The following is a 111,917-nucleotide window of genomic DNA, read 5'->3' as shown; positions in this document are numbered from 1 at the left end:
CCGTGCCCACGCGGCAGGGCGTGCACTGGCCGCAGCTTTCGTGCTCGAAGAAGCGCATCACGTTCAGCGCCGCATCGCGCGCCCGGTCGTGCTGGCTGAGCACGATGACGGCGGCCGAGCCGATGAAGCAGCCGTGGGGCTGCAGCGTGTCGAAGTCGAGCGGGAGGTTGCTCAGGCTGGCGGGAAGGATGCCGCCCGACGCGCCGCCGGGCAGGTAGGCATACAGCTGGTGGCCGTCGGGCATGCCGCCGCAGTATTCGTCGATGAGTTCCTGCACCGTGATGCCCGCAGGCGCGAGCTTGACGCCGGGATGCTTCACGCGTCCGCTCACGCTGAAACTGCGCAGCCCCTTGCGCCCGTGGCGGCCAAAGCTGGCAAACCATTGCGGCCCGCGCTCGACGATGTCGCGCACCCAGTACAGCGTCTCGAAGTTGTGCTCCAGCGTGGGCCGGCCGAACAGGCCCACCTGCGCGATGTAGGGCGGGCGCATGCGGGGCTCGCCACGTTTGCCTTCGATGCTCTCGATCATGGCCGACTCTTCGCCGCAGATGTAGGCACCCGCGCCGCGCCGCAGCTCGATGTGCGGCAAGGGGCATGGCGGTTCGGCGCGCAGATCCCGCAGCGCCGCCTGCAGCAGCGCGCGGCAGCCGTGGTACTCGTCGCGCAGGTAGATGTAGATGGCTTCGGTGCCCACCACCTGGGCGGCGATGAGCACGCCTTCCAGAAAGCGGTGCGGGTCGCGTTCGAGGTAGGTGCGGTCCTTGAAGGTGCCGGGCTCGCCCTCGTCGATGTTGACGGCCATCAGCCGTGGCGCGGGCTGGTCGCGCACGATGCGCCATTTGCGTCCCGCCGGAAAGCCTGCGCCGCCCAGGCCGCGCAAGCCCGAGTTCTCCATGGCCGAGAGCACTGCCTCGGCATCCATTTCGCCGTTGACCAGCGCGGCGGCCGTCTGGTAGCCGCCGTGCGCGCGGTAGGTGGCGAGGTCGGTGTGGGCGGGACTGACCGGGTCTGGCTGCGCAGGCACGCTGTGTTCGGCCAGCGCGGCAATATCAAAATTGATAGCTGCCAGCGCTTGTGGATGAAGCGCCAGGGCCCGATTTGGCTTCGAAATGATGGTGTCCAGCACGGCATCCACCGTGGCGTGTGGCACCGGGCACTGGTGCACCACGGCCACGGGCGCCTGCTCGCAGCGGCCCACGCAGGGCACGGCCACCACCTGCACATCGCCCTGCCCTGCACCAAGGTTCATCGCGCGCAGGCGCCCGGGCAGCTCGGCCAGCAGTTCATGTGCGCCGGCCAGGCTGCAGCTCAGGCTGTCGCACACCCGCAACACCAGGCGCGGGGCCTGGGCATCCTCGCCGCGCACGATGTCGAAGTGGTGGTAGAAGCTGGCCACTTCATACACCTCGGCCATGGGGCGGTTGAGCTGCTTGGCCAGCGCCACCAGGTGGCGGTCGTGCAGCACGCCAAAGTGGTCGTTCAGCCGGTGCAGGTATTCGATGAGCAGATCGCGCCGAAAACCATCGGCCGGGCGCGGCCCCAGCAGCTGCGCCACCTCGGCCAGCGCGGCATCCTCGGGCTGGCGGCCTTTCAGGCGGCTCTTGCGGCGGATGCGCTCGCGCATGTCGTTGACGGACACGGCGGCCACGGTGGGGGCTTCGGGTGCAGGATTCATGGGTCGGGATCGTGGTCGCGCGCAGCGGTGGTTATGAAGCCGCCTGCATACCGCAGGCTGGCGAGCGCAGTGTCGACGAGGCCCGCGGGGGCGTCAAATTGCTTACGCACATGGGACGATCACAAAAACAAATGAGCCCGGACCGTCCCCTGCGCGGCCGCTACGCCTGCGGCGGCGGCGGGCGGCTGCGATGCAGCGCCGACAGGAAGTAGCGCGCGGCCTGTGGCAGGGGGCGGTCCCTGCGCGTGATGGCGCCGAACTCGCCCATCTTGTGCTTGATGTGGCAGGGCAGGATCTTGAGCAGATGGTGCCGCGCATAGATCGTGGCGATCGACAGCGGAATCACGGCCACCATGGTGGTGTCCGCGATCAGCTGCATGGTGGTCAGGATGGAGGCCGTCTCGATCAGGCCACGGGGCGGCGGCGCGTGGAGCGAGCGGAACTCCTGGTCCAGCACCTCGCGCATGGGGCTGCCGGAGGGCTGCAGTATCCAGGGGTAGTCCAGCAAGCTGGAAAAGGGAACCTGCCTTTTCTTGGACAGCGGGTGCCCCACTCCCACCACCACGGCCAGCGACTCGTTGGCCAGCGGCTGAAAGCCGAACAGGGCCTTGTGCTCCGGCCGCACGCGCCCGATGGCGATGTCGATCAGGCCGTCCTTGAGCAGTTCGACCAGCCTGTCGCTGGTGTCCAGCGTCACCTGGATGGTGGTCAGCGGATAGGTCTTGTTGAAAGCGATGATGGCCTGGTTCAGCAAGGTGGGCAGCGGCGCCATGATGCAGCCCACCGCCAGGCGCCCCGCGCTTCCCAGTTTCAGTTCATCGAGTTCGCGGGCCATGGACTCCATCGAGCCGCGCATGCCCTGGAAGTACCCCAGCACGCGCTCGCCGGCCGGTGTCATCCGCTGCCCCCGCCCCTCGCGTTCGAACAGGCGCTGCCCCAGCGCCGACTCCAGCTCCTGAATCATCTTCGTGGCGGCGGGCTGGCTCATTCCCAGCTCGACCGCCGCCCCCCGCAAGGTGCCATGTTCGGCAAAAGCCAGCATGAGGGCGACCTGCCGCATGCGCAGCCGGTTGAGCAGTTGCGAGACGACAAAAGGACTTGTTTTGTGCATGGAGGAACCGCCTCTGGCTTACGGGAAAACCCAGCGTCAAATCATAACCAGTGATTATTAGTTATGTTCAATTTTTGAATTTACGTTAACTATCCGCCTCCCAATAATCGGCCCACATGCAGCAGGCGACACCACCCAAAACCGAATCCCATCCATGACAAACGCCGCAAAACCGGTCGTGGCCCTGACCCTGGGCGACCCCGCGGGCATCGGTCCTGAGCTCATCGCGAAGCTGCTCAGCCGGCCTGACGTCCACGAGGAGGCCAACGTGGTCGTGGTGGGCGACATCTGGGTGTGGAATGCCGGCCAGCAGACCGCTGGCGTCGCCGTGCCGACACACCCCGTCGCGACGCTGGCCGAAGTGCGCGACCGCCCCCAACAGGACCGGCCTGCCTTTGTGCCGGTGGCGTCCATCGATGCCGGCAAGGTCCGCTGCGGCCACGTGGCGGCGGAATGCGGGGCCTCCGTCCTTCAGGTGCTGAACCTCTGCATGGACGCGGCCCAGGCCGCCCATGTGGACGCCATCTGCTTCGCCCCCCTGAACAAACACGCCATGAAGCTGGGCGGGCTCCGCCACGAGGACGAACTGCACCATTTCGCCGCGTACCTGGGAGTGCAGGGCTACTTCTGCGAGTTCAACACCCTGGGCCGCCTGTGGACATCGCGGGTGTCCTCGCACATTCCCCTCAAGGATGCCGCGCGGGCACTGAGCCAGGAACGCATCGTGGCCGCCGCCAGGCTCATCCACCAGTCGCTGCGGGACAGCGGGTTCCCCGATCCCAGGGTGGCCGTGGCGGCCTTCAATCCGCACGCGGGGGACGGCGGCATGTGCGGACGCGAGGAGATCGACATCATCGCGCCGGCCGTCAGGACGCTCCAGGAAGCCGGAGTGCCGGCGGAAGGCCCCTTCCCCGCGGACACGGTGTTCCTGAAAGCGCGCGACGGCCACTACCAGGCGGTGGTGACCATGTACCACGACCAGGGCCAGATCGCGATCAAGCTGCTGGGATTCAGCCGGGGGGTCACCGTCCAGGGCGGGCTTCCCATCCCCATCACCACGCCCGCCCATGGCACGGCCTTCGACATCGCGGGCAGGGGCGTGGCCGATGTCAATGCCACGCACAACGCATTCCGGATCGCCGCACGCATGGGCTCGAACCAGCTGCGCGCCCGCCAGGGCGACCCGCTGGCCGGTGAATGACAGAAAAAAAGAAATCGCCATGAAAATCAAATCCGTCCGCGCGCGCGTCTACGAATGGAAGGGCAAGACCATCGCGCCCCAGGACAACTTCTGCGCCAACGCCATGGACCTCGTCTACTCCAGGACCGAGACCATGAGCACCTTCCGCTTCCACTCTTGGACCGTGGTGGAGATGGAGACCGATGACGGCATCGTGGGGCTGGGCAACGTGGCGCTGGCGCCGCGCATCGCCAAGGCCATCATCGACGAGTACCTCGCGCCGCTGGTCATCGGACAGGACCCCTGGGACTACGAGTACCTGTGGCAGCGCATGTACCGCGCCACCCATGCCTGGGGCCGCAAGGGCGTGACCATGGCCGCCATCTCGGCTGTGGACCTGGCCATCTGGGACATCCTGGGCAAGAGCGTGAACAAGCCGGTGTTCAAGCTGCTGGGCGGGCGCACCAAGGAAAAGATCCCCTGCTACTACTCCAAGCTCTACCGCACCGACCTGGACGCCATGCAGGCCGAAGCGCAGAAGTTCCTGGACCAGGGCTTCACCGCATTCAAGATGCGCTTCGGCTACGGGCCCGCCCATCTGCAGCAGGGCGTGCAGGAAAACCTCAGGTCCGTCGAGGCCGTGCGCGAGGTCATCGGCTACGACAACGACCTGATGCTCGAGTGCTACATGGGCTGGAGCCTCGAATACGCCAGGCGCATGCTGCCCAAGCTCGAGAAGTTCGAGCCCCGCTGGCTGGAAGAGCCCGTGATCGCCGACGACATCGACGGCTACGCCGAACTCAATGCCATGGGCAGCATCCCCATTTCGGGCGGAGAGCATGAGTTCAGCCTCTACGGCTTCAGGCAGCTGCTGGACAAGAAGGCCGTGAGCGTCGTGCAGTACGACACCAACCGCGTGGGCGGCATCACCGCCGCCCACAAGATCAACGCCCTGTGCGAGGCCCACAGCGTGCCGGTGGTGCCGCATGCGGGGCAGATGCACAACTACCACCTGACCATGAGCACGCTGGCCTCGCCCATGGCCGAATACTTCCCCATCTTCGATGTGGAGGTCGGCAACGAACTGTTCTGGTACCTCTTCGATGGCGAGCCCGTGGCGGAGAACGGTTTCCTGCAGCTCAGGGACGACGCACCGGGCCTGGGCCTCGCGCTCAAGACCGAGTACCTCGACCAGTTCCACATCGTCGGATAAGGGCTGCGGCATGCCTGGACGCTCCACCCCCCGCTACCGTGGCATCTTCCCCGTGGTGCCCACCACCTTCCACGAGGACGGCACGCTCGACCTGGCCAGCCAGAAGCGCTGCCTGGACTTCATGATCGACTCGGGCGTGGACGGCCTGTGCATCCTGGCCAACTTCTCCGAGCAGTTCCTGCTGTCGGACGAAGAACGCGAAACCCTCACCCGCACGGCACTGGAGCATGTGGCGGGTCGCGTGCCCGTCATCGTCACCACCACCCACACCAGCACCGCCGTCTGCGCCGCGCGCAGCCGCCGCGCACAGGACATGGGCGCGGCCATGGTGATGGTGATGCCGCCCTACCACGGCGCCACCTTCCGCTTCAGCGAGGCACGCATCCGGAGCTTCTTCCAGGGCGTGTCCGACGCCGTCGGCATCCCCGTCATGGTCCAGGACGCACCGGCCGCGGGCACGCCGCTGTCTGCGGCCTTCCTGGCCCGGATGGCGCAGGAGATCGAGCAGGTCTGCTACTTCAAGATGGAAACCGCGGGGGCGGCGAGCAAGCTGCGCGAGCTCATCGCGCTGGGCGGCGAGGCCATCGAAGGCCCCTGGGACGGGGAGGAGGCCATCACCCTGCTGGCGGACCTGGAAGCCGGGGCCACCGGATCGATGACGGGCGGCGGGTTCGCGGACGGCATACGCCCCATCATCGAAGCCCACCGCCAGGGCGACAGGGACCAGGCCTTCGCCGAATACCAGCGCTGGCTGCCGCTGATCAACCACGAGAACCGCCAGGCGGGCTTCCTGGCGGCCAAGACGCTGATGAAGGAAGGCCGCGTGATCGCCTGCGACGCACCGCGCGCGCCCTGGCCGCCCATGCACCCGGAGGTGCGCCGCCAGCTGCTGGCCATCGCACGCCCGCTCGATCCGCTGGTGCTGCGCTGGGCGCATTGAAAGCCCTGCCCGCCATGCGCCCTCGCGATCACCTCACCACCCGCAGGCCCCGGGCTGCCGCGTGGGCCAGCGATGACCGCCGCCCCGCCCACCCCACCGCCGCCGCGCCGCGCATCCGCCGCGAGGAAGCCTTTCGCCCCGTGGCCGGCGCGGTCCGCGCCAAAGGGGATGAAGGCACCCAGGGCAGGCCCTTCGTCGCCCTGCCCGCGGACTTTGCCGGGCCCCGCCTCCCGCACGCCGCGCGCTTCCAATGCCACAGCCAGGCCGGGATGGCGACAGCCAACCCGCCCACGGCGGGCACCCACTGCCACCTGCCGTCCGCCACGGCCAAGGCACACCACGCCCAGGGATGATCGTGACCGAATTCCTCGCTCCACCACCCCACATCCTGGATGCGCGCCTGGCCCCTGTCTTCGAGGGCGCGGCGCTGCGGCGGCTGTGCACGGGGGCCGCCTGGAGCGAGGGGCCGGTCTGGCTGCCCCAGGACGATTCGGTGCTGTGGAGCGACATTCCCAACAATCGCATGCTGCGCTGGTCCCCCGCCGACGGCATGAGCGTCTGGCGCGACCAGGTCGATTTCACCAACGGCCACGCGCTCGATGGCGCGGGCAACCTGCTGCATTGCTCCCACGGGCAACGCGCCATCGTGCGCACGCCCCAGGTCGGGGGGCGCCTGCATGCGGACACGCCCGATGAGGTGGTGGTCAGCCACTTCCACGGCAAGCGGCTCAACTCCCCCAACGACGTGGTGGTGCAGAGCAACGGCTGCATCTGGTTCACCGACCCGCCCTACGGCATCCTCGGCGACCGGGAAGGCCACAAGGCGCCCCCCGAGCTGGGCGGCAACTACGTGTTCTGCTACGACCCGTCGGACGGACAGCTGCACAAGGCGTCCGGGTTCCTGCAGGAGCCCAACGGCCTCGCTTTTTCTCCCGACGAAAGCCTGCTGTACGTGAGCGACACCTCGGCCGCGCTGCGCCCGGACGGCACGGGCCACCACCACATCGTGGTCTTCGACGTGCGGGAACACGCGCTGGAGGCCCCCCGCGTGTTCGCCCGGGTCTCGCCGGGCGTGCCGGACGGTTTCCGCGTGGACCACCGCGGCCGGATCTACACCAGCAGCGAAGACAGCGTGCAGGTGCTGCACCCCGACGGAACGCTGCTGGGCAAAATTCCCGTGCCCGAGAAGGTGGGCAACGTGACCTTCGGGGGAACGCGCAGGGACACCCTCTTCATCGCCGCCAGCACCTCGCTGTACAGCATCGTTCTCAACACACGCGGAGCCCCCCGGCCATGACCGACGACGTCCTGCTTCTGGTGGAAAAGTGCAGCCACTGCCTGAGCTACTACGACATCGGCAGCGGTGAACGGCTGGCCAGCATTGCGCTGCCCGACTTCCCGCACGAGTTCGTGATCGACTCGCACCAGGCCTATGCCTACATCGGCCACTATGGCGTGGAAACCTCGGGCCATCCGGGCGCTGGCGGCACACAGATCCTTCAGGTGGACATCGCCCGCAGGAAGCTGGTGCGCTGCATCGACATCGCCCCCTTCAACCGGCTGCACGGCATGCAGATGGACGCACAGGATCGCCTGTACGCGCTCAGCGAAGACCGAGCGCAACTCGTGGTCCTGGACCATCCCGCCACGGACACGGCCCCGCGCAGGGCCGCGAGCACCGGGGGCATCAAGAGCCACCTGTTCGCGCTCACCCGCGACGGACAGACAGCCTATGCGATGAACCTGCTGTCGCACACCGTGACCAGGATCCGGCCCCACGATGCCACGGTGGCTCCCGTGGCCTGCGCTCCCGGCGAGAAACCCGAAGGCTATGCGCTGAGCGGGGACGAGAAGACGCTGTACGTGAGCTGCCGCTTGAGCAACACGCTTTGCGCGATCGACACCGCGACCATGCAGGTCAAGGACCGGGCGCCCTCGCGCGACGATCCCACGCGCCTGTACCTGTACCGGGACGGCCGGCTGGTGGTCACCAACTACGGCGAACGCAGCCTGTCCGTGGTGGACCCCGCCACGCTGCGGGAGCTGGCCCACGTGCCGATGGAGGCGCGGGCCATCGCCCTGAGCTTCCACCCGTCGCGGCCGCTGGCCTTCGTGAGCCAGGACAACGACCTGCTGGGCTGCCTCAACATGGAGACGCTGCAGTTCGAACGCTGGATCGCGACCCAGCGCGAGCCGGATGTCTCGCGCGTGCTGTCCCGCTTTCCTGCACGGGGCGGTGCATGAACGGCCTCATGCAGTGGCTGCTGACGCCCATCAGCGGAGCGGCGCACCACGAGATCGCGCCGTGGGCTTTCTGGCACGCCCGCCTCATGGTTCTGGCCTGGGCCATCCTGCTGCCGCTGGGTGTGCTGGTTGCGCGCTTCTTCAAGATCATGCCCGGCCAGGACTGGCCAGCGGTGCGCGACAACAAGACCTGGTGGCACGCGCACCGCGTGCTGCAGTACGGCGGCATGGCGCTGATGCTGGCAGGCATCGGGCTGGCCTGGGGCAACGCCCGCGGCGTGAGCCAGGCCGCGGCATGGCACGCCATTCTGGGGTGGGGGGTGCTGGGGCTGGGGCTCATGCAGCTGGCATCGGCGTGGGCCAGGGGCAGCAAGGGCGGCCCCACCGACGTGCGGCTGCGCGGAGACCACTACGACATGACCCCGGGGCGCGTGGCCTTTGAATCCGTGCACAAGGCCGGAGGCTATGCCGCCATTCTTCTGTCGATCGCCACGATCGTCCTGGGCCTGGTGGTGGCCGACGCGCCCCGCTGGATGGGGCTGGCGCTCGCGCTGTGGTGGCTGCTGCTGGCGAGCGCATTCGTGGTCCTGCAGCGCCAGGGGCGGTGCATCGACACCTACCAGGCCATCTGGGGCCCCGGCAGCGGCACGGCCGCCAGCCGCAAGCGGCCCGTGGGCTGGGGCATCAGGCGCTACACGGCGGCCCAGTGGCAGCGGAAATTCGGGCAGCGCCACACGCCCGGCCGCACTCCACAACGATAGATGACGGGAGCACCCATGGCAGGACTGGAGCTACGTAACGTGGTCAAGCGTTTCGGCGAGGTGACCGTCGTCCAGCAGATGGACCTGGCGATCCACGAGGGCGAATTCGTCGTGCTGCTGGGCGAATCGGGCTGCGGGAAAAGCACGACGCTGCGGATGATCGCGGGACTGGAGGAGGTGACGCAGGGGCAGATCCTGATCGGCGACAGGGATGTGACCCATGCCGCGCCCATGGACCGCGACATCGCCATGGTGTTCCAGAACTATGCGCTGTACCCCCACATGAACGTGGCGGAGAACATGTCCTTTGCGCTGCGCCTGTCCGGCCGGCCCTACGCCGAGATCTTCGAGAAGGTCAGGTCCGCGGCCCGCATCCTGAGCATCGAACACCTGCTGGAACGCAAGCCCAGGGAGCTGTCTGGCGGCCAGCGCCAGCGCGTGGCCATCGGGCGCGCCATCGTGCGGGAACCCAAGGTTTTCCTGTTCGACGAACCGCTGTCCAACCTGGATGCCAAGCTGCGCGGCCACATGCGGGCGGAACTGGCCATCCTGCACGAGCGCCTGGGAAAGACCACGGTGTATGTGACCCACGACCAGGTCGAGGCGATGACGCTCGCCTCGCGCATCGTGATCTTCGACAAGGGGGAGATCCAGCAGATCGGCACCCCCTCCGACGTCTTCACACGCCCGGCCAGCCTGTTCGTGGCGGGGTTCATCGGCACGCCGACCATGAATTTCTTCCGGGCCCGCTACAGCCAGGAACATGGCCTCAAGCTGCTTCGCGGAGAAGGCTTCGCGTGGATCGCGCCGGACTGGCTGGTGGCACAGGCCCCACGGGCGGACCAGTCGCTCACGCTGGGCCTGCGCCCCCAGGCGCTGCACCCTTCCAACGCGGGCGTGAGCCTGCTCAGCCTGCAGGTGGACGTCGTGGAGTACCTCGGCACCGAAAGCCAGGTGGTGGGACACATGAACACCCCCTCCGGCCAGCGCGTGGCCGCCATGCTGCCGGGCAACGCGCAGGACCGGCTGCGCCAGCGGGTCGACCTGAGCTTCGACCCGCAGGACATGCACGTTTTCGACACCGCCTCGGGGCGCTCCCTGCGCCCCTGACACACCGCGACACCCCCACCCAGGAGACAAGACCATGAAAAGACGCGATTTCGTAACGAAAACCAGTGCCACGGTGTTCGGTGCCAGCCTGCCCTTGAGCGGAATCCGTGCGCAGAGCCGCTATTCCAGGTATGCGGGCCAGACGGTCACCTTCAGCGTGCCGGCCCATCCCCACTACGACGCGATGATGAAGATCCTGCCGGATTTCACCAGGGAAACCGGGATCAAGGTGGAAACCGACCGCCTGGCCATGGGGCGCATGAAGGAAAAGCAGCTGCTGGAGATGGCCAAGCCGCAGGGTGACTACGACCTGGGCTGCTACGTCGTGATGTGGAAGGGCGAGTACGTCGCCAAGAATCTCATCCGGCCGCTCGACCCGTTCCTGCAGAACCTCGCCCTGGCGGACCCCGCCTACGACATCAAGGACATCATTCCGGTCTATCTCGAAAACCTGGGGCTCGTGGGGGGCCCCAAGGGTTACCTGGCGGGGCCGGGCGCCAAGCTCTACGGTCTGCCCTATGGCGCGGAAACCTCGGTGCTGGCCTACCGCAAGGACATCTTTGCCAAGCACGGCCTCAAGGTGCCCGAGAACTATGCGGAGTTCGCGCAGTTGCTGCGCGTGATCAAGGACAAGGAGGGTATCGGCGCGCTGGCGTCCCGGGGCCAGGCGGGCCATCAGGCCGTGCACGCCTGGCTGCTGCACCTGAACCCGCTGGGCGGCAGCGTCTTCGACGATCAATGGCGCGTGCGCTTCAATGACAAGGCGGGCGTGCAGGCGCTCAAGTTCCTGCAGGAAGTGGTGGCCACGGGCCCCGCGGGCATCGCGGGGTATGGCCAGGGGGAAAGCAACACGGCCTTCCTGCAGGGCCAGGCCGCCATGTACCTGGACTCCACCTCCCTCGCCGGGCTGGTGAACGACCCGGCCAAGTCCCGCATCGCCGGCAAGGTCAGCTGGGCCCTGCACCCCATGGGAACGCGCCGCGCCTCCCAGTCCGGCGGGCTGGGCCTGGCCATCGCCAAGAACGCGAAGAACGCCGATGCGGGCTTCCTGCTCATGCAGTGGCTCACCTCCAAGGCCCAGGACAAGGCCGTCACCCGGGCGGGCGGCGCGCCCACCCGCAACTCCACGCTGGCCGACACCGACCTCGTGCGGCAGTACCCGGAGTTCATCACCTTCAAGGATGCGCTCAAGTACTCCAACCCCGACTGGCGGCCCATCATCGCGGTGTGGGACAAGATCAACGTGCAGGCGCTCGGGGTCGGCATCTCCGAGGCCCTGACCGGCAAGAAGACGGCCGAGGCAGCGCTCAATGACCTGGTGGCCCCGGTCATGCAGATCATGCGTGAAGCCGGGTACAAAGTCTGAGGCGCGCCCGCCATGCGCACCCCTTCCTGGGTTCCGCTCCTCTACGTGGGGCCTGCCGCCGCGATCATGGCGGCAGCGTGCCTCTACCCGGTCATCTCGGCCTTCCAGCTGGGGCTCTACGACTGGAGCATGGGCACCCCCTGGAGCGCGGCCCGCTGGGTGGGGCTGGATGCATTCGCCGCGGCGTTCAGCAATCCCCGGGTGTGGTCGTCGCTCTGGACAACCCTGCTGTTCGCCGGCGTCTGCGTCACCGCCGAGATGCTGCTGGGCATCGCGCTGGCACTGGCGCTGGAGCGGCCGGTGCGGGGCACGGCGGTCTTTCGCACCTTGTTCATCCTGCCCATGATGATCGCGCCCATTGCCGTGGGCCTGGCCTGGCGCTACATGTTCGACGCGCAGTTCGGGCTCATCAACGCCGTGCTCGGCCTGCTCAGGATCGCGCCCCTGACCTGGCTGGCGGATCCCACGCTCGCGTTCGCCGCCATCGTGATCGCGGACGTCTGGCAGTGGACGCCCTTCGTCTTCATCATGATGGTGGCCGCCCTGGCGAACGTGGACAGCGCGGTCATCGAGGCCTCGCGGATCGACGGGGCGAACTGGTGGCAGATGACCACCCTCGTCAAGCTGCCCATGATCGCGCACGTGATCGCCATCACGCTGATGATGCGGCTGGTGGATGCCTTCCGGGTTCTCGAAGTGATCTACGTGCTGACATTCGGCGGCCCGGGCGACTCCACCGAAATCCTCGCGCTGCACATCTACAAGACGGCCTTCGTGGGCCAGCAGTTGGGCGTGGCCGCCGCCATCTCCGTGCTGCTGCTCGTGGTGGTGGCCGTGCTGTCATGGATCGCCCTGCGCATCTCGAACCCTCTGGACAACGAGAAGTAACCGGGAACGCGAGATGCCCATGAAACGCTCTCCCCTGCTCGCCACCGCGCACTACGCCATGCTGGTCGGCCTGGCCGTGCTGTGCATCGCCCCCATCGCGGTCATCTTCGCCACCAGCCTGCGCCAGCAGGTGGACATCTTCGCCGAGCCGCTGAACTTCATCTTCACCCCCACACTGGAGAACTACCGGGCCGTCCTGCAGGAAGACAAGTTCGACCGGTATCTATACAACAGCCTTTTTGTCGGGCTCATTTCCACGGCCGCCACCCTGGTGCTGGGCTGCATGGCGGCCTACGGCCTCGCGCGGTTCCGCTTCCCCGGCCGGCGCGCGCTGGCCTACACCACCTTGCTGCTGCGCACCGTGCCGCTGGCCGTCATGGCCATACCGGTCTTCCTGATCTGGAACGAATGGCACCTGGTCAACAGCCTGTGGGGCCTGATCCTGCTGTACGTGGCGGTCAACCTGCCATTCACGATCTGGCTGCTCTATGGCTTCGTGCTGCAGGTCCCCGTGGAGCTGGAAGAGGCAGCCGCTATCGACGGCTGCGGCCCCCTGCGCGTGTTCACCAAGGTGCTGCTTCCGCTCATGGCGCCCGGGCTCGCCGCGGCCTCGATCTTCACCTTCCGCATCGCCTGGAACGAGTTCATCCTGGCGCTGGTGCTCACCGATCGCCACTCGCGCACCCTGCCCGTGGCGGCCTCGCTTTTCGTCACCGACATGGGGGTGGACTGGGGGCGGGTCATGGCCATGGGCAGCCTCATCGCCATTCCCCCGCTGATCTTCACCTTCGTGGCGGCACGCCAGATCATCACCGGGCTCACGGCAGGCGCCGTCAAGGGCTAGGGACGCACCCTGGCCTGCATTCCCCCGCTTACCGCCCCACCCCATGAGATTCGTCCAGACATTGCGCATTTCGCAGAAGCTGCTCCTCTTCGCGCTCCTGCTGGTGGCGTGCTTCTTCCTCGGGGCCTGGCAGGTCGCGCGCTGCCTGCTGGCGATCTCGCATTTCGGCGCGGCGCTGCCAGACGCCGATCCCGTCGTGGAAAGCGCAGCCGCCGCGCTGCGGATACTGGCCCTGACCAGCGCCGTGGTGGCGGGGGGCTGCCTGGCCCTGGCATGGTGGATTGGCCGCGCGCTGCGCACGCGCGTCGCCGTCGCCCGCAAATTCACGGACGATGTGCGCATCGGCAACCTGACGAGCCTGATTCACGACGCGCAGCGCGACGAGTTCTCGCCCTTGATGGCAGCCATGCGCGAAATGCAGGAATCCCTGACCAGGGTCGTCACCAAGGTCAGGGCGGGCGCGCAGGAGGTGGCCCTGGCCAGCGACGAGATATCCCAGGCGAACACCGATCTGTCCGCACGGACGGAACGCCAGGCGCTGTCGCTGAAGGACACCACGGACGCGGTGGAGGCGTTCGCCAGCAGCGCCCTGCTGGTGGGGCAGAAGGCGGATGCGGGCAACGCCATCGCGCAGCAGACCGCCATGGCGGGAGACCACGGCAACCGTGCCTTCGCGTCCGTGCAGCAGACCATGGAGGAAATTGCGTCGGACTCCGCGCGGGCCTTCGACATCATCGCGCTCATTGACGGGATCGCGTTCCAGACCAACATCCTCGCCCTGAACGCGGCCGTCGAGGCGGCACGCGCCGGCGAGCAGGGCCGGGGCTTTGCCGTGGTCGCCAGCGAGGTGCGCGCGCTGGCGCAGCGCAGCGCCAGCGCGGCCAAGGACATCAAGGCGCTGCTGACCCGCGGCAACGCCCGCATCGAAACCGGCGCGACCCTGGTGCAGACGGCCGCCCAGCAGCTGGGCGGCATGACCGAGGCCATACAGCGGGTGACGCAGATCATGGCGGAGATCGCCCATTCCAGCCAGATGCAGCGCGAGAGCGTGGGCAAGGTCATCGAGTCCGTGGAGCTGATTGACCAGGCCACGCAACAGAACGCGGCCCTGGTGGAGCAGACCGCCTCCGCCTCGCAGCAACTGCGGGCGCAGGCCGCGCGCCTCGTCGGGTCGGTGAACGTGTTCACGCTCAACGGGAGCCCGTCCGAAGCCGAAGAGCAGGTGCGAAGGGCCGTGGACCTGATCCGCGACATCGGCGCCGAGAAGGCCTACCGCGAATTCACGCACGGCACCTCGTTCAAGGACCGGGACCTGTACATCACGGTCTACGACTTCAACGGCCGCAATCTCGCGCACGGAGCCAATCCCGCCAACGTCGGAAAGGTCCTCATCGACATGCGCGACGCGAATGGCGTGGCGATCGTCAGGAACTCGCGCGACCTGGCCACGCAAAGGGGCTCTGGATGGTCCGCGCCGTACCACATCCTGAATCCGGTCACCCAGAAGATCATGGTCAAGAAGGCGTTTGTCCAGCGTGTGGGAGAGACCTTCGTCTCGTCCGGAATCTACGCCGTGGACCTGGATTGATCGACGCTCCCCCCGAGACAGGAAAAAACCCATGCAACGCAGACTGCTCGTCCAATCGCTGTGCGCCGCCACCATCCCCGCCTTCTTCCCGGGGGCATCGCGCGCCCGGAACAGGTATGCCCCCTACCGGGGCCAGAAGCTCAGGATCAGCATCCCCAGGCACCACCACTACGACGCCGCCACGAAACTGTTCCCCACGTTCACCAGCGAAACCGGCATTCAGGTCGAGTTTGAACAGCTCCCCATCGCGGAGATGAAAAAGAGGCAGCTGGAGGAGATGGCCAAGCCGCAGTGCGACTTCGACCTCGTGTCGTATGTGGTGATGTGGAAAGGCGAGTACGTCAAGAAGCGCCTCATCCGGGATATCGAGCCCTACCTGAACAACCGGCAGCTCACCCCCGAGGACTTCGACCTGCCCGACATCATCGCGGGATTCCGGGAGAACATCGGCCTGGTCGGGGGATGGAAAGGCTACCTGGCCGGCGGGGCCGCCAAGCTCTACGGGCTGCCCTATGGAGCCGAGACCTCGGTGCTGGCCTACCGGCACGACATCTTCGAGAAGTTCAACCTGAAGCCGCCCGAGTCGTACTTCCAGCTGGAACAGCTGCTGCCGCTCCTGCGGGAAAAGACCGCCATGGGGTCGCTGGCCTCGCGCGGCAAGGAAGGCCACCAGTGCGTGCATGCCTGGCTGTTGCACCTGAACCCGCTCAATGGCGGCGTGTTCGAGAACAACTGGCAGCCCCGCCTGCATGATTCGGCCGGAGTCCGCGCCGCCAACCTGCTCAAGAAGATCATCGACACCGGCCCTCCCAACGCGCTGGCGGCGGGCCAGACGGAGATGCTCAATGCGTTCCTGCAAGGGCAGGCCTCCATGTACCTGGACTCGACCCTCATCTTCGGTGCGGTCCGCGACGAGAAGATCTCGAAGATCAATGGCAAGGTAAGTTATGTGCGCCATCCCCGCGGCGCGCGCTATGCGTCCCAGACCGGAGGCCTGGGACTGGCCATCCCCGCCCAGTCGAAGAACCCGGACAGCGCATTCCTGCTGATGCAATGGCTCACCGCCAAGCAGCAGGACAAGTCGGTTTGCCACCTGGGCGGCGTGCCCCACCGGCTGTCCACCCTGGCCGACCCCGACCTGGGGAGGAAATACCCCGAGTTCCAGATGCTCCTGCGCAGCATCGGGGATGCCAACCCCAACTGGCGGCCCATCATTCCGGAGTGGGACACCATCAATACCGACATACTGGGCAAGAGCATCCACGAGGTGATTTCAGGCAAGCAGCCCGCAGAGACGGCGCTGGCGCAGGCCGCGAAGGCGGTGGCCGACCTGATGCGCCGCGAAGGGTACCTCACCACCCCGCCACCGGTCCGCTAGTTCCGCTGGTCCGGCTTGCGGCGCCCCTGCTTCGCCGTCATGAGTTTCACGCTGCTCAAGCTGGCGAAGCGCCGGCTTTCATCACCTGGCATCCCGTGTGGCGGCCGGGGCAGCCACGGTGCAGGCCGTCCCGAGCGCCGCACGGGCTCAGCCGGCAAGGCCCTAGAGTCCTGCGGCTACGCCGCCAGCAATCCGCTGTGCGCGGCGGCGTGGCGCAGCCAGTCGGCATCCTGCGCCAAGGCCAGCGCGGCATCGAGCGCGCGGGTGGGCTGCACCTGGCGGTGCGACATGAAGCCGATGGGCGTGGTGAGCACGGGCGCCAGGAGGGGCAGCGCCTCTAGCCCGTCATGGCCCCGCACCGCATCCACCAGCGCGCCCGGCAGCACGCTGCACAGGTTGCCGGCCACCACGCTCAAGGCCAGCGTGAGAACCGAATCGGTTTCCATGGCGGGCCGCACCGTGGCCCCCGCGCTGCGGAAGGCGCCATTCACCAGGCTGCGGTTGTGCATCTCGGGGGTGAGCAGGCACAGCGGCAGGCGCGCCGCCTCGGCCCAGCCAACGGGCCCGCCCATCTGCAGGCCGTGCCCTTTCGGGCTGCTGGCCCGCCGCAGCAGGAAATAGTGCTCCACGTACTGCGGCCAGGCCCGCAGTTGGCCGCCGCGCGCGGGCATGCGCTCGGTGTAGCCCAGCGCGAGGTCCAGGGAAATACTTTCCAGCCCCGCCTCCAGCGCCTGCGAGCTCATGGACAGCGCGACGGGCGCGATGCCGGGGTGCCGCGCCTGCAGCTGCGCCGCAAACCGCGCCAGGATGGGCATGGCCGTGGGCACGGCGCCCAGGCGCAAGGTGCCGCGCGGATGGGCGGCATCGCTCAACAGGTCCTGCTGCAGCACCTGGTGTTCATGCAGCATGCGCTGGGCCGAGGCCAGCACACGCTCCCCCTCGGGCGTGAAGCCCTCGAAGCTGCGGCCCCGGCGCACCACCACCACCCCAAACTCTTTTTCCAGCGCCCGCAGCGCGTTCGACAGCGCGGGTTGCGTGATGTGGCAGGCCTGCGCCGCCCGGCCGAAGTGCCGGTGCTCGTGCAGCGCCACGAGGTAGCGCAGGGACGCGAGCAGGTTCATGGCGCAGTGCGGCAGCCCACGGAGATCAGGTGTTCTTGCTGATCGAGATGGTGGGGAACTTGTTGGAGAAGTCCTTGGCCTGCTGGGCGATTTTCACCGCCACGTCGCGCGCCACCTTCTTGTAGATCTTGGCCACGTCCCCGTCGGGGTCGGCCACCACGGTGGGCTTGCCGCTGTCGGCCTGCAGGCGGATGCTCATGTCGAGCGGCAGCGCGCCCAGGTAGTCCATGTGGTAGTCGGCCGCCATTTTCTTGCCGCCGTCGGCGCCAAAGATGTGCTCCACATGGCCGCAGTTGCTGCACACGTGGGCGGCCATGTTCTCGACGATGCCCAGGATGGGCACGCCCACCTTCTCGAACATCTTGATGCCCTTCTTGGCGTCCAGCAGCGCGATGTCCTGCGGCGTGGTGACGATCACGGCGCCGGTCATGGGCACGCGCTGGCTCAGCGTGAGCTGGATGTCGCCGGTACCGGGCGGCATGTCGATGATGAGGTAGTCGAGGTCTTTCCAGTTGGTCTGGCGCAGCAGCTGCTCCAGCGCCTGGGTGGCCATGGGGCCGCGCCAGATCATGGCTTCGTCCTGGTCCACCAGGAAGCCGATGGACATGACCTGCACGCCATAGTTCTCCAGCGGCTCCATGGTCTTGCCATCGTCGCTTTCGGGGCGGCGGTTGATGCCCAGCATCATGGGTTGGCTGGGGCCGTAGATGTCGGCGTCGAGCACGCCCACGCTGGCGCCCTCGGCAGCCAGCGCCAGGGCCAGGTTGGCGGCCGTGGTGCTCTTGCCCACGCCGCCCTTGCCCGAGGCCACGGCGATGATGTTCTTGACCTGGGGCAACAGCTGCACGCCGCGCTGCACGGCGTGCGCGATGACCTTGGTGGTGATGTTGACCGACACGTTCTCCACTCCGGCAATCCCCTTGGCGGCCGCCACGAGGCTGCGGCGCAGCTCGGGCACCAGGCTCTTGGCGGGGTAGCCCAGTTCCACGTCGAAGGCCACGTCGCCGCCGGTGATCTGCACGTTGCGCAGGGCCCGGGTGCTGACGAAATCCTTGCCGGTGTGGGGGTCCAGCACGCTGGAAAGTGCGGCCAAGAGGCCCTGTTCGGTGACTGCCATTCAATAATCTCCAGAAGAGGCGGGTAGTCTATCCAAGCGCCGTGCCCTCCGCGTCTGAAGGACAATGCGCCGCGATGCCGCCGCCTGCGCCCAAAACCGAAAGAAAAGGACCCCCGTGAAATTCAAGATGGCCGAAAAGTCCCTGTTTGCCATGCTGCTGCGCTCGCCCTGGTGGGTCAGCTTCTTGGTGGTCGGCCTCATTGTCCTGGCGGCGGGCGCCCTCTTGCCCAAGGAGTACTTCGTGGTGGGAGCGCTCGCGGGTTTCCCCATCTTCGTGGTGGGCTGCATTGCGGCCTGGAAGCAGCTGCGCGCCCCCAACCCGGCCCAGGTGGCCGACATGCTGGAGGCCGTGGGCAGCATGCCCTGGCGCAGCTTTGCCGACACCCTGGCATCCGCCTGGACCCGGGCGGGCTACACCGTGGAGCGGATCAACGGCAACAACGCCGGGGCCGACATGCGCCTGACCCTGGGCGGCAAGACCACGCTGGTGAGCGCCAAGCGCTGGAAGGCCGCCACCCATGGCGTGGAGCCCCTGCGCGAACTGCACGCGGCCATGGTGGCCAGCGACGCTCCGGCGGGCGTCTATGTGGCAGCCCTGGGGCAGGTCAGCGACAACGCGCGCCTGTATGCCCGCGACCATGGGATCGCCGTGCTGCAGGGCGATGCAGTGGCGGCCCTGCTGCTGAGCAGCCGGCGCTGATCCACGCCCCGCCGGCCCGCCCCGCAGCCCGCCATGCGGGTTTTCCCAGATGGAGCGACCGGTGGCGGACTCCACACTTGGCACATCACCCACCCCTTCGACGATGCCATCGATCAGCCCCCCCACCGACGCCTGCGCCCCCGCTCCCGCGGCCCCGCCCGCCCGCCCCACCGGCCTGCTGCTGACCGGCGGCGGTGCCCGCGCCGCCTACCAGGTGGGCGTGCTGGAGGCGATCGCCGACATCCGCAATGCCTGTGGCGCGGGCGGCGGGCCCAATCCGTTTCCCATCATCACGGGCACCTCCGCGGGCGCCATCAACGCGGCGGCGCTGGCCTGCGGGGCCGACAACTTCGACCGCGCGGTGCGCCGCATCGCACGCGTGTGGCGCCAGTTCCATGCCAGCCAGGTGTATGGCGCCGATTCGCTGTCCGTGATGCGCAGCGGGGCGCGCTGGCTCACGCTGCTGTCCATGGGCTGGGCGCTGGCGCGGTGGCGCCGCATGCGGCCCCGGTCGCTGCTGGACAACTCGCCCCTGGAAAAACTGCTGGTGAAGATGGTGCCCCTGGTGCGCCTGCCCCGGCTCATCCGCAAGGGGCACCTCACCGCGCTGGCGGTCACGGCATCGAGCTACAGCTCGGGCGAGCACGTCACGTTCTTCGAATCCAACGCGCCGGTGCAGCCCTGGGTGCGCTCGCAGCGCAAGGCCGCGCGCGACCGCATCACGCACGAGCACCTGCTCGCGTCCTCGGCCATTCCGTTCATCTTCCCGGCCAAGGGCATCACGATCGACGACCATACCGAGTACTTCGGCGATGGCTCCATGCGCCAGTCGGCCCCGATCGCGCCCGCCATCCACCTGGGGGCCGAGCGCATCCTGGTGATCGGCGCGGGCCGCATGCACGAGCCCCGGGGCGACGCCGCGGCCAACCCCACGCCCAGCTACCCCACGCTCGCGCAGATCGCGGGGCATGCGCTGTCCAACATCTTTCTGGACGCGCTGGCGGTCGACGTGGAGCGGGTGCAGCGGGTCAACCAGACGCTGTCGCTGATCCCCCCCGACGTGCGCGCGCACAGCGCGCTGCGGCCCATCGAACTGCTGGTGATCGCGCCTTCGCAGCGGCTCGACGCGGTGGCCGCGCGCCACGTGGGCGATCTGCCGGCCCCCGTGCGCGCCATGCTGGCGGCGCTGGGCGTCACGTCCAACATGGCGGATGTGCGCGGCGCGGCGCTGGCCAGCTACCTGCTGTTCGAATCCGGCTACACGCAAGAGCTGATGGCCCTGGGCCGGGCCGACACGCTGGCCATGCGCGCCGAGGTGTGCCGCTTTTTCGGCTGGACCGACAGCGGCGCGGACATTCAGACCCGCGAGCACGCCTGAAGGGCCGCCGGTCCGCCCCGGCGTCCGCTACCGCGCCTTGAGCACGTCCTTGCGCAGCCAGCCCAGGCCGTGCGCGTGCAGGCTCTGCACATATAGCCGGTCCGCCGTCTCGGTGATGGCCGTGGTTTCCGGGTAGGCGCCCGCCGGGTCCTGCAGGTCGGCCACCACCTTGCCGTCGTCGGTGAACGCGATCACGTGGCCGTACGGCTGGGGGATGGGCCACAGCGCACGCGGCAGGCGCAGTGTCAGGCTGCGCAGCCAGGGCTTGCCGGCCATGTTGTCGATGGCCGCGCCGCGCGGCTTGGCAAAGCCCAGCCAGATGCGGCCGTCCATCCCGCGCATCAGGTTGTCGGGGTAGCCGGGCAGGTTGTCGAGCAGCACGCTGGCCTGGGCTCCGGGCAGGCTGATGTCCAGGTCGTTCGCGTCCACCGCGATCTTCCATACCCTGTACTTGCCGGTTTCGTTGACGAACAGGCTCTTTTCGTCCTGGCTGAGCGCCACGCCGTTGGCGAAGCTCAGGCCCCGGGCCACCACGCGCGTGGCGCGAGTCGCGGGGTCGTACTCCAGCACCCGGCCCGTGCTGGCCTGCTCCAGGATGTCGAGCACGCTGGCCTCGAAGGTGCCGCCCCAGTCCTGGGGGGCAAAACGCGTGGAGGCGTCGCTCAGGTACATCTTGCCGCTTTGGGCCACCACCACGCCGTCGGCATAGCGGATGGGATCGCTGCCCACCTTGTCGGCCAGCACGGTGACCTTGCCATCGGGCGCGATGGACAGCAGGCCCTTGACCGCATCGGCCGCGATGAGGTGGCCCGCCGCGTCGAAGTCAAAGCCCAGCACCCGCCCGCCGGTATTGGCAAAGACCTCCTGGCCCGATCCATCGGGGTTCATGCGCAGGATGTTGCCGCTGAGCACCGTGGTGTAGAGCTTGCCGTCCCTGCCCACGGCGATGTGCTCGGGGCCGACCTCGCCGTGGAGGTCGATCACCTGCAGCTGGGCCAGCCGCGTGTTGGGCGCATGCACGCCCTGGTAACCGGGCGCGGGCGGGGCGCTCCAGGCCACGGGCCGGATGGGCACGGGCCACCATGCCAGGTAGGCCGCCAGCACCAGCACGGCGCCAGCGGCGCTCCATCCCAGTCTCCTCATCAGCTTCTTTGCCATCGGCGTTCCTCCGTTGTGGTCGGTGCCAGGCATTGTGGGCCCGGCGAGCCCCCGCGCACCCTGCCCGGGGCCCGTTCGCTGGCACCTGCGCGACCCGCGCGCGGGGCTGGAGCGCCCGCGGCCGCGAGGCAGGGCGCCAAACGCCTAAAATCGCGGGTTCCGCCTGAGAAAGCCGCTTTTCATGACGTCATCCGCACGCAAACTCTTCGTCACCACCGCCCTGCCCTACGCCAACGGCAACTTCCACATCGGCCACATCATGGAATACATCCAGGCCGACATCTGGGTGCGGTTCCAGCGCATGCAGGGCCACGCGGTGAACTTCGTGGGCGCCGACGATACCCATGGCGCGCCCATCATGATCGCCGCCGAGAAGGCGGGCGTCACGCCGCAGCAGTTCGTGGCCAACATCGCCGCGGGCCGCAAGCAGTACCTGGACGGCTTTCACATCAGCTTCGACAACTGGCACAGCACCGACGCGCCAGAGAACCACGAGCTGGCCCGCCAGATCTACCGCGACCTGCGCGACCGCGCCGACGGCTCGCTGATCGAGGTGCGCACCATCGAGCAGTTCTTCGACCCCGAGAAGAACATGTTCCTGCCCGACCGCTACATCAAGGGCGAATGCCCCAAGTGCCATGCCAAGGACCAGTATGGCGACAACTGCGAGGTGTGCGGCACGGTGTACGCGCCCACCGACCTGATCAACCCGTTCTCGGCCTTGTCCGGCGCCAAGCCCGAGCTGAAGAACTCCGAGCATTTCTTTTTCAAGCTCTCGGACCCGCGCTGCGTGGAGTTCCTGGAGAAGTGGACGCAGGACGGCAAGCTGCAGCCCGAGGTGGCCAACAAGATCAAGGAATGGTTCACCGTGCGCACCAATCCGGACGGCACGACCAGCGAAGGCCTGGGCGACTGGGACATCAGCCGCGACGCGCCCTACTTCGGCATCGAGATCCCCGACGCGCCGGGCAAATACTTCTACGTGTGGCTCGACGCCCCCGTGGGCTACCTGGCCTCGCTCAAGAACTGGTTCGACAAGGGCGGCCCCAAGGCAAAACACGGCGACACCCGCTCGTTCGACGAATACATGGCCGCTGCCGACACCGAGCAGTACCACTTCATCGGCAAGGACATCGTCACCTTCCACACGCTGTTCTGGCCCGCCATGCTGCACTTCAGCGGCCGCAAGACGCCCGACAACGTGTTCGTGCATGGCTTTCTCACCGTGAACAACGGCGAGAAGATGAGCAAGAGCCGTGGCACCGGCCTGGACCCGCTCAAGTACCTGAGCCTGAACATGAACGCCGAATGGCTGCGCTACTACCTGGCGGCCAAGCTCAGCGCGCGCAACGAAGACATCGACTTCAACGCCGAGGACTTCATGCTGCGGGTGAACAGCGATCTGATCGGCAAGTACGTGAACATTGCCAGCCGCGCTGCGGGATTCCTGACCAAGCGCTTCGACGGCAAGCTCACCAGCGACTTCGGCGCCACGGGCGCGGCCCTGCTGGCCGAGGTGCGCGGTGCCAGCGGCGCCATCGCGCAGATGTACGAAACCCGCGAGTACAGCAAGGCCACGCGCGAGATCATGCAGCTGGCCGACAAGGTCAACGCCTATGTGGACCAGAACAAGCCCTGGGACCTGGCCAAGGACGCGGCCAACAACGAGGCGCTGCACCAGGTCTGCTCGGTGCTCATCAACACCTTCGCCGCGCTCACGCGCTACCTGGCGCCCGTGCTGCCGGGCCTGGCCCAGGCCGTGCAAGGCTTTGTGGGTATGGACATGCGGCAGTGGGACGTGGCGGGCGACGTGCAGGCGATCACCCCCTACCAGCACCTGATGCAGCGCGTGACCCCCGAGCAGCTGGAAGCATTGTTTGAGGCTCCAGCGCAGGCAGAACAAGCGCCAGTAGCTACTGAAACAATAGCATCCCCCGGCGGCGAGGAACTGGCCCCCACCATCACCATCGACGACTTCACCAAGATCGACCTGCGCATCGCGCTGATCGTGAATTGCGAGCCGGTCGAAGGCTCCACCAAGCTGCTGCGCCTGACGCTGGACGTGGGCGAAGGCCGCACGCGCAATGTCTTTTCAGGCATCGCCAGCGCCTACCAGCCCGCCGACCTGATCGGCAAGCACACGGTGATGGTGGCCAACCTCGCGCCGCGCAAGATGAAGTTCGGCGTCTCCGAAGGCATGGTGCTGGCCGCCAGCCATGGCGACGAGAAGGCCAACCCCGGCATCTACGTGCTCAACCCCTGGCCCGGCGCCACGCCCGGCATGCGGGTGCGCTGAAGCACTGCAACGGCCGCGCCGGCCGTTGCCTTCCCGGGCCCCGCCGCTCGTTCGCTCACAGCGATGCCAGCGGCGGCGACCGCTGCGGCCGGCCCGCGCGCAGCGCCTGTCGCCGCAGGTACCACTCGGCGCCCAGCAGGTTGGGCACCCAGCACAGCCAGGCGATGAAGGGGTAGGACACCTGCTCATCCACCCCCAGGGCCATGCTGCCCCCCAGGTAGACGCGCAGCGTGATGGCTGCCGCCGTGAGCGCATAGCTGCGCACCATCCAGCGCCGGTGCTCGGCAAAACGGCGCTGCAGCGCGCGCAGCAGGCCCATGCCGGTCGCCACGATCCAGGCCACGCCCAGCGCCAGGAAACCCAGGACGGCCACGGGACCCGTCATCGCATCCAGTGCCAGGGGCAACGACGAGAGCCAGCCCACCGCAATCGCCGCCACATACCCGCGCCCCACCCAGCGGTGCAGGGCCGGAAACCGGGTGCGCCATGCCGCCATCAATTGCAGCGGGCCCAGCATCAGTGCCAGCGATGCGCTGACCGCATGCACCACGAAAGCCCGGGGCGCCGACTGCAGGCTGGGCAGGTCCATCGGGAAGGGCATGCCGGGCAGCGCATAGCGCAACGAGACAATGCCGACGGCCAGGGCCGACAGCGCGAGCAAACCCCAAGCCAGGGCGGGGGCGAGAGTACGTGGAGACATGGCAACTTTCTGTGAAATGGAAGTCCATCCACTCTAGAAATTGCGTCTGAGCCCCGTGTTAGCAGCGCCTTAGGCGGGTGTTAGCAGCGGCGCGGGCGCGGGCTGGAGTGGGGGCAGATGCACCCGCGCCAGCAGGCCCGCGGCGCCGTCGTCCCGCGCCCGCAGCTCCACCCGCAAGCCCTGGCGCAGCGCTGCCGCGCGGGTGATGGCCAGGCCCAGCCCGCTGCCGTCGGCGTCGTTGCCGGGCACGCGGAAGAAGCGGTCGAAGACCCGCTCCAGCAGCTCTGGCGGAATGCCGGGGCCGTTGTCGACGATGTCCACCACCGCGCCGCTGTCCAGACGGTGCAGCCGCACCTCGACCGCACCGCCCTCGGGCGTGTAGCGCAGGGCGTTGTCCAGCAGGTTGTCGAACACGCTGCGCAGTTCGCTGGCAGCGGCGTGGACCGCCACCTGCCCGTCTCCGGCAAAACCGACCTCGATGCGGCGCTGGTCCGCCAGGGGCATCAGCTGGCCCACGCTGTCGCGCAGCAGGGCCGTGATGTCCACGGGCGCAGTGGGTGCCTGCGCAGACACCGGCACCTCCTGCCGCGACAGGCGCAGCAACTGGCCGACCAGGTGCCGCGCCCGGCGCATGCCCGCGTCCAGTTGCGCGAACTGCTGCTGCGCATCGCCCGCAGGCACGAAGGGGCGCAGGTTCTCCAGCTGCAGCGCCATCGCGGCCATGGGCGTGCGCAGCTCGTGGGCGGCGTCCTGCACAAAGCGGCGCTGCGCGGCAAAGGCCTCGCCCAGGCGCGCCAGCAGTGCATTGAAGGAACCCACCAGGGGCACGATCTCCTCGGGCACGCGGTCCATGCGGATGGCGCCCAGGCTGCGGTCGTCGCGCTGGGCCACTTCATCGGCCACCAGGCGCAGCGAGCGCGATGCGCGCCCCACCACCAGCCACAGCGTGAACAGCAGCGCCGGTACCAGCAGCGCCATGGGCACGATGACGTACAGCGTGCGCACCGCCACTTCTTCCTGCAGGAATTTCTCGCTTTGCAGCACCTGCACGCGGCGCTGGTGCGGCCCGGCCGCTGGCGCGGTGTAGACGCGCCACCCAGGCGCCCAGGCATCGTGGGTGCGCAGCAGACCGTGCCCTGGCGCGGCCTGCAGTGGCACACCGGTGTCGGGCCGGGACGTGGCCAGCAGCCGCCCGTCGGCCGACCACACCTGCACGGCAAAGGCGCCCCAGTCCAGGATGTTGGTGTCGCTGAGCAGCGGCAGGGGCTCGACCCCGTGGCCAGCGTCCCGGCCGTCGCCGCCATCGCTGGTGCCCGCCGGCCCCTGCCCGCCGGCTGCATGGGAACGCGCCAACACCTCCATCTGGTACTGCATGAAGGTGTGGATGAGTGCGCTGTAGCTCGCCCAGAACGCGCAGCCCGCCACCACGGCGCCCACCAGGATCCAGGGCGCGAGCCACAGCAGGATCTGCCCGCGCAGGGACCGGGGGCGGTACCAGCGGGCCGCGTGCTCGCGCACCGGCCCCGTCATGGCGCCGCCACCCGCCAGCCCAGGCCGCGCACGTTGCGGATGGCGTCGGGCCCGAGCTTGCGGCGCATGCCGTGGATGAGCACGTCCACCGCGTTGCTGCTGACCTCCTCGCCCCAGCCGTAGATGCGGTTTTCCAGCTGCTCGCGCGACAGGATGGCGCCGGGGCGCTCCAGCAGCGCATGCAGCAGCGCGAATTCGCGGGCGGTGAGGGCCTCGCGGGCGCCGCCCTGCAGCACCTCGCGCGTGGCCAGGTCCAGCTGCAGGGCACCATTGCCCACCAGCGACTGGGCCACGCCGCTGCGCCGGCGTACCACGGCGCGCATGCGGGCCAGCAGCTCGGCCACCTCGAAGGGTTTGAGCAGGTAATCGTCGGCACCGATGTCCAGGCCGTGCACGCGGTCCTCGACACCGTCGCGCGCGGTAAGCACCACCACCGGCGTGAGGTCGCCGCGCGCACGGGCGCGGCGCAGCACCTCGGTGCCGTCGAGCCCCGGCAGGCCCAGGTCCAGCAGCACGCAGCTGTAGTCGCCATCGGCGAGGGCGCTGTGGGCCAGTTCGCCGTTGCGCACCCAGTCCACGGACCAGCCCGCCCCCTTGAGCGCATGCGACAGGCTGCGCCCGATCATGTCGTCGTCTTCCACCAGCAGTGCGCGCAACAGGGTTCTCCTTGGGGCCTTCAGGGTGGTGCACAGCGTAGCGCGGAATTCTTAGCCCGCCATGAGCGCGGCGCCCACCCAGGACGGCGCAGGGCTAACCCGGCGCTAAGAAAGCATTCCTACAGTGCACCGGCCCCCTGCCTGCGGCGTGCGGCCCGCAGGCACGCCCGGCCTGGCCCGCCCCTTTTCTTTTTTCTTCTTTCTGGAACCCGAACCCATGACGCACTGCCCTCGCCTGCCCTCCCCCACCCACCACACCCTGCGGGGCCGCGCGGCGGTCATCGCGGCCACCCTGGCGGCGCTGGCGCCCGCCGCCTGGGCGCAGCAGGACGCCCCCACCTCCACCTGGGGGGCGGGCCTGGCCGTCAGCGCCGACCGCAAGCCCTACCGCGACTTCGACGACAAGGCGCAGCCGCTGCCCCTGCTCACCTACGAAAACCGCTGGGTCCACATTGCCGGCCCGGGCGTGGATGTCAAGCTGCCGCCGGCCGGCCCCGTGGGCCTGCGGCTGCGGTCGCGCTTCGGTTTCGAGGGCTACGAGGCCAAGGATTCGCCCTTTCTGACCGGCATGCAGGAGCGCAAGGGCAGCCTCTGGCTGGGCGCGGCCGCCAGCTGGGACACGGGGCCGGTGCAGCTTTCGGCCGAGCTGCTGGCCGATGCCTCCGGCCACAGCAAGGGGCGCCAGTTCACGCTGAAGGCCGAGCGCCGCTTCCAGCTCGGTGCGTGGGACATCACCCCCCGCGTGTCGGTGCAGCGGCAGGACCGCAAGTATGTGGACTACTACTACGGCGTGGAAGGCGCGGAGGCCCGCGCAGGCCGCCCGGCCCATGAAGGCAGCTCCGCCGTGAACCTGCAGGCCGGCCTGCGCGTAGGCTACGCGCTGGCGCCGCGGCAGTGGATGTTCGTGGACGTGAGCAGCACGCGGCTGGCCAGCGCGATCAAGAACAGCCCGCTGGTCAACAGATCGAGCCAGCCGGCGGTGACGGCGGGCTGGCTTTACCGGTTCTGAGCGCCGCCTTCAATGCCCCACATACCGCCCCGGCCGGTGGCTGATCCACAGGAACCCGCTCATCACCAGCACGGCCAGCACCGAATACGCCACGCGGTCCACCGGCACCACGAACAGCGCCAGCAGCACCACGGTGCCGTCGATCATCATCTGCACCTTGCCCGCACGCATGCCGTAGCGGGCCTGCAGGTACAGCGACACCACGGTGGCCCCGCCCAGGCTGGAGCGGTGGCGCGCCAGGAACAGGCAGCCCGTGCCCAGCAGCAGCCCGCCCAGCAAGGATGCGAACAGCGGGTTCAGGTAGTCCACGTGCATCACATGGGGGAACAGCTCGGTCAGCAGCGACAGCAGGGCCACGCAGACAAAGGTCTTGACCGTGAACTCGCGCCCCATGCGCGTCCAGGCAAACCAGTAGAACGGCAGGTTGACCGCGAAGAACAGCTTGCCGAACGAGATGCCCGTGACGTAGTGCAGCAGAAACGCCGCGCCCGCCGTGCCGCCCACCAGCAGCCCCGCCTGGTTGAACAGCATGAGCGCCATGGCCACGAACAGCGTGCCGGCGAACAGGGCCTGTACATCCTCGAACGCACCATGGCGCAGGGTGGAGGCGTCGGCATGGGCATCGCCAGCGGCGCTGGAGTCATTGGCGGGGGTGTCGGTCATGGAGGGGATCACGCTGGCGTCACATCAATCCGCGCGGAGCGGGGGCCGGGATGGCCGTGCAAGAACAGCAAGCAATATGCCAGGGAGCGCGGGCTCCACGCCCGATGTCCATCCCTGAGCGGGCAGAATTCGAAGAATTTCCGGCTGCCACCGCTGGTTGTAGTTCAATAGTTTGCTATCAATTTTAAAGTTCCATCCACAACCCGCGCCCCCCCCGCGCGGCCCCTGGCAACGGGCACATTCGGCACGCAATGTGCTTGGCGACCGCACCGGCTTCGCCCCATTGCGCTGCGCACCCGGCTCACTACACTGAAGTCTGCCCCGCGTTGATGGCGGTGGTGGCTGCATCCCGGCGGTGCCGGGGCCCTGGGCCGCCGCAGAGCCGCCGAAAAGAAAGTGCCCGCCACCATGCAGTTTTCACTCGCCTTCCACCCCCGCCTGCTCGATGCGCTGCGCGGCTACGACAAGGGCCGCTGGCTGGCCGATGTGGGCGCGGGGGTGACGGTGGGCATCGTGGCGCTGCCGCTGGCCATGGCGTTCGCGATCGCCAGCGGCCTCAAGCCCGAGGCGGGGCTGTGGACGGCGATCATCGCGGGCTTCCTGATCTCCGCCCTGGGGGGCACCAACGTGCAGATCGGCGGACCGGCGGGCGCATTCATCGTCATCGTCTACGGCATCGTCGAGCGCTACGGCGTGGCCAACCTGCTCATCTCCACCGCCTGCGCGGGCGCGCTGCTGGTGCTTCTGGGGCTGTTCCGCCTGGGCACGCTGGTGCGCTTCGTGCCGGTGAGCATCGTGATCGGCTTCACCAACGGCATTGCCGTGCTGATCGCGCTGTCGCAGGTCAAGGACTGGCTGGGCCTGTCCATCGACCGCATGCCGGGCAATTTCTTCTCGCAGATCGATGCGCTGGCGCGGCACGCGGACAGCCTCAACCCCTATGCCTTCGGGCTGGGCGCGGCCTGCGTGGCCGGGTTGTTCGTCTGGCCCAGGCTGATGATGAAGGGCTCGCCCGTGATGCAGGTGCTGGAGCGCCACACCGTGCGCAGCTTCGCGCGCGTGCCCGCGCCCGTCGTGGCGCTGGTCACGCTGAGCCTGCTGGCCTGGGCGATGGAGTTTCCGGTGGAGACCATCGGCTCGCGGTTTGGCGGCATTCCGCAGGCGCTGCCGGTGTTCGCGCTGCCCGATTTTTCGTGGGACACGGTGCGCCTGCTGGTCACGCCCACGCTCACCATCGCGCTGCTGGGCGCCATCGAATCGCTGCTGTGCGCCCGCGTGGCCGACCAGCTGGCCACCGACCCGCACCACAAAAAACACGACCCCAACCAGGAGCTGGTGGCCCAGGGGCTGGCCAATCTGGTGGTGCCGTTCTTCGGCGGCATGCCCGCCACCGGCACCATTGCGCGCACCGTCACCAACATCCGCGCGGGCGCCACCTCGCCCGTGGCGGGCATGGTGCATGCGCTCACGCTGCTGGTGGTCGTGCTGGTGGCCGCCCCGCTGGCGCTGCACATTCCGCTGGCGGTGCTGGCGGGCATCCTGTTGTACGTGGCCTGGAACATGGGCGAGTGGCACGAGTTCGTGCGCCTCAAGCACTTCAGCAACCACTACCGGCTGCTCATGCTGGGCACGTTCTTCCTCACCGTGGTGTTCGACCTCACGGTGGCGGTGGAGGTGGGCCTCTTCATGGCCTGCGCGCTGTTCGTGCGGCGCATGAGCGGGCTTTTTCGCGTGGTGCGCCAGCCGGAGCCGCCCGAAGGCGCCCCGTTCCAGGGGCGGCCCACGGCCACCTGGCGCCTGCATGGCGCGCTGTTCTTCGGCGCCGCCGCCAAGATCGACCCCATCCTCCAGGCCGTGGAGACCGGCCCGCCCGGCATGGACGTGGTGCTGGACGCCAGCGAGCTGGTGGCGCTGGACACCACGGGGCTGGACGCGCTGGCGCAGATCCTCAAGGCCGTGGCCGCGCGCGGCGGACGGCTGCGCCTGGTGCACCTGCACGAGCAGCCGCGCTCGCTGATCGAGCGCTCGGGCTTTGCCGCCCGGCTGGCGGCGCAGGGGCTGGAGGACCTTCCGGTGTGACCCGCCGCGCGGCTACTTGCCGCCCTTGAACTCCGGCGCCTCCAGGTCGGCCCCCGTCTGGGTGCGCAGCACGAACTGGTCGGGCCCATGGACCACGGTGAACACCTTGGCCTGGTTGGGTGCCTCCAGGTAGCGCCAGTCGGCATGGGTTTCCCGCTTCAGTTCATAGGGCGTGACCTTGGCGGGCTTGCCCAGCAGGCGGCGCACCTCGTCCATGCGCATGCCGGGCACCACGCGCGCGAAGTTCTCTGGGGTGAGCACCTGGCGCAGCGCCGTCATGCGGCCGTCGGCGCCGATGGTGATCATGTAGTTGACCTGGCCGGCGGGCTGGCGGTTGTATTCGAACGTGCGCGCGCCGCCGGGCTCGTCCCACACGTTCTCGGGGGCGCCGAAGCGGTCGCGCACGTCGGCCTCGGTGGAGACGCCCTCCTTGAGTTCGCTGATGCGTTGCGGGTCGCAGGCGGCAAGCGCCAGCAACGAAAAAGTGGCGGCCGCCAGGGCGGCGGCGCGATATATCAAGGGCATGAGTCGGTCCCGGTAAAATCCACGGCAAAGAGGTTAACAGTCCATGTCCATTTTCCGCCGCCCCGATTACCAATCCGATGCCACCCAGTTCATCAACCAGCTCAAGGCCAGCAAGCCCGAGCTGGAAAGCCAGCAGCTGGCCGGCCGCGCGCTGCTGTGGGACAAGCAGGTGGACCGCAAGATCTGGGGGGAGTACCGCGAAGCCCAGGTCGAGCAAAAGCCCTACGTCTACCAGACGAACGCCGACTGAGCCGACCCGGGCATCAAATTGGCCCCCAGCGCTTGATCAATAAGCGCTGATAGCTATATTTTCAATAGCAAATATCCATGACCACCGCGCGCGTGCCCGAGGCGTCCGATGATCCGGCGGGCACGGCCGCGCTGAACGCGGGCGGCATGCCCGACGTGGTCGATCAGGTCGCGCTGGCGCGCCTGTATGGCGAGCCGCTGTTCGCGCTGCCCACGGACCTGTACATCCCGCCCGATGCGCTCGAAGTCTTCCTTGAAGCCTTCGAAGGCCCGCTCGATCTGCTGCTGTACCTGATCCGCAAGCAGAACTTCAACATCCTCGACATCCCCATGGTGGGGGTCACCAAGCAGTACCTGGCGTATGTGGACGAGATCCGCAGCCGCAACCTGGAGCTGGCGGCCGAGTATTTGCTGATGGCGGCGATGCTGATCGAGATCAAGTCGCGCATGCTGCTGCCGCCCAAGAAGCAGGCCGAGGGCGAGGAGCCCGAAGACCCGCGCGCCGAGCTGGTGCGCCGCCTGCTCGAATACGAACAGATGAAGATGGCCGCCGCCCGCCTGGGGCAGTTGCCGCAGTACGGGCGCGACTTCCTCAAGGCGCAGGTCTACATCGAACAAAGCCTGCAGCCGCGCTTTCCCGATGTGCACGTGGTGGAGTTGCAGGACGCCTGGCGCGACATCCTGAAACGCGCCAAGCTCGTGCAGCACCACAGGATCACGCGCGAAGAGCTGAGCGTGCGCGAATACATGAGCATGGTGCTCAAGACGCTGCAGGGCCGCCGCTTCGTGGAGTTTGAAGAACTCTTCGAGCCCGAAAAAGGCAGCACCGTGCTGGTCGTGACCTTCATCGCGCTGCTGGAGCTGGCCAAGGAGACGCTGATCGAGATCACGCAGGCCGAGGCCTTCGCACCCATCTACGTGCGCCTCGCCTATGTACCGGCATGACACCCCCTGAGCGGCTGCGCCGCTTCCCCCTCTCTCGCTGCGCGGGAGGGGGACGCCACCGGTGGCCTGGCAAAGCCGGCTTCACGGTGGCCCCGGCCGGGAGCCGCGCCCACTTCAACGGCAACTGACACCTTCCATGGCATCCCACGACTTCGACGTTCTCATCGTAGGCAGCGGCCTCGCAGGCCTCTCGGCCGCGCTGCACCTGGCCCCCACGCACCGCGTGGCCGTCATCACCAAGCGCACGCTGCAGGATGGATCGAGCGGCTGGGCCCAGGGTGGCATTGCCGCCGTGCTGGCCGACGACGACAGCTTTGCCGCCCACATCGAGGACACGCTGGTGGCGGGCGCGGGCCTGTGCGACCTGGCCACCACGCGCTTTGTGGTGGAGAACGCGCCTGCATCGATCGCCTGGCTGCGCCAGCTGGGCGTGCCCTTCACGCTCGAAGGCGACCAGCTGCACCTCACGCGCGAAGGCGGCCACAGCGCGCGCCGCATTGCCCATGTGACCGACGCCACCGGCGCGGCCGTGCAGCGCACGCTGATCGACGTGGTGCGCGCCACGCCCGGCATCACGCTGTTCGAGCAGCACACGCTGGTGGACCTGATCACCACGCGCAAGCTGGGCCTGCCCGGCCACCGGTGCCTCGGCCTGCATGCGCTGGACAGCGACACCGATGAGGTGGTGACCTTCCGTGCGCCGCAGACCATCCTGGCCACGGGCGGCGCGGGCAAGGTGTACCTGTACACCACCAACCCCGACACCGCCACGGGCGACGGCATCGCCGCCGCGTGGCGCGCGGGCTGCCGCGTGGCGAACATGGAGTTCATCCAGTTCCACCCCACGGGGCTGTACCACCCGCACGAAAAGTCCTTCCTCATCAGCGAGGCGGTGCGCGGCGAAGGCGGCAGGCTGCTGCTACCCCCCTCGGCGGGCGGCACGCGCTTCATGCTGGACCATGACCCGCGCGCCGAACTGGCCCCGCGCGACGTGGTGGCACGCGCCATCGACTTCGAGATGAAAAAACACGGCCTCGATTGCGTGCACCTGGACATCTCGCACCAGAGCCCCGCGTTCTTGCAGGAACACTTTCCGAACATCCTGGCCCACTGCGCCGCGCTGGGCATCGACATCACCAAAGAGCCCATCCCCGTGGTGCCCACGGCCCACTTCACTTGCGGCGGAGTGCTGACCGACCTGGCCGGCCGCACCGACCTGCCCGGCCTGTACGCCGTGGGCGAGGTGGCCTGCACCGGCCTGCACGGCGCCAACCGGCTGGCCAGCAACTCGCTGCTCGAATGCATGGTGTTCGCACGCGCTGCCGCCCAGGCCATTGCCACGGCCCCCACCGCCGATCTGCCCGCCGTGCCCGCCTGGGACGACAGCCGCGTGACCGACGCAGACGAGTCCGTCGTCATCTCCCACAACTGGGACGAGCTGCGCCGCTTCATGTGGGACTACGTGGGCATCGTGCGCACCAACAAGCGCCTGGAGCGCGCCGCGCACCGCATCGCCATGCTGCAGGGCGAGATCCAGGAGTTCTACGCGCACTTCCACATCACGCGCGACCTGCTGGAGCTGCGCAACCTGGTGCAGGTGGCCGACCTGATCGTGAAAAGCGCGCAGCTGCGCCGCGAAAGCCGGGGCCTGCATTTCAGCCGCGACTACCCTGAGATCGCAGCCCCAGCCGCCCCTACCATCCTCGTCCCCCCGGTGCCCCGATGACCTACAGCGTCAAGGAAATTTTCTACACCCTGCAAGGTGAAGGCGGCCAAGCGGGCACGCCTGCCGTGTTCTGCCGCTTTGCGGGCTGCAACCTCTGGACGGGCCGCGAGCAGGACCGCGCGCAGGCCATCTGCCAGTTCTGCGACACCGACTTCGTGGGCACCGACGGCACTTTGGGCGGCAAGTTCGACACCGCCACGCTGCTGGCCGACACCATCGCCGCGCAGTGGCCTGCCGGCGCAGGCCACCGGCTGGTGGTGCTGACCGGTGGCGAGCCCCTGCTGCAGGTCGACGCTGAACTCATCGACTCACTGCACGCCCAGCAGTTCCGCATCGCCGTGGAGAGCAACGGCACCGTGAAAGCGCCCGAGGGCATCGACTGGCTGTGCATCAGCCCCAAGGCCGGTGCACCGTGGGTCCAGCGCAGCGGACAGGAGCTGAAACTCGTGTGGCCCCAGCCCGGGTTCGACCTGCGGGCGCTGGAGCAGGACACCCAGTTCACCCACCGCTTCCTGCAGCCCATGGACGGCCTGCTGCAGCGCCAGAACACCGCCGCCTGCATCGACGCCTGCCTGGCGCACCCCGCATGGCGCCTGAGCCTGCAGACCCACAAGCTCACCGGCATCCGGTGATGCGGCATTTTTGTTGTTGATTTCCGTATGTTGTTCACCATTTCCCAGCGCTTCTTCTTCGACGCCGCCCACACCCTGCGCCGCGAGATCGAGGCCGAAGGCAGCCGCCGTGTGCACGGCCACACCTACCACGCCGAGGTCTCGCTCAGCGGCCCGCGCGACCCCGCCACTGGCATGGTGCTGGACCTGGGCCTGCTGCGCCGGGGCCTGGAGGTGGTGCGCGGGCAGCTCGACCACCACATGCTGGATGACGTGCCGGGCCTGGGCACGCCCACGCTCGAGAACCTGTGCGTCTTCATCGCCCAGGCGCTGCCCGCCGAACTGCAGCCGCGCGTGAGCCGCGTGCGCGTGTGGCGCGACGCGCTGGGCGACAGCTGCTTGCTCGACCTGCCCGCGCGCTGACACACCACCTGCCCCACCGGCAGACCCCGCCCGCGCCGCCACCGACTTCACCCAAGGAAGCCCGATGTTCCGTACCTTGCTCAAATCCAAGATCCACCGCGTCGCCGTGACCCAGTGCGAGCTGCACTACGAGGGCTCCTGCGCCATCGACGAAAACCTGCTGGAAGCAGCCAACATCGCCGAGAACGAGCAGATCCACGTCTGGAACATCAACAACGGCGAGCGTTTCATCACCTACGCCATCAAGGGCCAGCGCGGCAGCGGCATGATCTCGGTGAACGGCTCGGCCGCGCGCCGCGCCGCCGTGGGCGACCTCATCATCATCGCGGCCTTCGCCCAGGTGCATGAGGACCAGGTGCCCACGCACCAGCCGCAACTGGTGTTCGTGGACGAACACAACCGCCAGACCGGACTGCGCCACGCCGTGCCCACACAGGCCCTGTGATGAACATGCAGCCCCTGCACGCCGGCCTGGTGGCCCGCAGCCTCGCCAGCGTCTGGCACCCCTGCACGCAGATGAAGCGGCACGAGGCCCAGCCGCCCGTGGCCATCGCGCGCGCACAGGGGCCTTGGCTCTACGACACGCAAGGCCGGCGCTACCTCGACGGCATCAGCTCCTGGTGGGTCAACCTCTTTGGCCACAGCCACCCGCACATCAAGGCAGCCCTCGCCGACCAGCTGGAGCGGCTCGACCACGTGATGCTCGCCGGCTTCACGCATGCGCCGGTGGTGGAGCTGTCGGAAAGCCTCTCCGCGCTCACGGGCCTGGGCCATGCGTTCTACGGCAGCGACGGCGCGGCGGCCACCGAGATCGCGTTGAAGATGAGCGCGCACTACTGGCGCAACATGGGTCGCCCCGCCAAGAGCCGCTTTGTGGGTCTGGCCGGTGGCTACCACGGCGAGACCGTGGGCGCGCTGGCCGTGACCGACATCGCGATCTTCCGCGAGGCCTACGCGCCGCTGGTGCGCCTGGCCGCCACCGTGCCCAGCCCCGATGCGCGCGGCGCGGCGCCCGGCGAAAGCGCCGAGGACGTGGCGCGTCGCAGTGCCCAGGCGCTCGATGCCTGGCTGGCCGAGCACCACGCGAGCACCGCCGCCCTCATCGTCGAACCGCTGGTGCAGTGCGCCGCCGGCATGGCCATGCACAGCCCCGAGTACCTGCGCCTGGCGCGCGCGCTGTGCGACCGCTACGAGGTGCACCTGGTGGTGGACGAAATCGCCGTGGGCTTTGGCCGCACGGGCACGATGTTCGCGCACCAGCAGGCGGGCATCCGGCCGGACTTCATCTGCCTGTCCAAGGGCCTCACGGGCGGCACGCTGCCGCTGTCGGCCGTGCTCACCACCGACGCGGTGTATGCCGCGTTCTACGACGACGATGTGGCGCGCGGCTTTCTGCACTCGCATTCGTACACCGGCAACCCGCTGGCCTGCCGCGCGGCGCTGGCCACGCTGGAGCTGTTCGGCCAGCTCGACACCCTCAACGCCAACGCGGCCCTGGCCCTGCGCATCGACGCGGCCTGCATGCCGCTCACCCGCCATCCGAGCGTGCGCCACGCGCGGCGCCTGGGAATGATCTGGGCCTGGGACATCGACACCACGCTGCCCGACTTCGCACGCCGTTACCACCAGCACGCCATGGCGCGGGGGCTGGTGCTGCGCCCCATCGGCCACACGCTGTACGCGATGCCACCCTATGTGCTCGACGAAGAGGCCGTGCAGCGCCTCGCCGAGGGCGCGCTGGGCGCACTGAACGCCACCCTGCAGGAGGAGACCCCATGATTGGATGTTTTGTCACCGGCACCGACACGGGCGTCGGCAAGACGCTGGTGTCCACCGGCCTGCTGCACGCCCTGGCGCCACACCACCGCCGCGTGGTCGGCATGAAGCCGGTGGCCGCGGGCGTGGTGCCCTGGGGCGAGGACTGGGCCAGCGAGGACGCGATCGCGCTGCGTTCGGCCTCCACGCTGGCCGTGGCGCCCGAGCTGGACAACCCCGTGCTGCTGCTCGATCCGCTCTCGCCCCACATCGCCGCCGCGCGCGCCGGGGTGCGGATCGACATCGCGGCCATCGTGCGCAGCTACCAGGCCCTGGCGGCCCAGGCCGATGCGGTGGTGGTCGAAGGCGCGGGCGGCTTCCACGTGCCGCTGTCGGACACCGAGACCGGCGCCGACCTGGCCCAGGCCCTGGCCCTGCCCGTGGTGCTGGTGGTGGGCCTGCGGCTGGGCTGCCTGAACCACGCGCTGCTCACGGCCGAGGCGATCCGCGCGCGCGGCCTCGCGCTGGCCGGGTGGGTGGCCAACCGCGTGGACCCTGGCATGGACGCGGCCGAAGAGAACATCGCCTACCTGCGGGACCGCCTGGGCGCGCCGCTGCTGGCCGAGGTGCCCTACCAGGAACTGCCCGACGCGCGCGGCTTGGTGTTCGAGCTTCCCGGGGAGTGGCTATGACCGCGCCGACCTCCTGCGCGTCCTGGCTGGACGAGATCCCAGGGCAAATCGCCGACCTCGAGCGCGCCCACCTGCTGCGCCGCCGCCGCGTGGTGCAGCCCGCAGGGGGTGCCCACCTGCTGGTGGACGGGCAATCCATGCTGGCCTTCTGCAGCAACGACTACCTGGGCCTGGCCGGCCACCCCGCGCTGGCCGAGGCCGCGCGCGAGGCCACGCACACCTTTGGCGTGGGCTCGGGCGGCTCGCCCCTGGTCAGCGGGCACAGCGCCGCCAACGCGGCGCTGGAGCAGGAACTGGCCGCCTTCGTGCAATTGCCCCGGGCGCTGTACTTCTACGCGGGCTATGCCACCAATACCGGCATCATCCCCGCCCTGGTGGGCGCGGGCGACGCACTGTTTTCCGATGCGCTCAACCATGCCTGCCTGATCGATGGCGCGCGGCTGTCACGCGCCACCATCCACCGCTACCCGCATGCCGACCTGGCGGCACTGCAAGCCGCGCTGGCCGCCAGCCCCGCGCGGCGCAAGCTGGTGGTCAGCGATGCCGTCTTCAGCATGGATGGCGACCTGATCGACATCCCGGCGCTGCTGGCGCTGTGCGAGCGCTACGACGCCCTGCTGCTGCTGGACGACGCCCATGGCTTTGGCGTGCTCGGGCCGCAGGGGCGCGGCAGCCTGGCGCACGCGGGGCTGGCGGGTGCCGCCGCGTCGCGCCGCGTGCTCTACATGGCCACGCTGGGCAAGGCGGCGGGCGTCGCCGGCGCCTTCGTGGCGGGCGACGCGGCACTCATCGAATGGCTGCTGCAGAAGACGCGCACCTACATCTTCGCCACCGCCGCGCCGCCCCTGCTGGCGAGCGCCTTGCGCAAGAGCCTGGAGCTGATGGCGGCCGCCGACGACCTGCGGGAGGGGCTGCGCCAGCGCATTGCGCAACTGCGCGAAGGCCTGGCCACGCTGCCCCCAGGACTGGGCTGGCAACTGCTGCCATCCCACACGGCGGTGCAGGCACTCGTGATCGGCAGCAACGAAGCCGCCCTGGCCGCGATGGAAAGCCTGCGCCGCGAGGGCCTGTGGGTGCCCGCCATCCGCCCGCCCACCGTGCCCGCGGGCACGGCCCGGCTGCGCATTGCGCTGTCGGCCGCCCACACGGCCCACGATGTGGACCGGTTGCTGGCCGCCCTGGCCGCGCATGCGGCCCACGCGGTCCCGGCGGCCCGCCACGTGGCCGCCCGGCAGCCGCCAGCCACTGGCACCAGCGGCGCGCGCGCGGCCGTCAGCGGCTGAGGGCAGGCGCCGCCGGTGCTCCCCGCGCCCCCCTGGAGCGCCGTCCCCCGGAGTGGCCGTCAGGCGCTTTCCTTGACCACGCGCCCGTTGAGCGGCTGCAACGGCCGCGCGTTGGCGTTGTACAGCTGGCGAAACGCCTTGATCTGCTGGGCGCCGAGCTTCACGGGCTCCTTGAGCACCATCCACTGCACGCCTTCGGAACACGGCGGCGTGGTCAGCGAGCCGTCAAAGCTGTAGTAGCCTTTCCTGGCGGGCAACAGGGCGCTGGCGTCCAGGGTGAGCCCCTGCACCGTCACCTGCTCGCCGGTGCGCGGCAGGTGCGCAAAGATGGGAGCCCACGCGGCATTGGGCTTGCCGGGCTGTATCAGCGCGGCCACCACGCCCAGCCCGCCGTCCTCGCCCTTGTGCACGAAGTGCGCCACCATGGCCGCGCGCTTGCCGCCAATGGCTTCCTCGCTGGGGGTGTGGAAGTGGAACTGCAGCAGCTCCATGGCCCTGCCGTTGACCACGAGCCTGCTGCCGGCGGGCATGTTGACCTGCACCGTGTGGCCGTTGTTGACCAGCGTGGGCGCCCCGGGCGTGTATTGGAACTCGAGCGCCGGCAGCGCCTCCTTCACGGTCTTGCGGATGTCCACGGGGCTTTGCGCCGCACCCCGCGCGCAGGCTTCAAAGCCCGCCTCCAGCGCGCCCCAGTGCGTGGCGCCGTGCTTGCCCTTGTACTCCCAGTGCGGTGGCGATTGCGCGCCAGCCCCGGTGGCGGCGCACAGCGCCAGGACGGCGAGAGCGGTGTGTCGGATCATTTTTTGGTATGTCATGGTTTTACTGAACACGGTTGAGGAAAAGCCGCTGCCCACCTGCACGTCCGCCGCATGCGCCACGGTTCGCCACGGATTGCAGCACCCTGGCAATGTTCCTGGCGGCACGGCAGGAACCTGCGAACCGGCACACGGCGCGGGCCCCGCACAGTGAGCGCGGGGCCGCCCGGATTCTGAGCAGGCGGGCCGCTCCGCGGCAACACAAATCGCGCATGGCCCTGGTGCCGTGTCAACAAGGAGCGGCCGCCCCGCATTCGCCACCGGCCTTCAAGCGCACGCGAACGCCCGCGAGGGCTGGAACGTCGCCCCCGGGCCGGGGCCGGCCTGGGAACCTGACCGGCGCAAGCCCCCGCGCGCCCGGCGGTGAACCCGCGCCCTTAAACTGGCGCGGCGCGCACAGTGCGTGCCCCGCCCAGAACGGAATCACGAATCCCATGCCCCATCTCACCGTCGAATACTCCAGCAACCTGCCCCACTATCCCGAGGCGGACACCCTGGCTGCGCTCAACGCCACCCTGTGCGCCCACCCCGAGGTGCAGGACGAGGCCGATCTGAAGACCCGATTCATCGTGGCCGACAGCTTCGAGATCGGCACCGCACCGGCCCAGCGCGCGTTCGTGCACGCGCAGCTGCGCCTGCTCTCGGGCCGCACGCCCGAGGCCAAGAAAGAACTCTCCGGGCGCATCGCCGCCGTGCTGCGCGAACGCACACCCCGCCCCCAGGGCGTGATGGTGCAGCTGAGCGTGGAAGTGGTGGACATGGACCGGGGCTCCTACGCCAAAGAGCGGCTTTGAACCGGCGCTGAATCCTCCGCCAGCCCGGCCCCCACCACCCACGCGGGGCGCCGGCGCCGATCAGCCTTCGAGCGTGGCCGGCAGCCAGCCCCGCAGGCTGTTGAGGAAGGCCCAGGCCTGCACCCGGGGCACGTCAGACACGCGCAGCACGGCCTCCACCACGCGCCCCTCGCGCAATGCCACGGCGCGGCCCACGCCGGGCAGCAGGCCGCAGGACAGGGGCGGCGTCACCCACCGCCCATCGATGAGCGCGGCGATGTTGCCGAAGGTGCTTTCGGTGATCTCGCCCGCCGCGTTCCACAGCACCGTGTCGAACACGCCGGGCGTGGTGGGCGCCAACGCCGCATAGTGCGCGCGGCGCGTGGTCTTGTGGCGCACGAATTCGCCGTGCGCCTCCGCCAGCGGGCGCGTGGCCAGCTGCAGGCGCACGGGTGCGGCCGTGGGCTGCAGCGCAAAGGCCTCGGCCCGGGGCGTGCCGGTGGCGTCCAGCAGCAGGCGCGCCCGCCAGGCCCCCGCAGCGTGTGCGGCGGCCAGCGCCCGCAGGCATTGCGACACGGCTTTCGCATCCCAGGGCACGCCAAAGTGCGCAGCGGTCTTCTCCAGGCGCGCCAGGTGGTCGGCCAGGTGCCGGAAGGCGCCGGCCTCCAGCGCCAGGGTTTCAAGCAGGTCAAAGGGCTGGCTGGCGCGCTCGGCAAAGGCCCGCTTGTGCTGCCACTCGCTCCACTCGGCATCGGCCAGCGCGCCCGAGGTGATGCCGCTGCCAATGCCGCAGGTGGCGTGGACGGCCGGGCCTTCCTCGCCGTCGCCGCCGCTCCCGCTGCGCAGCACCACGGTGCGGATGGGCACGTTGAACGTGGCGGCCACCGCGTGCCGGCCCTGCGCGTCGGGCGGGCCGGCCGGGCGCACCACGCCCACCGCGCCGCAGTACACGCCGCGCGGCGCGGGCTCCAGCGCGCGGATCATCCGCATGGCGCGCACCTTGGGTGCGCCGGTGACCGAGCCGCACGGGAACAGCGCCGCAAACACATCGGCCAGCGTGGTGCCGGGCCGCGTGCGGGCCGTCACGTCCGAGGTCATCTGCCACACCGTGGGCAGGGCCTGGGTGGCGAACAGCGCGGGCACGCGCACGCTGTGCGGCAGCGCAATGCGCGACACGTCGTTGCGCAGCAGGTCCACGATCATCACGTTCTCGGCCCGCTCCTTGGGCGCCGTGCGCAGGTGCTCGGCCTGGGCCGCGTCCTCTTCGGGGGTGGCTCCGCGCGGGGCCGTGCCCTTCATGGGCCGGGCCAGGAGGGCTCCACCATCGGGGGCATCCCGCCAGTCGAAGAACAGCTCGGGCGACACCGACAGCACCTGCTCGGGCCCCGCGTCGATGTGCGCCGCATATCCGCCGGGCTGGGCGCGCAACAGCGCGGCAAACAGTGCCTGCGCCGACCCCTGAAGCGTGCCATGAAGGGGCGCGGTGTAGTTGACCTGGTACAGCTCGCCCGCCGCGATCGCCTGCTGGATCCGCGCCAGCGCGGCATCGAACGAGGCGCGGTCAGGGCTGCCGGTCCATGCCACCTGAGCAGGAGGCTGCGCCGCGGGGCCCTGCGCGCCTTCGGGCCAGGGCAGCGGCGCGTCGTGCACGGCAAACCAGGCCAGCGGTCCGTCGGCCGCGTGGGTCTGCAAGGCCGCATCGAACGCGGCGGCCGCCTCGTAGCGCACATGGCCCACGCACCAGCGGCCCTGCCGCGCAGCGGCGTGCACGGCGTCGAGCACGCCGCGCACCTGGGGCAGCGCGTGGGCCACGAGCACCTCGCGGGGTGTGCCGAAGGCGTGGCGCAGGCGCGAGGCGCGTGCATCCAGCGGCTGGGTGAAGTCGATGCGGGAAGTGATGGTCAAAACAGGCGCTAGCGCAGGTATTTCATGCGCTGACAGCTATCAAAATCAAAGCAGATCAGGCCCTGCGGGTGGTACTGTCAGGCAGCGCCCAGGTGCGGCACCAGGGCGCTGGCCGGCTGCCCGTTCTTGAGCGCGGCGGTGAAGGCCAGCATGCGGTCAATCGGCTGGCGCGCGCGCGGAATCAGGGCGGGGTCCACATGGACCGCGTTGGCACCGGTCTCCAGCACCCGCGCCACGTCGGCCAGGCCGTTCATCGCCATCCAGGGGCAGTGCGCGCAGCTCTTGCAGGTGGCGCTGTTGCCGGCGGTGGGCGCCTCAATGAACACCTTGCCGGGGTTGAGCGTGCGCAGCTTGTGCATCATGCCGTTGTCGGTGGCCACGATGAATTCGGTGGCATCCATCTCGCGCGCGGCCTTGAGGATGGCGCTGGTGGAGCCCACGGCATCGGCCAGGGCGATCACGTCCGCAGGGCTCTCGGGGTGGACCAGCACCTTGGCGCGGGGGTGCTCCTTCTTGAGCGCCTCCAGCTCGAAGGCCTTGAACTCGTCGTGCACGATGCAGGCGCCGTTCCAGAACACCATGTCGGCGCCGGTCTCGCGCTGGATATAGGCGCCCAGGTGGCGATCGGGCGCCCACAGGATCTTCTGGCCCGCGGCCTTAAGGGCCCCCACGATGTCGAGCGCGCAGCTCGAAGTCACCAGCCAGTCGGCGCGCGCCTTCACGGCCGCGCTGGTGTTGGCGTAGACCACCACGGTGCGGTCGGGATGGGCATCGCAGAACGCACTGAATGCGTCGATGGGGCAGCCCAGGTCGAGCGAACAGGTCGCATCGAGGTCCGGCATGAGCACCGTCTTTTCGGGGCTCAGAATCTTGGCCGTCTCGCCCATGAAGCGCACGCCACTCACCACCAGCGTCTGCGCGGCGTGGTCGCGGCCAAAGCGCGCCATCTCCAGCGAGTCGCTCACCAGGCCACCGGTTTCCTCCGCCAGGTCCTGCAGGTCGGGGTGCACGTAGTAGTGCGACACCATGACCGCGTTCTTCTCCTTGAGCAGGCGGCGGATCCTCTCCTTGAGCGCGGCGCGCTCAGGCGCAGCGGGCTCGGGCGGAACGCGGGCCCAGGCGTGTTTCGTGGAGCAGACGGAGCCCTCCTGGGTACCGAGCGGCTGTTCGTACTCCACATCGATGCGGTTCAGCACGGCGGTGGTGGTGGTCATGACAGCTCCTGCAGGCGCATCGAAAAATCGGTGGCCTTCACGTCCTTGGTCAGCGTGCCGATGGAGATGCGGTCCACGCCGGTCTCTGCCAGCGCGCGCAGGCCATCGAGCGTGACGCCGCCGGAGATTTCCAGAATCGCGCGTCCGGCATTGATGCGCACGGCCTCGCGCAGCGTGGGCAGGGGCATGTTGTCGAGCAGCACCATCCTGGCGCCGGCTTCCAGCGCCTCGGCCAGCTGCGCCAGCGTTTCCACTTCGATCTCGATGAACGTGGCTTGCGCGGCCACAGCCTGCGCGGCTTTCAGCACGGCGGTCACGCCACCGGCGGCGGCGATGTGGTTTTCCTTGATGAGCACCGCGTCGTGCAGGCCGATGCGGTGGTTGGTGCCACCGCCCACGCGCACGGCGTACTTCTGTGCCAGGCGCAGGCCGGGGAGGGTCTTGCGCGTGTCCACGATCTGGGCGCGCGTGCCGGCCACCACGTCCACATAGGTGCGGGTCTTGGTGGCCACGGCCGACAGCAGCTGCAGAAAGTTGAGCGCCGTGCGCTCGGCGCTGAGCAGCGCGCGGGCATTGCCCGTGAGTTCCAGCACCACCTGGTCGGGCGCGCAGCGCTGGCCCTCGGCCACATGCCAGATGATCCCCATGGTGGGGTCGAGCGCGCGCAAGGCGGCTTCGGCCCAGGGCGCGCCGCAGATCACGGCGGACTCGCGCGCCAGGATGCGCGCGCGGGCGCGGCGGGCGGGGTCGATCAGGCCGGCGGTCAGGTCACCTGCGCCCACGTCTTCCGCCAGGGCGCGGGCCACATCGGCCTGGGCCAGGGCCGCCACATCATGGTCCATGGACTGTTGGTTCGAAAGCGTCATGGGGCGGGAGCATACCGGGAACCCAAAGGCCACTGCGCCAGCGCAGGCCGTTTCCCACCGCGCCGGCAACCAATAAGTACACCCATTATTGGTCGCATAGACTCGCGGCAATTTTTGTCCATGCATGCCCCATGACTGCCACCAGCACCGTTTCCGCCACGCCCTACGGTACCCTGCCGCCCGCATCGCCCCTGCCCCAGCGCCGCCCCGTGAGCCTGCCGCGCCTGGCGCAGATGCGCGCGGCGGGCGAGAAGATCACGATGCTGACCGCCTATGACGCCACCTTCGCGGCCGTGGCCGATGCGGCGGGGGTGGAATGCATCCTGGTGGGCGACTCGCTGGGCATGGTGTGCCAGGGCCTGCCCAGCACGGTGGGCGTGGGCCTGGACACCATGGCCTACCACACGGCCAGCGTGGCGCGCGGCCTGCACCGCGTGCAGGGCACGGCCTGGCTGGTGGCCGACCTGCCGTATGGCACCTATGCCGAGAGCCGCGAGCAGGCCCTGCGCAGCGCCTGCGTGCTGATGCAGGCGGGTGCGCACATGGTCAAGCTCGAAGGCGGGGGCTGGACCGCGCCCACGGTGGAGTTCCTGGTGCAGCGCGGCGTGCCGGTGTGCGCCCACCTGGGCCTCACGCCGCAGACCGTGCATGCCCTGGGCGGCTACCGCGTGCAGGGCAAGACCGACGACGACGCCCGCACGCTGCGCCAAGAAGCACACGAACTGCAGGACGCAGGCGCCGCCATGCTGGTGCTGGAGATGGTGCCCGCCGCGCTGGCCGCGGCCCTCACGGCCGAGCTGCCGCGCTGCCACACCATCGGCATCGGCGCGGGCAACGGCACGGCCGGCCAGGTGCTGGTGTTGCACGACATGCTGGGCATGAACCTCGGAAAAATGCCGAAGTTCGTGCACAACTTCATGTCGGACGCGGGCAGCGTGCGCGGCGCCATGGAGGCGTATGTGCAGGCCGTCAAGCAGGGACGTTTCCCGGACAACGCGGTACACGCCTGGTAAGCGCCCCCCCCGGATTTTTCAACAGACGCACTCCCGCCCCATGCTGATCGCCCACTCCATCGCCGACCTGCGCCAGGCCCTCGCCGCCCGCCGCCACCCCGCCTTCGTGCCCACCATGGGCAACCTGCACGACGGGCACATCGCCCTGGTGCGCCAGGCCCGGCCCCTGGGCGACGTGACCGTGGCCAGCATCTTCGTGAACCGCCTGCAGTTCCTGCCGCACGAGGACTTCGACAGCTACCCCCGCACCTGGGAGGCCGACTGCGCGCAGCTGCGGGCCGCGGGCTGCGACGTGCTGTTCGCCCCGCGCGAGGCCGACCTGTACCCCGAGCCCCAGACCTTCAAGGTGCACCCCGATCCCGCATTGGCCGACATGCTCGAAGGCCAGTTCCGCCCCGGCTTCTTCGTGGGCGTGGGCACGGTGGTAATGAAGCTGTTCGCCTGCGTGCTGGGCCAGAGCGGCGGCACGGCGGTGTTTGGCAAGAAGGACTACCAGCAGCTCATGGTGATCCGCCAGATGGTGCGGCAGTTCGCATTGCCCATCGACATCGTGGCGGGCGAGACCTGCCGCGCGGCGGATGGGCTGGCGCTGAGTTCGCGCAACGGCTACCTCGGCCCCGAGGAACGCCAGGAGGCCGTGGCCCTGCCGCAGGCGCTCCGGCAGCTGGCGGGGCAATGGACTGCCCGGCCGCCAGCCGCAGGCGCGGCGCTGGAGCAACAGGCCGTCGATGCCCTGCGCGCACGCGGCTGGCAGCCCGACTACCTCACCGTGCGCCGCCGCGCCGACCTGCAGCCGCCCACGGCGCAGGACGGGCCGGGCATGCTTGTCGCCCTGGGGGCGGCGCGCCTGGGCGGCACGCGGCTCATCGACAACCTGGAGTTCTGATTAGCTCCTGAATTCATAGCAACCAGCGCTTTCCCATCAAGCGCCAGAGGCCAATTTCATGAGAAATCAATGCCTCCAGCCACCCCGCGCGATCCATTCCAGCAGCAGGCGGTTGACGGCCTCGGGCTGCTCCATGGTGAGCATGTGGCCGCATTCGGCCAGCACGGCATGGTGGGCGCCAGGGATGAGCGCCGCGATCTCCTCGGAGCATTCGGGCGGTGTGAGCTGGTCGGCGGCGCCACACGCCACCAGCGTGGGGCAGGCCACGCGCGGCAGGTGCAGCCGGGCATCGGGCCGGTGGATGACCGCGCGGTTCTGGCGCACCAGCTGCTGCGCGCCGGCGCGCAGCACGAAGTCGAGGTAGGCCTGCACCAGCGCGGGCCGTGCCGCATTGGCCGGGTGAAAGGCAAACGCCACGTTGGGCTCGATCACCTCGCGCAAGCGGCCCTGGGCGAACAGTTCCATCGCGGCTTCGCGCAGCGCGCGCATGTCGGGCGTCTCCGGCCGGGCCGTGGTGCCCAGCAGCGCCAGGCCGGCCACGCGCCCGGGCGCCTGGCGCGCGGCCTCCATGGCGATCATCCCGCCCATCGAGGCGCCGCACAGCAGCAAGGCCCCGGGATGCTCGGCCAGCACCAGCGCGGCCATGTCTTCAATGCGCTGCGCGTCGGGCCGCGCGTGGGCCGTGGCCACCACGGGGCGCAGCGCGGCCGGCAGGGCCGGCAGCTGGGCCTGCCACATGGTGGCATCACCGGCCAGGCCGGGTATCAGAACGAGCTGGGGAGGGTCGAAGGCATGCAAGGGGGTGTTGTTCATGGCCCCGGAGTGTCGCAAGAAACACGCGGGCGTGCAGGCTGCGGCGCTGGCGGGGAGGCCGCGCGGACGCCAGGACCGGCTGCGCGGCGGGCTTACAGCGCCTCGGACGGCACCGCCTGCACGCCGCCCTGGGGGGCCTGCGCCTGCACCAGATCGTGCACGAAACGCAGCTTGACCATGGCGCCGGAGGACAGCGCGAATGGGTAGGCATCGTGCTGGCCCAGGCTGCGGTTCAGGCTGTTGAGCATGAGGGTCAGCGGCACCCACTGGCGCACCATGTCCTGGAACGCGGGGCGCGGCGTGGCAAAGGGGTCGGTGACATGGTGGCGGATGGCGGCATGCGGGTCGGGCACCGTCACGCCCGCCTGGTAGCTGGCCGCCGTCTCCAGCAGGTCGATCATGTGCAGGTAGTGGGCCCAGGTTTCGGCCCAGTCCTCCCACGGGTGGGCCGCGGCATAGGCGCTCACATGGCGCGCGGCCCAGTCGCCCAGCTCGTTGCCCCGGGCGTAGTGCGCGTCCAGCGCGGCGGCGTAGTCCTGCCTCTCGTCGCCAAATACATTGCGGAAGGCGTCGATGCGGCCGCCATCGCGCACCAGCTGGTCCCAGTAGAAATGGCCGGATTCATGCCGCAGGTGGCCAATCAGCGTGCGGTAGGGCTCGCCCAGCGCGATGCGGCGGCGGGCACGCTCGTCGTCGTCCGCCTCGGCCACGTTGAGCGTGATGGTGCCGCCCAGATGGCCGGTGAGGATCGCGGGGCCGCCGGGCAGGTCGGCCAGGAATTCGAAGACCGGTCCGTACCGGCCGGGGACGGGTTCCAGCCCCAGGCGCGCCAGCGTGTAGAACAGCTGGCGCTTGGCCGCCTCGATCTGCTTCCAGCGCCCCAGGTTGGCGGCTTCCGAGAGGTCGGGAAGGATACGCGTCTGGCGGCACGAGGCGCACAGGTCGGCATAGTCGTTGGCGGGCACCGCGAAGTTGCACGCCTGGTACTCCGTGTGGTTGTGGCACATGCGGTACAGCCGCCCGCTGTAGTTCGCGGTGCCGCGCTCGCCCATGCGGCGCCACAGGCCCGGGCCGTCCTGCGGCGCGGGCGCCAGGGCGGCCATGGCGAGCTGGTCTGGCAGGAATGCCAGCGTGCTGCCGCAGTGCAGGCATTGCACGCTGTCAAAAAACACCAGGTGACCGCAATGGTCGCAATTGAATACGCGCATGGTGCCGAGCTTATACCCAGTGGGGCGTCCGTGTGGGGGCATCGCCGCCAGGTTCGCCGCGCGCCGCAGGCAGCGCCGGGCCCGGGTGGGGATTCCCAATGAAAAAGAGCAGGTTCCAGGTCATTCCTGGAACCTGCTCCCTGGCCCCGGCCGGCAGGTGGCGCGAGCCGCCTGCCCCGGGTTCATGCCGTCCGTTCAACGATCAGGGACGCACGACAATGCTGTTGCGCACTTCGCGCACATGCTTGGTGTTGCGCGCGATGGCCTCGGCCTGGTTCTTCTCGGTCTGCGACTTGGCAAAGCCCGACAGCTGTACCGTGCCGTTCAGCGTTTCCACGCTGATGGAGGTGGCGGAGACGGATTTGTCCTCCGCCATCTTGGCCTTCACGGCGGTGGTGATACCGGCATCATCGACATAGGAGCCCATGGTCTGCTGGTTGCGGGCCACCGAACAGCCGGTGGCCGTGACGATGGTGATGCCGGCGACTGCGGCAAAAGCGAGGGCACGTGCGTATTTCATGGTGTTGTCCTTCTAGAAGAATGGTTTGGGAACGCGGGTGCTGGAAAATTGCAATCTGCCGGTCTGTTGCACCCTCCGCGACCGGCGGACTGTACGGTTCGATTTCTGGTGCCTGATGGATGATGCTGGCGGGGCGGCCGCCATGGGGACAAAGTGTCACCCTTCAACGGCCGACCTGCAAGCCGGGCTGACAGGTCAGTATGCGGCGTGCCGGCGGCGCGACATCCACAGCACCAGCGTGGCCAGCGCGGCGCCCGAGGCAGCGGCGATCACCAGCGACTTGCCGGGCTGCTCGGCCACGTACTTGTTGGTGGCCTCCGCGGCCTGCTGCATCTGGCGGCGGGCCCGCGCGCTCGTTTCGGCGCAATAGTCGATGCTGCGTGCCGCGAGTTCCTGGGCGCGGGCCGCGAGGTCGTCAATGACCGGGTCGGCCTGGCTGCGCAGGTTGCGCACGCCCTCTTCGGCTTTTTCCAGGGAGTTGTTGGCGGCATTGCGCGTGGACTGTACGGCGTCTTGCGCACTCTGCAGCACATCGTCGGCGATATGGCGGGCGCTGCTGGCAACTTTGTCGGTGGCGGTCTGGATACTCATTGGGGAACTCCTTGGATGGTGTATGCGGGAATGGCTGGTTTCACGGCAACGGGCATCAGCCCTTCTTGAGCAGCCCCAGGACAAAGGTCACGACAGCCATGATCACGAAGACAAAGAACAGAATCTTGGCGATGCCCACGGCCCCGGCAGCAATGCCGCCAAAACCGAAAAGGGCTGCAATCAACGCGATCACCAGAAAAACAACTGCGTAATGCAACATTTCCTTCTCCTTTTGTAGGGGCCGGTGTGTGCCGGCGGGTCAGGGCACAAGAAATTCAGCGCCTGGGGTCCACTGTAGGAAGCCTGCCGCTTCAAAGATGCCGGTCCCTGGCGCGCGGGCCTGTCGGCGGTGCAGCGCGCCCGCTGTAGGACGAAGCCCTGCCGCCCGCGCACGGGTGGCAATGCAGCGCGCATCCCCCGCCTGGGCACGCCCGGGCAGCGGATGCAAAAAAACGAAAGGACTACAGGCCCCGAGAGGCGGGGCACGTCGGCGGTACCGCGTGCGCGAGGCCAATCGGATGGAAGAAGGCCTGGCGAGGGCACCGCGCCCCCGCGGATGCACCGCGCTGAGGGTGCGTCACACGTCCAGTGCGGGGGGCTTGGGCGCGTCCGCGGAGCGGTGCTGCAGCGGCAGCACCGCGGAGACCAGGGTGCCGCTGCCCGCGCGCGAGGTGATCGACAGCCGGCCGCCCGCGGACTCCACGCGGTGGCGCATGCCGGACAGGCCATGCGACGTGGGGCGCACCGTCGCCGGGTCGAAGCCGACCCCGTCGTCGCGCACCTGCACCGCCACATGGGTGGGATAGCCGTGCACCGACACCAGGATCTTGCTGGCCTTCGCGTACTTTCCGATGTTGGTCAGGGCCTCCTGGACCATGCGATACACCGTGAGCTGCGAGGCATCGGGCAACTGCACCGCCTCCAGGCTGGTCTCCACCTCGATGCCGGCGCGCTCGGCATATTCGCGCGTGAGGATTTCAATGGCCGCGGTCAGCCCGAGGTTGGAGAGCGATGAAGGCCGCAGGTCCTCGATGATGCGCCGCTTGAGCGCGATGCCGCTGTTGAGCGTTTCGGTCAGGTGCTTGAGCCGCTCCGCCACCTCGGGCACGGTGGCATCGATCTTGGACTTGAGCCGCGCGACGTCCAGCTTGGCCGCCGTGAGCAGCGCGCCGAGTTCATCGTGCAGCTCGCGCGCGAGGTGCCCGCGCTCCTCTTCGCGCACCTGCTGCAGGTGGTTGGCCAGTTCGGAAAGCGTTGCGGTGCGGTCCCTCACGAGTCCCTCCAGGCGATCCCGCTCGCGCTCGAGCAGGGCCTGCTCGCGCAGGTTGACCACCTGCAGCGCCTGCGCCTGGCGCAGGTACATGTAGAACGCGAGCAGCCCGATGACGGTGACCGTGGCGATGCCGATGCGCGACAGCATGAGCGATTGCTCGATCTGCTCCTGGCCCTGCTTGACATGCCGGTCGCTGCGCGCGATCAGCTCCAGCGCATGCTTGCGGATCGCCTCCATGTGCTCCTTGCCCACGTCGGTGTGCAGGATGAATTTCCAGGCGTCCTCATTGCCCTGCCGGCGCAGGCGCAGGCTCAGCTCCATCTCCGCCAGCTTGCGGGAGATCTGCCGCGACAGCAGTGCGAACTCCTGCATGTCGTCGGGGGCATCCATGAACAGTTCGCGCAACCCGTCCAGATTGGTCTGCACGCTGGCCACGGCCTTGTCGTAGGGCTCCAGGTAGGTCTCGTTGCCGGTGAGCAGGTAGCCGCGCTGGCCTGTCTCCGCGTCCAGCATGCTCTGCAGCAGGGTATTGACGGCCTTGCGCGTGTTCTGGCCGTGCGTCATCTGCTCGACCGCATCCTGCGAACGCATATGCCCCGTTTCATTGATCCCTACCAGCACCATGGCCGCCAGCAGCGCCATCGGCAGGCTCAACGCCATCTTGCGAACCTTGGGAAGCCAGATGCGGGTGTTTTCTTTGAGGCTCATACGCGGTATTCTGGATAATGTCTGAGGACCCGGCCGCCGCCACACCCCATCAGGGCGTGGCATGCCGAAGAACCTGTGCAACCAACAAACATCAGGCGCGGCACCACCGCCCTGCGAAAGAAAGATCGATGATCAAGATTGGCATTGTGGATGACCACGCGATTGTTCGTTCCGGGCTGCGGCAATTTCTGTCGGAGCACGTGGATCTGCGGGTGGAGGGCGAGGCCGCCAACGGCCGCGAAGCCATCGACCTCGTGCGCAACAAGGAAATCGACGTGCTGCTGATGGACCTGTCGATGCCCGGCCAGAGCGGGCTGGATGCGCTGGCCATGCTGCGCGCCAAGGCGCCGGACATGGGCATCCTGATCCTGAGCGGCTATCCCGAAGAACACTACGCGATCAACCTGATCCGCCAGGGCGCGAGCGGCTACCTGAACAAGGAATGCGAGCCCTCGGAAATCGTGGAAGCGATCCGCACCATCGCGCTGGGCCGGCGCTACCTCACGCCCGCCGTGGCCGAACTGCTGGCCCAGCAGCTCAACCGCAAGGACGACGCCCCGCCGCACGAGCAGCTGTCGGAGCGCGAGTTCCAGGTGTTCCTCAAGCTTGCCAAGGGCGAGACGGCGGGCGACATCGCCAAGGCCTTGTCGTTGAGCGTCAAGACGGTGAGCACCTACCGGACGCGTCTGATGGAAAAGATGAGCCTGTCTTCCAACAGCGATCTGACCTACTACGCGCTCAAGAACCGCCTGATTGACTGACATGGAACAGTGGCCTCAGTCCGGGGTCATGATTCGGGTCCGGCGGGGCATGGAGGTTCAGGTGTGAAGCCTGGACCCGGCGTGCAGCCCCGCCGCGGCGGGTTCACGCAGCTTGGCCAGATGCCGGCATGGGGGGGTTGGAGTCCAGGGGCACGGGGCCGCTGTGCTGGATGCAGTAGTCCACCAGCGCGTCGATTTCATTGGATTTGTCGAACACCGCGTCCACGCCCAGCTGCGCACAGCGCATGCGCACGTCGGGTGTCGCATAGTTGCTCAGCACCACCATCTTCTGGCCAGGCTTGCGGTCGCGGCAGGCCGCCAGCACCCCCAGGCCGCTGCCCTGGCGCAGGAACAGGTCCACGATGGCCAGGTCCCACTGCCCGCTGTTCGCGGCCAGCCAGCTCTTGCCTTCGTCTTCCGTCTCCGCCACTCCTACCGCCTCTACGGACGCCAACTCTTCGAGAGTACCAATCAGGTTCTCACGGATGGTCGCGTTGTCTTCAACGATATAGGTGCGGAGTTTCACGGAAGGGGTCCAGTTTCGCGACCGGTGCACAGTTGCGCTGATCGAGCCTCGAATTTAGATGCTGTGATGCCGTGATTCTGCCAGCCGCCACACGCGGCGGTTGTAGGAGGAATCCTACCGCGCAACACACACGGGGCAGCCGGGTGCGCGCCCTACATGCATGGTGCTCCACTCCATGGACCGGCCGTCCAGCATGAGCAGGCGGCCAGCCAGCGAAGTGCCGATGCCGGCCAGCAGCTTGAGCGCCTCCGCCGCCTGCATCGCCCCGACCACCCCCACCAGCGGAGCGAACACGCCCATGGTCGAACAGGCCACCTCCTCGAATTCGGCCTCCGGGGGGAAGATGCAGGCATAGCAGGGGGATTGCGCGGCACGTGGATCGACCACAGTGATCTGCCCGTCGAACCGGATCACCGCCCCCGCGACCAGCGGCTTGGCATGGGCGACGCACGCCGCGTTGATGGCGTGGCGCGTGGCGTAGTTGTCGCTGCAATCGAGCACCACGGTGGCTTCGCGCACGAGCGCATCGAGCACGCCGGCATCGGCCCGCGCCTGAAGCGCCGTGACCCGTACCCCGGGATTGATGGCAGCCATGGCGGCGGCCGCGGAGGCCACCTTGGGCTGCCCGACCCGCGCCGTGGTGTGGGCGATCTGCCGCTGCAGGTTGGTGAGGTCGACCACATCGTCGTCCACCAGCGTGATGTGCCCGACGCCAGCGGAGGCAAGGTACAGCGCGGCGGGCGAACCCAGGCCGCCCGCGCCGATGATGAGGGCATGCGCCGCCAGCACCCGCTCCTGCCCTTCGATGCCCATCTCATCGAGCAGGATGTGGCGCGAGTACCGCAGGAGCTGGTCGTCGGTCATGAAGGAATCTCAAGCAGAAAAGTGAACACAGCCAAGGGCAAAGTCAAAGGCACAAAAGGAAAAGCCGGATTCCGCTGGAATCCGGCTTGGAGCCGATCAGACCACGAGCGAAAGAAAGCTCAATTCTCTTTCTTTTCTTCCTTGCGTTCCGTCAAGGTCTTGCTGACCAGCACGGAGCGGCCCTTGAGCTGGTTCAGCGCCTGCACCAGCTGGAAGTCCTTGTCCGAACCGAATTCGGGCGCCTTGCGGTCGGAAGCGGGCTTCTTGGCCTCGTCCTCCATGCGCTTGCGCGCATCCTCGCGGGCCTTTTCACGGGCCTCGTCCTTCTTTTCCTCGCCCTGGCCGCTGCCCAGGTGCTTGTCGAGGTCGGCCTCGCGCATGCGCAGGGCCGCAAAGATGTTGCCCTCCTCGGACTCGTCGATCATCACGTCGGGCACGATGCCCTTGGCCTGGATCGATTTGCCGCTCGGCGTGTAGTAGCGTGCCGTGGTCAGCTTGATGCCGGTATCAGGCCCCAGGGGACGCACCGTCTGCACCGACCCCTTACCGAACGTCTGGCTGCCCATGATGGTGGCGCGCTTGTGGTCCTGCAGCGCGCCGGCCACGATCTCGCTGGCCGATGCCGAGCCTTCGTTCACCAGCACCACCAGGGGCACGGACTTGAGGGCCGGGGGAAGGCGGCGCAGCGGGTCGCCGCCGCCACGGCGCTGGTAGTAGTCCGGCGATGCCTTGTAGGTCGCCTTGCTGTCCGCCAGCTGGCCGTTGGTCGTGACCACCGTGACGTTCTCCGGCAAAAACGCCGCCGAGACGGCCACGGCCGCGTCCAGCAGGCCACCGGGATCGTTGCGCAGGTCCAGCACCAGGCCCTTGAGGTTGGGGTCCTGCTTGTAGACCTCCTCCACCTTGCGCACGAAGTCATCGACCGTGCGCTCCTGGAACTGCGACAGGCGGATCCAGGCGTATCCGGGCTCCACCACCTTGCCCTTGACGGACTGGGTCTTGATCTCTTCGCGCGTGATCGTCACCGGGAACGAGCGGTTCTCGTCCTTGCGGAAGATGGTGAGCGTGACCTTGGTGTTGGGCTCGCCGCGCATGCGCTTGACGGCGTCGTTGAGCGACAGCCCCTTGACCGCCGTTTCGTCGATCTTGGTGATCAGGTCGTTGGTCTTGAGGCCGGCGCGAAACGCCGGGGAGCCCTCGATGGGCGAGACGACCTTGATGAGCCCGTCTTCCTGGGTGATCTCGATGCCCACGCCCACGAAGCGGCCCGACGTGCCCTCGCGGAATTCCTTGAAGGACTTCTTGTCGAAATACTGGGAGTGCGGATCCAGGCTGGCGACCATGCCCGAGATGGCGTCGGTGATGAGCTTCTTGTCGTCCACCGGCTCGACATAGTCGGTCTTCACCAGGCCGAACACCGCCGACAGCTGCTGGATTTCCTCCAGGGGCAGTGGCGTCATGGCGCCGCGCGCCACCGTCTGCAGGGACACCGTGGTGAGCGCTCCGGCCACCACCCCCACCGACACCCATCCTGCAATTTTAAGTTTGTGGCCCATACAACACCTTTTACCGCTTCGAATCAATATACACCTTGGAAGGGCCGAACCCGCCGCGGTTCCGCACGGGCACTCACTTTGGCAGGAGAAGATGGCGGGTTTTCCCCGTCTTTACGCGAGCTTTACGCCTTGCCCTGCGATGCCACGGCGGCCGCGGCCCTGGCGGCCGCTTCCGCGTCACCCAGATAGTAGTGGCGGATGGGTTTCAGGTCGGCGTCGAGTTCATATACCAGTGGAATCCCGTTGGGAATGTTCAGGCCGACGATGTCGGACTCGGAGATGCCGTCGAGGTACTTGACGAGCGCCCGGATGGAGTTGCCGTGCGCGGCCAGCACCACGCGCTTGCCCGAGCGGATGGCCGGCGCCATCGCGTCGTTCCAGAAGGGCAGCACGCGCGCCACGGTGTCCTTGAGGCATTCCGTCAGTGGCACGCTGCCCTCGGCCAGCGCGGCGTAGCGGCGGTCGCCACGCTCGCTGCGGGGGTCCGTGGCCTCCAGGGCCGGCGGGGGCGTGTCGTAGCTGCGGCGCCAGACCAGCACCTGCTCGTCGCCATATTGCTTGGCCATGTCGGCCTTGTTCAGGCCCTGCAGGGCGCCGTAGTGGCGCTCGTTCAGGCGCCAGTCCTTGACGACCGGCAGCCAGGTGCAGTCCATCTCGTCCAGCGTGTACCAGAGGGTGTGGATGGCACGCTTGAGCACGCTGGTGAAGGCCAGATCGAACTCATAGCCCTCGGCCTTGAGCAGCTTGCCGGCGGACATGGCCTGGGAAACTCCCGTGGGCGTGAGGTCGACATCGGTCCAGCCGGTAAAGCGGTTTTCAAGGTTCCAGGTGGATTCGCCGTGGCGGATCAGGACGAGTTTGTACATGGTTTCCCCAGGAAAGGCGGGTCAAAGAAATGCGGGCCAAAACCCAGCATTCTAGAATTACGCAGTTCGCCAACCCAAGGAATCTTCGTGAAATTCATTATCGACAACTGGTATCTGATCTTTGTTGCACTGGCTTCGGGCGGCATGTTGCTGTGGCCGGTCCTCAAGAACGCCAGTGGCGGCTCGCTGACACCCGCGCGGGCCGTGCAGCTCATCAACCGCGAAAAAGCGGTGGTCATCGACGTCTGCGAGACCGAGGAATTCGCCGCCGGCCATGTGAACGGTGCCAGGAACGTGCCCCTGGGCCAGCTCGAAGAGCGCCTGCCCACGGTGGTCAAGAACAAGGCGCTGCCCGTGGTGCTGGTCTGCGCGAGCGGCGCCCGCGCCAACCGCGCGGTGGCCATTGCCAAGAAGCTGGGCTACGAGAACGCCCAGTCGCTCGCTGGTGGCCTGAAGGCCTGGCGCGAAGCCAGCCTGCCTGTGGAAAAAGCCTGATCCGCCCCCAGTTATTGGGTCCGCGATAGTCTTGCCACTGATTTTTAGCCCCACAGGAAGAAAGAGGAAGGTCCGCCATGCAACCCGTGAAGATGTACACCACCGCCGTCTGCCCCTACTGCATCCGGGCCAAGCAGATCCTCAAGTCCAAGGGCGTGGAGCAGATCGAGGAAATCCGCATCGACACCGACCCCGCCGCGCGCGTCCACATGATGGAGATCACCGGCCGCCGCACGGTGCCGCAGATCTACATCAGTGAAACCCATGTGGGCGGCCACGATGATCTGGTGGCGCTGGACAGCCGCGGCGAGCTCATGCCCTTGCTGGGCGCCGCCTGACCCCCACCGCGGGCGCTGCATAATGCAGCCCCATGTGCCCGCTGCGGGAGCTTTTCCCGGGCGGGTTTTGTTTTGCTAGAAATTCCGTTAGAGCAAAGAGACTTCACCATGGCCGACCAAGAAAATCCCGTGTTCCAGATCCAGCGCGTCTACCTCAAGGACATGTCGCTCGAGCAGCCCAATTCCCCCGGCATCCTGCTGGAGCAAGAGCAGCCGAACGTCGACATCCAGCTGGGCGTGGAAGCCACGCCCGTGGCCGAAGGCATCTTCGAAGTGGCCGTGACCGCCACCGTGCAGACCAAGATCAAGGACAAGACCGTGTTCCTGGTCGAAGCCAAGCAGGCCGGCATCTTCGAGATCCGCAACGTGCCGGAAGACCAGATGGGCCCGATCATGGGCATCGCCTGCCCGCAGATCGTGTACCCCTACCTGCGCGGCAACGTGGCCGACCTGATCAACCGCGCCGGCTTCCCGCCCGTGCACCTGGCCGAAATCAACTTCCAGGCCATGTACGAGCAGCAGCAAGCCCAGGCCGCCGGCCAGGCTTCGCCCATCATCACGCAATAAGAAGAGCCCCCTGAGGCGCTTCGCGCCTTCCCCCTTTCTCGTCGCGCTGCGCGCTCGGGAGGGGGACGCGGCCAACGGCCTGGCAAAGCCAGTTCCGCGGCTACCCCGCCTGGGCCGCGCCGCTGGCAGGGGCCGCGGGCGAGGCGTAGCGCGGAGATCATCGAATCAAAGACTTTTTGGCCTCCAGCGCCTGATGAATAAGCGCAAGCAGCTATGAAAATCATAGTATTGGGTGCCGGAGCCTGGGGTTCCGCCCTCGCCATGAGCGCGGCCCAGCACCCTGCCGGCCATGCGGTCACGCTCTGGGCGCGCGACGCGGGCCAGGCAGACGCCATGCGCGCGGCGCGCCAGAACGCGCGCTATCTGCCGGGCATCGACTTTCCCCCTTCTCTCTCCATCGCCGACGGCCACTTTGGCGCATTGCTGCCGGATGCCGACCTCGTCATCGTGGCCACGCCCATGGCGGCGCTGCGCGGCATGCTGCAGGCGCTGCGGGGATGCACGGCGCCCGTGGCCTGGCTGTGCAAGGGCTTCGAGGCGATGCCTCCCGGTGCCGGTTCGGCATCCTTTGGGCTGCTGGCACATGAAGTACAAGCGCAAGTAGCTCCTGATTTAATAGCAGGCGTATTCAGCGGTCCGAGCTTTGCGCAGGAAGTGGCGCTGGGCCAGCCCACCGCGCTGGTGGCGGCCAGCCCGCACGCGCGGGTGCGGGACGCGCTGGTCGGCGCGTTCCACAGCCCCAGCGTGCGGGTGTACGCCAACGAGGACATCGTGGGCGTGGAAGTGGGTGGCGCCGTGAAGAACGTGCTGGCCATCGCCACGGGCCTGTGCGACGGCCTGGCGCTCGGGCTCAACGCCCGTGCCGCCCTCATCACGCGCGGCCTGGCCGAAATGACCCGGCTGGGGCTGGCGCTCGGCGCGCGGCCGGACACGTTCATGGGCCTGTCGGGCCTGGGCGACCTGGTCCTGACCGCCACCGGCGACCTGTCGCGCAACCGCCGCGTGGGCATGCTGCTGGCGCAGGGCCGCACCCTGGCGCAGGCGGTGGAGTCGCTGGGCCACGTGGCGGAAGGCGTCTACAGCGCCCGCACCGTGGCGCAGCGGGCCGCCATGCTGGGGGTGGACATGCCCATCACCCGCGCCGCGGTGGCGCTGCTGGACGGCCAGATCCAGCCCGCGGACGCCGTGGCGGCGCTGATGGGCCGGGGGCCCGCGGCGGAACTGGTGTAGTCGAACGGCGCGCGGCAGGCGCCTGCCCGGCAAGGGCCGGCCGTACCGCCCCCAGCGCCGCACACCCCTATCGCAAAACAAAAGCCGCGTGCGCCCTGGGGCGCACGCGGCTTTTTACATGGATGGTGCAGAGGTCAGAACACGCCAAACAGCATGAGCAACAGAACAACCGACAGCGGGACGCCGAGCAGCCACAAGATGATAGGCATGGTGATCTCCTTGAAGGGATGAAGAAATGTGGATGGCTCTACCTTAGGGCCCCGCCTCCCCCCGCCCTGTGCGCCAGCGCTGCGCGTGGCCGTAGTCCCGTGCCTACCAGGTGTCGGCGCGGGCCGCGCCGCAAAGGCGCCGCCGTCTTTCATTCCCTTCCTTCGCACCGCCGTCCCGGCCGCTGCGCGCGGCGGCCGCGCCAGCCTTCTACAGTCCCAGCTCCAGCGCCAGCAGCTCGTCCACCGTCTGGCGGCGGCGGATCAGGCGCGCCTGGCCGCCGTCCACCAGCACCTCCGCGATCAGCGGGCGCGTGTTGTAGTTGGAGGACATCGAGGCGCCATACGCGCCCGTGTCGTGGATCACCAGCAGGTCGCCGACCTGCGCGGCCGGCAGGTCGCGCGGCAGCACCACGCCGCCATCGCCCTGCGTGAACACGTCGCCCGATTCGCACAGCGGCCCGGCCACGACGGTGGGCTGGGCGGCGGCGGTGGTGCCATCGCGGCGCAGCAGCTCCATCGCGTGGAAGCTGCCGTACATCGAGGGGCGCATCAACTCATTGAACCCCGTATCGACCAGCACGAAGCGGTTGTTGCCCGCGTTCTTGGCGGCCCGTACCTCGCCCAGCAGCACGCCGGATTCGGCCACCAGGTAGCGGCCCGGTTCGATCTCCAGGCCCAGCTTGTGGCCCACCACCGCCTCGGCCTGCTGGCGCGCGGCGTCCCACAGGCCGTGGTAGTGCTGCGTGTCGACCACCGGGTCCCCGCTGCGGTAGGGAATGGACAGGCCGCCGCCGGCCGAGATGGCATGCAGGTCGTGCCCGGCCGCGTGGGTGGTGCGCACCAGGCCCACCATGGCGCCGCAGACTTCCGCCAGGTGGCTGTAGTCCACGCCCGAGCCGATGTGCATGTGCAGGCCCACGAGCTGGAGGCCGTGCTGCGCGATGGCGGCCAGCGCCGCGGGCAGGTCGGTGTGCCAGATGCCGTGCTTGCTGTGCTCGCCGCCCGTGTTGGTCTTGTTGCTGTGGCCGTGGCCGAAGCCGGGGTTGATGCGCAGCCACACGCCATGGCCGGGCGAACGCGCGCCCAGCTGGTGCAGCATGTCGGTGGAGCCCGCGTTGACCGGCACGCCGTGCTCCACCACGCAGTCGAGCGTGGCGGCGTCGAACAGGTCGGCGGTGAAGACGATCTCCGACGGCTCTCCGCCGGCCACATAGCCCGCCGCCAGCGCGCGCAGGATCTCGCCGCGCGAGACGGCGTCCACCTTCACGCCCTGCTCGCGCATGAGCTTCAGGATGTGGATGTTGGAACAGGCCTTCTGCGCGAAGCGGACGGTCTCGAAATTGGACACCTGCGCGATGCGCTGGCGGATGGTGGCCGCGTCGTACACCCACAGCGGGGTGCCGAACTGGTCGGCCAGGGCCCAGAGCTGGGCGGGGGAGAAAGGGTTGGACATGCGGATTCCCAAGGCAGGATGCGGTGTGAAGGCTGGATGATGCTCCCTTCCCTCCATTTGGTCGAATGCCTTGATTTACAGCATCCATTCATTATGGATATGCTTCACCCATGACCGATGCCGCCATCTCCCCCCTGGCCCGCCGCATCACCCACCGGCACATCGAAGTGTTCCGCGCCGTGATGGCCGCGGGCAGCGCGACCGGCGCGGCCAGCCTGCTGCACAGTTCGCAGCCCACCGTGAGCCGCGAACTCGCGCGCCTGGAATCGCTGCTGGGCTATGCGCTGTTCGAGCGCGTGCAAGGGCGGCTGCGGGCCAACGCGCGCGCGCTCGCGCTGTGGGACGAGGTGCAGCGCTCCTGGCAGGGCCTGGAGCGCGTGGTGGACCGCGCCGTGGCGCTGGGCCGCCCCGATGCCGTGCAGCTGTCGGTGCTGTGCCTGCCCGCGCTGGCGCACGCCCTGCTGCCGGGCGCGGCGGCGCGGCTGTTGCAGGCACACCCGCACGCACGCCTGTCGGTCACGCCGCAGGAGTCCCCGCTGCTGGAGGAATGGATGAGCGCCCAGCGCTTTGACCTGGGCCTGTGCGAGCAGGCCGCCGCCCCGCCGGGCACGCGCGCCGAGGTGCTGCTGACCCTGGATGAAGTGGCCGTGGTGCCGGCGGACCACCCCCTGGCGCGCCGGCCCATGCTGCATCTGGAGGATTTTGCGGACCAGCCCTTCGTGAGCCTGTCGGCCGACGACCCCTACCGCCGCCTCATCGACGCGCGTTTTGCGCAAGCCGCCGTGCCGCGCACCCTGCGCATGGAAACCCACAGCGCCGCCGCCGTGTGCGCGATGGTGGAACACGGCCTGGGACTGGCCATCGTCAACCCGCTGACCGCCCTGGCGGCGGCCGGCTCCGGCGGCCGGCTGGTGGTGCGGCGGCTGGCGTTTTCGATCCCGTTCAGCGTGGCGTGCGTGCTGCCGCTGTACCGCCCGCCCCTGCCCGAGGTGGCGCCCATGCTGGAGGCGCTCCAGGCCGAGGCGGTGGATGTGGCCCGCCAGCTCCGGGCGCTGCCATGAACGGGCGGCGCAACCAGAACATAGTGCTATTCAATCAATAGCACTCAGCGCTTGTCCATCAAGCGCCAGGGCCTGATGGGCCCAGAGCGATCACGGCGGCGTGAGGGTGCGCACCTTCTCGGCCAGCCGCTCCTGCACCGAGGGCGACACGAACTTGTGCACTTCGCCGCCCAGCACGGCGATCTCGCGCACGAAGGTGCTGCTGATGAACTGGTACTTGTCGCTGGGGGTGAGGAACACGGTTTCCACCTGCGGCATCAGGCTGCGGTTCATGCCCGCGAGCTGGAACTCGTAGTCGAAGTCGGTCACGGCGCGCAGGCCGCGCACCATGGCCTTGCCGCCGCGCTCCACCACGAAGTCGCGCAGCAGGCCTGAGAAGGCCTCGACCTGCACCTGGGGGTAGCCCTTGACCGCCTCGCGGACCATGTCGATCCGCTCTTCCAGGGTGAACAGGGTCTTCTTGTGGTGGCCCGCCGCCACGGCCACGATCACGCGTTCGAACAACTGGGTGGCCCTGCGTACCACGTCTTCATGGCCCAGCGTGATGGGGTCGAAGGTTCCGGGGTATACGGCGAGCACGTTCTGGGCCATGGCTGGTTGTCTCCTGTCTGGCGGAAGGGTCGTTGGCCCCACCTGGCGGGCCGCGTGGGCGCATTATGCAGTGCACTGCAACATGGACGTTCGCGCCCCTGTCCCCGGCGGGCGTGGCGGCGCCCCGGCGGCGCGCGGGTGTGCGGCCTGGGCTCCGGACTGAAAGGCCTGGCGGGGCCGCCCCCCTGGCGCGAGGGGTGCGCGCCAGGGGGAGGCTTCAGGCGCTGCGCCGCAGCAGGTGGGCGTGCACCGCACCCGCCTTGAGATGGCGGTGCACAGCCAGTCCCCACGGGGCCAGCTCTTCATCGGCCCAAACGCGGGGCGCTTCGAGGTACACAAACCCATCGGCGGCCACCGCCTTGGCGGCGGCCTGCAGGGCGGCGCCGAACAGGTCGCTGTCGAACGGCGGGTCCAGCAGCACCAGGTCGATGCTGGCGGGCGCGGCCTGCTTGAGGGCGGCGATGCCGTCGCCACGCTGCACGCGCACGGCGGTGGCCTGCAGGCGCTGCTGCAGGGTGTTCAGCTGGGCCACCAGGGCGGCGTCGCTTTCCACCAGCTGCACGGCGCTGGCACCGCGTGATGCGGCCTCCAGCCCCAGGGCGCCGGTGCCCGCGAAGGCGTCCAGGCAGCGCCAGCCCGCCAGGTCCTGGCCGAGCCAGTTGAACAGGGTCTCGCGCACGCGGTCGGGCGTGGGGCGCAGGCCGGGGCGCTGGGCCACGGGCAGGCGGGTGCGCTTCCACAGCCCGCCGATGATGCGGATTTCGCCCGCGCCCTTGGGCGCGGCGGCCGGGGCCGCCTTGTCCTTGGGCGCGCCCTTTTTGCCGGTGGCGGCCGCCGGGGGGGTGGCCGCAGCGGCCTGTGCCTTGCGGATCTCGGCGTTGATGGCGGTGGTTTTCAGGGTCGAGCGGCTCATGGCTTGCCCCCCACCACCACGGTCACCATGCGCTCGGGTTGCAGCTTCCTGGCCATGGCGGCGCGCACGTCGGCCACGGTCAGGGCCTCCACCTTCCTGGACCACTGGTCCAGGTAGTCCAGCGGCAGTTCGTTCCAGGCGATGTTGGCCACGTTGCCCAGGAGTTTCTTGTTGCTGTCGATGCGCAGCGCGAAGCCGCCGATGAGGTTGTCCTTGGCGGCGCGCAGCTCGGCCTCGGTGGGGCCTTCGGCCACGAAGCGCGCGATCACGTCGCGCGAGACCTTCACGGCCTGGGCCGCCTGGTCGGGGCGGGTCTGCAGGCCCACGGTGAAGGCACCGGCATGCATGCCGGCGGCGAAGTAGCTGTAGACGCTGTAGCTGAGGCCGCGCTTTTCACGCACCTCGCTGGTCAGGCGCGAGACAAAACCGCCGCCGCCCAGGATGTGGTTGCCCACCAGCAGCGCGAGGAAGTCCGGGTCGCGGCGCTGGAAGCCCGGCTGGCCGATGAGCACATGGGCCTGGGCCGAGGTGAAGGGGACGTTCTGCTCCACCGGCGCGGCCAGCGCGCTGATCTCGCCCACGGGCGGCAGCGGCGCGCAGCCCGACGCGGCGGGCAGGCGCGACAGCAGCGTGGCGACCAGCGCCTGGGCCTGCGCGCGCGACACGGCGCCCACGATGCTCACCTTGGCGCGGCAGGCAGCGATGTGCTGGGCATGGAACGCCTGCATGTCCGCCACGTTGATGCGCATCAGCGTGTCTTCGGTGGTGCGCACGCCATACGGGTGGCTGCCGTACACCGCCGAGGCGAATGCATACCCCGCCACGGTGGCGGGGCGTGTGTTGGCCTCCTTCAGGCTGGCGATCCAGCGGGCGCGGTCGCGCGGCCACACGTCGGCGGGCCAGCTGGGCTCGCCGATCTGGCGCGCGGCCAGGCGGGCGGCCTTGTCGAGCAGCGGCGGGTCGGTGAGCGATCGCAGCGAGTAGTGCAGCGCATCGTTCTCGGCGCCGGCCTCGAAGTTCGCGCCCAGGTCGGCCCAGGCCTCGCCCAGGCCGTTCTCGTCCAGCGCGGGCTCGTTGCCCAGGGCCTTCACGCCCTTGCTGGCCATGGCGGCCATTGCACTGGCCAGGCCCGCCTGTCCCGCCGGGTCGCGGCGGCTGCCGGCGTCAAAGTCGATCTGCACGTCCACCATGGGGATTACGGGGCTTTCGACCAGGTAGACCTTGGCGCCGCTGGGTTCCGTCCAGTGCTGGATGGGCAGCAACGCCCAGGCAGAGTTTGAATAAAAAACCACTCCAGCGCTTATCAACAAAGCGCGAGCAGCTATATTTTTGATAGTAATCATGTGCAAGGGGCCCAGGGCGGGTTCAACGGATCACGGCGCCGGGCGGCAGCGTGGGGCGGGCGCGGGGGGCATCCAGGGGCTGTGGCAGCAAGGTGGCCACGGTGAGCTGGTCGTCGCCAAAATACCTGGCGGCCACGGCCTGCACCTGGGCGGGCGTCACGGTGCGCAGCAGCTCCAGCAGGCGTTCGTTGGCGTCGAGCGGAAAACCCTGCACCCAGTTGCCGCCCAGCTCCTGCGCCTGGTTCATCACCGAGTCGCGCTCGTACACGGTGGAGGCGATCCACTGCGTCTTGACGCGCGCGAGTTCCGCCTCGCTCACGCCACCCTGGGCCACGCGGGCCACCTCGGCGCGCAGGGCGTCTTCGACCTGCTGGGCCGTCTTGCCCGCGGCGGGCACGCCGCTGAGCATGAACAGGCTGGGGCCGCGCCCCGTGACCATGGCGCTGCTGTTGGCGCTGTCGGCCACGCGGTTCTCGCCCTGGGTGAGCGCACGGTCGAGCCGCGCGCCGTCGTAGCCGCTGAACACCGCCGACAGCACCATCAGCGCGAGGGCGTCGCGGTCGGTGTCGGTGAGGTTTTCCACGCGGTCCAGGCTGGGGGTGCGAAAGGCCAGCGCCACATACGCCTGCTCGGCCGGCGCCTTGACGGCGATGCGGCGCAGGCCCTGCTGCGCGGGCTCGGCGCGCGGCTTGCGCTCGGGCAGCGCATGGGCGGGGATGCCGCCGTAGTATTTTTCGGCCAGGGCCCGCACCTGCACGGGGTCCACGTCGCCCGCCACCACCACCACGGCATTGGTGGGCGTGTACCACTGGCGGTAGAAGGCGCGCGCGTCGTTCGGCGTCATGGCATCGAGGTCGCTCATCCAGCCCACGATGGGGCGGCGGTAGGGCGACGCGGTGAAGGTGGCGGCAAACAGCTGCTCGGCCAGCATGGCGCGGGGCTGGTCCTCGGTGCGCAGGCGGCGCTCTTCCTTCACCACCTCCAGCTCCTTCTTGAACTCTTCATCCGGCCAGTGGTTGTGGGCGAACCGGTCGGATTCGAGCTTCATCACGTCTTCGAGCCGGCTGGACGGGATCTGCTGGTAGTAGCCCGTGTAGTCGCGGCTGGTGAACGCGTTCTCCCGCCCGCCCAGGGCGGCCACGCGGCGCGAGAACTCGCCCGGCGGCAACGTCTTGGTGCCCTTGAACAGCATGTGCTCGAGCACGTGCGCCACGCCCGTGGTGCCGTCCACTTCGTCCATGGAGCCCACGCGCACCCAGACCATGTGCACCGCCGTGGGGGCGCGCCGGTCGGGCTGCACGATGAGCTGCATGCCGTTCCTCAGGGTGAACTGCTGCGCGCCAGAGGCCGTGGTGGACGGCGTGGAAGAAGGCGCATCGGAGGGTTGGGACACCGGGGTGGTTGCCGCGAAGGCAGCCCCGGACGAGAGGCAGGCCAGCAGGCCCAGTAGGGTGAAAGCACGTTTCATAGAATGGATGATTCTAAGAACCCACCAATGTTCAGTTTTTTCAAGAAAAAGCCCGCCGCTCCGCCATCGACGCCCGCACCGTCCGATGCGCCCTCCCCGGCCATGTCGTCCGGCGCTCCAGCACCTGCCGCTCCCCCCACTTCCATCCTGCCGGCCACGGCAGTTCCGGCGGTGCATCAGCCGCCGCCAGGGCCTTCGCCAGCCCCCGCGCAGGTGACCACGCCCGCGACAGCGCCCGCAGAAGCTCCCGCCGCGGCGCCGGCCGCTTTTGGCTGGCTGCGCAACCCGTTCGCCCCCAAGGCGCCCGAGGCGGCCCCCACGCCCGTGCCCGCGCCAGCATCGGCCACGGTTCCGCCGCTGGCCCCCGTGGCCGTGGCAGCGCCGGTGCAGGCCCCGCCGCCGGCGCCCGTGGCAGTGGCAGCCCCCCCCATCGCCGCACCGGCACCTGCGCCGGCCGCCCCCGTGGAACGCAAGGGCTGGCTCGACCGCCTCAAGGCCGGGCTGCGCAAGACGGGCAGCAGCATCACCACGGTGTTCACCGGCACGCAGATCGACGATGCGCTGTATGAAGAGCTGGAAGAGGCCCTGCTCATGGCCGATACCGGCGTGAAGGCCACCATGCACCTGCTGGCCGACCTCAAGCGCAGGGTGAAGGACAGCAAGACCACCGACCCCGCCGCCGTCAAGGGCCTGCTGGCCGACTCCCTCGCCGACCTGCTGCGCCCGCTCGAAAAAGCGCTGGTCATTGGCGAGCACACCCCCACCGTGATCATGGTGGCGGGCGTCAACGGCGCGGGCAAGACCACCTCCATCGGCAAGCTCACCAAACACCTGGCCGGCGAAGGTGCGGCCGTGCTGCTGGCGGCCGCCGATACCTTCCGCGCCGCCGCGCGCGAGCAACTGGGCGTCTGGGCCGACCGCAACACGGTCGAGATCGTGAGCCAGGAAGGCGGCGACCCGGCCGCCGTGAGCTTTGACGCGGTCACGGCCGGCAAGGCGCGCGGCAAGGACGTGGTGCTGGTGGACACCGCCGGGCGCCTGCCCACGCAGCTGCACCTGATGGAAGAGCTGAAAAAGATCCGCCGCGTGGTCACCAAGGCCGATGCCACGGCGCCGCACGAGGTGCTGCTGGTGATCGACGGCAACACCGGCCAGAACGCCCTGGCCCAGGTGCGCGCGTTCGACGATGCGCTGCAGCTCACGGGCCTCATCGTTACCAAGCTCGATGGCACGGCCAAGGGCGGCGTGCTGGCGGCCATCGCGCAGGAACGCCCCATTCCGGTGTATTTCATCGGCGTGGGCGAGAAGCTCGAAGACCTGGAGACCTTCAACGCGCGCGAATTCGCGCAGGCGCTGCTGACCTGAAAACCCGCCCGCAACCGCGATCCATGGCCCCCTCGGGGCCATTTTCACGTTTACGAACGGCAGCAATTCCCCCATGATGGGCTTTCCCCAGGAAAGGCGCGGACGCCCATGTTCATTGAGCTGGTCAAAGGTGTTGCCTTGCTGCTGGCGCTGTGCTTCCTGCATGGGTTCAACATCCGCGTCTGGCGCCGGCACCCGCGCACCGGGCAGGTTTTCTCCGGCATCCTCTTTGGCTCCATCTGCGTGGTGGGCATGCTCACCCCCGTGGTGCTGATGCCGGGCGTGATCTTCGATGCGCGCTCGGTCGTGCTCAGCATGGCGGGCCTGTTCGGGGGCCCGCTGGTGGCCTGCATCGCCGCCGCCATGGCCGCCACGGGCCGCCTCTGGCTGGGGGGCGCCGGCGCCGAGGTGGGCCTGCTGGTGATTGCGCTGTGCACCACGCTGGGCCTGGTCTACCGCGAAGGCCGCGCGCGCGGGCGCCTGGGGGTGGAGCCCGTTCCGCTGGCCCTGTTCGGGTTGCTGCTGCACACCGCAGTCGTCGCCCTGTTCCAGCTGCTTCCCGCCGAGGCCGTCCAGCGCATCAACCAGACCCTGGCCGTGCCTTTCCTGCTGACCTTCACGCCCGCCACGGTGGTGCTGGGCCTGCTGCTGCGCGATGTGGAAGAACGCCTGGCCACCGAGCGCGCGCTGCATGGCACGGCGGCGCGCCTGCGCGCCATCGCCCAAGCGATCCCCGACGTGCTGCTCGTGCTGGACGCCCGTGGGCGGTATGTGGAGGTGCTCTCGCCCGACGACGCACCCCTGGCGGCCAGCCCGCCCCAGCTGATTGGCAAGCGGCTGCATGACGTGCTGCCCGCGCCACAGGCCGACAGCTTCCTGGAGCTGATCCGCAATACCCTGCAGTCGGGCCAGACGCACAGCATGGAGTACGAGATGCAGACGCTCTCGGGCCCACGGCATTTCGAAGGGCGCGCCCAGCCACTGGGCGTGCAGGTGGGCGGCCAGGCGGCCGTGGTCTTCCTGGCGCGCGACATCACCAAGCGCAAGCTCGCCGAGGGCGCGCTGCGCGAATCGGAGCTGCGCTTTCGCTCGCTGCTGCGCAACATTCCGTCCATCTCCGTGCAGGGCTATCTGGAGGACGGCACCACTAGCTACTGGAACCGGGCGTCCGAGCAGCTCTACGGCTACACCGCCGAGGAAGCGCTGGGCAGCAACCTGCTGGACCTCATCATCCCGCCGGCCATGGCCGACACCGTGCGCGGGCACATGCGCCACATGTTCGCCACGGGCGAGGTCATCCCGGCGGGCGAACTGCAACTGCGGCGCAAGGACGGCTCGCCCGTGGACGTGTTCTCCAGCCACGCCTACATCCAGGTGCCCGGGCATCCGCCCGAGATGTTCTGCATCGACATCGACATCTCGGGGCGCAAGGCCGCGGAGGACGAGGCCCGCTACCTGGCGTTCTACGACGCGCTCACGCAGCTGCCGAACCGGCGCCTGCTGGTGGACCGGCTGCAGCAGGTGCTGGCCAACGGCGCGCGCTCGGGCCTGACCACCGCCGTGCTGTTCGTGGACCTGGACAACTTCAAGACGCTCAACGACACCCGGGGGCATGAGGTGGGGGACCTGCTCCTCAAGGAAGTCGCCCTGCGCCTGCCCGGCTGCGTGCGGGAACAGGACACCGTGGCCCGCCTGGGTGGCGACGAATTCGTGGTGGTGCTGCAGAACCTCAGCAGCGACCCGCCGGAAGCCGCGGCGCAGGCGCGCACGCTGGGAGAACTCATCCTGGCCCAGCTGCGCCAGCCCTACCAGCTGGCGGGGCACGAACACCATTTCACGGCCAGCATCGGCGTCACGCTCCTGCGCGACCACCGCGACTCCGTGGACGAAGTCCTCAAGCAGGCGGACATGGCCATGTACCGCGCCAAGGACGCGGGCCGCAACACCCTGCGCTTTTTCGACCCCGACATGCAGCAGGCCGTCAACCGCCGTGCGCTGCTGGAGGCGGAGCTGCACACCGGCCTGCGGCAGTCGCAGTTCCTGCTGCTGTACCAGCCCCAGGTGGACGACCAGGGGCGGGTGACCGGCGCAGAGGCACTGGTGCGCTGGCGGCACCCGGTGCAGGGCATGGTCCCGCCGTCCGAGTTCATCCCCCTGGCGGAAGAATCCGGCCTGATCCTGCCCCTGGGCCACTGGGTGATGGAAACCGCCCTGCGCCAGCAGGCCCGGTGGCGCCAGCACCCGCAGTTTGCCCACCTGAACGTCGCCATCAACGTGAGCGCGCGCCAGTTCCTGCAGGACGATTTCGTGGCCCAGGTGCTTGCGCTGCTGCAGCGGACGGGGGCCGATCCGGCACGGATCAAGCTGGAACTGACCGAAAGCCTGCTGCTCGACAACGTGGACAACGTGATCGCGACGATGCGCGCGCTCAAGGCCCATGGGCTGGGCTTTTCGCTCGACGACTTTGGCACGGGCTACTCGTCCTTGAGCTACCTCAAGCGCCTGCCGCTGGACCAGATCAAGATCGACCAGGGCTTCGTGCGCGGCGTGCTGCTGGACCCGAGCGATGCGGCCATCGCCCGCTCGATCATCGCCCTGGCGGGCAGCCTGGGCCTGGACGTGATCGCCGAGGGGGTGGAAACGGCGGCGCACCACCAGTTCCTGCTCGCGCACGGCTGCAAGGCGTTTCAGGGCTACCTGTTTGGCAGGCCGCTGGCACTGGAAGACTTTGAACGGGCGGCGCTGGAGGCACTGGGCCCCGCAAAGGCCCCCGGCTGACCTCGCGCCAGACCGGCGCCGCGATGGCATTCAAGTTGCCGCACGCAAATGCCGATAACCAAAGGCCACGACAGTCGGCCCCGCGCCGCGCCTCCGTGGAAACCATGGAGGTGCCCCATGAAAATCGAGTCGTCCACCCTGCAGATGCAGGCCCGGCATGCCGCCACGCGCATGCACAGCCAGACAAGCCGCCTGGAAATGTGGGTGGGCGAGCGCCCTCCGGGCACGCCCGCCGCCCGCCAGGCCCCGCCGCCCCAGATCTCCAGCGCGGCCCGCCTGGCCCAGGCCGCCCACGCGGCCGCTGCCTCGGCCTCCGTCGAACCGCGCCCCACGCGCGACCCCGACGAAGGCCTGACACCCCAGCTCGCGATGATCCGCGACCTCATCGAACGCATGACCGGCGTGCTGGTTCGCGTGTATGCCGGGCCCAAGGCCGCCGAGGCGCCCGCCGAGCCCGTGCCCGCTGCGCCGCCCGCCGGGGACGGCACCACGGAGGCCCCCCGCCAGCGCGCGGGCTTTGGCGTGATCTACGAACAGCGCGAGGTGCTGGAGGAAACCGAACGCACCCAGTTCGCGGCGGCGGGCACCGTGCGCACCGCCGATGGCCGGGAGATCCAGTTCACGCTGCAGCTGGACATGCAGCGCAGCTACCGCGAGGAATCCTCCGTCAGCCTGCGGCTGGGCGATGCCGTGGCGGTGGACCCCCTGGTCATCAACTTCGACGGCACCGCCGCGCAGCTACAGGACCTGCGCTTCGCCTTCGACCTGGACGGCGACGGGCAGACCGAACAGGTGCCCCTGCTGGCCGGGAACCGGGGCTACCTGGCGCTGGACAACAACCAGAACGCACGCATCGACAACGGCCTGGAACTCTTCGGCCCGGGCACGGGGAACGGCTTTTCGGAGCTGGCCCGGCATGACAGCGACGGCAACGGCTGGATCGACGAGGCCGACCCCGTCTTCCAGCAACTGCGCGTGTGGACCCCGGATGCGGATGGCACGGGCCGCCTGCAAACCCTGCAGGAGCTGGGCGTGGGCGCGGTGCAGCTCAGCGCCCAGGCAACGCCCTTTGCCCTGCGCAGCGCCGACAACGGCAGCCTGGGCGCCGTGCGCTCCACCAGCGTCTACCTGCGAGACGACGGCAGCGCGGGCACGGTGCAGCAGATCGACCTGAGCGTGTAGCCAGCCCAGCCACAGGGGCCAGGCAGGAACCCGCCCCTGCCGCCCAGGAGGCTGAAAAAAACCGCGGATGCCCCGCAGTCAGGCCAGCACCGTGGCATGGGCCACCTGCGCATCCACCCAGCCGGCATATTCTGCGGACCCCTGCAGCGCCTGGACCACCAGTTGCGGCAGCGCATAAGGATGTTGCGCCCGCAAAAGCGCCAACAGCGGGTGCAGCGCGCGCGCCACGGTCTTGCAGACCAGTCGGAGCTCACGGTCCTCCTGCGAGGCGCCCTGCCAGCGGAAGTAGGCCGTGATCGGCTCCACCTGCACACAGGCCGCCAGCCGCGCCTGCAAGACCAGTTGCGCCAGCCGCCGGGCTTCCGCTTCGGTGGCCACCGTGGTGGTGACAACGAGAATGTCGCAAAGGGCGGTCGGCTCGGTCATGCGCGTCTCCCGAAGTTGGGCGCTGCAGTCTGCCATAGCGTCCTGGGAAGCGCCAGCCGGTGGTTCTCCTCGCCCCTCCCTTGACGGCTCCGTGCGCCGTATCCATCTGCCAATGGAGAACTTCTAGCCGCTTTCAATGGCAGGCGCTGCGCGTCACCCTGCCCAGGCCATAGGGTGTGTTAGATTTTGTTCACTATTCATGCGTTAGCTGGGCCTGTCGCTCGTTGTTTGCGAGTCAAAGCAATTCAGCAGACAAATCCTCAAAGAAAAAATGACGGCTCAACGCGCACTTTTCACCATCTGCTCGAACAACTATGTGCCGATGGCCAAGGTCTTGCTGGAGAGCATCCAGCGGCACCATCCAGAAGCCGATGTATATCTGTGCCTGGCCGACGACGTGCAGCCGGAGATGGTGGACTATCCCGATGCATGCCAGGTGATTGCGGCCACAGACCTGAATATCGATGATTTCCGCGGATTCGCATTCCGCTACGACATCATGGAATTCAACACGGCCGTCAAGCCCTTCATGTTCCGCGCGCTGCGGGACCGGGGTCATGAGCACGTCGTCTATCTCGACCCAGACATCGAGGTATACGCGCCGCTGGACAAGGTGTTCGCGTTGCTGGAAGCCGGCGCCTCGTTTGTCCTGACGCCGCACATGACGAAGCCCGCCGAGCGGAGCGACTTTCCCGATGACGTCGGCATCATGCGCGCCGGTGTCTACAACCTTGGTTTCCTGGGAGTCGGTGCCGCGCAGGAAACAGAAGAGCTGCTGCGTTGGTGGTCGCGCCGGCTGCAATATGACTGCGTCAACGAGCCGGATTCCGGCCGATTTGTCGATCAGAAATTCATGGATCTGATCCCCGGCTTTGCCGCCAAGGCGCAGATTCTGCGGGATACCACATACAACGTGGCCTACTGGAATCTCCACCAGCGGACATTGACGGGCGAAGCGGGTGCGTGGCTGGTGGACGGCGAGCCTCTGTGTTTTTTCCACTTCAGCGGCATTGATCCACTCAACCCGCAACGGTTGTCGAAATACACCCAGGCATTTCGCGACGCAGACATCTCGCATCCGCTGGCAAACCTGATGCATCGCTATGCGTCCCGGGTGCTCGCCAATGGCCACGGAGACATTCCTGTCGGCGCATACGCTTATGGGCGATTTGCCTCTGGCACTCCCATTCCGAAATTTGTACGCCGCATGTTCCGTGACCGCCATGTGCGCTGGCTAGGCGGCGATCCATTCGCCACTTACGAGGACTACTTGCATTTGCCAAGTCCCGACGCATGCAGCGGGGCCTCGGGTCAGGCCACGCGCCTGCTGACAGAAATACACCGCAGCGAGCCGGGGCTTCGACATGCATTCGATCTCTCGACAGCACACGGTGTCGACAGATACCTGGACTGGTTCAGAACCCACGGGCGACCCTGGTTCGACGGCAGAGCCATCATGGCCCCCAGGCAGCCCATCGATGCACCGTCCACAACCGCTATGGACGCCCTCCCTTTGCAATGCACGAACAAAGGTCCCTCGGTCACGGTGGTGGGTTACCTGCGGCTGGCGTTGGGCGTTGGCGAAGCAGGTCGACAGATGTTGCGTGCGCTCGACCACGGCCAGATCCCGGTATGCGGCCTGCCGGTTCGCATCAGCGCGTTGTCCAGTGAACTGGAACAGTCTCTGGAAGGACTTTTTGTTGACCAATCGTCCTCCCCCATCGAGGTCTTCAACGTCAATGCGGACCAGTTGCCCCTCGTCGTCAAAACACTCGAATCCTCCTTGAATCCCGGGGCTTGGCGGGCGACGATGCCCTTTTGGGAACTGGAGAATTTTCCCGCCCCTTGGCTCAAGGCATTCGATCTTGTGGATGAGGTGTGGGCGCCCACGCAGTACATCCAGGCCATGCTGGAAGGCAGAATCGACAAGCCTGTGCGCTACATGCCGCTGATGCTCACTTTCGAAACCCCGAAAGCCGGTGAACGGATGCAGTTCGGATTGGACGATGGTGCTTTCATATTCTTCTTTTCCTTCGATTGCCTGTCATTTGTGGAGCGCAAGAATCCGATGGCGGTGGTCCGGGCGTTTCGCCGTGCGTTTCGCCAAGATGCGCCAGTTGCGAAAGTCCGGCTGGTCATCAAGGCTCTGAACGCGGACAAATTGCGTGGCCCGCAGGCCGCACTGTTGCAGGAGTTGCGCGGCGATCCGGATGTCCAGCTGATTGAAGACACCCTGAGTCGGAGCGCCACCTTGCAACTCATCGGCTGCTGCGATGCGGTCGTGTCGTTGCACCGCAGCGAAGGCCTGGGCTTGCTGATCGCAGAAGCGATGGAGCTGGGCAAGCCGGTCGTTGCCACCGACTATTCCGCCACCACCGAACTGGTATCCAACCAGACAGGCTGGCCTGTTGATTACACGCTGGTTGCAGTACCCGAAGGCCACTACCCATTTCACGCCGGCCAGATGTGGGCCGAACCGGACGAAACGCATGCGGCGTGGCAAATGCGCTCGGTGTATCTTCATGCGGACGAAGCCGCGCGCCGTGCGCGCAATGCCCGGGATTTGCTGCACAAGCAGCATGGGCCGGCCGCATGTGCGCAACGGCTGCGCAGCCGAATTGCCGAAGTACTCGCACTGCAGTGCACCAAATAGCGTGCGCTGAATGCAAACGCCGCCCCGCGTCGCAACGACACATCTCAGCCTATAGCAATTCGAAGCAGGACACGTGATGGATGAACTAGCAAAAAACACATGCGCCGAATCTGCATGCATGGCGAACGCCCCGCAGACCTCCGGGGTCGCGGCACGCTCCATTCCGTCCGGTAAAAATTCTGCCCACATGGAGCAGGCGCCTCTGCGCGCCTCAGCTTTGGAGCATCGCCGGATTGAACTAGACCTGATCGACACACGCGAGGAATGCAGACGGCTCGCGCGCGCTGGCGCCGAAATGCACGACGAGATTCTGGCACTCAATCGCGCCCTGCTGGCGGCAAGGCAACAGGTTCAGATCCTGCTGGTGAATCAGCGAGAGCTGGAGCAATTGCGCGCGACACGGCACTCCCTGCAAGCTCAAGTGGACGCGCTTGTGCGGTCTGGCTCCTGGCGCATTACCAAGCCGATACGCATGATCTACAGCCTGCTATCCAGCCACTCCTGACACCCTGCCGTGAACATAAGGCAGCGCAAAGGTTCCCAAGAGCACCAAGCCAATCACGGCAAAGTTGAACCGGTAGTGCCGCTGCAGATGCAGCAAAGGATGGGGTGCGAGCCGTGACTGAAACACCTGCCACGTCTTGAGACCATGCAACAGATAAGCCGCCAATGACAGACTCAGCAACAGTGGATGCTGCTCCATGGCGGCCCAGACTGCGACAAGCCCATAGGCAGCACTAAACAGCACGAAGGCCGCGATGGAGGTGGCATTTTTTCCGAACGCCACCGCGTTGGTCAAAATACCATTTGCTGCATCCGCGTCATGTCCGCGCACTTCATGCATCAGGTGGCCAGCCGCAAACACGACACCGAAATAGCACGCAAAAACAAGGCTCTGAGGGTTCAGTTCGCCAATCGCCAGATAGCCCAGCAAGAAATGCAGGATGCCACCGGCCAGATGCAGCAGCGAACTGGCAATGGGGATGCCTTTGAGGTGCCACCGGGGTGAAGAGTAGAACGTGCTGGTCAGCAGCATGCCGCCGGCGACCCACAACGAATGCAATCCAAGATACGCCGAGAATGCCAACCCCAGAACCGCCCACAGTTGCGCCATGCACCACATTGCCCGCCTGGATATGCCGAGCGACAAGAAGGTACGCGTACTTCGATTCGGATCCTGGAGGTCACCGTCAATACCCGCCCAGTCGTTGAGCACGATGATGTGCGCCACGAGGCAGGCGCTCGCACACACCAATGCCACCAGCGTGCACAGCGTATCGGTCCCGGAACGTTGGACACTGCGATCAAGCGCAAACACAAATCCCATCAAAGGCGTGCCTTGAAGCACTGCGACTTCGTCCATCCGCACGCACTGCAGCCATCGGAACCAGGCAGGTGTCCGCATCCCACACCCCATCAATGAGAGGAAGCAACGTTCTTGCGCGCCTGCTCGTTGGCGGCGAACAAACGAAGCCACAGCGCAAGCCCCAGCTCTGGAGACCAGTAGTAGCGGCTGACGGTCGCCGTGAGATCATTGTGGAAATACAGTACCGGTGATTGCCACACGCGCTCAAATCCCTTGGCCGCGATTGTCCGCAGGAGCTTGTCGTTGTCCTTGAGCCGGCTCCGACCCGGCCTCGCCTCCGTCAGGTGGATGCCTTCAATGACCTTCAACCAGAGCTGCTGATCCGGATCCTGCACGGCGAGTAATGACTCTGGCAACTTCAACGGGCAGCCCATGGCCTGCAGGGCAGGCAACCGCCACATCACCGCGGCAGGTGCGCGTTGGTAATAGACCCACAGTGACGGATCCTGGGAGTGCGACTGCAAGACTTCACACAGTTTCCGCGCCGCCAGGGAATCGACTTGGTACAACCACATCAGGACATGGATCTGAATACCTATGTCCGCAGGATTGGGGTTCTTGCCCGGATCGATGCACTCGTAGCGATCCTGGGCGGCCAGCCAAGTACGGTAAAGACCCTCTGAAGTCTTGAATGCCTCCAGCGTCGCACGGGCCTTTTCCTGCAACTTGCCGTCCAGCGCGGGGGCAAGGCGCCAGACCAGCGCCGTGTCGTCAGCATCGGGAGTGATTCTGCAGCCCAATACACCATGCGAAGGAAGATCGGGACGGCCGTGGTAACGCACAAGACCGGTCTCCTCGATCTGTTCGGAAAGAAAGCGTTTGGCCTTGTCCAGCGTGCCAGACAATTTCAGGCTGGAACTTACGGGGCCCAGAAGGTCGACGATCGCCGCAGTCGAAAATACGTTCAGCTCCGAATGGGGCTGCCGGAAATGCACCTCGCTGGTGTAGTCAGTCAGCCAATACCCCCCACTATCCTGTTGGTATTCGAGCGTCGAGGTGGCGAACTTTGCCATCTCGGAGATGGACATTTCATCGGACCACCGGGGAGGCGCTGCAGCGGGTTCAACCGAAAAGACTTTGGAGACGAGACGCTGGGGGGCTGACGCCGGGCTTTTGGACGGCAACACCACGGAGATTCTGTGTTCGCCTGCTGACAGGCCGCGCACCGCAATGCTCGCCCTCCATCCACTGGCAGCGGTGACGCCCAGGACCTTCTCAACGTCCGGGCGTCTGAAGAAAGAGCTGATACCCGCCTCTCGCCGGTCATCCAGCCAGAGCTCAAGATTTCCCGGGACCTTGTTCCCCGAGGATATCCAGCCGACCACGTCGAGACCCCGGTTCGGGTGAACGCGAATCGCATCAATGGCCCCTCGCCACGGGACCTCCATCAAAGCCGCGGCGTGAGCAGCGGGAACCGGCAGTTCGAATGCCTGGAGGATCCAGGGCATTGCCTGGGGGTTCGAGCGGACCAGCGCACTGAATACAGGCCGACTGGAGGTCAAAAGCGCGGCCGGAAAAGATATCTTCCAGGTTCCGGTATTCCGGGCGCCCACATCTTCGTCTTGGCGGTACCCAAAATCGGACGTGCCACCGGACACTCGCACCCCGTCGATCAGCAGGTGCACATCGAAAGGCTGGCGGCTTCCGAAAAGAGCCCATCCTTCCACCGTGGCGAGTCCCTCGGGAGAAATGTTCAATCGGTCGATTGATCCGGACAACCCAGGAAACAGATCATTGAAAAACTTGGGGCGGGTCAACCACGGAGAATGTTCGGTCATCCACGCGGCACGTTCGGATATCGCCACCCGCTGGCTGGCATCCTGCGGAGGATGGGCACTGAGGTATTCCGAGTGGGCGCTGCCGGTGTACCCAAAGGCCCCGATTGCCGAACTGGCGACGGCAAACAGGCCGAGCGCCACAAACACTCTCCGCGCATTGACCCCCAAACCCTCGACGACAGGGGGCAACATCCAAAACAGGATCGGCAGCAGATCGGTCAGAAACCGGGGGCCCCAGCTGACACCGGAACTCCAGTTCACCGCGGCATAGAAAACAACTTGCAGCACAACCACTCCCGCCAGCAACAGCGACAGCAAACGCAAAGACGGTTGACGGGCCTGATGAAGGAAGCCAGGCAGAGCAAAAAGCAGGAACGGAGAGAATACGAACAACCCCTGCACCGGGCTGAACAAAAGTCCACCCACGCCCTTGAGGGTATTCAGCAGAGAGATGTCAAGTTTTTGCCCTTGCAGGGCCAAGCCATAGCCGCCGATCCAATTACCTACCACCCCCAAGTTGTAGGCCAACGTTGCCACCACGGGAACGACAGCACCCACGACAAAGAATTTGAAATTTCCCCGATCTTTGAGAAGCGCATGGATTGCAAAGCCTGCAGCAAGAATGGCATCGGGTTGCCTGTTGCAAGCCAACAGGGCACACAGCAGGCCCGTCACGGCTGCGCACGAACGCGTGCGTCGTGGCAAGACGGATAGCCACAGCAACCCGATCACCAGCAACTGGCCGATGCCATGCATCCACAATGCCTGGCTGCTGATGACCCACGTGGATGTACCCCATCCAAACAACAGTGCCAGCCAAGCGGCCGTCTTGGTGTCGGATTGCCGCCGAAGCAGCAAGAACATCAAGGCGACACTGATACTGGCGATGAGCGAGGCGGCAAGCTTTTCCATGATGCGGCCTACGCGCTCTACGCGCTGCACCGCCCAATCGGTGGCATTCAGGTACAGGACCGCAGGTAGATAAAGCGGCGCGGCCAGTACGGGCGTTACCGGAGGATACATCGAGACCAGGTGGCCATCAGCGGTCCTGAGCATCCACCAAGCCTCACCGATCTGGCCTGGCTTCTGTGGAGGACGAAGACCTTGGGCCACATGCAGCGCAACGGGATCAAGGGTCAAGGTGCCATGCTTCCAGATCGACAGCGGCAAGTACCGGGCTGCGTAAGTGTCTGCGGCTCCGATCGTTCGCAAGTTGATGTTGAATATCAGCAAGCCGGCGCAAAAAAGCAGCAACGCCACCACCCCATCTCTGCCCAAGCGCAACCAAAGGCCAGGCTTGGGGGGCGTTCGCTCAAAAGTTGCCAAATGGCGCATATCTAGGTTCATCGTCTTGTCAGAAACGCATTGGCGTGCATGGCTTCGCCCCGAGGAGTGGCCCGCACTGACAGCATCAATCCCGGCGGACACCAGGCAAGCCTCGTGAAAATCAGGGCACCACGACATGCCAACGGGACGTAGACGCTTGGGCAAGCGACTTCAGTGTAACAATCTGCAGCGTGCATAACGGGAAAATGGGCTCCCATGCCGGTGGCTGAACGTTGCAATCATCATGATGAGCGCACTCGAACTGCTATTTTTCGACGATCGGTCCCCATGAAAAAAAGGAGCCGAAGGAGATCCTAATTACCGGTGCAAAAATGGCTCTCGCTCGTACACAACTGTATGGAAATGCCGCTCGTTTTTCTCCGTCGAGCCTGCTCGTATGTCTGAACTGTGTCCCAATCTCGTTGTCCTCATGCCCGTCTATGAAGACCGGGAAGCATGTTCGCTCCTGTTGCAGCACTTGGACGAGCATGTTCACAGCCCGTATTCTGTAGTGATCGTGGACGACGGGTCCCGCCGCTATCCGTTTGAATTCGAGCGGGGGGTGCATTCCCACATGGATGGACATCTATTGCGTCTGCACGACAATTTCGGCCATCAAATAGCCATTTCGGTGGGTTTGCGGTTCATAGCAGAGCATATACACGATGATCAATTGGTGGTGATCATGGACTCTGACGGAGAAGATCTGCCCGAAGCCATCGAGAGGTTGATTGCAGGGCTAGAAGACGCGTCTGATGTCGCCGTCGCGTCAAGGGGCAGCCGCAACGAAGGAAGGCTCTTCCGACTTCTTTATGTGGGCTACAAAGTCCTTTTCCTCTGTTTGACAGGCAGGCGCATGAACTTCGGCAACTTCATGCTGCTGCGCGGATCCGCTGTCAAACGGCTCTGCACCATGCCCACGCTGGCGAGGCACATTGCCGCAACAGTGCTCGTGTCGGAGCTGCGGGTACAACGCATCCGCGTGGATCGTGGACACAGATACGCGGGCCGCTCCAAGATGAATCTCCCGCGACTGGTGCAGCATGGCATTGCCTCGTTCTCGGTCTTTGCAATCGTGGCAAGGCGCCGACTCGCCGTGGCCACGGCTGTATTCGGGGGGCTGGCGATAGGATGCGGCCTAGCCTTCGGCACGTTCATCGTCGGACTGGATCAAGGAAACTTCTCGCTAGGGGTTGCAACGGCGACCGCAATCTTCATTGCAGCATGTGCGGCTGCCGCGTCGTTAAATATTGCCTCACATCTGGCAAAACACCACGGGCCTTTAAAGGCTCTCATCCAATTCGAAAAATCGTCCAAGATACCGGTCGAGACAATTGACGATATCCCCCCGGTGTTCCACCAACAGGAATACGGTCTCCCCCAATCGATGGCCGATCCAGGTTCAATTGCCAAAGGTACCCAGCCTTCTTTTCCGCAGCAACTCCCAGTCTGATGCGTCGATTCATTCTGTCAATGTCGGGGGTTTTACTGTATATAGTGATCGCAGTGATTACTTATTGGCTTTACATTCACTCGATCAAAGTTGATGTCGTGCTATATGCCGCAATCTGGGCTTGTTGCTTGGCCCTTCTGGTTTATGCCGCAATTATATTGGCACTACCATTTTCCAGCCAATTCAGCTCACTCGAGAAGGCACAGAATATTTCAATCTGCGCACTGATAGGCTATGCAATGGCCTTGACATTCCCAACAGTCATTGATCGCTCACTGTCATTTTATATTCTTGAAAAACTCCAACAGCGTGGTGGTGGCATTCAACATCAACACCTGGATTTGGTTTTTCGTGAAGAGTATTTTCGCGAGCACCGCCTGATGGATGTTCGGATTACCGAGCAAATGCAGTCTGGCACCGTTTTTATTGATGAAACAAATTGCCTACGGCTCACTTCACGCGGGGAACACCTGGCAAGCTTCAGTCGTTTTTTTCGCTCTAATTTTCTTCCCCCGCAGAGGCTTATTTCCGGAACCTACTCAAAGGACCTCATCGATCCTTTTGCGCACAAGACCGCAATACCCCGCTATCTTTGTGAGAAATGAATTGAGCAGACAAGCTTCAAACAAGCACATGACCGAAAATTTTTACCTAATTAATCTGGTGACTTGTGGCATTTTACGGGAGTAAATTTTGAATATTGAAAAAGCGAAGCAACTGGTCGCTTCTGTGAAGCACTGGCATCATGCTTTTGAAATCTATCCAGGTCTTTTCACACCTGGAACCTATGATCCACGTTTTCTGCTCAATGACATTTCCTTCCCCCCAGATCTTCGAGGTCAGCGGGTACTTGACATCGGCCCTTCAGACGGATTTTTCTCTCTCGCAGCTCACAGACTGGGTGCTGAAGTTGTCGCCATTGACTATCGGAGCAAAGATGCCCATGGATTTGGAGTGATGGAAGAAATCTCGGGGCGAGATTTCCAATACCACCGTGCCAATGTCTATGACCTTAATGTCAAAGAGCTAGGGACATTTGATCACGTACTTTTTCTCGGTGTCCTGTACCATTTACCAGATATGGTGAAGGCACTTGGAATTGTTCGATCCCTTTGCCACGGGGTGATGTACCTCGAAAGCCATGCGGCGAATGATCTACCCACGAACGAAGCCCAGGCTCGCTATTACCGCAGCAATACCCTTGCGGCAGATATCACCAATTTTTGGTCGCCCAATCCCGCATGCATACATGATATGGCGTTTGATAGCGCCTTTGATCTCGTCTCTCATAGAACATGGAGCGACCGTTACTTCGGCCGTTTCACGATCAATGAGGAACCGGTGCGCAAACGAAAGCTCCAACTGGGCTACGGGCTGCTCCAATAGTCTCGACCGCTCGCCGAAGTCATCCGCACATCCACCTCATGAAAGACCAAAAAGGTTGTTCACCTTCACCTGCTCCTCAGTACGGGCAGGCGCGGGTTTTGGCGGTCCTTGACATTCCTGGACTGGGTTCATCGCAAGCCCAGGGGGATTGACGCCACCATTACTGTCGATGTGACAGAAATCGGCAACCACGACCGTCGAGAAAGGTGCCTCCCACCCCGAACAACCGGAGGGGAACTCCGGGCTTAGCACTCACTCATAGAGAGTGCTAACATCATGGCTTAGAGGAAAGGATTCCCGGAATGAACATTCAATCTGGAACCGCGACGACGACTTTGGCGCCCACCAACCCCTGGGCGCTGGTGCCCCCGCTGGGCAATCTGGATGCCTACATTTCCGCTGTCAACCGCCTGCCGCTGCTCACCCACGAAGAAGAGCAGACGTACGCACGCCAGCTCAAGGACCACAACGACCTGGACGCCGCCGGACGGCTGGTGATGTCGCACCTGCGCCTCGTGGTGTCGATTGCGCGCCAGTACCTGGGCTACGGCCTGCCGCATGGCGACCTGATCCAGGAAGGCAACGTCGGCCTGATGAAGGCCGTGAAGCGTTTCGACCCCGACCAGGGCGTGCGCCTCGTGAGCTATGCCATGCACTGGATCAAGGCCGAGATCCACGAATACATCCTGAAGAACTGGCGCATGGTCAAGGTCGCGACGACCAAGGCCCAGCGCAAGCTGTTCTTCAACCTGCGCTCGATGAAGCAGGGTTTCAAGGCCGATGCTTCCGCCGCGGATGCCGCGACGCACCGGGACACGCTGTCCGAGCAGGAAATCGACACCGTGGCCGCGCAGCTCAACGTGAAGCGTGAAGAAGTCATCGAGATGGAAACCCGCATGTCCGGTGGTGACGTGCTGCTCGACCCTGCACCTTCGGACGATGGCGAACAGGCGTTTGGCCCCATTGCCTTCCTAGCCGATGCCTCGCATGAGCCCACCGCCATGATCGAATCACGCCAGCGCGATGCGCTCGCCACCGATGGCATCGCCACGGCGCTGGACAGCCTGGACGCGCGCAGCCGCCGCATCGTGGAAGAGCGCTGGCTCAAGGTCAACGACGACGGCACGGGCGGCATGACGCTGCATGAACTGGCCGCGGTCTATGGCGTGAGCGCCGAGCGCATCCGCCAGATCGAGGTGGCCGCCATGAAGAAGATGAAGAAGGCGCTGGCCGAGTACGCCTGAATGCCCGCGGGGGCGCGTTAATATCCCGCTTCTGCAGAAGTTGCCTCGAGGGGCCCCAGTTCTGGGGCCCCTTGTCGTTATGGCCCCGAACTTTTTTTGGAGGAGACCCACCCCATGTCACGCCCCGTTTCCCGCCGCGCATCGCTGCTGATCGCCCTGGCCGCCGCATCCCCCTGGGCACTCGCCCAGAACACCGCCAGGCCTTCGGCCCCCGCCGCGGCCGCGCAGGCCTGGCCGAACAAGCCGCTGAAGATCATCGTGGGCTTTCCGGCCGGCACCTCGCCCGACCTCACCGCGCGCGCTTTCTCGGAACCCCTGTCCAAGGCCCTGGGCCAGCCGGTGATCGTGGAAAACAAGGTGGGGGCAGGCGGCAACATCGGCGCCGACGCGGTGGCCAAGGCGCGTGATGACCACACCATCGGCCTGATGATCAACGGCAACATGACCATCGCCAAGATGATCAACCCTGCCGTGCCCTACGATCCGCTCAAGGACCTGGCGCCGCTCAGCCTCATCGGCACGTCGCCCCTGGTGCTGACCGCGCCCGTCACGCAGCCGGGCGTACCCGCCAACAGCGACGCGCGCGACTTCTTCGTGGCGGCGCGCAACGGCGGCGACAAATGGAGCTATGGCACACCAGGCGTGGGCACCGTGGGCCACATCGGCACCGAGCTGCTGAAGTCGCGCAGCAACATCAACCCCGTGCACGTCCCGTATCCGGGCTACCCGCAAGTCGCCAATGCCATGCTGGGCGGCCAGCTGCAGATGGCGCTGCTGCCCCCGGCGCTCGCCCAGGCCCAGGTGCGCGCCGGCAAGCTGCGCGCCATCGGCGTCACCTCGGCGGGCCGCAGCCCGCTGGCACCCGACATCCCGAGCCTGTCGGAAGCCGGTATCCGGGGCTTCAACCTGGAAATCTGGAATGCGTTTGCCGCGCCGGCCACGATGCCCAAGCCACTGCAGGCCAAGCTGGCCGCCGTGATCAGCGAGATCGCCCGCAGCGAAGACATGCGCAACAAGCTCTTTCAGCAGGGATGGCAGGTGGCAGGCACCTCGCCCGAGGGGCTGGCCAACCGCATCAAGGCCGACACCAGCCTGCTGGGCGGCGTGATTGCGATGCGCGGGATCAAGGCGGAGTAGAGTCCCACAGGCCATCGGCGGGCGGCATACATTTTGTTGCAGCGCGCCATGAACCCGGGTAAGGTCCATGGATCCTGCCCGGGTTTTTTGTTCCGGGCCCTGCCGCCCCGGAACCCCACGCCCGCATGCCCCATCGCCGTACCACCCCATCCCTGCCTTCCGGTGGCGGGTGCTGCCTCTGCGCAGGACAGCAGCAGTGCCTGCTGGGCCGGCAAGACGAAAAACGGCGCGCTGGCTGGAAGCCCCTTCTGGTGGAGCGTCCGGTGCGCAAGGGCGAGCTGCTGTTGCGGCAGGGGCAATCGGGGCAGAAGACGTTCAAGATCGTCAAGACCGGCATCGTCGTGGTGCTGTGCAGCGGCGAGGACGGCGTGGAGCGGCCGATCGGCCTGTTCGGCGCCGGGCAGCCCCTGGGCTCGACGGCGCTCGTGCAGGAACCGGCCGCCGTGTCCTGCCGGGCGCTGACCGCGGGGCGCATCTGCGAGGTGCCCGTGGAAGCGGTCCTCCAGCAGGGGCTGCTGGATTCCGAGTTGCTGCGGGGGCTTGCGCAAAGCTACGCCCACACGAACGCCCGCCTGGCCGACTGGGCACGCATCGCCCGCATCCGTGGGGTGACGGGGCAGCTGGCGGCCACCCTGCTCCAGCTGGCCAACCTGCAGCGCAGCTCCCTGGTGCGGCTGCCCAGCCACCAGGTGCTGGCCGATCTTCTCTCCACCACCCGGGAAACCATTGCGCGCACGCTGCGCCAGCTCGCGCTGCGCCATGGGCTGGTGCGCCGCGACCGCTGGCACTGTGAAATCCAGCGCGATGTCCTGATCGGGCTGGCGGGCGGCCCGGCGCAACAAGCCGGCACCTAGCCTCCGCGCGCGCAGCCCTTACAGAACGGCGGAATCCTCGCTCGCCCGTTGCGCCAGCAGAAGCTGCGCGACGTGGGCTGGCGCCACCGCCCGGGAGTACAGCCACCCCTGGTAGGCATCGCAGCCGTACTGCGCCAGCAGGCCCAGCTGTTCCGCAGTTTCGACCCCTTCGGCCACGACGTGCAAGCCCAGTGTCTTGGCCAGCACGATGATGGCCTGCACGAGGACCGCATCGCCGTTGCTGTGCAGCAGAGGGTGGATGAACTCGCGATCGATCTTGATCCGGGAGACCGGCAAGTGCTTCAGGTACGCCAGGGATGAATGGCCCGTGCCGAAGTCGTCCAGGGCGATGCACACGCCCAGCGCCTGCAGGCGGCACAGCACATCGCGGGCCTGCGCGGGGTCCGCCATGGCCTCGGATTCGGTCACCTCGATCTCCAGCAGGTCGGGCCGCGCGCCATGAAGGGCCAGGCTGCGTTCGATCTGCTCCACCAGGTCGGTCTGGCGCAGCTGCTGCGCGGACAGGTTGATCGCCACGCGCAGCGGCAGGCCCGCCCGGTCCCATTCGGCGATCTGCTGGCACGCCGTGCCGATCACCCACGCACCCACGGCAAGGATCAGGCCCGTCGCCTCCGCCACGGGAATGAAACGGGCCGGGGGAACCTCGCCCAGCTGGGGATCGGTCCACCGCAGCAACGCCTCCACCGCCTGGATGCGGCCGCTGCCCACCTCCACCTGCGGCTGGTAGTGCAGATGGAGCCCGCCGTAGGCCAGGGCCAGCTTGAGGCGCTCGTGCAGTTGCAGCTTCTCCGCCATGCGGGCGCCCAGCGGCGGCTCGTAGAACGCGTAGTTCGCGCGGCCGGACTCCTTGGCGTGGTACATCGCCATGTCGGCATAGCGCATGAGAGTGGGCGCATCCTGCGCGTCCCGCGGGTACACGGCAATTCCCAGGCTCGCGCCGAAATCGAGTTCAAAGCCATGCATCTGAAAGGGCTGGCACAGCGCCGCGAGGACCTGGGCGGCCACCTGTTCCACGTCGCGGACCTGCGCGATCTGCGGCAGCAGCACGGTGAATTCGTCCCCGCCCAGCCGTGCCAGCGTATCGTCGCCGCGCAGGACACTCTTGAGCCTGCGCGCCACTTCCACAAGCACCCGGTCCCCCGCGGCGTGTCCATAGCCGTCGTTGACGGCCTTGAAGTCGTCCAGGTCCAGCACCAGCAGCGCAAAGGAATGGCCGCCAAGCGCCGCTTCGGCAATGGCCTGCTCCAGCCGCTGGCCGAACTGCCAGCGGTTGACCAGGCCGGTCAGGGTGTCGTGCGTGGCCTGGAAGTGCATCTGGGCCTGCAGCCTGCGCACCTCCGAGATGTCGCGCACGAAGGCCACGGCCGTGCCGCCCTGCGCGTCGGTGTAGCCCAGGGCGATATCCACCGGCACGGACCGGCCGTCCTTGCGGGCGATCCACAGATCCCGCCCCATCCCCATGGGCCGGCGCGACGGCGACTGGAAGTAGCTGTCCAGATGGCGTCCATGCGCTTCCCGCAAGGCGGGCTGCAGCAGGAGGCTGACGGGGCTGCCGCACAGCTCATCGGCCGCATAGCCGGAGATGGACTCCATGGCCGCGTTGGCCATGACGATGCGGCCGCCGCGGTCCACCAGCAGGATGCCATCGGGGGCCGCGTTCGTGGCGGCCAGGATCAGCGCGCCCTCGTCGGCCGGTGAAAGGGGTGCCGCGGCCATCACCCCAGGTCCTTCTTCATCCTTCATCGCGTCGGGCCCGGCCAGGCCCGTCCCCGCCGCCCCGCCACAATGGCAGGCGGTTGCGCCGGGTGGCGTCTACGTACAAGCGCATCGATGCCAGATTCCTTTGAAAAATGGATGTCACCAGAGCACCTTGCCGCGCACGGGGGCAAGGCGCATCGCATGGAGCCATCCGCCAGCGGCGGCACAGGCCCTGGGGCCACTCTAGAGAATCACGCGGGCATTGGCATCCAGATGGCCCCGACCAGGGCCTGCAACTTGCCGCGAATGTGACGTATGTCGCGTTCCTGCCCCCCGGCGTGAGGCAAATCCACGACAAAAAGCCGGAGCAGGCGCCAGCAGCGCCCGGCGGCACATCCGGTCAGCCTGCTTCCGCCAGCAGCGCCTTCACGTCGGACGCCAGGGCCTGCGCTCCGCTGCCATAGCGGTTGTAGACGCGCAAGCGCCCTGCCGGGTCATAGACATAGCTGCCCGCCGAATGGTCCATGGTGTAGCTGGTGGGTGTCTTGCCGTCGACCTTCTTGTAGTAGATCTTGAAGTCCTTGGCGACGGCTGCCAGCTGCTCGGGCGAGCCGTACAGCGCCAGGAAGCTGGGGTCGAAGTTGGCCATGTAGGCCTTGAGCACCTCCGGCGTGTCGCGCTCGGGATCCACCGTCACGAAGATGCCCTGCAGGCGGTCGCCGTCCTTGCCCAGCATCTTCTTGACCTCGGCCAGCTCCTGCATGGAAGTGGGACACACGTCGGGACATTGCGTGAAGCCGAAGAAGACCACCACCACCTTGCCCGCGAAGTCCTTGATGTGGCGCGCCTGGCCGTTGTGGTCGGTCAAGGGGATGTCGCGGGCATAGTCCGCGCCGGTGATGTCCACGCCGCGAAACTCTGCCTTTTTCTCGGAACAGGCACTGAAAATGCCCGCAGCGCTTATGGACAAAGCGGCAAAAGCTATCGTTTTAAGAGCACTTCTTTTGAGCATGGGCATGGTCGGGTTCACAGCACGTAATGGTCCACCAGGAGGGCTGCAAACAGAGCGCTCAGGTGAATGAGGGAAAAGCGGAAGGTCTTGCGCGCCAGCGCGTCCGAGTAGTTGCGCCACAGCGCGAAGCCGTAGCCGCAAAAGCCTGCGCTCAGCACCACGGCGGCGGCCAGGTAGATCCACGAACTCATGCCGTAGACGAAGGGCATCAGGCAGCCCGCGAACAGGATCAGGGTGTACAGGAATACCTGCAGGCGGGTGAACTCGTTGCCATGCGTCACCGGCAGCATGGGCAGGCCGGACTTGCGGTAGTCCTCCACCCGGTACAGGGCCAGCGCCCAGAAGTGGGGAGGCGTCCACAGGAAGATGATGAGGAACAGGATGAGCGCTTCCGGTCCCACATCGTTCGTCATGGCCGCCCAGCCCAGCACGGGGGGCATGGCGCCGGACGCGCCGCCAATCACGATGTTTTGCGGCGTGAGGGGCTTGAGGATCACCGTGTAGACGACCGCATAGCCCACGAAGGTGGCGAACGTGAGCCACATCGTGAGCGGGTTCACCCAGAAATACAGCAGCGCGGACCCCGCCGCGCACAGCACGGCCGAGAACAGCAGCGTCTGCGCGTTGGACAGTTCTCCCTTGGCCGTGGGGCGCCAGGCGGTGCGCTTCATCTTGGCGTCGATGCCCTGCTCCACGATGCAGTTGAAAGCGGCTGCCGCGCCGGCCACCAGCCACACGCCCGCGCAGGCCAGGGCCATCAGCCCCAGCTGCGGTGCGGAAGGAAGCCCAGGCACGGCCAGCACCATGCCGATGAGTGCACAAAAGACGATGAGCTGGACCACACGGGGCTTGGTCAGCGCATAGAACTGCGACAGGCGCGAGGGCGGGGAAACAACGGCGGGGGCAGCAGCACTCATGCGGACACTCTCGATGCGCCCGATGGCGCGGAAAACTCTTGGGGCGCGGATGCCGCGCGGCTGGACACCAGGGCCCAGGTCAATACCACCACCAGCGCCGCGGCGCCGCCGGTGTGCAGCACGGCGGCCACCAGCGGCCAGTCCAGAACCACGTTGGACAGGCCCGTGGCCAGCTGCAGCAGCGCAAGCCCCGCCAGCCAGCGGCACTGGGCGGGCAACACGTGCGCCCGCCGAAGGCCCCACCACACGATGCCCAACGCTGCGAGCACTGCATAGGCCATCAACCGGTGCGCATAGTGGATGGCCGTGAGGCCCGCGAAGCTGATGTGGCTGCCATCCTGCAGCATGCCCAGCGCGCGCCAGACCTGGAAACCCTGGCCAAAGTCCATCTCGGGCCACCAGCTCCCCTGGCAGGTGGGAAAGGTGGTGCACGCCAGCACCGCGTAGTTGGTGCTGACCCATCCGCCCAGCACCACTTGCAGGGCCACGAGCACGCTGGTGGCGACCAGGCCCCAGCGCAGCCCCGTCGAGAGGCGCACGGGCGTGCGGCCCTGGGCGCGGTGGGTATGGCGAACCGCCTGCACGCACAGCAGCGCCAGCAGCACCAGCCCCCCGATGAGGTGCAGCGTGACGATGGCTGGAAACAGCTTCATCGTCACCGTCAAGGCGCCAAAGGCCCCCTGCAGGCAGACCCAGAACAGCGTGAAGGTGGGCCACCACGGGCTGACGGGAGGCCCCTCGCCCCCGTCGCGGCGGGCCTTGCGGTGCTGCACCCAGGCCGACACGGTGAGCACGATGATGAGCACGCCCACGCCGGTGGCCAGGTAGCGGTGGATCATCTCGACCCAGGCCTTGCCATGGGTCACGGGGCCGGTGGGCATGGCCTGCTGGGCGGCGGAGATCTCGGTGTGCGCGCCCACGGGGCTGGCGCTGCCGTAGCAGCCGGGCCAGTCAGGACAGCCCAGGCCCGAATCGGTCAGGCGCGTGAAGGCGCCGAACAGCACCAGGTCGAAGGTCAGGAACAGGGTGAGCACGGTCAGCGCCTGCAGGCGCCGCATGGGAGAGCTGCCACGGTTGCGCAGACCGACCCAGGCCAGGGGGCCGAGCGCTATCAGCACGCCCAGCAGCATGAGCCGGGCGATGGGCGCCAGATCGTAGAGCGGCTGGGCGTCCATCACGGCTTTCCGGGGCGTCCGGCTTCATCCCAGGAAGACGACGCGCGCAACAGGCGTTCAAGATCCCGCTTGGCCTTGGCCGCGCCGGCCGTGTCCATCGCCGCAGGAAACCGCATCATCCAGTTGCCCATCGGGTCCACGACATACAGGTGCTCGGCGGACCGATGGCCTTCGGCGGGGGCCAGCCAGGCGCCCAGCGCGGCGCCGTCCACCCGCAGCACCGTCGCCTTCTGCAGGGCGGGCGCGAGCTCGGCCGGCACGCTGGCGGCATCATTCACCAGCCAGACCCAGTCCACCCGGTCTTTTTCCTTGCCCAGGCTTTCACGCAGCTGGCGCTGCAGGTACAGGTGCTTCTGGCAGTCCGCGTCGCAGGCACCGCCCGCCACGCTGACCAGGAGCCACTGCCCCTTCAGAGACGCCAGCGAGACGGCATTGCCGTCCAGCGACGTGGCGTCGACCTGCGGCATGGTGCGCTGGGGGTCGATCAGTTCGCCGTAGTTGCGGCGGCCCTCGGGGCGAACCACGTAGTAGGTGAAATACGAGGCGATGACCGGGGCCGCGCAGATGAGCAGGACGCCGAACATCTTCCATCGCCCATGGCGGGCACGCTGGGCCGTGGCCACGGCGCCGTCCGCCGGGGGCAGCGTGTGCACGGTAAGGCCCAGAGGGTGGTCCCCATGGGCCTCAGGCGGCAGGCTGGCTGCGCGGGCGAATGAAGCGTCGGACGATTTGGAACCAGACATAGAGAAGTGCAATCAGGCCGCAGAGCCCGAACCATTGAAATGCGTAACCGTAATGCTTGTCGACGCCCGCGCCGACCACGGGCCAGTCGCGTTGCAGCCCCTCGCCTGCTTCGCCCGCCTGCAACACCGTGAGGTTGGCGAGCGCAAGACCGGTTTCGGTGCGGAACGCTGCCAGGTCGAGATTTTGCCGGATGCGGGAAGACCCCTGTGCGCTATCGGCCCCCTGGAAGTCATACAGGCGCGAAGGCGGGAGCGCCACGCGGCCCTGCACGCGCACCACCTGGTCCTGCACGGTCTGCACCCGCGGCAGCTGCGTGCGATCCTGGAAGTTGCGAGCGGCCCAGCCACGCTGCACCAGCACCACCGCGCCGCTGCCTTCGGCCAGCTGCAGCGGTGTCAGCACGAAAAACCCGGGGCGGCCGTGCATCTGGCGGTTGTCAAGGTACACGGTGTGCTCCGGCAGCCACCGGCCTTCCAGCACCACGGCACGGTGCACGAGCGCTGCCGCATCCGGCTGCGCCGCGGCCGCGAGCAGCGTTCTGGCGTCGACGGCGGGCATGCGGCCACGCTCCTCCAGCCTGGCTTGCAGGGCCTCCTTCTCCGCGGCGCGCGACAGCTGCCAGCGGCCGAGCGAGGCCGTGGCCAGCATGCCGGCCACCGCAGCAAGGGTGATCAGCCAGAAACGCAGGCCCAGGGGACGACGTGACACTGTCACAGGATAATGTTCTCCATGAAATACCTCGTAGTGGTGGCGTTCATCGCCATTCTGGCCAGCCTGGCCTCCGCCCTGTTCTTCATGATGCGCAATGGCCGCAACGACAAGGCCAAGGGCAGCCACATGGCCAAGGCACTCGCGGTGCGCGTGGGGCTCTCCATCGTGCTCTTCCTGTGCATCCTGGTGGCGTGGAAGCTGGGCTACATCCAGCCCACCGGCCTGCCGGCCTCCCGTTGACCGGGGCCATGAAGCGGCAGTGGCCCAAGCCCCCGCATACCCCCTTCTCATCCCGCCCTGGCCCTGCCAACAAAAAAAGCGCCGCGAGGCGCTTTTTTGTTGGCAGCGTGCCTGGTTACATCCAGTAGACCAGCACGTACAGGCCCAGCCACACCACGTCCACGAAGTGCCAGTACCACGCGGCGCCTTCGAAGCCGAAGTGCTTGTCCGCGGTGAAATGCCCCTTCTGCAGGCGCAGCGTGATCACCAGCAGCATCAGCATGCCCAGGAACACGTGAAAACCGTGGAAACCCGTGAGCATGAAGAACGTGGAGCCGAACACGCCGGAGCTGAGCTTGAGGTTCAGGTCGGTGTAGAGATGGAAGTACTCGTAGCCTTGCACCAGCAGGAACACGAAGCCCAGCAGCACCGTGGCCCACATGAAGCCGATGGTCTTGCCACGGTGGTTTTCGCGCAATGCATGGTGGGCAATGGTCAGCGTCACGCCCGACGTCAGCAGCAGCGCCGTGTTGATGGTGGGCAGCCAGAAGGGGCCCACGGTCTGGAAGGGTTCGACGATGCCGGCCGGCGAGGCGGTGGCACCGGCGGCAAGGCTGGGCCAGACCGCCTTGAAATCGGGCCACAGCAGCGCGTTGTCCAGGCTGCCCAGAGCGGGCACCGAGTGCGAACGCGCCCACCACAGTGCCGTGAAGAACGCGCCGAAGAACATCACTTCCGAGAAGATGAACCAGCTCATGCTCCAGCGGTACGACAGGTCGATCTTGTGGCCGTACAGGCCGCCTTCGCTCTCGCGCACCGCATCGCCGAACCACTGGTACAGCGTGAACAGCCACCACACCAGGCCCAGTGCCAGGGAATACTTGCCCCAGTCGTGGCCATTGATCCACTGGCCCGCGCCCAGAATGACGAAGAACAGACCGGTTGCCGCCATCACCGGATGACGCGACTCTGCGGGTACATAGTAGTACGGGGTTCCGCCGTGGGTTGATGCACTCATTTCAGCTCCTGACTCTCAAAATCTTTGTTTTCGGCTTTGTTGTTGCGGATACGGTTCCAGCAACCCATTCACACGACCCAGTTCACCAACGCGATCAGGCCGATCACCAGCAGAAAGACGGCCACCAGCCCCACCACGATGATATGCAGCGGGTTGAGCTTTTCGACATCCTGCTGGTACTCGCTGCCCTTGCGCAGACCTATCAGCGACCAGGCCACCGCCCGCACCGTGCGCAGCAGCGATCCCTTGCGCTCGTGGGGCTTCACCACCGGCTGCTCCACTGGCGTATTCATGAACCCGCTCCCGCCGCTGGAGAGACCAGGGGCGCGGACAGGCCCACGGCGGCAGTGGACTGCGGTGCTGCCGGCGTCTTGCCACCCACCTCGAAGAACGTGTAGGACAGCGTGATGGTCGTCACGTCCTTGGAAATACGCGGATCAATCACAAATGCCACGGGCCATTCCTTTTTTTCTCCAGGCTCCAGCGTGTACTGGTTGAAGCAAAAGCACTCCAGCTTGTTGAAGTGCGCCGCGGCCTGGCGCGGTGCATAGCTCGGTATGGCTTGCGCAGCCATGCGGCGGTTCTGCACGTTCTGGAACTCGTACATCACGGTCGTCAGCTCGCCCGGGTGCACCTGCACCGAACGCTGGGCGGGCTTGAAATCCCACGGGCCGCGCGCGTTGGCGTCGAACTCCACCGTGATCGTGCGGGTCTTGTCCACCTGCGTGTTGCCCGGTACCTTGACATCCTTGCCGGCCACGCCGTTGCCCGGCACCTGCCGCTCGGACAGCGACAGGATGTTGATGCCCGTCATCTCGCAGATGTGCTTGTAGATGGGGATCAGCACATAGCCGAAGGCGAACATGCCGGCCGCGATCACGACCAGCTTGCCGACCATCTTGGCGTTTTCGCGGTGCAGGCTCATGGCAGGTGCGGGCTCAGCGGGACAGCAGAACGACCTTGACCATGAACCCGACGAAGAACACCACCGCGACGGACGCCAGGATCAGCGCCATCCGCAGGTTGCTCTTTTTCTGTTCGGGAGTCATGGGCATGGTGTTCAGCCGATCACGCGGGTGGCCGTGGCGTCCAGCTTGGGGGGATTCTCGAACGTATGGAAAGGTGCTGGCGACGGGACTTCCCATTCCAGGCCTTCGGCGCCGTCCCAGGGCTTGGCCGCAGCCTTCTCGCCCTTGCCGCGCATGGCGGGGATGATCACCGCCACGAAGAAGTACACCTGCGCGAGACCGAAGCCCAGCGCGCCCACCGAAGCGATGGCGTTGAAGTCGGCGAACTGCATCGGGTAGTCGGCATAACGGCGTGGCATGCCGGCCAGGCCCAGGAAGTGCATCGGGAAGAAGGTGATGTTGAAGAAGATCAGCGAGGACCAGAAGTGGATCTGGCCGCGTGTTTCGGAGTACATCACGCCGGTCCACTTGGGCAGCCAGTAGTACACGCCCGCGAACATCGAGAACAGCGAGCCGGCCACCAGCACGTAGTGGAAGTGGGCCACCACGTAGTAGGTGTCCTGCAGCTGGATGTCGATGGGCGCCATGGCCAGGATCAGGCCGGTGAAGCCACCCATGGTGAACACGAAGATGAAGCCCACGGCGAACAGCATGGGGGTCTCGAACGTCATGGAGCCGCGCCACATGGTGGCGATCCAGTTGAAGATCTTCACGGCCGTGGGCACGGAGATCAGCATGGTGGCGTACATGAAGAACAGCTGGCCCGTCACGGGCATGCCGGTCGTGAACATGTGGTGTGCCCACACGATGAACGACAGGATGGCGATGGAGGAGGTCGCGTACACCATGGAGGCGTAGCCGAAGAGCTTCTTGCGTGCGAACGCGGGCACGATCTGGCTGATGATGCCGAAGGCCGGCAAGATCATGATGTACACCTCGGGGTGGCCGAAGAACCAGAAGATGTGCTGGTACATCACCGGGTCACCGCCGCCGGCGGGGTTGAAGAAGCTGGTGCCGAAGTGGCGGTCCGTCAGCGTCATGGTGATGGCGCCAGCCAGCACGGGCATCACGGCGATCAGCAGGTAGGCGGTGATCAGCCAGGTCCAGGCGAACATGGGCATCTTCATCAGCGTCATGCCGGGCGCGCGCATGTTCAGGATGGTCACGATGATGTTGATCGAGCCCATGATGGACGAGGCACCCAGGATGTGCATCGCGAAGATGCCGGCGTCCATGGAGGGGCCCATCTGCAGCGTCAGCGGCGCGTACAGAGTCCAGCCGGCGGCGGGTGCGCCACCAGGCATGAAGAACGAGCTCACCAGCATGATGGCCGCGGGGATCATCAGCCAGAAGCTGAAGTTGTTCATGCGTGCGAAGGCCATGTCGGATGCGCCGATCTGCAGCGGGATCATCCAGTTCGCGAAGCCCACGAAGGCCGGCATGATGGCGCCGAACACCATGATGAGGCCGTGCATGGTGGTGAGCTGGTTGAACAGCTCGGGGTTCACCAGCTGCAGGCCGGGCTGGAACAGCTCGGCGCGGATCAGCAGTGCCAGGACGCCGCCGACCATCAGCATGGCGAAGGCGAACAGCAGGTACAGGGTACCGATGTCCTTGTGGTTGGTGGCGAACACCCAGCGGCGCCAGCCGGTGGGGCCGTGGTGGTGGTCGTGGCCGTCGTGTGCGTGATCGCCCGCGTGCCCGTGATTGTCGAGAACTGCGCTCATTTTGGATTCCTCAATACGATAGGGCGATGATTACTTGCCACGCTGGGCCACGATTTCAGCAGGCTGCACCAGCTGGCCGGTCTTGTTGGACCAGGAGTTCTTCGTGTAGCTCACCACTGCGGCGATGTCGGTATCGCTCAGCTGAGCCCATGCAGGCATCGCGCCATTGGCCGCGCCCTTGAGCACGACCTGGATCTGCTTGGCGTGGTCCGCATCCAGCACGATGGCCGAGCCGTCCAGCGGCTTGATGGGACCGGCGCCCTTGCCGTTGGCCTGGTGGCAGGCCGCGCAGTTGGCCGCATACACCTTCTCGCCGCGCTTCATGATGTCGTCCAGGGTCCACACCTTGGTGGGGTCGTCCAGCTTGGCCGCTGCCTTCTTCTTTTGCTCGCCCACCCAGGCGGTGTAGTCCTCGGCGGACACGACCTTCACGTGGATGGGCATGTAGGCGTGTTCCTTGCCGCACAGTTCGGCGCACTGGCCATAGTAGTCACCGATCTTCTCGGCGCGGAACCAGGTGTCGCGCACGAAGCCGGGGATCGCGTCCTGCTTGATGCCGAAGGCGGGCACCATGAAGGCATGGATCACGTCGTTGGCGGTGGTGATGATGCGGACCTTCTTGCCCACGGGCACCACCATCGGGTTGTCCACCTTCAGCAGGTAGTTGGCAGGGGCGTCCTTGACGTTGCCGCTGTCGGACATCACGCGGTGGCTGCTGTCCAGCGTGGAGATGAAGGCCAGGCCCTCGCCTTCGCCGGTGATGTAGTCGTAGCCCCACTTCCACTGGTAGCCCGTGGTCTTGATGGTGAGGTCGGCATTGGTCGTGTCCTTCTGGGCCACCAGCACCTTCGTGGCGGGCAGGGCCATCAGGATCACGATGATGAACGGAACAATGGTCCACACCACTTCCACCGTCACGGACTCATGGAAATTGGCCGATTTGGCGCCCTTGGAACGGCGGTGCTTCCAGATCGAGTAGAACATCACGGAGAACACTGCAACAAAGATCACCGTGCAGATGATCAGCATCATCCAGTGCAGAAAATGCTGCTCTTCTGCGATCTTGGTGACGGGCGGCGCCAGGTTCAGCTGGTTGACTGCGGGGCCGCCAGGCAGGTCCTGAACGGCATGGGCTGCGGAACCCACCCATGCACCGGCAATCAGCAGCAGAGAAGCCAGCTTGTTGGAAATGCTCTTCATAGTTCTCACTTACTTCTAAGCCTCAATTTAACCAATCCCTTTCGCGCGCCTGCGTGGGGTCAGGCGGCGCGCAAGGCCATGCGGATCTCCGATGCCAGGACCGGCCGAAGCTCGGGGCGCACGTAGCGCCCCACTTCGACCGAACGGCCCTGCGCAGACAGCATGATCAGCGAACGGTCTCCGGTCTTGGGTTCTACGCGAACCCGGCTCCGGTCAAACTCGGCACGCTCCAGCTTGCCTGCTGTCTCCAGTTCCACCACGAGGCGCGAGCCCTGCAGTGAAATCCTCTCGCCATCCGCCGCATGGCGACCGTACATGGCGAATGCAATTCCTACAGCCACGATTTCGAGCCATGCGAAGGGCATGACCAGACGGGCACCGAGCATCCAGAAGAAAGCCGCGATACCCAGCGACACCAGGCACAGCGACAGGTACGTCCAACCCAGTTGCGCCGGCGTGACCGAGCAATTGCGAACGAGACGCCAGTCGATGCGCTGACCCGACACCGTGGCAAAACGAAAAACCAAGCCCGTCACCAGAAGTGCTCACAAGACTGCCGGCTGAAAGGTGCCTGCCATGCGTTGCCGCGACAGGCGCAGCCTGCAAGGTTGCGCGGGAAGATGCCCGAAATCTCAATAACCCGGAATTGTAGCGTGCCTTGTTCCATGTCATTGACACGGAGTTACAGACTAGCTCTCCTTGCCGCCCTGTCGCAGCATGGCGCGCATGTCCTGCAGCGACACGGCGCTGCTGGGGCTCACGCGCACGCGCGGCGCGGGCTTGAACGCATGCCCGTAGATGATCTCGAAGGTCAGCGCCAGTTGCCCTGCGTTGCCAGGGTCCGCCAGCCGGTGCGCCAGCGCTTCGTACAGCCGCTCGCGCCAGCGCCGCCCGCGCAGCGCGCCAAAACGCGCGGGGTGCAGGTTGCAGCCCAGTTCCTGCAACTCCCGCACCAGCCGCTGCGGGGTGGCGAAGGTCAGCGTGATGCGCTCCATGTCCATCACAGGCTCGGCAAAGCCCGCGTGCACCAGCATGTCCCCCCAGTCGTGCATGTCCGTGAACGCATGCCCGGCAGGAGGCCAGCCCAGCTCGGCGTACACCGCATGCAGCTCGCGCAGCGTGTCGGGGCCCAGGCACGAGAACATCAGGTAGCCATCCACGGCCAGGGCACGGTGCCATTGCGCGATCAGCGCCTGCGGGTCCGCTGCCGTGTGCAGCGCCATGTTGGCCCAGAGCATCTGCACGCTCGCATCCGCCGGCGCACCCAGCTGCGGGTTGCCGGCGCCCCAGCGGGCGGGACTCCACCAGGGCCTGGCCAGGGCCTGCCGCGCCACCTCCTGGCAATGCGCGGCCGTCTCGTAGATCTGGCAGCGTGCCTTGGGAAAGCGTGCGCTCACCAGCGTATGTGCGTGCAGCCCTCCGCGCACCGCATCCCAATGGCACCACGATTCGGGAGCCTGGCGGATCCACTGCAGGCGGTCCTCCATGCGGCGCGCCACCTCCTCATGGAGCCAGGGGGACAACGCAGGGGCCGCCGCATGCCAGCGGGCCGCAGCAACGGGATCAATGGTGGGGGGACGCTCGGAGGGCATGGCAGGACGGGCGAGTATATTGATTCATGCTTTTCACGGGCTTGCTAGGGATTTCGCGCCCTCTTCGCACCTCGGCGGACAAGGTGCCCAGCCAGTGCGCCGCCTGCCATGCATGGCCGTCGCAGCGGATCTGCAATGCCTGCGCGGCGCGCTTTGCCCAGCCCGCCACACGCTGCCAGCGCTGCGCCCTGCGGGTCCCCCCGGGGGTCGCCGTCTGCGGCGCCTGCGTGCACAGCCCGCCCAGCTTCGATGCCTGCGTGGCCGCCGTGGACTACGCCTACCCATGGGCCGACGCGCTCGCGCACTTCAAGTTCCGGGGTGACCCCGGGTGGGCCAGGGCCCTGGCCACGCTGATGCGCAGCACGCCCTGGATGGAACCGGCCCTGGACGCGGCGGACCGCGTGCTGCCGATACCGCTGTCGGCCGAGCGCCTGCGCGAGCGGGGATTCAACCAGTCCGCGCTCCTCGCAAGGCATCTGGCAGGCCCCAGGAGCGACACCCGGACCCTGCTGCGCCTGCACGCCAGCGAGGCACAGAGCGGACTGCCTCGGGCGCAGCGCCTGCGCAACCTGCGGGGTGCGTTTGCCATCGAGCCCGCGCATGCGGCGGCCCTGCGGGGCCAGCGCGTGGTGCTGGTCGACGATGTGATGACCACGGGCGCCACGATGCAGGCCGCCACGCAGGCACTGCGCGAGGCGGGCGTGGCGCATGTCACCTGCGCAGTCCTCGCGCGCACGGGGCTGGACTAGCGGGATACTTTTGATTACGAGCGGTTGCTCAACTCACACGCCGGGCGATGACAATAGCCAGCATGTTCCATATCGTCCTCGTCGAACCCGAGATCCCGCCCAACACCGGGAATGTGATTCGCCTGGCGGCCAACACCGGGTGCACCCTGCACCTGATCGAGCCCCTGGGGTTCACGATGGAGGACAGGCAGATGCGGCGTGCGGGGCTCGACTACCACGAGTACGCCCAGGTGCAGATCCACCCCGGCTGGACCGCCTTCCTGCGCGATGCCCAGCCCGACCCCTCCCGCATGTTCGCCATGACGACCCACGGCTCGCAGCCGGTGCACTCCACCTGTTTCCTGCCGGGCGACTGGCTGGTGTTTGGCGCCGAGACGCGGGGTCTTCCACCCGAGCTGCGCGACAGCTTCCCACCCGCGCAGCGCCTGCGGCTGCCGATGGTGGCAGGCCAGCGCAGCCTGAACCTGTCCAACGCCGTGGCGGTGACGGTGTTCGAGGCCTGGCGCCAGAACAGTTTTGCGATGCCCGATGGCGAGATCACCGTCGAGCCAGAAGGCACCATCATCAGCGGATTCGCCCAGCTGGGCTGACGCAGGCCGTTCATCGCCGCCTGCGGCCGACCGGGGGAACATGACCCGGCCACCAGAGCGGAAACCGCCGCCCCAGCCAGCCCGCTAGCCTGCCTGCCCGCGCTGTTCGGCCATGGCCAGGGGCACCTGCTCGCTCAGGAAGTCCAGGAACACCTTGGTGCGCGCGGGCAGCATGCGGCCCGAGGGCAGCGCGGCATAGATGGTGTAGCGCGAAAAGATCCACGCGGGCAGGATGTGCACCAGCTCTCCGCGGGCCAGGTGTTCTTCGGCCAGCAGGCGCGACGTGACCGCCACCCCCGCGCCGTCCACCGCCGCGCGCAGCAGCAGCTCGGTGCTGACGGACTGCAGCACCGCCGGCATGTCGATTTCCTGGGCCGGCAGATTGCCGGAGAGGGATTGCAGGCGCAGCTTGCGGCCAGGCCCCGTCTGGGAACGGGCGGCCATGCCCGAGTCGCGCAGGTAGTCGTGCTGCAGCAGGTCCTGCGGCTCGCGCGGAATACCCTTGCGTTCCAGGTAGTCGGGCGACGCCACCACGATGGCCTCGCCCTTCAGCAGCGGGCGCGCCACGATGTTGGCGTCGAAGTCCTCGCCCGCCACCATGATGGTCACGTCGTATTCGTCCACCCGCGCCGAGGCATAGGCGTCCAGGTCGATGTCGAGCAGCAGCTTGGGGAACTCCGCATGCCACAGCGCCACCATGGGCGCCAGGAAGTTGGTGGCCAGCACCGGGGCCGCGACGATGCGGATGGTGCCGCGCAGGTCGCGCGTGTTCGCGGCGGCGGCCGCCTCGGCGTCATCGATCTCGTGCAGGATGGTGCGCACACGCTGCAGGTAGGCATCGCCCGCATCGGTGAGGGCCAGCTTGCGGGTGGTGCGCTGCAGCAGGCGCGTGCCCAGGTGCTGCTCCAGTTCGGCCACCATGCGGGTGACCACGGGGGGCGACATGTCCATGGCCCGGGCGGCGGCGGCAAAGCCGCCCTCCTCCACCACGCGCTCGAACACCTTCATGGCTTGCAGGCGGTCCATGGGTCAGACCTCCTGCCCGCGAGCGGCCAGGCTCAGGCGGGTGCCCCGAAATTTCTCGCAAGCGATTCGGCCACGCACACGGGTTTGTCGCTGCCCTCGCGTTCCACGGTCACCAGCCACGTCATCTGCATGCCATCGGGCGCCACCGGCTCGGCCGCCTGCAGCGTGAGGCGCGCGCGCAGGCGGCTGCCCACCGGCACCGGCGCGGTAAAGCGCACCTTGTTGAGCCCGTAGTTCACGCCCATGCGCGCACCCTCTATGGTCAGGCCCGCCTCGAAGAACTGCGGAATCAGCGACAGCGTGAGAAACCCGTGGGCAATGGGCGCGCCAAACGGCCCCGCTTTCGCACGCTCGGGGTCCACGTGGATCCACTGGTGGTCGCCCGTGGCCTGGGCGAACAGGTTGACCTGTTCCTGCGTGATGGTGATCCAGTCGGTCACGGCGACCTCCTGGCCCACGCAGGCGCTGACTTCGGAGTAGGAGCGAAAGATTTTCATCACCCCAATGTAGCGCCGCAGCCGTGCGCGCCTTGTCTGGCACGGGACACCGTGCGCCCATCTGGCACACAACGCCAGCAACTGGCACTCCCCAGGCCAGTGCCACCGTGGATCTGGCTTTGCCAGTCCAGGGGTGGCGTCCCCCTCGGGGGAAGGCGCGCAGCGCCTCAGGGGGGGTCATGTGTCTAGCCACGTACAGATTCCTTGCCATTGCTCCAGGTCGCGCGCCACACGGCCCGGCGCCACGTCGAACAGCGTGAGGCCATGCGCCGCCAGGTGGATGTAGTTCTGCGTGTCGCGCAAGTAGCCCAGCACCGGAAACCCCAGGTTGTCCACGAAGTGGTGCAACTGCTCGGCGGCCTTGGTGCGCGCGTCCACGCGCATGCCCACGATGCCCACGGGCACGCCCGCCGCGTGGCGGTGCTCGGCCAGCTGGTCCAGGAAGCTGCGCGTGGCGAAGATGTCGAACACGCTGGGCTGCAGCGGCACGATGATCTTGTCGGCCAGCTTGAGCACGTCGTTCAGGCGCCAGCCGTGCAGGCCGGCGGGCGTATCAAGCACCGCATGCGTGGTGCCCTTGGGCGGGCGGCTGATCACGTCCGAGCTGAGGCCGTCCCAGGCGCCGATGGGGCGCGCGGCCGGCGGGCGCAGGCCCAGCCAGAGCCTGGCGGACTCCTGCCGGTCGGTGTCGCCCAGGATCACGGGATGCCCCTGGCTCGCAAAGTAGCCCGCGATGTTGGTGGACAGCGTGGACTTGCCCACGCCGCCCTTCGGGTTGGCGACAACAACTACTGGCATGACAACCTCCTTGGAATCCGCGCATCCATGAAAATACAAGCCAAATCAGCCCCTGGCGCTTGATGGACAAGCGCCAGCAGCTATCAAAATCAAAGCATCAGCAACACGCTGGGGCCACCTCAGGCGTGCTGGCCGCCACGCTTGACGAAGAACAGCCCCGCGCCCACCGCCATCAGCAGGCCGCCAAACACGCGGTTCTGCGCGCGCACCGCACGCGCGCTGCGCATCAGGCGGCGCAGGGCGCTGGCCCCGAAAGCGTAGCCGTGCATCACCACCACGTCCACCGTCACCGTGGTGGCGGCCATCACCAGGAGCTGCGTCCACAGCGGGCGCGTGTCGGTCATGAACTGGGGCAGCACGGCCACCATGAAGATGATGCCCTTGGGGTTGGTGGCGTTGGTCAGGAAGCCCGTGAGGCAGCGCTTTTGCCAGGTGCCCGCCGGTGCTTCCTCATCGCCCTGCACGGGCGACGCGTCGCCCGCGCGCCACTGGTTGAAGCCCACATAGATCAGGTAGCACGCGCCCAGCACCTTGACGACGCTGAAGGCCACCTCGGACGCCAGCAGCAGCGACCCCACGCCCGCCCCGGCAATCAGCAGGATCAGCAGCAGGCCCAGCTGCAGGCCGAAGATGGTGGCACCCGTCTTGCGCACGCCGAACGACAGGCCATGGCTCATCGACAGCACGGCCCCCGAGCCCGGCGACACCGCGATCAGGCACGACGCCGCGAAAAAAGCCAGCCAAGTCTGCAAGTCCATGAAACACCGCGCCTGTAATCCGAGAAGGGCACGCATCTTAACAACGCGCCCGCGCCGCCGCCATGGCATGCACGAAGAGCGCCTCCAGCGCTTGTCCCACCGCCGCCAGATGCTATTAAAAGTGAAGCGCCACAACAACATGCCTCGCCAGCCTCTCCACATCGCCGGGACGGTGCCAGAATCCTGACACGCCCACGCCCGCATCCCCGCGACGCCCCTTCCCCCACGCCATCGCCCGCATCCCCCTCTATGGAACACGCCCCCACCTGGCTCACCTACGGCTTCCTGTACCTCACCGCGGCGGTGCTGGCCGTGCCCATTGCCAAGGCGCTGGGCCTCGGGGCCATCATCGGCTACCTCGCGGCGGGCATCGCCATCGGGCCCTGGGGCCTGGGTCTGGTGAGCAATGTGCAGGACATCCTGCATTTCGCCGAATTCGGCGTGGTGCTGATGCTGTTCCTCGTGGGGCTGGAGCTGCAACCGAGCCGCCTGTGGGCGCTGCGCCGCCCCATCTTCGGCACCGGCACCGCGCAGGTGCTGGGCTGCGCGGCCGTGCTGTTCGCGCTGGGCGCCCTCGCCGGCCTGCCGTGGCGCGTGAGCCTGGTGGGCGCTTTGGGCCTGGCGCTGTCCTCCACGGCGATCGCGCTGCAGTCGCTGGCCGAGCGCAACCTCATGCGCACCCAGAGCGGGCAGGCGGGCTTTTCGATTTTGCTGTTCCAGGACGTGGCGGCCATCCCCATCCTGGCCCTGCTGCCGGTGCTGGGCGCCGCTGCGGGCGACGGCGCGGGCCACACGCCGGGTGAATTGGCGCTCGAGGTGCTCAAGATCGTGGGCGTGATCGCCGCCATCATCCTCGGCGGGCGCCTGCTGCTGCGCCCCGTGCTGCGCTGGATCGCCAAGAGCAACACCCCCGAAATCTTCACCGCCGCCGCGCTGCTGTTGGTGGTGGGCATCGCCTACCTGATGGTGCTGGTGGGTCTGTCGATGGCGCTGGGCGCCTTCCTCGCAGGCGTGCTGCTGGCCGACAGTGAATACCGCCGCGAGCTGGAGGCTGACATCGAGCCCTTCAAGGGCCTGCTGCTGGGGCTGTTCTTCATCGCCGTGGGCATGAGCATCGACTTCGGCGTGATCCTGCGCTCGCCGGGCCTCATGGCCGCCATCCTGGTCGGCTTCCTCGCGGCCAAGGCCATCGTGATCTACACGCTGGCCAAGCTGGTCAACATCCCGTACCAGGAGCGCCCGGTGTTCACGCTGCTGCTGGCCCAGGGCGGCGAATTCGCTTTCGTGGTGTTCCAGGCCGCCGCCGGTGCCAGCGTGTTCCCGGCCGAGACGGCCTCGCTGCTCATCGGCGCGGTGGCGCTGTCGATGCTGATCAGCCCGCTGCTGCTGGTGCTGCTGGACCGCGTGCTGCTGCGCCGCTACGCCCAGCTCAAGTCCGAGCCCCGGGCCGAGGAAATCTCCGAGCCCCAGGAGGCGCCCATCATCATCGCGGGCTTCGGCCGCTACGGGCAGATCGTCTCGCGCGTGCTGCTGGCCCAGGGCCTGCGCACCACCGTGCTGGACCACAGCGTGGAGATGCTGGAAGTGGCGCGCACCTTCGGCTACCGCGTGTTCTATGGCGACGCCACGCGGCTCGACCTGCTGCGCATCGCGGGCGCCGAACACGCCCGCATCCTGGTCATCGCCGTGGACGATGCCGAGCAGTCCCTCAAGATCGCCAAGCTTGCCCGCGAACACTTCCCCCAGCTGCAGGTGGTGGCCCGCGCGCGCGACGTCACGCACTGGAACAAGCTGCGCGACCTGGGTGTGACGCTGGTGCAGCGCGAACTGTTCGAGTCCAGCCTGCAAAGCGCGCACACGGTGCTGGAACTGATGGGCCTGGCGCCCGCCGAGGCCACGGCCATCACCCGGCGCTTTCGCACCCACAACATCGCCCTGGCCGACCGCATGTACCCGCACTACAAGGACCGCGCCAAGTTCATCGCGGTGGCGCGCGAGGGGCGCAACCAGTTCGCCGAGCAGATGGCCAAGGAGCGGCAGGAGAGCGCGGCGCTGGGGGCGGCGGGGGGCGCGTACCCCGGGTATGGCGAGCCCGGGAGCCCGCTGAGCGCCGACGGGGCGGTCAGCGCCCAGGATGTGGACAAAAACAGGCCTTGACGCTGATGTATCAAGCGCCATATGCTATCTATTCAATAGCAAAAGACCGACGATTGCCGCGCGGGAGGGAGCACGGTCGTGCGCGCCCGCAAGCGGTCGGTCTTTGCGGCGGTGCCTGGCCGTCCGGCGGAACCGCGCAACGCGCACTGCGGCGCCGCTTGCATGGCCACCTCTCAAACGATAACTATTCGCATTAGAATACCCCCTCCTGCCAGCCAGCGTCCCGAAAAGCCACGCGAGCCAGCGCCTTCAGCGTTTGTCCGCCCTCGGCTTTCTCTCCATCGGGACTCCCATGTCTTTTCAGCCCTCGCGCGCGGCCCGTTTCTCGCCGCGCTCTTCGCTCGCCCCCTCTTCCTCCCCGTACCCCTGGGCCCGCAAGGCCGGGGTGTTTGCCCTGACCCCGCTGGCCCTGTGCCTCGCCCAAGCCGCCGTGGCACAGCAGGACGCCGATGCACCGGCGGCCGCCGCCCAGGTGGCCGCGCCGCAGCTCCAGGAAGTGCGCATCAATGCCAGCACCGAGAAGGACATGGGCTTTGCGCCCGTCGAGGCCCAGACCGCCGGCAAGGCGCCCATGCGCCGGCTGGAGACCCCGCAGTCCGTGAGCGTGGTCACGCGCGAGCAGATGGAGTCGCGCCAGATCACCAACGTGCAGCAGGCGCTGCAGACCGTGGCGGGCGTGAGCCCCGTCAACTTCGGGCGCCGGGGTTTTGACGACATCAACATCCGGGGCTTTCGCTCCACCGAATCCATCCTGGTCGACGGCCTGGTACAAAGCCCCGGCATGTGGGCCAAGCTGCAGCCCTACGGCTACGAGCGCTTCGAGGTGCTCAAGGGCTCGGCCTCGGTGCTCTACGGCCAGGTGCAGCCCGGCGGCATCGTCAACGCGGTGAGCAAGCGGCCCAAGAAAGACGCGATCAACGAAGTGGGCGTGGAGGTGGGCAGCTTCGGCCAGCGCACGCTGCAGGCCGACGTGAACAAGCCGCTGTCCGAATCGGGCAAGACAGCGCTGCGCATCAATGCCCAGGTGTCCAACGCCGACGACCCCACGCAGTTCGTCTACCGCAAGGACCGGTGGTTCGCCCCGTCGCTGTCCATCGACCTGGGCGCGCAGACCGACCTGGTGCTGTTCGCCACCTACAGCCGCAGCGAGTGGATGCGCCAGCAGGGCATCACGCCCTACGGCACGCTGCTGCCCAACCGCAACGGCACCCTGTCGCGCACGCTGTTCACGGGCGATCCTGCCTTTGGCGTGTACGACGTGGAGAGCACCACGCTGGGCTATGCGCTGGAGCACAAGGTGTCCGACGCGATGACGTTCCGCCAGAACGTGCGCTACGAGACCGAGAAGGGCACGGGCAACTTCGTCTCCAACCAGGCGCTGCAGGCCAACCAGCGGCTGCAGAACCGCCAGGCGTCGCGCCAGTACATGGACTATGACCTGCTGGCCACCGACACCTCGATGCTCACGCGCTTCGAGGCGCTGGGCGCCAAGCACCAGCTCGTCACGGGCCTGGACGTGCGCAGCGGCCACAGCCTGCTGGCCAGCCGCACCTGCCGCATCGGCGCGCTGGACTTGTTCGCGCCCGTCTACGGCATGCAGGCCACCTGCCCCACGGCGCTGACCAGCGACGCGCCCGCCAAGCTCACCGTGGCCGGGCTGTATGCGCAGGACCAGATCAAGTTCGGCCAGGGCTGGACGGCCCTGGTGGGCCTGCGCCGCGACTGGTCCACCAACGACACGAACAACCGCGTGGCCAACACGCAGACACGCCAGAAGGACAGCGCCACCACGCTGTCCGCCGGCCTGGTGTATGAGTTCAAGCCCGGCTGGGCCGCGTACGGCAGCTACGGCGAGTCCTTCTTGCCGACCTCGGGGCTGGCCTTCAACGGCACGCCCTTCGTGCCCGAGACCGGCAAGCAGTGGGAAGCCGGTGTGAAATACGAGGCGCCGGGCGGCCAGATCACCGGCGCGCTGGCGGTCTTCGACCTGGTGCGCGAAAACGTGACCACCGCCGACCCGGTGAACACGGGCTTCAGCGTGCAGACCGGCCAGCAGCGCGCGCGCGGCCTGGAGGTGGAGCTGGGCGCGGACATGAAGAACGGCTGGAAGCTGACCAGCGCCTACACCTACACGCAGACCAAGGTCACGCGCGACAACAACGCCGCCATCGTGGGCCTGCCGCTGAACCTCACGCCGCGCCACACGCTCACGGCCTGGGCCACCTACAAGCTGCCGCAGCACCAGCGCATCACGCTGGGCATGGGCGGGCGCTACGTCAGCGAGCAGATCGGCTCGTATCCCTTCACGCTGCCGTCGTATGTGGTGGCCGATGCGTCCATCAGCTACGCGGGCGACAACTACCGCGTGACGGCGGGGGTGAAGAACGTGTTCAACAAGGCGTACTACGACGGCGCGATCAACGCCAACGTGGTCTCGCCCGCGTTGCCGCGCAGCTTCAACCTGGGCGTGACGTACTTCTTCTGACGCAGCGCCATCGCCCCGCCACCGCGAGCCGACCATGACCAGCCAGCGCACCCTGAACCGCCTTTTCGTCCTGCACTCCTGGGCGGGCATCGTCACGGGGCTGCTGATGTTCATCGTGTGCTTCTCGGGCGCGGTGGTGGTGTTCAAGAACGAGATCGACCTGTGGGCCAACCCGTCGCTGGCGCAGCTGCCGCGCTCTGCGACGCCCGCGTCGCTCGATGCGGTGCTGACGCAGCTGCACACCCGCTACCCCGGCGCCACGGTGGAGACCATCGCGCTGCCCGACGCGGTCAACCCGAGCTACTTCGCCTTCGTGCGCGAGCGCGGCGCGCCGGCCAGCACGCGCACCAAGGTGGCCCTGCGCTCGGACACGGGCACGGTGGTGGGCCCGGTGGACAGCCAGCTCGGCCAGTACCTGCGCATGCTGCACGTGTTCCTGTTCTTCGGGCCGCGCTGGATCGTGGGCTTTCTGGGCGCCGCGATGCTGGTGCTCATCGTCACGGGCATCGTCATCCACCGCAAGATCCTGGCCGAGCTGTTCACCCAGCGCTGGGGCCGCAGCTTTCGCGTGGTGATGTCCGACCTGCACAAGTCCGCGGGCATCTGGGGCCTGGGCTTTCACATCCTGATCGCCACCACGGGGGCCTGGATGGGCCTGGCGCCGCTGTTCGAGCAGGGCTACAAATACGTGACCACCAGCAGCACCGAAGCCGCAGCCACCGCCAAGCCCGCGCGCAAGGCCGCTGGCGATGCCGCCGAGCCCGTGCGCATGCAGTCGCTGGATGCCCTGTACGCCACCGCGCAGCAGGCCGTGCCGGGGCTGGAGGCGCGCTACGTGTCGATGCGCCGCTGGGGCACCGACACCGCCGAGGCCAGCTTCACCGGCAACCTGGGCGGCCACCTGGCCAGCACCGCGCGGGTGGACATCCACGCCGCCACCGGCGTGCCCAGGAAGGTGCACGACCCGCGCACGGCGGGATTCTGGTCGCTGGTCAACGGTCTCATGGAGCCGCTGCACTTCGGCGACTTCGGCGGGCTGACGCTCAAGTGGCTGTATTTCTTCCTGGGCATGACGCCCGCGTTCCTGTCGATCTCGGGCACCTTGATCTGGCTCGATGCGCGCCAGCAGCGCCGGCGCGAGGCCGAGGCCGCGCAGGGCGCATCGGCCAGCGGGATCGCGGCGGCGGGTTGAGCCCCGCCTCGTTTCCCCCTTCTTTTCTGATTTCTCCCGCCCGCACCATGCAACGCTTCTTCCTGGCCCTGCACGCCACCACGCCCGCCGCGCTCACCGTGGCGGTGTTCGTGCACCTGTGGGGGCCGGCGGGCCTGCCGTCGCTGGCGCAGCGCCCGGTGTGGGCGGTGTGGGTACTCGTCGGGGCGTGGCTGCTGATGTCGGTGGCCGCCGCCTGGGCCCTGCGCGCGCTCGCGCTGTGGCGGGTGGCGCTGTGCGGTGCGGGCGCGATGCTGGCCGTGGCCGGCACCGTGGGGCTGGTGCTGGGCAGCGCGCAGGCCCTGGGCATGGGCGCCAGCCTGGTGGCCGTGGGCCTGGCGTGTGCGGGCATCGCCGCCTTCATCGGGCCGCAGCGGGTGCAGGCGCACCGGCGCAAACCCGCGCGCCACACCGCTGTGGCCACCTCGGGCACGGCGGCGCACCCCATCGCCCCCCGCCCGCGCTGGCATCCGCGCGGATGGCCCCGATGCGGTGTGCCTGCGCACCGGCCCTTCTGGCTGAGCGGCCTGCTGGCGCTGGAATCGTTCCGCCTGGCCCACATCGTGGCCACCGAACCCGCGCGGTCGTCGGGCATGCTGGGCCTGCTGCTCGCCTTCTTCATTGCCCTGCCCGCCGCCACGCTGCGCCACTGGGCGCCCCGCGCCACCGCGCTGCTGTGGGCGCTGGCCGCGCTGGCCTATGGCGGCCTGGCGGCCAAGGCCGGGCTCGCGCAGTGGGCGGTGGCGTCGGTGCTGTGCGCCCTGGCTGCGGGCGCGCCGCTGCTGCTGCTGCGCGTGCGGCGGGCGCTGCGCTGGCGGCGGGCGGGCCATGGGGCACGCCACGCGCCCGCCCCGGCCCCAGACCACCGCCCTCCGGAGGCCGCATGAACGAACTCACCGGTGTGTGTGCCGCGCTGGCCTCGCTGACGGCGCTGACCACCTGGGCGCGCGCGGTCCCCGCCCGCGCCTGGGGGGACGGCGCGGCCGCCGCGCCGACATCGCTGCGCAGCTGGGCCGTGGCCCTGGGCACGCTGGCGCTGCAGGCCCTGGCGGCCACGGCGGCGGCCGGGCTGGCCGCGGGGCTGGCGCTGGTGGTGGCGGCATGGATGGTGCTGGGCTGGCTGCTGGTGCTGGCGATGAACCAGTGGCCCGCCGCAAGCCTGCGCTGGAGCCGCCGCCTGGGCGCGCTGGGCGCCACGGGCTGTGGGCTGGCGCTGACCTGGCAGCTGCTTCGGGCGTGGGGTGCGGCGCCCTGAAGCCCCGGCGCGCGGCACCCTGGGGCGCCGGTGCATTGTTTTTTTCAGATGAAAACAGGCCCCGGCGCTTTGCCAACAAGCGCCAATAGCTATACATTCAATAGCAAAAGGCCACACAGGCAGGCGCCGCACGCCGCCGCCAGCGCCTGCAGCGCCACGGCACAATCGCGCCCATGGATCAGCTGCTCGACGCCCCCTGGGTGCACACCCTGCGCTTCTTCCTGGAAGTGGCCGCCACCATCGCGTTTGCCCTCTCGGGCGTGATCGCCGCCGCGCGCAAGCGGCTCGACGCCGTGGGCGTGTGTGTGGTGGCGTTCGTCGCGGCCTTCGGCGGGGGCACGCTGCGCGACCTGCTGCTGGACCAGCGGCCCTTCTTCTGGATACGCCACACCGGTTTTGTCTGGGGCATCCTGGCCCTGTGCGTGGGCGCGATGCTGTTCATGCGCCAGCGCCACTTTCAGCCCACCGAGCGCGCCATGCTGCTGCCCGACGCGATTGGCCTGGGCCTGTTCGCGGCGGTGGGCGTGGACATCGCCACCGCCATCGGCATGCCGCCGATCATTGCCGTGATGATGGGCGTGACCACGGGCGTGTTTGGCGGCGTGCTGCGCGACGTGCTGTGCAACGAGGTGCCCCAGGCCTTCAGCGACCACCGCCCCTACGCGCTGTGCGCCTTCGCGGGCGGCTGGGCCGACGTGGCGCTGCGCCAGGTGCAGGCGCCGGACTGGGCTCCGCTCGTGGCCTGCGTGCTGCTCACCGCTGGGCTGCGCGGGCTGGCGCTGTGGCGCAACTGGCAGTTGCCCGCCTGGCGGGTGTGACAAGAAACCAGGGGCCGCCATCCCGGCCGCCGATCCGGCACACTGTGCCGCGTGGCACCACCGTGACAGCCCTGCACCGGCGCGGCCTGCACACTGGGCCGCGAGGAGTATCGAGACCATGACCCCGGACCACCCCACCCCCGCCGCCCTGCGCGCCACCGCGCTCATCGACAGCGACGCCCCCGCCATCCAGGCCTTCGCGGCCGCGCATGCGCGCGGCGCCACCGACCGCGAGCGCGCCGTCGCCCTGTACCTAGCCGTGCGCGACGGCTTTCGCTATGACCCGTACCGCATCGACCTGTCGCCGCACGGCATGGCGGCCAGCACCGTGCTGGCCCAGGGCCATGGCTGGTGCGTGCCCAAGGCCGCGCTGCTCACCGCCGCGTGCCGCGCGGCGGGCATTCCCGCGCGCATGGGTTTTGCCGATGTGCGCAACCACCTCAGCACCGAGCGCATGCGCGAGACCATGAAGACCGACCTCTTCATCTGGCACGGCTACACCGACATCTGGCTCGACGGCCAGTGGCGCAAGGCGACGCCCGCCTTCAACATCGAGCTGTGCGACCGCTTTGGCCTGCTGCCGCTGGAGTTCGATGGCGAGAACGATTCGATCTACCACCCGTTCGACAAGACCGGCCAGCGCCACATGGAATACGTGCTGCAGCGCGGCGCTTTCGACGACATGCCGCTGGCGCGGATCGTGGCCGACTTCCAGGCCGTGTACGGCGGCTGGCTCGGTGGCGGCACCACGAGCGCGCTGCACGGCGCGAGCTTTGCGAGCGACGTGGAGCAGGAGGCGGCGCGATGACGCAGGCCCCGCTGGCGGTACCGGGCACCGCGCCCCAGGTCCCTGATGGCTTCGCGGCCCTGCCCTCGGGCGGCCCGTTCATCGAGCACAACGGCCCGCTGTACCTGCGGCACGAAGGTGCGGTGGTGAAATTCGGCTTTCGCGTGGAGCACCGCCATGTGAACCCCATGAACAACCTGCACGGCGGCATGATGGCCAGCTTCTGCGACATGCTGCTGCCGTTGTCGGTGCACCGCAAGAGCACCGAGGTGGCCGGCCGTTTCCTGCCCACCATCAGCCTGCAGATCGACTACCTGGCCCCCGCGCCGCTGGGCGCCTGGGTGGAGGGCGAGGCCGAGCCGCTGCGCATCACCCGCTCGCTGGTGTTCGCGCAGGGCCTGGTGACGGCCGATGGCGTGCCCTGCGCGCGGGTGAGCGGGGTGTTCAAGATAGGCCCCACGGGCCCTGCCTAGCCCGCCCGGCGGCCAGGGCCGCCGTGGTGGCCGCTGTCACGGCCTGCAGGTGCGCAGGCCCTCGGCCCCGGCGGCGCGCGGCGAACACGGGCGCCTCGCCATGGCCGCATCGCCAGACCACGCCGGGTAGCCGCCCATGGCATGGGGAAGGGCTACGCCCGCGGCGCGGCAGCATCGCCCGCGATGCCCATCACTCCCACCACATGCTCCACGAACCGCGCGAGCTTGGGCAGCTGCCGCCGGTCCGGCGCATAGACCAGATGCACGGCGCGGGCCACCGGCAGGCAGTGCTGCATCACCGGCACCAGGGCGCCACTGGCCAGGTCGTCGGCCAGCAGCACCTCGGGCTGCATGATCAGGCCCAGGCCGCGCAGCGCGGCCTGGCGCAGGCCGTCGCCCTGGTTGCACACAAAACGCGCGTTCTCGGGCCAGAAGAACTCCGCGTCGCCATCGCGCAGCGTCCATTCCACACGGCGCTGCCATACCGAATGGCTCAGGCACTGGTGGCGGGCCAGATCGTCGGCGCGCCCGGGCGTGCCATGGCGCTGCAGGTAGGCCGGCGCGGCCGCGATCACCATGCGGTAGGGGCGCAGCGGGCGCGCCACCAGGCCCTCATCCACCACC

The 111,917-nt window shown here is 67.5% G+C and carries 109 protein-coding genes and 1 pseudogene (2 of these 110 cut by a window edge); 59 read left to right on the top strand and 51 right to left on the bottom strand.

The window, feature by feature from the left end; all coding sequences use genetic code 11:
* Together AC07OC_RS18860 and AC07OC_RS18855 are read right to left on the bottom strand one after the other, a co-directional pair.
* On the bottom strand, positions 1–1,675 hold the 5' portion of the coding sequence (locus AC07OC_RS18860) for an NADH-ubiquinone oxidoreductase-F iron-sulfur binding region domain-containing protein (protein WP_494601913.1). The gene continues 236 nt to the left of window position 1, outside the view; the window shows 1,675 of its 1,911 coding nt (coding positions 1–1,675); it begins with the start codon at positions 1,673–1,675; its stop codon lies beyond the left edge, outside the window.
* A 160-nt stretch (positions 1,676–1,835) separates the two neighbouring features.
* Positions 1,836–2,786, bottom strand: coding sequence for a LysR family transcriptional regulator (locus tag AC07OC_RS18855; RefSeq protein ID WP_218295868.1), 951 nt, complete (start codon positions 2,784–2,786; stop codon positions 1,836–1,838).
* A gap of 154 nt (positions 2,787–2,940) precedes the next feature.
* Between AC07OC_RS18855 and AC07OC_RS18850 the strand changes: the two genes are divergently transcribed.
* The 14 genes and pseudogenes from AC07OC_RS18850 (at position 2,941) to AC07OC_RS18785 (ending at position 16,298) form a co-directional block, all read left to right on the top strand.
* Positions 2,941–3,987, top strand: a complete 1,047-nt coding sequence (locus AC07OC_RS18850; RefSeq protein ID WP_369643157.1) for a 4-hydroxythreonine-4-phosphate dehydrogenase PdxA — start codon at positions 2,941–2,943, stop codon at positions 3,985–3,987.
* Positions 3,988–4,006: 19 nt separating this feature from the next.
* Complete coding sequence (locus tag AC07OC_RS18845; RefSeq protein ID WP_218295869.1) at positions 4,007–5,179, top strand: L-rhamnonate dehydratase; 1,173 nt, start codon at positions 4,007–4,009, stop codon at positions 5,177–5,179.
* A gap of 10 nt (positions 5,180–5,189) precedes the next feature.
* Positions 5,190–6,119: a dihydrodipicolinate synthase family protein gene (locus tag AC07OC_RS18840; protein WP_218339532.1), complete on the top strand. Its 930-nt coding sequence runs from the start codon at positions 5,190–5,192 to the stop codon at positions 6,117–6,119.
* Between the two features lie 14 nt (positions 6,120–6,133).
* Entirely contained in the window at positions 6,134–6,472 is a 339-nt protein-coding gene (locus AC07OC_RS18835; RefSeq protein ID WP_218295871.1) for a hypothetical protein, read from the top strand.
* Positions 6,469–7,416 carry an SMP-30/gluconolactonase/LRE family protein gene (locus tag AC07OC_RS18830; protein WP_218339534.1) on the top strand — a complete coding sequence of 316 codons (948 nt, stop codon included), beginning with the start codon at positions 6,469–6,471 and terminating at the stop codon, positions 7,414–7,416. The genes AC07OC_RS18835 and AC07OC_RS18830 overlap by 4 nt, the downstream gene beginning before the upstream one ends.
* A complete protein-coding gene (locus AC07OC_RS18825) occupies positions 7,413–8,363 on the top strand; it encodes a YncE family protein (protein WP_218339535.1) in 951 nt (316 codons plus the stop codon). Before AC07OC_RS18830 ends, AC07OC_RS18825 begins: the two co-directional genes overlap by 4 nt.
* Positions 8,360–9,124 carry a cytochrome b561 domain-containing protein gene (locus tag AC07OC_RS18820; protein ID WP_218295874.1) on the top strand — a complete coding sequence of 255 codons (765 nt, stop codon included), beginning with the start codon at positions 8,360–8,362 and terminating at the stop codon, positions 9,122–9,124. Before AC07OC_RS18825 ends, AC07OC_RS18820 begins: the two co-directional genes overlap by 4 nt.
* A 15-nt stretch (positions 9,125–9,139) precedes the next feature.
* Positions 9,140–10,234 carry an ABC transporter ATP-binding protein gene (locus AC07OC_RS18815; RefSeq protein ID WP_218295875.1) on the top strand — a complete coding sequence of 365 codons (1,095 nt, stop codon included), beginning with the start codon at positions 9,140–9,142 and terminating at the stop codon, positions 10,232–10,234.
* Between the two features lie 34 nt (positions 10,235–10,268).
* Entirely contained in the window at positions 10,269–11,600 is a 1,332-nt protein-coding gene (locus AC07OC_RS18810; RefSeq protein WP_218339536.1) for an ABC transporter substrate-binding protein, read from the top strand.
* Positions 11,601–11,612: 12 nt separating this feature from the next.
* Positions 11,613–12,488 carry a carbohydrate ABC transporter permease gene (locus AC07OC_RS18805; RefSeq protein ID WP_218339537.1) on the top strand — a complete coding sequence of 292 codons (876 nt, stop codon included), beginning with the start codon at positions 11,613–11,615 and terminating at the stop codon, positions 12,486–12,488.
* 19 nt (positions 12,489–12,507) lie between these two features.
* On the top strand, positions 12,508–13,332 hold the full coding sequence (locus AC07OC_RS18800; RefSeq protein WP_218295878.1) for a carbohydrate ABC transporter permease: 825 nt from the start codon (positions 12,508–12,510) through the stop codon (positions 13,330–13,332).
* A 43-nt stretch (positions 13,333–13,375) separates the two neighbouring features.
* A pseudogene (locus AC07OC_RS18795) lies at positions 13,376–14,362 on the top strand (methyl-accepting chemotaxis protein); the annotation flags it as partial.
* Positions 14,339–14,920, top strand: coding sequence for a cache domain-containing protein (locus AC07OC_RS18790; RefSeq protein ID WP_492244513.1), 582 nt, complete (start codon positions 14,339–14,341; stop codon positions 14,918–14,920). The pseudogene AC07OC_RS18795 and the gene AC07OC_RS18790, both read left to right, overlap by 24 nt.
* A gap of 31 nt (positions 14,921–14,951) precedes the next feature.
* Positions 14,952–16,298, top strand: a complete 1,347-nt coding sequence (locus AC07OC_RS18785) for an ABC transporter substrate-binding protein (protein ID WP_218339539.1) — start codon at positions 14,952–14,954, stop codon at positions 16,296–16,298.
* A 176-nt stretch (positions 16,299–16,474) separates the two neighbouring features.
* Here AC07OC_RS18785 and AC07OC_RS18780 read toward each other — a convergent pair whose 3' ends face one another.
* A complete protein-coding gene (locus AC07OC_RS18780; RefSeq protein WP_494601909.1) occupies positions 16,475–17,419 on the bottom strand; it encodes a LysR substrate-binding domain-containing protein in 945 nt (314 codons plus the stop codon).
* A gap of 25 nt (positions 17,420–17,444) precedes the next feature.
* A complete protein-coding gene (gene apbC, locus AC07OC_RS18775) occupies positions 17,445–18,536 on the bottom strand; it encodes an iron-sulfur cluster carrier protein ApbC (RefSeq protein ID WP_218339541.1) in 1,092 nt (363 codons plus the stop codon).
* Positions 18,537–18,651: 115 nt separating this feature from the next.
* Here apbC and AC07OC_RS18770 point away from each other — a divergent pair, with 115 nt between their 5' ends.
* Positions 18,652–19,236 carry a restriction endonuclease gene (locus tag AC07OC_RS18770; protein ID WP_494601906.1) on the top strand — a complete coding sequence of 195 codons (585 nt, stop codon included), beginning with the start codon at positions 18,652–18,654 and terminating at the stop codon, positions 19,234–19,236.
* 103 nt (positions 19,237–19,339) lie between these two features.
* A complete protein-coding gene (locus tag AC07OC_RS18765; RefSeq protein ID WP_218295883.1) occupies positions 19,340–20,614 on the top strand; it encodes a patatin-like phospholipase family protein in 1,275 nt (424 codons plus the stop codon).
* Between the two features lie 27 nt (positions 20,615–20,641).
* On the opposite strand, the gene AC07OC_RS18760 is transcribed toward AC07OC_RS18765, so the two are convergent.
* A complete protein-coding gene (locus AC07OC_RS18760; protein WP_255591026.1) occupies positions 20,642–21,772 on the bottom strand; it encodes an SMP-30/gluconolactonase/LRE family protein in 1,131 nt (376 codons plus the stop codon).
* A gap of 181 nt (positions 21,773–21,953) precedes the next feature.
* Between AC07OC_RS18760 and metG the strand changes: the two genes are divergently transcribed.
* A complete protein-coding gene (gene metG / locus AC07OC_RS18755) occupies positions 21,954–24,068 on the top strand; it encodes a methionine--tRNA ligase (protein WP_494601904.1) in 2,115 nt (704 codons plus the stop codon).
* Between the two features lie 55 nt (positions 24,069–24,123).
* Here the strand turns inward: metG and AC07OC_RS18750 are convergent, their stop codons facing one another.
* From AC07OC_RS18750 to AC07OC_RS18740, 3 genes are all read right to left on the bottom strand, one after another.
* Complete coding sequence (locus AC07OC_RS18750) at positions 24,124–24,768, bottom strand: DUF2306 domain-containing protein (RefSeq protein WP_218295886.1); 645 nt, start codon at positions 24,766–24,768, stop codon at positions 24,124–24,126.
* A 69-nt stretch (positions 24,769–24,837) separates the two neighbouring features.
* Complete coding sequence (locus tag AC07OC_RS18745) at positions 24,838–26,298, bottom strand: ATP-binding protein (RefSeq protein ID WP_218339544.1); 1,461 nt, start codon at positions 26,296–26,298, stop codon at positions 24,838–24,840.
* Positions 26,295–26,954 (bottom strand): response regulator, encoded by a 660-nt coding sequence (locus tag AC07OC_RS18740; RefSeq protein WP_218339545.1) that lies wholly within the window; start codon positions 26,952–26,954, stop codon positions 26,295–26,297. The genes AC07OC_RS18745 and AC07OC_RS18740 overlap by 4 nt, the downstream gene beginning before the upstream one ends.
* Positions 26,955–27,171: 217 nt before the next feature.
* On the opposite strand from AC07OC_RS18740, the gene AC07OC_RS18735 reads away from it, so the two are divergent.
* The gene (locus tag AC07OC_RS18735) at positions 27,172–27,963 is read left to right on the top strand and encodes a MipA/OmpV family protein (protein WP_494601902.1); all 792 of its coding nucleotides are present in this window, start codon (positions 27,172–27,174) and stop codon (positions 27,961–27,963) included.
* 9 nt (positions 27,964–27,972) lie between these two features.
* Here AC07OC_RS18735 and AC07OC_RS18730 read toward each other — a convergent pair whose 3' ends face one another.
* Positions 27,973–28,626 carry a YitT family protein gene (locus AC07OC_RS18730; RefSeq protein WP_218295890.1) on the bottom strand — a complete coding sequence of 218 codons (654 nt, stop codon included), beginning with the start codon at positions 28,624–28,626 and terminating at the stop codon, positions 27,973–27,975.
* Between the two features lie 408 nt (positions 28,627–29,034).
* Between AC07OC_RS18730 and AC07OC_RS18725 the strand changes: the two genes are divergently transcribed.
* On the top strand, positions 29,035–30,705 hold the full coding sequence (locus tag AC07OC_RS18725; RefSeq protein WP_492807040.1) for a SulP family inorganic anion transporter: 1,671 nt from the start codon (positions 29,035–29,037) through the stop codon (positions 30,703–30,705).
* Positions 30,706–30,717: 12 nt separating this feature from the next.
* Here the strand turns inward: AC07OC_RS18725 and AC07OC_RS18720 are convergent, their stop codons facing one another.
* A complete protein-coding gene (locus tag AC07OC_RS18720; RefSeq protein ID WP_218339548.1) occupies positions 30,718–31,230 on the bottom strand; it encodes an outer membrane protein assembly factor BamE in 513 nt (170 codons plus the stop codon).
* Between the two features lie 43 nt (positions 31,231–31,273).
* On the opposite strand from AC07OC_RS18720, the gene AC07OC_RS18715 reads away from it, so the two are divergent.
* From AC07OC_RS18715 to bioF, 9 genes are all read left to right on the top strand, one after another.
* The gene (locus tag AC07OC_RS18715) at positions 31,274–31,480 is read left to right on the top strand and encodes a DUF3460 family protein (protein ID WP_218295893.1); all 207 of its coding nucleotides are present in this window, start codon (positions 31,274–31,276) and stop codon (positions 31,478–31,480) included.
* A gap of 77 nt (positions 31,481–31,557) precedes the next feature.
* Positions 31,558–32,424, top strand: coding sequence for a segregation and condensation protein A (locus AC07OC_RS18710; RefSeq protein WP_218295894.1), 867 nt, complete (start codon positions 31,558–31,560; stop codon positions 32,422–32,424).
* A gap of 136 nt (positions 32,425–32,560) precedes the next feature.
* Positions 32,561–34,150 carry an L-aspartate oxidase gene (nadB, locus tag AC07OC_RS18705; protein ID WP_218339549.1) on the top strand — a complete coding sequence of 530 codons (1,590 nt, stop codon included), beginning with the start codon at positions 32,561–32,563 and terminating at the stop codon, positions 34,148–34,150.
* Positions 34,147–34,782: a 7-carboxy-7-deazaguanine synthase gene (queE, locus tag AC07OC_RS18700; RefSeq protein WP_218339550.1), complete on the top strand. Its 636-nt coding sequence runs from the start codon at positions 34,147–34,149 to the stop codon at positions 34,780–34,782. The genes nadB and queE overlap by 4 nt, the downstream gene beginning before the upstream one ends.
* Before the next feature lie 27 nt (positions 34,783–34,809).
* A complete protein-coding gene (locus tag AC07OC_RS18695) occupies positions 34,810–35,184 on the top strand; it encodes a 6-carboxytetrahydropterin synthase (protein ID WP_218295897.1) in 375 nt (124 codons plus the stop codon).
* A 64-nt stretch (positions 35,185–35,248) separates the two neighbouring features.
* Positions 35,249–35,629, top strand: coding sequence for an aspartate 1-decarboxylase (gene panD / locus AC07OC_RS18690; RefSeq protein ID WP_218295898.1), 381 nt, complete (start codon positions 35,249–35,251; stop codon positions 35,627–35,629).
* 5 nt (positions 35,630–35,634) lie between these two features.
* Positions 35,635–36,963: an adenosylmethionine--8-amino-7-oxononanoate transaminase gene (gene bioA / locus AC07OC_RS18685; protein ID WP_218339924.1), complete on the top strand. Its 1,329-nt coding sequence runs from the start codon at positions 35,635–35,637 to the stop codon at positions 36,961–36,963.
* The gene (gene bioD, locus AC07OC_RS18680) at positions 36,960–37,631 is read left to right on the top strand and encodes a dethiobiotin synthase (protein ID WP_218295899.1); all 672 of its coding nucleotides are present in this window, start codon (positions 36,960–36,962) and stop codon (positions 37,629–37,631) included. Before bioA ends, bioD begins: the two co-directional genes overlap by 4 nt.
* Positions 37,628–38,914 (top strand): 8-amino-7-oxononanoate synthase, encoded by a 1,287-nt coding sequence (bioF, locus tag AC07OC_RS18675; protein WP_255591027.1) that lies wholly within the window; start codon positions 37,628–37,630, stop codon positions 38,912–38,914. The genes bioD and bioF overlap by 4 nt, the downstream gene beginning before the upstream one ends.
* A 59-nt stretch (positions 38,915–38,973) precedes the next feature.
* Here the strand turns inward: bioF and AC07OC_RS18670 are convergent, their stop codons facing one another.
* On the bottom strand, positions 38,974–39,714 hold the full coding sequence (locus tag AC07OC_RS18670; protein ID WP_255591028.1) for a carbonic anhydrase: 741 nt from the start codon (positions 39,712–39,714) through the stop codon (positions 38,974–38,976).
* Between the two features lie 449 nt (positions 39,715–40,163).
* Between AC07OC_RS18670 and AC07OC_RS18665 the strand changes: the two genes are divergently transcribed.
* Positions 40,164–40,523, top strand: coding sequence for a 5-carboxymethyl-2-hydroxymuconate Delta-isomerase (locus AC07OC_RS18665; protein ID WP_218295901.1), 360 nt, complete (start codon positions 40,164–40,166; stop codon positions 40,521–40,523).
* 60 nt (positions 40,524–40,583) lie between these two features.
* Here AC07OC_RS18665 and AC07OC_RS18660 read toward each other — a convergent pair whose 3' ends face one another.
* From AC07OC_RS18660 to nadC, 3 genes are all read right to left on the bottom strand, one after another.
* The gene (locus AC07OC_RS18660) at positions 40,584–42,407 is read right to left on the bottom strand and encodes a chorismate-binding protein (protein WP_218339552.1); all 1,824 of its coding nucleotides are present in this window, start codon (positions 42,405–42,407) and stop codon (positions 40,584–40,586) included.
* A gap of 77 nt (positions 42,408–42,484) precedes the next feature.
* On the bottom strand, positions 42,485–43,621 hold the full coding sequence (gene nadA / locus AC07OC_RS18655; RefSeq protein ID WP_218339553.1) for a quinolinate synthase NadA: 1,137 nt from the start codon (positions 43,619–43,621) through the stop codon (positions 42,485–42,487).
* Positions 43,618–44,487: a carboxylating nicotinate-nucleotide diphosphorylase gene (gene nadC / locus AC07OC_RS18650; protein ID WP_255591029.1), complete on the bottom strand. Its 870-nt coding sequence runs from the start codon at positions 44,485–44,487 to the stop codon at positions 43,618–43,620. Before nadC ends, nadA begins: the two co-directional genes overlap by 4 nt.
* 131 nt (positions 44,488–44,618) lie before the next feature.
* Between nadC and panB the strand changes: the two genes are divergently transcribed.
* The gene (gene panB / locus AC07OC_RS18645; protein WP_218295904.1) at positions 44,619–45,500 is read left to right on the top strand and encodes a 3-methyl-2-oxobutanoate hydroxymethyltransferase; all 882 of its coding nucleotides are present in this window, start codon (positions 44,619–44,621) and stop codon (positions 45,498–45,500) included.
* 40 nt (positions 45,501–45,540) lie between these two features.
* Positions 45,541–46,386 carry a pantoate--beta-alanine ligase gene (gene panC / locus AC07OC_RS18640; protein ID WP_218339554.1) on the top strand — a complete coding sequence of 282 codons (846 nt, stop codon included), beginning with the start codon at positions 45,541–45,543 and terminating at the stop codon, positions 46,384–46,386.
* 66 nt (positions 46,387–46,452) lie between these two features.
* Here the strand turns inward: panC and AC07OC_RS18635 are convergent, their stop codons facing one another.
* From AC07OC_RS18635 to AC07OC_RS18610, 6 genes are all read right to left on the bottom strand, one after another.
* Positions 46,453–47,199: an alpha/beta fold hydrolase gene (locus AC07OC_RS18635; protein ID WP_218339555.1), complete on the bottom strand. Its 747-nt coding sequence runs from the start codon at positions 47,197–47,199 to the stop codon at positions 46,453–46,455.
* A gap of 92 nt (positions 47,200–47,291) precedes the next feature.
* Complete coding sequence (locus AC07OC_RS18630; protein WP_218295907.1) at positions 47,292–48,407, bottom strand: zinc-binding metallopeptidase family protein; 1,116 nt, start codon at positions 48,405–48,407, stop codon at positions 47,292–47,294.
* A 202-nt stretch (positions 48,408–48,609) separates the two neighbouring features.
* A complete protein-coding gene (locus AC07OC_RS18625; RefSeq protein WP_218295908.1) occupies positions 48,610–48,927 on the bottom strand; it encodes a BON domain-containing protein in 318 nt (105 codons plus the stop codon).
* A 195-nt stretch (positions 48,928–49,122) separates the two neighbouring features.
* A complete protein-coding gene (locus tag AC07OC_RS18620; RefSeq protein ID WP_218295909.1) occupies positions 49,123–49,518 on the bottom strand; it encodes a hypothetical protein in 396 nt (131 codons plus the stop codon).
* Positions 49,519–49,573: 55 nt separating this feature from the next.
* Positions 49,574–49,738: a DUF1328 domain-containing protein gene (locus tag AC07OC_RS18615; RefSeq protein ID WP_010463174.1), complete on the bottom strand. Its 165-nt coding sequence runs from the start codon at positions 49,736–49,738 to the stop codon at positions 49,574–49,576.
* A gap of 357 nt (positions 49,739–50,095) precedes the next feature.
* Complete coding sequence (locus AC07OC_RS18610) at positions 50,096–51,499, bottom strand: sensor histidine kinase (protein ID WP_218295910.1); 1,404 nt, start codon at positions 51,497–51,499, stop codon at positions 50,096–50,098.
* 128 nt (positions 51,500–51,627) lie between these two features.
* Here AC07OC_RS18610 and AC07OC_RS18605 point away from each other — a divergent pair, with 128 nt between their 5' ends.
* On the top strand, positions 51,628–52,260 hold the full coding sequence (locus AC07OC_RS18605; RefSeq protein WP_100409415.1) for a response regulator: 633 nt from the start codon (positions 51,628–51,630) through the stop codon (positions 52,258–52,260).
* Positions 52,261–52,363: 103 nt separating this feature from the next.
* Here AC07OC_RS18605 and AC07OC_RS18600 read toward each other — a convergent pair whose 3' ends face one another.
* The 4 genes from AC07OC_RS18600 to gpmA all read right to left on the bottom strand — a co-directional run bounded on the left by AC07OC_RS18600 (position 52,364) and on the right by gpmA (position 56,072).
* Positions 52,364–52,786: a response regulator gene (locus AC07OC_RS18600; protein WP_218295911.1), complete on the bottom strand. Its 423-nt coding sequence runs from the start codon at positions 52,784–52,786 to the stop codon at positions 52,364–52,366.
* 114 nt (positions 52,787–52,900) lie between these two features.
* Positions 52,901–53,650 carry a HesA/MoeB/ThiF family protein gene (locus tag AC07OC_RS18595; protein WP_218339556.1) on the bottom strand — a complete coding sequence of 250 codons (750 nt, stop codon included), beginning with the start codon at positions 53,648–53,650 and terminating at the stop codon, positions 52,901–52,903.
* 119 nt (positions 53,651–53,769) lie between these two features.
* A complete protein-coding gene (locus AC07OC_RS18590; RefSeq protein WP_218295913.1) occupies positions 53,770–55,206 on the bottom strand; it encodes a S41 family peptidase in 1,437 nt (478 codons plus the stop codon).
* Between the two features lie 122 nt (positions 55,207–55,328).
* On the bottom strand, positions 55,329–56,072 hold the full coding sequence (gene gpmA, locus AC07OC_RS18585; RefSeq protein WP_218295914.1) for a 2,3-diphosphoglycerate-dependent phosphoglycerate mutase: 744 nt from the start codon (positions 56,070–56,072) through the stop codon (positions 55,329–55,331).
* An 87-nt stretch (positions 56,073–56,159) separates the two neighbouring features.
* Here gpmA and AC07OC_RS18580 point away from each other — a divergent pair, with 87 nt between their 5' ends.
* The 4 genes from AC07OC_RS18580 to AC07OC_RS18565 all read left to right on the top strand — a co-directional run bounded on the left by AC07OC_RS18580 (position 56,160) and on the right by AC07OC_RS18565 (position 58,702).
* Positions 56,160–56,567, top strand: coding sequence for a rhodanese-like domain-containing protein (locus tag AC07OC_RS18580; RefSeq protein ID WP_218339557.1), 408 nt, complete (start codon positions 56,160–56,162; stop codon positions 56,565–56,567).
* A 77-nt stretch (positions 56,568–56,644) separates the two neighbouring features.
* On the top strand, positions 56,645–56,905 hold the full coding sequence (gene grxC, locus AC07OC_RS18575; RefSeq protein WP_494601895.1) for a glutaredoxin 3: 261 nt from the start codon (positions 56,645–56,647) through the stop codon (positions 56,903–56,905).
* A 108-nt stretch (positions 56,906–57,013) separates the two neighbouring features.
* A complete protein-coding gene (secB, locus tag AC07OC_RS18570; RefSeq protein WP_218295917.1) occupies positions 57,014–57,472 on the top strand; it encodes a protein-export chaperone SecB in 459 nt (152 codons plus the stop codon).
* Between the two features lie 213 nt (positions 57,473–57,685).
* A complete protein-coding gene (locus tag AC07OC_RS18565) occupies positions 57,686–58,702 on the top strand; it encodes an NAD(P)H-dependent glycerol-3-phosphate dehydrogenase (protein ID WP_492244454.1) in 1,017 nt (338 codons plus the stop codon).
* A 417-nt stretch (positions 58,703–59,119) separates the two neighbouring features.
* Here the strand turns inward: AC07OC_RS18565 and lysA are convergent, their stop codons facing one another.
* Complete coding sequence (gene lysA, locus AC07OC_RS18560; protein WP_218339559.1) at positions 59,120–60,364, bottom strand: diaminopimelate decarboxylase; 1,245 nt, start codon at positions 60,362–60,364, stop codon at positions 59,120–59,122.
* Positions 60,365–60,474: 110 nt separating this feature from the next.
* Here lysA and AC07OC_RS18555 point away from each other — a divergent pair, with 110 nt between their 5' ends.
* Positions 60,475–61,425, top strand: coding sequence for a LysR family transcriptional regulator (locus AC07OC_RS18555; protein ID WP_494601892.1), 951 nt, complete (start codon positions 60,475–60,477; stop codon positions 61,423–61,425).
* A gap of 90 nt (positions 61,426–61,515) precedes the next feature.
* Here the strand turns inward: AC07OC_RS18555 and coaD are convergent, their stop codons facing one another.
* The 4 genes from coaD to AC07OC_RS18535 form a co-directional block, all read right to left on the bottom strand.
* On the bottom strand, positions 61,516–62,016 hold the full coding sequence (gene coaD, locus AC07OC_RS18550) for a pantetheine-phosphate adenylyltransferase (protein WP_218295921.1): 501 nt from the start codon (positions 62,014–62,016) through the stop codon (positions 61,516–61,518).
* Between the two features lie 217 nt (positions 62,017–62,233).
* Positions 62,234–62,929, bottom strand: coding sequence for a 16S rRNA (guanine(966)-N(2))-methyltransferase RsmD (rsmD, locus tag AC07OC_RS18545; protein ID WP_492246366.1), 696 nt, complete (start codon positions 62,927–62,929; stop codon positions 62,234–62,236).
* Positions 62,926–64,272 carry a M16 family metallopeptidase gene (locus AC07OC_RS18540; protein ID WP_218295923.1) on the bottom strand — a complete coding sequence of 449 codons (1,347 nt, stop codon included), beginning with the start codon at positions 64,270–64,272 and terminating at the stop codon, positions 62,926–62,928. The genes rsmD and AC07OC_RS18540 overlap by 4 nt, the downstream gene beginning before the upstream one ends.
* A gap of 22 nt (positions 64,273–64,294) precedes the next feature.
* The gene (locus AC07OC_RS18535) at positions 64,295–65,740 is read right to left on the bottom strand and encodes a M16 family metallopeptidase (RefSeq protein WP_369643186.1); all 1,446 of its coding nucleotides are present in this window, start codon (positions 65,738–65,740) and stop codon (positions 64,295–64,297) included.
* A 27-nt stretch (positions 65,741–65,767) separates the two neighbouring features.
* Between AC07OC_RS18535 and ftsY the strand changes: the two genes are divergently transcribed.
* The 3 genes from ftsY to AC07OC_RS18520 all read left to right on the top strand — a co-directional run bounded on the left by ftsY (position 65,768) and on the right by AC07OC_RS18520 (position 71,065).
* Positions 65,768–67,105: a signal recognition particle-docking protein FtsY gene (gene ftsY / locus AC07OC_RS18530; RefSeq protein ID WP_492253777.1), complete on the top strand. Its 1,338-nt coding sequence runs from the start codon at positions 65,768–65,770 to the stop codon at positions 67,103–67,105.
* A gap of 108 nt (positions 67,106–67,213) precedes the next feature.
* Complete coding sequence (locus tag AC07OC_RS18525) at positions 67,214–69,883, top strand: EAL domain-containing protein (RefSeq protein WP_218339563.1); 2,670 nt, start codon at positions 67,214–67,216, stop codon at positions 69,881–69,883.
* Positions 69,884–70,000: 117 nt separating this feature from the next.
* Positions 70,001–71,065 (top strand): SPM autocatalytic domain-containing protein, encoded by a 1,065-nt coding sequence (locus AC07OC_RS18520; protein WP_218339564.1) that lies wholly within the window; start codon positions 70,001–70,003, stop codon positions 71,063–71,065.
* Between the two features lie 78 nt (positions 71,066–71,143).
* Here the strand turns inward: AC07OC_RS18520 and cutA are convergent, their stop codons facing one another.
* The gene (gene cutA / locus AC07OC_RS18515; protein WP_218295928.1) at positions 71,144–71,491 is read right to left on the bottom strand and encodes a divalent-cation tolerance protein CutA; all 348 of its coding nucleotides are present in this window, start codon (positions 71,489–71,491) and stop codon (positions 71,144–71,146) included.
* Between the two features lie 271 nt (positions 71,492–71,762).
* Between cutA and AC07OC_RS18510 the strand changes: the two genes are divergently transcribed.
* Together AC07OC_RS18510 and AC07OC_RS18505 are read left to right on the top strand one after the other, a co-directional pair.
* Positions 71,763–74,144, top strand: coding sequence for a glycosyltransferase (locus AC07OC_RS18510; RefSeq protein WP_218339565.1), 2,382 nt, complete (start codon positions 71,763–71,765; stop codon positions 74,142–74,144).
* Between the two features lie 76 nt (positions 74,145–74,220).
* Positions 74,221–74,649, top strand: a complete 429-nt coding sequence (locus AC07OC_RS18505) for a hypothetical protein (RefSeq protein WP_218295930.1) — start codon at positions 74,221–74,223, stop codon at positions 74,647–74,649.
* Here AC07OC_RS18505 and AC07OC_RS18500 read toward each other — a convergent pair.
* Complete coding sequence (locus AC07OC_RS18500; RefSeq protein WP_218339566.1) at positions 74,632–75,507, bottom strand: UbiA family prenyltransferase; 876 nt, start codon at positions 75,505–75,507, stop codon at positions 74,632–74,634. The genes AC07OC_RS18505 and AC07OC_RS18500 overlap by 18 nt on opposite strands.
* A 53-nt stretch (positions 75,508–75,560) precedes the next feature.
* A complete protein-coding gene (locus AC07OC_RS18495; RefSeq protein WP_218339567.1) occupies positions 75,561–78,635 on the bottom strand; it encodes a hypothetical protein in 3,075 nt (1,024 codons plus the stop codon).
* A 376-nt stretch (positions 78,636–79,011) separates the two neighbouring features.
* Between AC07OC_RS18495 and AC07OC_RS18490 the strand changes: the two genes are divergently transcribed.
* From AC07OC_RS18490 to AC07OC_RS18465, 6 genes are all read left to right on the top strand, one after another.
* Complete coding sequence (locus tag AC07OC_RS18490; RefSeq protein ID WP_218366899.1) at positions 79,012–80,067, top strand: glycosyltransferase; 1,056 nt, start codon at positions 79,012–79,014, stop codon at positions 80,065–80,067.
* Positions 80,067–80,672 carry a hypothetical protein gene (locus tag AC07OC_RS18485; RefSeq protein WP_218339569.1) on the top strand — a complete coding sequence of 202 codons (606 nt, stop codon included), beginning with the start codon at positions 80,067–80,069 and terminating at the stop codon, positions 80,670–80,672. The genes AC07OC_RS18490 and AC07OC_RS18485 overlap by 1 nt, the downstream gene beginning before the upstream one ends.
* Before the next feature lie 88 nt (positions 80,673–80,760).
* Positions 80,761–81,453 (top strand): class I SAM-dependent methyltransferase, encoded by a 693-nt coding sequence (locus AC07OC_RS18480; protein WP_218295935.1) that lies wholly within the window; start codon positions 80,761–80,763, stop codon positions 81,451–81,453.
* A gap of 302 nt (positions 81,454–81,755) precedes the next feature.
* Positions 81,756–82,697, top strand: a complete 942-nt coding sequence (gene rpoH / locus AC07OC_RS18475) for an RNA polymerase sigma factor RpoH (protein ID WP_494601888.1) — start codon at positions 81,756–81,758, stop codon at positions 82,695–82,697.
* Between the two features lie 114 nt (positions 82,698–82,811).
* Positions 82,812–83,834 carry a Bug family tripartite tricarboxylate transporter substrate binding protein gene (locus tag AC07OC_RS18470; protein ID WP_218295937.1) on the top strand — a complete coding sequence of 341 codons (1,023 nt, stop codon included), beginning with the start codon at positions 82,812–82,814 and terminating at the stop codon, positions 83,832–83,834.
* A gap of 125 nt (positions 83,835–83,959) precedes the next feature.
* Entirely contained in the window at positions 83,960–84,688 is a 729-nt protein-coding gene (locus AC07OC_RS18465) for a Crp/Fnr family transcriptional regulator (RefSeq protein WP_218295938.1), read from the top strand.
* A gap of 18 nt (positions 84,689–84,706) precedes the next feature.
* Here the strand turns inward: AC07OC_RS18465 and AC07OC_RS18460 are convergent, their stop codons facing one another.
* The 6 genes from AC07OC_RS18460 to AC07OC_RS18435 form a co-directional block, all read right to left on the bottom strand.
* Positions 84,707–86,425 carry a putative bifunctional diguanylate cyclase/phosphodiesterase gene (locus AC07OC_RS18460; RefSeq protein WP_255591030.1) on the bottom strand — a complete coding sequence of 573 codons (1,719 nt, stop codon included), beginning with the start codon at positions 86,423–86,425 and terminating at the stop codon, positions 84,707–84,709.
* 382 nt (positions 86,426–86,807) lie between these two features.
* Positions 86,808–87,425, bottom strand: coding sequence for an SCO family protein (locus AC07OC_RS18455; RefSeq protein WP_218295940.1), 618 nt, complete (start codon positions 87,423–87,425; stop codon positions 86,808–86,810).
* 8 nt (positions 87,426–87,433) lie between these two features.
* A complete protein-coding gene (cyoE, locus tag AC07OC_RS18450) occupies positions 87,434–88,336 on the bottom strand; it encodes a heme o synthase (protein WP_218295941.1) in 903 nt (300 codons plus the stop codon).
* Positions 88,333–89,511: a COX15/CtaA family protein gene (locus tag AC07OC_RS18445; RefSeq protein ID WP_218295942.1), complete on the bottom strand. Its 1,179-nt coding sequence runs from the start codon at positions 89,509–89,511 to the stop codon at positions 88,333–88,335. Before AC07OC_RS18445 ends, cyoE begins: the two co-directional genes overlap by 4 nt.
* Positions 89,511–90,254, bottom strand: coding sequence for a redox-active disulfide-containing membrane protein (locus AC07OC_RS18440; protein WP_218295943.1), 744 nt, complete (start codon positions 90,252–90,254; stop codon positions 89,511–89,513). Before AC07OC_RS18440 ends, AC07OC_RS18445 begins: the two co-directional genes overlap by 1 nt.
* A complete protein-coding gene (locus tag AC07OC_RS18435; RefSeq protein WP_218295944.1) occupies positions 90,196–90,969 on the bottom strand; it encodes an SURF1 family protein in 774 nt (257 codons plus the stop codon). The genes AC07OC_RS18440 and AC07OC_RS18435 overlap by 59 nt, the downstream gene beginning before the upstream one ends.
* 15 nt (positions 90,970–90,984) lie before the next feature.
* Between AC07OC_RS18435 and AC07OC_RS18430 the strand changes: the two genes are divergently transcribed.
* Complete coding sequence (locus AC07OC_RS18430; protein ID WP_218295945.1) at positions 90,985–91,206, top strand: twin transmembrane helix small protein; 222 nt, start codon at positions 90,985–90,987, stop codon at positions 91,204–91,206.
* Positions 91,207–91,321: 115 nt separating this feature from the next.
* Here the strand turns inward: AC07OC_RS18430 and AC07OC_RS18425 are convergent, their stop codons facing one another.
* The 8 genes from AC07OC_RS18425 to AC07OC_RS18390 form a co-directional block, all read right to left on the bottom strand.
* Positions 91,322–92,203 (bottom strand): cytochrome c oxidase subunit 3, encoded by an 882-nt coding sequence (locus AC07OC_RS18425; protein WP_218339571.1) that lies wholly within the window; start codon positions 92,201–92,203, stop codon positions 91,322–91,324.
* A gap of 68 nt (positions 92,204–92,271) precedes the next feature.
* Positions 92,272–92,496 (bottom strand): DUF2970 domain-containing protein, encoded by a 225-nt coding sequence (locus AC07OC_RS18420; RefSeq protein ID WP_218339572.1) that lies wholly within the window; start codon positions 92,494–92,496, stop codon positions 92,272–92,274.
* Positions 92,493–93,128, bottom strand: coding sequence for a cytochrome c oxidase assembly protein (locus tag AC07OC_RS18415; protein ID WP_218295948.1), 636 nt, complete (start codon positions 93,126–93,128; stop codon positions 92,493–92,495). Before AC07OC_RS18415 ends, AC07OC_RS18420 begins: the two co-directional genes overlap by 4 nt.
* A gap of 13 nt (positions 93,129–93,141) precedes the next feature.
* Complete coding sequence (locus tag AC07OC_RS18410) at positions 93,142–93,252, bottom strand: cytochrome oxidase small assembly protein (protein WP_218296306.1); 111 nt, start codon at positions 93,250–93,252, stop codon at positions 93,142–93,144.
* Positions 93,253–93,263: 11 nt separating this feature from the next.
* Complete coding sequence (gene ctaD, locus AC07OC_RS18405) at positions 93,264–94,898, bottom strand: cytochrome c oxidase subunit I (protein WP_218295949.1); 1,635 nt, start codon at positions 94,896–94,898, stop codon at positions 93,264–93,266.
* A gap of 30 nt (positions 94,899–94,928) precedes the next feature.
* A complete protein-coding gene (gene coxB, locus AC07OC_RS18400) occupies positions 94,929–96,098 on the bottom strand; it encodes a cytochrome c oxidase subunit II (protein WP_218295950.1) in 1,170 nt (389 codons plus the stop codon).
* Positions 96,099–96,157: 59 nt separating this feature from the next.
* Entirely contained in the window at positions 96,158–96,634 is a 477-nt protein-coding gene (locus AC07OC_RS18395; protein ID WP_218295951.1) for a DUF2244 domain-containing protein, read from the bottom strand.
* 153 nt (positions 96,635–96,787) lie between these two features.
* The gene (locus tag AC07OC_RS18390; RefSeq protein WP_494601884.1) at positions 96,788–97,690 is read right to left on the bottom strand and encodes a biotin synthase; all 903 of its coding nucleotides are present in this window, start codon (positions 97,688–97,690) and stop codon (positions 96,788–96,790) included.
* Positions 97,691–97,716: 26 nt separating this feature from the next.
* On the opposite strand from AC07OC_RS18390, the gene AC07OC_RS18385 reads away from it, so the two are divergent.
* On the top strand, positions 97,717–98,439 hold the full coding sequence (locus tag AC07OC_RS18385; RefSeq protein WP_494601882.1) for a ComF family protein: 723 nt from the start codon (positions 97,717–97,719) through the stop codon (positions 98,437–98,439).
* A 62-nt stretch (positions 98,440–98,501) separates the two neighbouring features.
* Positions 98,502–99,029 (top strand): tRNA (cytidine(34)-2'-O)-methyltransferase, encoded by a 528-nt coding sequence (locus AC07OC_RS18380; protein WP_494598367.1) that lies wholly within the window; start codon positions 98,502–98,504, stop codon positions 99,027–99,029.
* Between the two features lie 84 nt (positions 99,030–99,113).
* Here the strand turns inward: AC07OC_RS18380 and AC07OC_RS18375 are convergent, their stop codons facing one another.
* The 4 genes from AC07OC_RS18375 to AC07OC_RS18360 form a co-directional block, all read right to left on the bottom strand.
* Positions 99,114–100,055: a LysR family transcriptional regulator gene (locus AC07OC_RS18375; RefSeq protein WP_218295955.1), complete on the bottom strand. Its 942-nt coding sequence runs from the start codon at positions 100,053–100,055 to the stop codon at positions 99,114–99,116.
* 32 nt (positions 100,056–100,087) lie between these two features.
* Positions 100,088–100,552 (bottom strand): MaoC family dehydratase, encoded by a 465-nt coding sequence (locus AC07OC_RS18370; RefSeq protein ID WP_094291360.1) that lies wholly within the window; start codon positions 100,550–100,552, stop codon positions 100,088–100,090.
* A gap of 177 nt (positions 100,553–100,729) precedes the next feature.
* Positions 100,730–101,350 (bottom strand): nucleotide-binding protein, encoded by a 621-nt coding sequence (locus AC07OC_RS18365; protein ID WP_218295956.1) that lies wholly within the window; start codon positions 101,348–101,350, stop codon positions 100,730–100,732.
* Positions 101,351–101,469: 119 nt separating this feature from the next.
* Entirely contained in the window at positions 101,470–102,108 is a 639-nt protein-coding gene (locus AC07OC_RS18360; RefSeq protein WP_218339573.1) for a LysE family translocator, read from the bottom strand.
* Positions 102,109–102,357: 249 nt separating this feature from the next.
* On the opposite strand from AC07OC_RS18360, the gene kefC reads away from it, so the two are divergent.
* The 8 genes from kefC to AC07OC_RS18320 all read left to right on the top strand — a co-directional run bounded on the left by kefC (position 102,358) and on the right by AC07OC_RS18320 (position 111,293).
* The gene (gene kefC / locus AC07OC_RS18355; RefSeq protein WP_218339574.1) at positions 102,358–104,265 is read left to right on the top strand and encodes a glutathione-regulated potassium-efflux system protein KefC; all 1,908 of its coding nucleotides are present in this window, start codon (positions 102,358–102,360) and stop codon (positions 104,263–104,265) included.
* 292 nt (positions 104,266–104,557) lie between these two features.
* Positions 104,558–106,750, top strand: a complete 2,193-nt coding sequence (locus AC07OC_RS18350; protein ID WP_255591032.1) for a TonB-dependent siderophore receptor — start codon at positions 104,558–104,560, stop codon at positions 106,748–106,750.
* A gap of 34 nt (positions 106,751–106,784) precedes the next feature.
* Complete coding sequence (locus AC07OC_RS18345) at positions 106,785–107,942, top strand: PepSY-associated TM helix domain-containing protein (RefSeq protein WP_218339575.1); 1,158 nt, start codon at positions 106,785–106,787, stop codon at positions 107,940–107,942.
* A 47-nt stretch (positions 107,943–107,989) separates the two neighbouring features.
* Complete coding sequence (locus AC07OC_RS18340; RefSeq protein WP_218339576.1) at positions 107,990–108,847, top strand: hypothetical protein; 858 nt, start codon at positions 107,990–107,992, stop codon at positions 108,845–108,847.
* Positions 108,844–109,215, top strand: a complete 372-nt coding sequence (locus AC07OC_RS18335; protein WP_218339577.1) for a hypothetical protein — start codon at positions 108,844–108,846, stop codon at positions 109,213–109,215. The genes AC07OC_RS18340 and AC07OC_RS18335 overlap by 4 nt, the downstream gene beginning before the upstream one ends.
* A 173-nt stretch (positions 109,216–109,388) precedes the next feature.
* The gene (locus AC07OC_RS18330; protein WP_218339578.1) at positions 109,389–110,033 is read left to right on the top strand and encodes a trimeric intracellular cation channel family protein; all 645 of its coding nucleotides are present in this window, start codon (positions 109,389–109,391) and stop codon (positions 110,031–110,033) included.
* 118 nt (positions 110,034–110,151) lie between these two features.
* Positions 110,152–110,841: a transglutaminase-like domain-containing protein gene (locus AC07OC_RS18325; RefSeq protein ID WP_218339579.1), complete on the top strand. Its 690-nt coding sequence runs from the start codon at positions 110,152–110,154 to the stop codon at positions 110,839–110,841.
* Positions 110,838–111,293: a PaaI family thioesterase gene (locus AC07OC_RS18320; protein WP_492253806.1), complete on the top strand. Its 456-nt coding sequence runs from the start codon at positions 110,838–110,840 to the stop codon at positions 111,291–111,293. The genes AC07OC_RS18325 and AC07OC_RS18320 overlap by 4 nt, the downstream gene beginning before the upstream one ends.
* A gap of 152 nt (positions 111,294–111,445) precedes the next feature.
* On the opposite strand, the gene AC07OC_RS18315 is transcribed toward AC07OC_RS18320, so the two are convergent.
* Positions 111,446–111,917 carry the 3' portion of a LysR family transcriptional regulator gene (locus AC07OC_RS18315; protein ID WP_494601879.1) on the bottom strand. 440 nt of this gene lie beyond the right edge of the window, so only the last 472 of its 912 coding nucleotides appear in the window; its start codon lies beyond the right edge, outside the window; its stop codon occupies positions 111,446–111,448.

It is taken from the genome of Acidovorax sp. GW821-FHT10E04 (genome assembly GCF_059415185.1).
Note: the sequence above shows the minus strand (reverse complement) of the source record. Positions and strands in the feature narration are given on the sequence as shown.

Coding starts and splice junctions, on each gene's coding strand:
- AC07OC_RS18855 (WP_218295868.1), bottom strand. CDS start 2,786: ATGCACAAAACAAGTCCTTTTGTCGTCTCGCAACTGCTCAACCGGCTG.
- AC07OC_RS18850 (WP_369643157.1), top strand. CDS start 2,941: ATGACAAACGCCGCAAAACCGGTCGTGGCCCTGACCCTGGGCGACCCC.
- AC07OC_RS18845 (WP_218295869.1), top strand. CDS start 4,007: ATGAAAATCAAATCCGTCCGCGCGCGCGTCTACGAATGGAAGGGCAAG.
- AC07OC_RS18840 (WP_218339532.1), top strand. CDS start 5,190: ATGCCTGGACGCTCCACCCCCCGCTACCGTGGCATCTTCCCCGTGGTG.
- AC07OC_RS18835 (WP_218295871.1), top strand. CDS start 6,134: ATGCGCCCTCGCGATCACCTCACCACCCGCAGGCCCCGGGCTGCCGCG.
- AC07OC_RS18830 (WP_218339534.1), top strand. CDS start 6,469: ATGATCGTGACCGAATTCCTCGCTCCACCACCCCACATCCTGGATGCG.
- AC07OC_RS18825 (WP_218339535.1), top strand. CDS start 7,413: ATGACCGACGACGTCCTGCTTCTGGTGGAAAAGTGCAGCCACTGCCTG.
- AC07OC_RS18820 (WP_218295874.1), top strand. CDS start 8,360: ATGAACGGCCTCATGCAGTGGCTGCTGACGCCCATCAGCGGAGCGGCG.
- AC07OC_RS18815 (WP_218295875.1), top strand. CDS start 9,140: ATGGCAGGACTGGAGCTACGTAACGTGGTCAAGCGTTTCGGCGAGGTG.
- AC07OC_RS18810 (WP_218339536.1), top strand. CDS start 10,269: ATGAAAAGACGCGATTTCGTAACGAAAACCAGTGCCACGGTGTTCGGT.
- AC07OC_RS18805 (WP_218339537.1), top strand. CDS start 11,613: ATGCGCACCCCTTCCTGGGTTCCGCTCCTCTACGTGGGGCCTGCCGCC.
- AC07OC_RS18800 (WP_218295878.1), top strand. CDS start 12,508: ATGAAACGCTCTCCCCTGCTCGCCACCGCGCACTACGCCATGCTGGTC.
- AC07OC_RS18790 (WP_492244513.1), top strand. CDS start 14,339: ATGGCGGAGATCGCCCATTCCAGCCAGATGCAGCGCGAGAGCGTGGGC.
- AC07OC_RS18785 (WP_218339539.1), top strand. CDS start 14,952: ATGCAACGCAGACTGCTCGTCCAATCGCTGTGCGCCGCCACCATCCCC.
- AC07OC_RS18780 (WP_494601909.1), bottom strand. CDS start 17,419: ATGAACCTGCTCGCGTCCCTGCGCTACCTCGTGGCGCTGCACGAGCAC.
- apbC (WP_218339541.1), bottom strand. CDS start 18,536: ATGGCAGTCACCGAACAGGGCCTCTTGGCCGCACTTTCCAGCGTGCTG.
- AC07OC_RS18765 (WP_218295883.1), top strand. CDS start 19,340: ATGCCATCGATCAGCCCCCCCACCGACGCCTGCGCCCCCGCTCCCGCG.
- AC07OC_RS18760 (WP_255591026.1), bottom strand. CDS start 21,772: ATGGCAAAGAAGCTGATGAGGAGACTGGGATGGAGCGCCGCTGGCGCC.
- metG (WP_494601904.1), top strand. CDS start 21,954: ATGACGTCATCCGCACGCAAACTCTTCGTCACCACCGCCCTGCCCTAC.
- AC07OC_RS18750 (WP_218295886.1), bottom strand. CDS start 24,768: ATGTCTCCACGTACTCTCGCCCCCGCCCTGGCTTGGGGTTTGCTCGCG.
- AC07OC_RS18745 (WP_218339544.1), bottom strand. CDS start 26,298: ATGACGGGGCCGGTGCGCGAGCACGCGGCCCGCTGGTACCGCCCCCGG.
- AC07OC_RS18735 (WP_494601902.1), top strand. CDS start 27,172: ATGACGCACTGCCCTCGCCTGCCCTCCCCCACCCACCACACCCTGCGG.
- AC07OC_RS18730 (WP_218295890.1), bottom strand. CDS start 28,626: ATGACCGACACCCCCGCCAATGACTCCAGCGCCGCTGGCGATGCCCAT.
- AC07OC_RS18725 (WP_492807040.1), top strand. CDS start 29,035: ATGCAGTTTTCACTCGCCTTCCACCCCCGCCTGCTCGATGCGCTGCGC.
- AC07OC_RS18720 (WP_218339548.1), bottom strand. CDS start 31,230: ATGCCCTTGATATATCGCGCCGCCGCCCTGGCGGCCGCCACTTTTTCG.
- AC07OC_RS18715 (WP_218295893.1), top strand. CDS start 31,274: ATGTCCATTTTCCGCCGCCCCGATTACCAATCCGATGCCACCCAGTTC.
- AC07OC_RS18710 (WP_218295894.1), top strand. CDS start 31,558: ATGACCACCGCGCGCGTGCCCGAGGCGTCCGATGATCCGGCGGGCACG.
- nadB (WP_218339549.1), top strand. CDS start 32,561: ATGGCATCCCACGACTTCGACGTTCTCATCGTAGGCAGCGGCCTCGCA.
- queE (WP_218339550.1), top strand. CDS start 34,147: ATGACCTACAGCGTCAAGGAAATTTTCTACACCCTGCAAGGTGAAGGC.
- AC07OC_RS18695 (WP_218295897.1), top strand. CDS start 34,810: ATGTTGTTCACCATTTCCCAGCGCTTCTTCTTCGACGCCGCCCACACC.
- panD (WP_218295898.1), top strand. CDS start 35,249: ATGTTCCGTACCTTGCTCAAATCCAAGATCCACCGCGTCGCCGTGACC.
- bioA (WP_218339924.1), top strand. CDS start 35,635: ATGCAGCCCCTGCACGCCGGCCTGGTGGCCCGCAGCCTCGCCAGCGTC.
- bioD (WP_218295899.1), top strand. CDS start 36,960: ATGATTGGATGTTTTGTCACCGGCACCGACACGGGCGTCGGCAAGACG.
- bioF (WP_255591027.1), top strand. CDS start 37,628: ATGACCGCGCCGACCTCCTGCGCGTCCTGGCTGGACGAGATCCCAGGG.
- AC07OC_RS18670 (WP_255591028.1), bottom strand. CDS start 39,714: ATGATCCGACACACCGCTCTCGCCGTCCTGGCGCTGTGCGCCGCCACC.
- AC07OC_RS18665 (WP_218295901.1), top strand. CDS start 40,164: ATGCCCCATCTCACCGTCGAATACTCCAGCAACCTGCCCCACTATCCC.
- nadA (WP_218339553.1), bottom strand. CDS start 43,621: ATGACCACCACCACCGCCGTGCTGAACCGCATCGATGTGGAGTACGAA.
- nadC (WP_255591029.1), bottom strand. CDS start 44,487: ATGACGCTTTCGAACCAACAGTCCATGGACCATGATGTGGCGGCCCTG.
- panB (WP_218295904.1), top strand. CDS start 44,619: ATGACTGCCACCAGCACCGTTTCCGCCACGCCCTACGGTACCCTGCCG.
- panC (WP_218339554.1), top strand. CDS start 45,541: ATGCTGATCGCCCACTCCATCGCCGACCTGCGCCAGGCCCTCGCCGCC.
- AC07OC_RS18635 (WP_218339555.1), bottom strand. CDS start 47,199: ATGAACAACACCCCCTTGCATGCCTTCGACCCTCCCCAGCTCGTTCTG.
- AC07OC_RS18630 (WP_218295907.1), bottom strand. CDS start 48,407: ATGCGCGTATTCAATTGCGACCATTGCGGTCACCTGGTGTTTTTTGAC.
- AC07OC_RS18625 (WP_218295908.1), bottom strand. CDS start 48,927: ATGAAATACGCACGTGCCCTCGCTTTTGCCGCAGTCGCCGGCATCACC.
- AC07OC_RS18620 (WP_218295909.1), bottom strand. CDS start 49,518: ATGAGTATCCAGACCGCCACCGACAAAGTTGCCAGCAGCGCCCGCCAT.
- AC07OC_RS18615 (WP_010463174.1), bottom strand. CDS start 49,738: ATGTTGCATTACGCAGTTGTTTTTCTGGTGATCGCGTTGATTGCAGCC.
- AC07OC_RS18610 (WP_218295910.1), bottom strand. CDS start 51,499: ATGAGCCTCAAAGAAAACACCCGCATCTGGCTTCCCAAGGTTCGCAAG.
- AC07OC_RS18605 (WP_100409415.1), top strand. CDS start 51,628: ATGATCAAGATTGGCATTGTGGATGACCACGCGATTGTTCGTTCCGGG.
- AC07OC_RS18595 (WP_218339556.1), bottom strand. CDS start 53,650: ATGACCGACGACCAGCTCCTGCGGTACTCGCGCCACATCCTGCTCGAT.
- AC07OC_RS18590 (WP_218295913.1), bottom strand. CDS start 55,206: ATGGGCCACAAACTTAAAATTGCAGGATGGGTGTCGGTGGGGGTGGTG.
- gpmA (WP_218295914.1), bottom strand. CDS start 56,072: ATGTACAAACTCGTCCTGATCCGCCACGGCGAATCCACCTGGAACCTT.
- grxC (WP_494601895.1), top strand. CDS start 56,645: ATGCAACCCGTGAAGATGTACACCACCGCCGTCTGCCCCTACTGCATC.
- secB (WP_218295917.1), top strand. CDS start 57,014: ATGGCCGACCAAGAAAATCCCGTGTTCCAGATCCAGCGCGTCTACCTC.
- AC07OC_RS18565 (WP_492244454.1), top strand. CDS start 57,686: ATGAAAATCATAGTATTGGGTGCCGGAGCCTGGGGTTCCGCCCTCGCC.
- lysA (WP_218339559.1), bottom strand. CDS start 60,364: ATGTCCAACCCTTTCTCCCCCGCCCAGCTCTGGGCCCTGGCCGACCAG.
- AC07OC_RS18555 (WP_494601892.1), top strand. CDS start 60,475: ATGACCGATGCCGCCATCTCCCCCCTGGCCCGCCGCATCACCCACCGG.
- coaD (WP_218295921.1), bottom strand. CDS start 62,016: ATGGCCCAGAACGTGCTCGCCGTATACCCCGGAACCTTCGACCCCATC.
- rsmD (WP_492246366.1), bottom strand. CDS start 62,929: ATGAGCCGCTCGACCCTGAAAACCACCGCCATCAACGCCGAGATCCGC.
- AC07OC_RS18540 (WP_218295923.1), bottom strand. CDS start 64,272: ATGATTACTATCAAAAATATAGCTGCTCGCGCTTTGTTGATAAGCGCT.
- AC07OC_RS18535 (WP_369643186.1), bottom strand. CDS start 65,740: ATGAAACGTGCTTTCACCCTACTGGGCCTGCTGGCCTGCCTCTCGTCC.
- ftsY (WP_492253777.1), top strand. CDS start 65,768: ATGTTCAGTTTTTTCAAGAAAAAGCCCGCCGCTCCGCCATCGACGCCC.
- AC07OC_RS18525 (WP_218339563.1), top strand. CDS start 67,214: ATGTTCATTGAGCTGGTCAAAGGTGTTGCCTTGCTGCTGGCGCTGTGC.
- AC07OC_RS18520 (WP_218339564.1), top strand. CDS start 70,001: ATGAAAATCGAGTCGTCCACCCTGCAGATGCAGGCCCGGCATGCCGCC.
- cutA (WP_218295928.1), bottom strand. CDS start 71,491: ATGACCGAGCCGACCGCCCTTTGCGACATTCTCGTTGTCACCACCACG.
- AC07OC_RS18510 (WP_218339565.1), top strand. CDS start 71,763: ATGACGGCTCAACGCGCACTTTTCACCATCTGCTCGAACAACTATGTG.
- AC07OC_RS18505 (WP_218295930.1), top strand. CDS start 74,221: ATGGATGAACTAGCAAAAAACACATGCGCCGAATCTGCATGCATGGCG.
- AC07OC_RS18500 (WP_218339566.1), bottom strand. CDS start 75,507: ATGGACGAAGTCGCAGTGCTTCAAGGCACGCCTTTGATGGGATTTGTG.
- AC07OC_RS18495 (WP_218339567.1), bottom strand. CDS start 78,635: ATGAACCTAGATATGCGCCATTTGGCAACTTTTGAGCGAACGCCCCCC.
- AC07OC_RS18490 (WP_218366899.1), top strand. CDS start 79,012: ATGTCTGAACTGTGTCCCAATCTCGTTGTCCTCATGCCCGTCTATGAA.
- AC07OC_RS18485 (WP_218339569.1), top strand. CDS start 80,067: ATGCGTCGATTCATTCTGTCAATGTCGGGGGTTTTACTGTATATAGTG.
- rpoH (WP_494601888.1), top strand. CDS start 81,756: ATGAACATTCAATCTGGAACCGCGACGACGACTTTGGCGCCCACCAAC.
- AC07OC_RS18470 (WP_218295937.1), top strand. CDS start 82,812: ATGTCACGCCCCGTTTCCCGCCGCGCATCGCTGCTGATCGCCCTGGCC.
- AC07OC_RS18465 (WP_218295938.1), top strand. CDS start 83,960: ATGCCCCATCGCCGTACCACCCCATCCCTGCCTTCCGGTGGCGGGTGC.
- AC07OC_RS18460 (WP_255591030.1), bottom strand. CDS start 86,425: ATGGCCGCGGCACCCCTTTCACCGGCCGACGAGGGCGCGCTGATCCTG.
- AC07OC_RS18455 (WP_218295940.1), bottom strand. CDS start 87,425: ATGCCCATGCTCAAAAGAAGTGCTCTTAAAACGATAGCTTTTGCCGCT.
- cyoE (WP_218295941.1), bottom strand. CDS start 88,336: ATGAGTGCTGCTGCCCCCGCCGTTGTTTCCCCGCCCTCGCGCCTGTCG.
- AC07OC_RS18445 (WP_218295942.1), bottom strand. CDS start 89,511: ATGGACGCCCAGCCGCTCTACGATCTGGCGCCCATCGCCCGGCTCATG.
- AC07OC_RS18440 (WP_218295943.1), bottom strand. CDS start 90,254: ATGTCTGGTTCCAAATCGTCCGACGCTTCATTCGCCCGCGCAGCCAGC.
- AC07OC_RS18430 (WP_218295945.1), top strand. CDS start 90,985: ATGAAATACCTCGTAGTGGTGGCGTTCATCGCCATTCTGGCCAGCCTG.
- AC07OC_RS18425 (WP_218339571.1), bottom strand. CDS start 92,203: ATGAGTGCATCAACCCACGGCGGAACCCCGTACTACTATGTACCCGCA.
- AC07OC_RS18420 (WP_218339572.1), bottom strand. CDS start 92,496: ATGAATACGCCAGTGGAGCAGCCGGTGGTGAAGCCCCACGAGCGCAAG.
- AC07OC_RS18415 (WP_218295948.1), bottom strand. CDS start 93,128: ATGAGCCTGCACCGCGAAAACGCCAAGATGGTCGGCAAGCTGGTCGTG.
- AC07OC_RS18410 (WP_218296306.1), bottom strand. CDS start 93,252: ATGACTCCCGAACAGAAAAAGAGCAACCTGCGGATGGCGCTGATCCTG.
- ctaD (WP_218295949.1), bottom strand. CDS start 94,898: ATGAGCGCAGTTCTCGACAATCACGGGCACGCGGGCGATCACGCACAC.
- coxB (WP_218295950.1), bottom strand. CDS start 96,098: ATGAAGAGCATTTCCAACAAGCTGGCTTCTCTGCTGCTGATTGCCGGT.
- AC07OC_RS18390 (WP_494601884.1), bottom strand. CDS start 97,690: ATGCCCTCCGAGCGTCCCCCCACCATTGATCCCGTTGCTGCGGCCCGC.
- AC07OC_RS18385 (WP_494601882.1), top strand. CDS start 97,717: ATGCTTTTCACGGGCTTGCTAGGGATTTCGCGCCCTCTTCGCACCTCG.
- AC07OC_RS18380 (WP_494598367.1), top strand. CDS start 98,502: ATGTTCCATATCGTCCTCGTCGAACCCGAGATCCCGCCCAACACCGGG.
- AC07OC_RS18375 (WP_218295955.1), bottom strand. CDS start 100,055: ATGGACCGCCTGCAAGCCATGAAGGTGTTCGAGCGCGTGGTGGAGGAG.
- AC07OC_RS18370 (WP_094291360.1), bottom strand. CDS start 100,552: ATGAAAATCTTTCGCTCCTACTCCGAAGTCAGCGCCTGCGTGGGCCAG.
- AC07OC_RS18365 (WP_218295956.1), bottom strand. CDS start 101,350: ATGCCAGTAGTTGTTGTCGCCAACCCGAAGGGCGGCGTGGGCAAGTCC.
- AC07OC_RS18360 (WP_218339573.1), bottom strand. CDS start 102,108: ATGGACTTGCAGACTTGGCTGGCTTTTTTCGCGGCGTCGTGCCTGATC.
- kefC (WP_218339574.1), top strand. CDS start 102,358: ATGGAACACGCCCCCACCTGGCTCACCTACGGCTTCCTGTACCTCACC.
- AC07OC_RS18350 (WP_255591032.1), top strand. CDS start 104,558: ATGTCTTTTCAGCCCTCGCGCGCGGCCCGTTTCTCGCCGCGCTCTTCG.
- AC07OC_RS18345 (WP_218339575.1), top strand. CDS start 106,785: ATGACCAGCCAGCGCACCCTGAACCGCCTTTTCGTCCTGCACTCCTGG.
- AC07OC_RS18340 (WP_218339576.1), top strand. CDS start 107,990: ATGCAACGCTTCTTCCTGGCCCTGCACGCCACCACGCCCGCCGCGCTC.
- AC07OC_RS18335 (WP_218339577.1), top strand. CDS start 108,844: ATGAACGAACTCACCGGTGTGTGTGCCGCGCTGGCCTCGCTGACGGCG.
- AC07OC_RS18330 (WP_218339578.1), top strand. CDS start 109,389: ATGGATCAGCTGCTCGACGCCCCCTGGGTGCACACCCTGCGCTTCTTC.
- AC07OC_RS18325 (WP_218339579.1), top strand. CDS start 110,152: ATGACCCCGGACCACCCCACCCCCGCCGCCCTGCGCGCCACCGCGCTC.
- AC07OC_RS18320 (WP_492253806.1), top strand. CDS start 110,838: ATGACGCAGGCCCCGCTGGCGGTACCGGGCACCGCGCCCCAGGTCCCT.